Origin of the sequence: Vibrio sp. MMH1-50, from assembly GCF_022347645.1 — a bacterium.
Classification (GTDB): Bacteria; Pseudomonadota; Gammaproteobacteria; order Enterobacterales; family Vibrionaceae; genus Vibrio; species Vibrio harveyi.
The window spans coordinates 1-88,818 of the sequence record NZ_JAKRGG010000020.1 but is presented as its reverse complement, the minus strand read 5'-3'; the positions used below and the strand labels follow the sequence as shown (position 1 = coordinate 88,818).

The 88,818-nt window shown below is 44.9% G+C and carries 84 protein-coding genes; 38 read left to right on the top strand and 46 right to left on the bottom strand.

Annotation, left to right across the window (positions count from 1 at the left end; translation table 11 throughout):
- The first annotated feature begins 207 nt into the window (after positions 1–207).
- Positions 208–1,221, top strand: a complete 1,014-nt coding sequence (locus MHO32_RS15545; protein WP_005446460.1) for a DNA cytosine methyltransferase — start codon at positions 208–210, stop codon at positions 1,219–1,221.
- A 107-nt stretch (positions 1,222–1,328) separates the two neighbouring features.
- On the opposite strand, the gene MHO32_RS15540 is transcribed toward MHO32_RS15545, so the two are convergent.
- From MHO32_RS15540 to MHO32_RS15525, 4 genes are all read right to left on the bottom strand, one after another.
- A complete protein-coding gene (locus MHO32_RS15540; protein WP_005446458.1) occupies positions 1,329–2,528 on the bottom strand; it encodes a NupC/NupG family nucleoside CNT transporter in 1,200 nt (399 codons plus the stop codon).
- Between the two features lie 236 nt (positions 2,529–2,764).
- The gene (locus MHO32_RS15535) at positions 2,765–3,709 is read right to left on the bottom strand and encodes a LysR family transcriptional regulator (protein ID WP_005446456.1); all 945 of its coding nucleotides are present in this window, start codon (positions 3,707–3,709) and stop codon (positions 2,765–2,767) included.
- 71 nt (positions 3,710–3,780) lie between these two features.
- Positions 3,781–4,752: a lytic murein transglycosylase gene (locus tag MHO32_RS15530; protein ID WP_239212843.1), complete on the bottom strand. Its 972-nt coding sequence runs from the start codon at positions 4,750–4,752 to the stop codon at positions 3,781–3,783.
- 48 nt (positions 4,753–4,800) lie between these two features.
- Positions 4,801–5,082, bottom strand: coding sequence for a YcgL domain-containing protein (locus tag MHO32_RS15525; RefSeq protein WP_005430875.1), 282 nt, complete (start codon positions 5,080–5,082; stop codon positions 4,801–4,803).
- Positions 5,083–5,279: 197 nt separating this feature from the next.
- On the opposite strand from MHO32_RS15525, the gene minC reads away from it, so the two are divergent.
- Genes minC through minE form a run of 3 tightly spaced genes read left to right on the top strand, consistent with a single transcriptional unit; the run spans position 5,280 to position 7,038 of the window.
- Positions 5,280–5,942 (top strand): septum site-determining protein MinC, encoded by a 663-nt coding sequence (minC, locus tag MHO32_RS15520; protein ID WP_239212841.1) that lies wholly within the window; start codon positions 5,280–5,282, stop codon positions 5,940–5,942.
- 17 nt (positions 5,943–5,959) lie between these two features.
- Positions 5,960–6,772 carry a septum site-determining protein MinD gene (minD, locus tag MHO32_RS15515; protein ID WP_005446449.1) on the top strand — a complete coding sequence of 271 codons (813 nt, stop codon included), beginning with the start codon at positions 5,960–5,962 and terminating at the stop codon, positions 6,770–6,772.
- Positions 6,773–6,774: 2 nt separating this feature from the next.
- On the top strand, positions 6,775–7,038 hold the full coding sequence (gene minE / locus MHO32_RS15510; RefSeq protein ID WP_005437690.1) for a cell division topological specificity factor MinE: 264 nt from the start codon (positions 6,775–6,777) through the stop codon (positions 7,036–7,038).
- 348 nt (positions 7,039–7,386) lie between these two features.
- Here the strand turns inward: minE and rnd are convergent, their stop codons facing one another.
- The 7 genes from rnd to MHO32_RS15475 form a co-directional block, all read right to left on the bottom strand.
- The gene (gene rnd, locus MHO32_RS15505) at positions 7,387–8,505 is read right to left on the bottom strand and encodes a ribonuclease D (RefSeq protein ID WP_005446447.1); all 1,119 of its coding nucleotides are present in this window, start codon (positions 8,503–8,505) and stop codon (positions 7,387–7,389) included.
- Between the two features lie 87 nt (positions 8,506–8,592).
- Positions 8,593–10,284, bottom strand: coding sequence for a long-chain-fatty-acid--CoA ligase FadD (gene fadD, locus MHO32_RS15500; RefSeq protein WP_239212839.1), 1,692 nt, complete (start codon positions 10,282–10,284; stop codon positions 8,593–8,595).
- Positions 10,285–10,390: 106 nt separating this feature from the next.
- On the bottom strand, positions 10,391–11,245 hold the full coding sequence (locus MHO32_RS15495) for an alpha/beta fold hydrolase (protein WP_239212847.1): 855 nt from the start codon (positions 11,243–11,245) through the stop codon (positions 10,391–10,393).
- 6 nt (positions 11,246–11,251) lie between these two features.
- Positions 11,252–11,809 (bottom strand): Slp family lipoprotein, encoded by a 558-nt coding sequence (locus tag MHO32_RS15490; RefSeq protein ID WP_009698574.1) that lies wholly within the window; start codon positions 11,807–11,809, stop codon positions 11,252–11,254.
- Positions 11,810–11,834: 25 nt separating this feature from the next.
- Positions 11,835–12,140 (bottom strand): chromosome partitioning protein ParA, encoded by a 306-nt coding sequence (locus tag MHO32_RS15485; protein ID WP_239212837.1) that lies wholly within the window; start codon positions 12,138–12,140, stop codon positions 11,835–11,837.
- Between the two features lie 60 nt (positions 12,141–12,200).
- Entirely contained in the window at positions 12,201–12,902 is a 702-nt protein-coding gene (gene tsaB, locus MHO32_RS15480; protein ID WP_172580432.1) for a tRNA (adenosine(37)-N6)-threonylcarbamoyltransferase complex dimerization subunit type 1 TsaB, read from the bottom strand.
- A 45-nt stretch (positions 12,903–12,947) separates the two neighbouring features.
- Positions 12,948–14,873 (bottom strand): ATP-dependent DNA helicase, encoded by a 1,926-nt coding sequence (locus tag MHO32_RS15475; RefSeq protein WP_026000138.1) that lies wholly within the window; start codon positions 14,871–14,873, stop codon positions 12,948–12,950.
- Between the two features lie 217 nt (positions 14,874–15,090).
- On the opposite strand from MHO32_RS15475, the gene purU reads away from it, so the two are divergent.
- Entirely contained in the window at positions 15,091–15,924 is an 834-nt protein-coding gene (purU, locus tag MHO32_RS15470) for a formyltetrahydrofolate deformylase (RefSeq protein WP_005428723.1), read from the top strand.
- A gap of 74 nt (positions 15,925–15,998) precedes the next feature.
- On the opposite strand, the gene MHO32_RS15465 is transcribed toward purU, so the two are convergent.
- Positions 15,999–16,598: a VOC family protein gene (locus tag MHO32_RS15465; RefSeq protein WP_172580431.1), complete on the bottom strand. Its 600-nt coding sequence runs from the start codon at positions 16,596–16,598 to the stop codon at positions 15,999–16,001.
- Positions 16,599–16,818: 220 nt separating this feature from the next.
- On the opposite strand from MHO32_RS15465, the gene argS reads away from it, so the two are divergent.
- The 3 genes from argS to MHO32_RS15450 all read left to right on the top strand — a co-directional run bounded on the left by argS (position 16,819) and on the right by MHO32_RS15450 (position 19,757).
- The gene (gene argS / locus MHO32_RS15460) at positions 16,819–18,552 is read left to right on the top strand and encodes an arginine--tRNA ligase (protein ID WP_005446437.1); all 1,734 of its coding nucleotides are present in this window, start codon (positions 16,819–16,821) and stop codon (positions 18,550–18,552) included.
- A 104-nt stretch (positions 18,553–18,656) separates the two neighbouring features.
- The gene (locus tag MHO32_RS15455; protein WP_069686891.1) at positions 18,657–19,085 is read left to right on the top strand and encodes an HIT family protein; all 429 of its coding nucleotides are present in this window, start codon (positions 18,657–18,659) and stop codon (positions 19,083–19,085) included.
- Between the two features lie 150 nt (positions 19,086–19,235).
- Positions 19,236–19,757, top strand: a complete 522-nt coding sequence (locus MHO32_RS15450; protein WP_005446434.1) for a YqhA family protein — start codon at positions 19,236–19,238, stop codon at positions 19,755–19,757.
- Positions 19,758–19,866: 109 nt separating this feature from the next.
- Here MHO32_RS15450 and MHO32_RS15445 read toward each other — a convergent pair whose 3' ends face one another.
- The 5 genes from MHO32_RS15445 to znuA all read right to left on the bottom strand — a co-directional run bounded on the left by MHO32_RS15445 (position 19,867) and on the right by znuA (position 27,852).
- Positions 19,867–20,097, bottom strand: a complete 231-nt coding sequence (locus tag MHO32_RS15445; protein WP_005382192.1) for a FeoC-like transcriptional regulator — start codon at positions 20,095–20,097, stop codon at positions 19,867–19,869.
- Positions 20,094–22,370, bottom strand: a complete 2,277-nt coding sequence (feoB, locus tag MHO32_RS15440; RefSeq protein WP_239212835.1) for a Fe(2+) transporter permease subunit FeoB — start codon at positions 22,368–22,370, stop codon at positions 20,094–20,096. The genes MHO32_RS15445 and feoB overlap by 4 nt, the downstream gene beginning before the upstream one ends.
- Positions 22,370–22,597 (bottom strand): FeoA family protein, encoded by a 228-nt coding sequence (locus MHO32_RS15435; protein ID WP_005426705.1) that lies wholly within the window; start codon positions 22,595–22,597, stop codon positions 22,370–22,372. The genes feoB and MHO32_RS15435 overlap by 1 nt, the downstream gene beginning before the upstream one ends.
- 783 nt (positions 22,598–23,380) lie before the next feature.
- Positions 23,381–26,758, bottom strand: a complete 3,378-nt coding sequence (locus MHO32_RS15430) for an AraC family transcriptional regulator (RefSeq protein WP_239212827.1) — start codon at positions 26,756–26,758, stop codon at positions 23,381–23,383.
- Positions 26,759–26,970: 212 nt separating this feature from the next.
- The gene (gene znuA / locus MHO32_RS15425; RefSeq protein ID WP_017188397.1) at positions 26,971–27,852 is read right to left on the bottom strand and encodes a zinc ABC transporter substrate-binding protein ZnuA; all 882 of its coding nucleotides are present in this window, start codon (positions 27,850–27,852) and stop codon (positions 26,971–26,973) included.
- 78 nt (positions 27,853–27,930) lie between these two features.
- Between znuA and znuC the strand changes: the two genes are divergently transcribed.
- On the top strand, positions 27,931–28,719 hold the full coding sequence (gene znuC, locus MHO32_RS15420) for a zinc ABC transporter ATP-binding protein ZnuC (RefSeq protein ID WP_005446428.1): 789 nt from the start codon (positions 27,931–27,933) through the stop codon (positions 28,717–28,719).
- A complete protein-coding gene (gene znuB / locus MHO32_RS15415; RefSeq protein ID WP_239212845.1) occupies positions 28,712–29,497 on the top strand; it encodes a zinc ABC transporter permease subunit ZnuB in 786 nt (261 codons plus the stop codon). The genes znuC and znuB overlap by 8 nt, the downstream gene beginning before the upstream one ends.
- Positions 29,498–29,567: 70 nt before the next feature.
- Here the strand turns inward: znuB and sucD are convergent, their stop codons facing one another.
- The 8 genes from sucD to sdhC all read right to left on the bottom strand — a co-directional run bounded on the left by sucD (position 29,568) and on the right by sdhC (position 39,188).
- Positions 29,568–30,440, bottom strand: coding sequence for a succinate--CoA ligase subunit alpha (gene sucD, locus MHO32_RS15410; RefSeq protein ID WP_005436989.1), 873 nt, complete (start codon positions 30,438–30,440; stop codon positions 29,568–29,570).
- Positions 30,440–31,606 (bottom strand): ADP-forming succinate--CoA ligase subunit beta, encoded by a 1,167-nt coding sequence (gene sucC / locus MHO32_RS15405; RefSeq protein ID WP_005446426.1) that lies wholly within the window; start codon positions 31,604–31,606, stop codon positions 30,440–30,442. Before sucC ends, sucD begins: the two co-directional genes overlap by 1 nt.
- Before the next feature lie 203 nt (positions 31,607–31,809).
- Positions 31,810–33,018, bottom strand: coding sequence for a 2-oxoglutarate dehydrogenase complex dihydrolipoyllysine-residue succinyltransferase (gene odhB / locus MHO32_RS15400; RefSeq protein ID WP_005426699.1), 1,209 nt, complete (start codon positions 33,016–33,018; stop codon positions 31,810–31,812).
- A gap of 28 nt (positions 33,019–33,046) precedes the next feature.
- Positions 33,047–35,872 (bottom strand): 2-oxoglutarate dehydrogenase E1 component, encoded by a 2,826-nt coding sequence (gene sucA, locus MHO32_RS15395; protein WP_009698583.1) that lies wholly within the window; start codon positions 35,870–35,872, stop codon positions 33,047–33,049.
- 92 nt (positions 35,873–35,964) lie between these two features.
- Positions 35,965–36,675, bottom strand: a complete 711-nt coding sequence (locus MHO32_RS15390; RefSeq protein ID WP_005446424.1) for a succinate dehydrogenase iron-sulfur subunit — start codon at positions 36,673–36,675, stop codon at positions 35,965–35,967.
- A 15-nt stretch (positions 36,676–36,690) separates the two neighbouring features.
- A complete protein-coding gene (gene sdhA / locus MHO32_RS15385) occupies positions 36,691–38,457 on the bottom strand; it encodes a succinate dehydrogenase flavoprotein subunit (RefSeq protein WP_009698584.1) in 1,767 nt (588 codons plus the stop codon).
- Positions 38,458–38,802 carry a succinate dehydrogenase, hydrophobic membrane anchor protein gene (gene sdhD, locus MHO32_RS15380; protein WP_005446422.1) on the bottom strand — a complete coding sequence of 115 codons (345 nt, stop codon included), beginning with the start codon at positions 38,800–38,802 and terminating at the stop codon, positions 38,458–38,460. It abuts the gene before it with no gap.
- Entirely contained in the window at positions 38,796–39,188 is a 393-nt protein-coding gene (sdhC, locus tag MHO32_RS15375) for a succinate dehydrogenase cytochrome b556 subunit (RefSeq protein WP_005446421.1), read from the bottom strand. The genes sdhD and sdhC overlap by 7 nt, the downstream gene beginning before the upstream one ends.
- A 395-nt stretch (positions 39,189–39,583) precedes the next feature.
- Here sdhC and MHO32_RS15370 point away from each other — a divergent pair, with 395 nt between their 5' ends.
- Positions 39,584–40,873 carry a citrate synthase gene (locus MHO32_RS15370; protein ID WP_005446419.1) on the top strand — a complete coding sequence of 430 codons (1,290 nt, stop codon included), beginning with the start codon at positions 39,584–39,586 and terminating at the stop codon, positions 40,871–40,873.
- A 304-nt stretch (positions 40,874–41,177) separates the two neighbouring features.
- Here MHO32_RS15370 and MHO32_RS15365 read toward each other — a convergent pair whose 3' ends face one another.
- Positions 41,178–41,936, bottom strand: a complete 759-nt coding sequence (locus tag MHO32_RS15365; RefSeq protein ID WP_005446417.1) for a Nif3-like dinuclear metal center hexameric protein — start codon at positions 41,934–41,936, stop codon at positions 41,178–41,180.
- A gap of 132 nt (positions 41,937–42,068) precedes the next feature.
- On the opposite strand from MHO32_RS15365, the gene MHO32_RS15360 reads away from it, so the two are divergent.
- Positions 42,069–42,821: a DUF1853 family protein gene (locus tag MHO32_RS15360; RefSeq protein WP_239212825.1), complete on the top strand. Its 753-nt coding sequence runs from the start codon at positions 42,069–42,071 to the stop codon at positions 42,819–42,821.
- Positions 42,822–43,125: 304 nt separating this feature from the next.
- Here the strand turns inward: MHO32_RS15360 and pgm are convergent, their stop codons facing one another.
- Positions 43,126–44,772: a phosphoglucomutase (alpha-D-glucose-1,6-bisphosphate-dependent) gene (gene pgm / locus MHO32_RS15355; protein ID WP_239212823.1), complete on the bottom strand. Its 1,647-nt coding sequence runs from the start codon at positions 44,770–44,772 to the stop codon at positions 43,126–43,128.
- Positions 44,773–44,864: 92 nt separating this feature from the next.
- On the bottom strand, positions 44,865–45,407 hold the full coding sequence (gene seqA / locus MHO32_RS15350) for a replication initiation negative regulator SeqA (protein WP_005446408.1): 543 nt from the start codon (positions 45,405–45,407) through the stop codon (positions 44,865–44,867).
- 92 nt (positions 45,408–45,499) lie between these two features.
- Between seqA and MHO32_RS15345 the strand changes: the two genes are divergently transcribed.
- From MHO32_RS15345 to fldA, 3 genes are all read left to right on the top strand, one after another.
- Entirely contained in the window at positions 45,500–46,267 is a 768-nt protein-coding gene (locus MHO32_RS15345; protein ID WP_239212821.1) for an alpha/beta fold hydrolase, read from the top strand.
- A gap of 112 nt (positions 46,268–46,379) precedes the next feature.
- Entirely contained in the window at positions 46,380–46,601 is a 222-nt protein-coding gene (locus tag MHO32_RS15340) for a DUF2788 domain-containing protein (RefSeq protein WP_005446406.1), read from the top strand.
- 48 nt (positions 46,602–46,649) lie between these two features.
- Complete coding sequence (gene fldA / locus MHO32_RS15335) at positions 46,650–47,183, top strand: flavodoxin FldA (RefSeq protein ID WP_239212813.1); 534 nt, start codon at positions 46,650–46,652, stop codon at positions 47,181–47,183.
- Between the two features lie 55 nt (positions 47,184–47,238).
- Here the strand turns inward: fldA and MHO32_RS15330 are convergent, their stop codons facing one another.
- The gene (locus tag MHO32_RS15330) at positions 47,239–47,742 is read right to left on the bottom strand and encodes a DUF4442 domain-containing protein (protein WP_239212812.1); all 504 of its coding nucleotides are present in this window, start codon (positions 47,740–47,742) and stop codon (positions 47,239–47,241) included.
- Between the two features lie 199 nt (positions 47,743–47,941).
- Between MHO32_RS15330 and fcrX the strand changes: the two genes are divergently transcribed.
- Both fcrX and MHO32_RS15320 read left to right on the top strand, forming a co-directional pair.
- The gene (fcrX, locus tag MHO32_RS15325) at positions 47,942–48,391 is read left to right on the top strand and encodes a ferric iron uptake transcriptional regulator FcrX (protein ID WP_005446402.1); all 450 of its coding nucleotides are present in this window, start codon (positions 47,942–47,944) and stop codon (positions 48,389–48,391) included.
- 73 nt (positions 48,392–48,464) lie between these two features.
- Positions 48,465–49,052, top strand: a complete 588-nt coding sequence (locus tag MHO32_RS15320) for a pilus assembly FimT family protein (RefSeq protein WP_005446400.1) — start codon at positions 48,465–48,467, stop codon at positions 49,050–49,052.
- Positions 49,053–49,105: 53 nt separating this feature from the next.
- On the opposite strand, the gene glnS is transcribed toward MHO32_RS15320, so the two are convergent.
- Entirely contained in the window at positions 49,106–50,776 is a 1,671-nt protein-coding gene (gene glnS, locus MHO32_RS15315) for a glutamine--tRNA ligase (protein WP_005446398.1), read from the bottom strand.
- 234 nt (positions 50,777–51,010) lie between these two features.
- Positions 51,011–52,585 carry an N-acetylglucosamine-specific PTS transporter subunit IIBC gene (nagE, locus tag MHO32_RS15310; protein WP_005446396.1) on the bottom strand — a complete coding sequence of 525 codons (1,575 nt, stop codon included), beginning with the start codon at positions 52,583–52,585 and terminating at the stop codon, positions 51,011–51,013.
- 489 nt (positions 52,586–53,074) lie between these two features.
- On the opposite strand from nagE, the gene nagA reads away from it, so the two are divergent.
- The 4 genes from nagA (at position 53,075) to asnB (ending at position 58,994) form a co-directional block, all read left to right on the top strand.
- Entirely contained in the window at positions 53,075–54,211 is a 1,137-nt protein-coding gene (nagA, locus tag MHO32_RS15305; RefSeq protein ID WP_005446394.1) for an N-acetylglucosamine-6-phosphate deacetylase, read from the top strand.
- A gap of 2 nt (positions 54,212–54,213) precedes the next feature.
- Positions 54,214–55,428 (top strand): DNA-binding transcriptional regulator NagC, encoded by a 1,215-nt coding sequence (nagC, locus tag MHO32_RS15300; RefSeq protein ID WP_005446392.1) that lies wholly within the window; start codon positions 54,214–54,216, stop codon positions 55,426–55,428.
- Positions 55,429–55,509: 81 nt separating this feature from the next.
- Entirely contained in the window at positions 55,510–57,099 is a 1,590-nt protein-coding gene (locus tag MHO32_RS15295; protein ID WP_005446391.1) for a cation:proton antiporter family protein, read from the top strand.
- Between the two features lie 230 nt (positions 57,100–57,329).
- Positions 57,330–58,994, top strand: a complete 1,665-nt coding sequence (gene asnB, locus MHO32_RS15290; protein WP_009698590.1) for an asparagine synthase B — start codon at positions 57,330–57,332, stop codon at positions 58,992–58,994.
- 111 nt (positions 58,995–59,105) lie between these two features.
- Here the strand turns inward: asnB and rfaH are convergent, their stop codons facing one another.
- Positions 59,106–59,606 carry a transcription/translation regulatory transformer protein RfaH gene (rfaH, locus tag MHO32_RS15285; protein WP_005446384.1) on the bottom strand — a complete coding sequence of 167 codons (501 nt, stop codon included), beginning with the start codon at positions 59,604–59,606 and terminating at the stop codon, positions 59,106–59,108.
- A gap of 334 nt (positions 59,607–59,940) precedes the next feature.
- Between rfaH and MHO32_RS15280 the strand changes: the two genes are divergently transcribed.
- Entirely contained in the window at positions 59,941–61,329 is a 1,389-nt protein-coding gene (locus MHO32_RS15280; protein WP_005446383.1) for a peptide MFS transporter, read from the top strand.
- 90 nt (positions 61,330–61,419) lie between these two features.
- Here MHO32_RS15280 and hemH read toward each other — a convergent pair whose 3' ends face one another.
- The 3 genes from hemH to htpG all read right to left on the bottom strand — a co-directional run bounded on the left by hemH (position 61,420) and on the right by htpG (position 65,392).
- A complete protein-coding gene (hemH, locus tag MHO32_RS15275) occupies positions 61,420–62,385 on the bottom strand; it encodes a ferrochelatase (protein WP_017818948.1) in 966 nt (321 codons plus the stop codon).
- A 140-nt stretch (positions 62,386–62,525) separates the two neighbouring features.
- Entirely contained in the window at positions 62,526–63,170 is a 645-nt protein-coding gene (gene adk / locus MHO32_RS15270) for an adenylate kinase (RefSeq protein WP_005425498.1), read from the bottom strand.
- A 317-nt stretch (positions 63,171–63,487) separates the two neighbouring features.
- Positions 63,488–65,392, bottom strand: coding sequence for a molecular chaperone HtpG (htpG, locus tag MHO32_RS15265; RefSeq protein WP_047513006.1), 1,905 nt, complete (start codon positions 65,390–65,392; stop codon positions 63,488–63,490).
- Positions 65,393–65,665: 273 nt separating this feature from the next.
- On the opposite strand from htpG, the gene MHO32_RS15260 reads away from it, so the two are divergent.
- From MHO32_RS15260 to MHO32_RS15245, 4 genes are read left to right on the top strand one after another with little or no spacing between them, the layout of a single operon-like run.
- Complete coding sequence (locus MHO32_RS15260; RefSeq protein WP_005446380.1) at positions 65,666–66,541, top strand: transcriptional regulator; 876 nt, start codon at positions 65,666–65,668, stop codon at positions 66,539–66,541.
- An 11-nt stretch (positions 66,542–66,552) separates the two neighbouring features.
- The gene (toxS, locus tag MHO32_RS15255; RefSeq protein ID WP_005446378.1) at positions 66,553–67,068 is read left to right on the top strand and encodes a transmembrane regulator ToxS; all 516 of its coding nucleotides are present in this window, start codon (positions 66,553–66,555) and stop codon (positions 67,066–67,068) included.
- Positions 67,069–67,114: 46 nt separating this feature from the next.
- A complete protein-coding gene (locus tag MHO32_RS15250) occupies positions 67,115–67,870 on the top strand; it encodes a sulfite exporter TauE/SafE family protein (protein WP_009698593.1) in 756 nt (251 codons plus the stop codon).
- Positions 67,871–67,904: 34 nt separating this feature from the next.
- Positions 67,905–68,183, top strand: a complete 279-nt coding sequence (locus tag MHO32_RS15245) for a SelT/SelW/SelH family protein (protein ID WP_005446375.1) — start codon at positions 67,905–67,907, stop codon at positions 68,181–68,183.
- A 43-nt stretch (positions 68,184–68,226) separates the two neighbouring features.
- Here the strand turns inward: MHO32_RS15245 and yfcE are convergent, their stop codons facing one another.
- The 6 genes from yfcE to MHO32_RS15215 form a co-directional block, all read right to left on the bottom strand.
- Positions 68,227–68,772, bottom strand: a complete 546-nt coding sequence (gene yfcE / locus MHO32_RS15240; protein WP_069686885.1) for a phosphodiesterase — start codon at positions 68,770–68,772, stop codon at positions 68,227–68,229.
- A gap of 71 nt (positions 68,773–68,843) precedes the next feature.
- Positions 68,844–69,053, bottom strand: a complete 210-nt coding sequence (locus tag MHO32_RS15235) for a hypothetical protein (RefSeq protein WP_005446371.1) — start codon at positions 69,051–69,053, stop codon at positions 68,844–68,846.
- A gap of 160 nt (positions 69,054–69,213) precedes the next feature.
- The gene (locus MHO32_RS15230; protein ID WP_009698597.1) at positions 69,214–69,621 is read right to left on the bottom strand and encodes a CBS domain-containing protein; all 408 of its coding nucleotides are present in this window, start codon (positions 69,619–69,621) and stop codon (positions 69,214–69,216) included.
- Positions 69,618–69,968: a P-II family nitrogen regulator gene (locus MHO32_RS15225; protein WP_005451557.1), complete on the bottom strand. Its 351-nt coding sequence runs from the start codon at positions 69,966–69,968 to the stop codon at positions 69,618–69,620. Before MHO32_RS15225 ends, MHO32_RS15230 begins: the two co-directional genes overlap by 4 nt.
- On the bottom strand, positions 69,958–70,749 hold the full coding sequence (locus MHO32_RS15220; protein ID WP_005451556.1) for a DUF1538 domain-containing protein: 792 nt from the start codon (positions 70,747–70,749) through the stop codon (positions 69,958–69,960). The genes MHO32_RS15225 and MHO32_RS15220 overlap by 11 nt, the downstream gene beginning before the upstream one ends.
- The gene (locus tag MHO32_RS15215; RefSeq protein WP_005451555.1) at positions 70,746–71,480 is read right to left on the bottom strand and encodes a DUF1538 domain-containing protein; all 735 of its coding nucleotides are present in this window, start codon (positions 71,478–71,480) and stop codon (positions 70,746–70,748) included. Before MHO32_RS15215 ends, MHO32_RS15220 begins: the two co-directional genes overlap by 4 nt.
- A 260-nt stretch (positions 71,481–71,740) precedes the next feature.
- On the opposite strand from MHO32_RS15215, the gene MHO32_RS15210 reads away from it, so the two are divergent.
- The 7 genes from MHO32_RS15210 (at position 71,741) to MHO32_RS15180 (ending at position 77,192) form a co-directional block, all read left to right on the top strand.
- On the top strand, positions 71,741–72,658 hold the full coding sequence (locus MHO32_RS15210; protein ID WP_005451554.1) for a TIGR01777 family oxidoreductase: 918 nt from the start codon (positions 71,741–71,743) through the stop codon (positions 72,656–72,658).
- 37 nt (positions 72,659–72,695) lie between these two features.
- Positions 72,696–73,523, top strand: coding sequence for an SDR family oxidoreductase (locus MHO32_RS15205; protein ID WP_239212810.1), 828 nt, complete (start codon positions 72,696–72,698; stop codon positions 73,521–73,523).
- Between the two features lie 74 nt (positions 73,524–73,597).
- Positions 73,598–73,780 carry a hypothetical protein gene (locus MHO32_RS15200; protein ID WP_009698600.1) on the top strand — a complete coding sequence of 61 codons (183 nt, stop codon included), beginning with the start codon at positions 73,598–73,600 and terminating at the stop codon, positions 73,778–73,780.
- Between the two features lie 199 nt (positions 73,781–73,979).
- Positions 73,980–74,834, top strand: coding sequence for a thioredoxin family protein (locus MHO32_RS15195; RefSeq protein WP_017818943.1), 855 nt, complete (start codon positions 73,980–73,982; stop codon positions 74,832–74,834).
- Positions 74,835–74,991: 157 nt separating this feature from the next.
- Complete coding sequence (locus MHO32_RS15190; protein ID WP_005451550.1) at positions 74,992–75,906, top strand: SPFH domain-containing protein; 915 nt, start codon at positions 74,992–74,994, stop codon at positions 75,904–75,906.
- Between the two features lie 9 nt (positions 75,907–75,915).
- Positions 75,916–76,377 (top strand): NfeD family protein, encoded by a 462-nt coding sequence (locus tag MHO32_RS15185; RefSeq protein WP_017818942.1) that lies wholly within the window; start codon positions 75,916–75,918, stop codon positions 76,375–76,377.
- Positions 76,378–77,009: 632 nt separating this feature from the next.
- Positions 77,010–77,192 (top strand): hypothetical protein, encoded by a 183-nt coding sequence (locus MHO32_RS15180; RefSeq protein WP_009698603.1) that lies wholly within the window; start codon positions 77,010–77,012, stop codon positions 77,190–77,192.
- 40 nt (positions 77,193–77,232) lie between these two features.
- Here the strand turns inward: MHO32_RS15180 and MHO32_RS15175 are convergent, their stop codons facing one another.
- The 3 genes from MHO32_RS15175 to zipA all read right to left on the bottom strand — a co-directional run bounded on the left by MHO32_RS15175 (position 77,233) and on the right by zipA (position 82,220).
- Positions 77,233–78,639 (bottom strand): hypothetical protein, encoded by a 1,407-nt coding sequence (locus MHO32_RS15175; RefSeq protein ID WP_005451547.1) that lies wholly within the window; start codon positions 78,637–78,639, stop codon positions 77,233–77,235.
- Positions 78,640–79,150: 511 nt separating this feature from the next.
- Entirely contained in the window at positions 79,151–81,163 is a 2,013-nt protein-coding gene (gene ligA, locus MHO32_RS15170; protein WP_005451546.1) for an NAD-dependent DNA ligase LigA, read from the bottom strand.
- A gap of 88 nt (positions 81,164–81,251) precedes the next feature.
- A complete protein-coding gene (gene zipA, locus MHO32_RS15165; RefSeq protein WP_005451545.1) occupies positions 81,252–82,220 on the bottom strand; it encodes a cell division protein ZipA in 969 nt (322 codons plus the stop codon).
- A 249-nt stretch (positions 82,221–82,469) separates the two neighbouring features.
- Here zipA and cysZ point away from each other — a divergent pair, with 249 nt between their 5' ends.
- The 5 genes from cysZ (at position 82,470) to crr (ending at position 87,383) form a co-directional block, all read left to right on the top strand.
- Positions 82,470–83,213: a sulfate transporter CysZ gene (gene cysZ, locus MHO32_RS15160; RefSeq protein ID WP_005451544.1), complete on the top strand. Its 744-nt coding sequence runs from the start codon at positions 82,470–82,472 to the stop codon at positions 83,211–83,213.
- Between the two features lie 166 nt (positions 83,214–83,379).
- The gene (gene cysK / locus MHO32_RS15155; protein ID WP_005436896.1) at positions 83,380–84,348 is read left to right on the top strand and encodes a cysteine synthase A; all 969 of its coding nucleotides are present in this window, start codon (positions 83,380–83,382) and stop codon (positions 84,346–84,348) included.
- 298 nt (positions 84,349–84,646) lie between these two features.
- Positions 84,647–84,904, top strand: coding sequence for an HPr family phosphocarrier protein (locus tag MHO32_RS15150; protein WP_005436894.1), 258 nt, complete (start codon positions 84,647–84,649; stop codon positions 84,902–84,904).
- 139 nt (positions 84,905–85,043) lie between these two features.
- Complete coding sequence (gene ptsI, locus MHO32_RS15145; protein ID WP_005451541.1) at positions 85,044–86,768, top strand: phosphoenolpyruvate-protein phosphotransferase PtsI; 1,725 nt, start codon at positions 85,044–85,046, stop codon at positions 86,766–86,768.
- Between the two features lie 105 nt (positions 86,769–86,873).
- The gene (gene crr / locus MHO32_RS15140) at positions 86,874–87,383 is read left to right on the top strand and encodes a PTS glucose transporter subunit IIA (RefSeq protein WP_005425608.1); all 510 of its coding nucleotides are present in this window, start codon (positions 86,874–86,876) and stop codon (positions 87,381–87,383) included.
- Between the two features lie 98 nt (positions 87,384–87,481).
- Here the strand turns inward: crr and MHO32_RS15135 are convergent, their stop codons facing one another.
- Positions 87,482–88,606: a flagellin gene (locus MHO32_RS15135; RefSeq protein WP_239212808.1), complete on the bottom strand. Its 1,125-nt coding sequence runs from the start codon at positions 88,604–88,606 to the stop codon at positions 87,482–87,484.
- A gap of 114 nt (positions 88,607–88,720) precedes the next feature.
- A partial coding sequence (locus tag MHO32_RS15130; RefSeq protein WP_253804769.1) for a flagellin occupies positions 88,721–88,818 on the bottom strand: 98 nt, incomplete at its 5' end.

Below are 88,818 nucleotides of genomic sequence, written 5' to 3'. Positions count from 1 at the left end.
GATTCTTGATTTAGAATGACTAGATCTTTAAATCGCCGCCGCGTCTACAAACCAAGTCATTCTCGCTGAACCTAGCATCTCGAGGTTACTTGGGTATAAGTGCAGCCATACATTCAACTTATTGAAATAACGCGAGAAAAAATCACTGGCCTTATGTACAGTAAGTTGGTACAATACGCCCATTATTTAGACGACATATATCAGAGCATGACACAACGAATCGTTTCTTTTTTTGCTGGGGCTGGTGGCTTAGACCTAGGGTTCGAACAAGCCGGGTTCAATGTAACTTGGGCTAACGAATACGATAAAGATATTTGGGCGACATACGAGAAGAACCATCCTCACACTACGTTGGACAGACGTAGTATCACAAACATTGATGCGGATGAAGTGCCTGAATGTGATGGTATTATTGGTGGTCCACCATGCCAAAGCTGGAGTGAAGCGGGTGCACAACGTGGTATCGAAGACAAGCGTGGTCAGCTGTTCTTCGATTTTATCCGTATCCTAGAAGCGAAAAAGCCCAAGTTCTTCTTGGCTGAAAACGTAAGTGGAATGCAGCACACACGCCATGCAAACGCGCTCAACAACATCAAGCAGATGTTTAAAGATGCTGGTTATGATTTGTATTACCAGATGATGAACGCGGTTGATTACGGCGCTGCGCAAGACAGAAAGCGCGTTATCTTTATTGGCTTCAGAAGTGACTTAAACATCAAGTACACCTTCCCAGAACCAATGGAAAAAACAGAACGTCGCACCTTGAAGCACGTGATTGCAGACCTTGATGGAACGGCAGTGCCTGCATTAGACAAGCAGAAGCCAAACCCAGATGTAAAAGTGCTAAACCACGAGTACATGATTGGCGGTTTCTCTACGATGTTTATGTCTCGAAACCGAGTGAGAACTTGGGATGAGCCTTCTTTTACCATTCAGGCTGGCGGTCGCCACGCACCGATTCACCCAGGCGCGCCAAAAATGGAAAAAGTAGAGACAGACAAGTTTAAGTTTGTGGAAGGTCACGAAGACAAATATCGCCGTCTGAGTGTGCGTGAGTGCGCACGAATTCAGGGCTTCCCGAATGACTTTGAGTTCGTTTACAACAATGTTGCAGCGGGCTACAAGATGATTGGTAATGCTGTTGCTGTCCCTTTTGCAAAAGCATTGGCTTTAAGCATTCAAGAGCACCTAGCTCAAGCAAAAGATCTTAAAGCCGCTTAACGAAAAAAAGTATCCCTAAATGCCTTTAGGGATACTCATTTCTTCTCTTTCTATTACTTCAATTGGAAGAAGATCCCCACTTAAGGGAACCTTCCATCGCCTTTCAATTAAAGACTCAAAATCACGCCAGCGATTGATGCGCTCATCAGGTTCGCCATTACGCCTGCTGCGATTGCACGGAAGCCGTATTTCGAGATGAATGAACGCTTCTCCGGTACGAGTGAACCTAGACCGCCAATCAGCATTGCCATGGTTGAGATGTTTGCGAAACCACACAGTGCGAAGGTTACGATAGCTTGTGAGTGTGCGCTTAACTGAGACTTCACTTCCATCAGTTGGATGAAGGCAACGAACTCGTTTACCACAATCTTGTTACCGATCAGTGAGCCAGCCACAATAGCTTCATTCCAAGGAATACCTAGCAACCATGCGATTGGTGCGAATAGGTAGCCAAGTACTAGCTCGAAGCTCAGTTCCATACCGAATAGACCGCCGAACCAGCCTAGAATACCGTTTAGCATCGCAATAACACTTACGAACGCCAATAGGGTTGCACCTACCGCCACTGCGATGCGTAGACCAGACATTGCGCCGTCTGCCATTGCTTCAACCACATTGGTTGCACGTGGCATTTCTACTTGGTCTAGGTCGATATCTGGTGTTGTGGTGTCTGTCTCTGGCATCATGATTTTTGCCATCAGAAGACCTGCAGGCGCTGACATGAATGCTGCCGCGATTAGGAAGTTAAGATCCACACCCAGTGATGCGTAACCTACTAGCGTACCACCAGCAACCGATGCCAAACCACCAGTCATTACTGCGAAAAACTGAGAATCACTCATGTGCTTCAGGTATGGCTTTACTACAAGCGGCGCTTCAATCATACCAACGAAGATGTTCGCTGTTGCAGATAACGATTCTGCACGACCTGTACCTAGCAAACGCTGAAGACCACCACCGATTAGGTTGATCACTTTTGGCATTAGACCGATGTGGTACAAACCAGAAATCAGTGCCGAGAAGAAGATAATGATACCAAGTACGTTAATCGCGAAGGTAAAGCCGTTGGTCGCAAGACCACCGAATAGGAACGCGATGCCCTCTTGACCGTAGTTGATTAGGTTAGAAACCGCGCCTGTTACTGCGTTAAGCGCTTCTTTACCCGCTGGTACATACAGTACCAATAGCGCGAAGATTACTTGCAGAGCAAAAGCCAAAGACACCGTTCGTAGACGAATGTTCTTACGGTTAGTCGAAAGCAGCCATGCTACGAATAGGATGGCTACGATACCAAGAATTGAGTTCATAAAATGAATCCGACAAAAGGGGGAACAGGAAAGGCGTCGGATTGTATAGAGCGTAAAAAATGCTGCAAGTTGGGGATGTTAACAGGCTGAGAATCTTGTCTGCTCACTCTTTAATCAGCAAAATAACTCTTTGAATTAAATAAAGATAAACGTTTGCCTAAAGTTATTATTTCCAAATGGAAAAGATGTTTCTGGATTTGGAAAAATTTTGTGATTCAAATCACCTTATGTATTCCCTACTTCGGAATCGAAATATACGGTGCTAATCGCTGATCCCAATGGCAAGGCGATCCGATCTTTTGTTTGATGAATTCGATCACTGCTGAGATCTTTTTCGGCATATGTTGACGGCTTGGGTACACCGCATAAAACGGCATGGATTGGCTGGCTCTCCAATCAGGTAGAAGCTGGATCAATTTGCCTGAGCGGAATTCATCCCCCAACAAATAAGTGGCTAAGTAAGCAATCCCCCACCCTGCGATTGCGGCATCACGCACCGCTTCTGCTAAATCGACCGAGTAGTTGCCAGAGACTTTCACGTTGAGCTCTTGCTCGCGATTGGTGAACGCCCAACTGGTGTAGTCACGCTCCCAACTGCGGTAAATAAGGCAGTTGTGCTGCGACAAGTCATTCGGTTCGGTTGGCGTATCGAACTTGAGTAAGTAATCTGGCGAAGCAGCAACCACAAATTGGCAATCTGCTAAGCGCTGAGCAATGTAGCCTTCTGGCAAATGTTCATTATTGGTAATCCACAGATCCAAGCCTTCTTCGAGCATATCAACTTTGTAATCGAACAAATGCACTTCGACTTGCAGTTGCGGGTATTTCTCACGAAGTTCTTGAATGGCAGGGATGATGTGCAACGTGCCAAAAGACTGCGACAAACCGAGACGAACCAAGCCGGCGACTTCATCACGCTGGCTTTCCATCTCTAACGTGGCACTGCTAACGGCTTGCACCACTTGTTCACAATGGTGATAGAAGGTTTGCCCCGCTTCGGTTGGCGTGAAGCTGCGCGTGGTGCGTTGCACGAGCTTGATACCCAGTGACGCTTCCAACTGGCTGAGCTGTTTACTGACGTGAGAAACAGACACACCTAAGCTCTTTGCCGCAGCGGTAAAGTTTTTATGTTTGATCAACGCCGAGAAGATCACCATTTGTGCAGCACGTTCAGATAACACGCAAACCTCGTTTCAAATAGAGAAAACAAAGGGCTCCGAAGAGCCCCTTTTTATTCGTTTATACATTCAATCTAGAATGTGATGCGGTCAGCTAAATGACTTACCGCCAGTGCGAAGTAGTAAGAGCGGTTCCACTTCATCAACACATTGTAGTTGTTGTACACCAGGTAAGTACGACCGTTCTCGTCGTCTGGCATGATCAACCATGCTTTGATGTCTTCGTCCAGCTTAGGAAGTGGGCTGCCATCGTATTTGGTGATGCCAAGCTTGCTCCACTCTTGCAGATACTTACCTTTTTCCTCTTCGCGACCTTGCAGGTTGTGGTCAATGCCGTGTGGCACTTTAACCTGACGACCCCAGGTGAACTTATCATCCCAGCCAGATTTGCTTAGGTAGTTCGCAGTAGAAGCAAACACGTCAGCTTCTGATTGCCAAATGTCCTTCTTGCCGTCGCCGTTACCATCCGCGGCAAAGCGTAGGAATGAGCTTGGCATAAACTGACATTGACCCATCGCACCAGCCCAAGAACCTTTGAAGTTCTCTAGCTCGATATGACCTTCATCTAGGATTTGTAGTGCCGCCATGGTTTCTTTACGGAAGAACTCTTCACGGCGACCCTCAAACGCCATGGTCGACAACGCGTCGATCACGCGGAAGTTACCAGTGAACTTACCGAAGTTACTTTCCACGCCCCAAAGTGCAACGATAAATCGCGGCTGCACGCCAAACTCATCACCAATGCGTTTTAGCTCAGCGTAGTGTTCTTTATACAGTTGCTTCGCTTGTTTTACCTTCCACTCAGGTACCGCGCGCGGAATGTATTCATCTAACGTCAGTTTCTTCTCAGGTTGGTTACGGTCGGCTTTGACTGCTCGTGGTTTGTATTCCACATCAGCAAAAGCGGCACTGATCACCTGTTCGGAAATGCCTTTATCACGCGCTTCTGCACGCAATTTATTTAGGTATTCATCAAAGCCATCGCTGCTTGCAAAGGCTGAAGTGCACATACCAACGCTGAGCATTACTGCCAGTATCTTTTTCATATCGCCCTCCTTGAGCGAGGCAGAATTCCCAGATGAAAAGCGGTGACGTTATTCGCCTTTCTGCTGGGCTTTTTGTTCTTTGTATTTTTCTAGTAGGTTTTCCGGCGGAGGCGGAACCTGTAGGAAGAAACCATCATTGATTAGTGACGTTTTCACTTTCTCGACATCAACTTGTGCCAAAGTACGACCATCAAGTTTGATTGTCATCACCGGCATAGGCTTACCGAACATCTGCATTAACGTGTCAGGAACCTGTGAGAAATCATCCTTTTTCGGAATATAGAGATAAGTGCCTTCTTTTCTGGAGCTTTTATAAATAGAACAAAGCATGACGAGCCTTTTGTGCTGATTTACCCGCTTTGAGTGCGGATTTTGTTGAAAACGTAAAATTCTCGCAAACTTGATAGCAAATTTGAGATTAATTCACTTATTTGCCCGCTTGAGAACTTGCTGCGCTAAAGGATGAAATATAACATGACAGACCTAGTTTAAGGCAACGCTCTTTCAATAAAGGCAAGAAGTCCACGATGACCCATTCACCTGACCTTAAAGGTAGCAGTTTTACATTGTCAGTTTTACACCTTTCTGACAACGAGATCGCTAAGACTGTCGAATTTTTGCAAGAAAAGGTTTCTCAAGCACCCTCTTTCTTCGCATCCGCACCTCTGGTTATCAATATAGCAAAAGTAGAAGGCGACATTGATTTCACCACACTTAAACAAGGCATCGCCGATGCAGGGTTTATTCCGGTTGGTGTGACTGGCTGTAAAGATAAGCGCGTTCAAAACCTTGCCTCAGAAGCGGGCTTCGCCATCATGTCTGCGAGCAAATCTCCAACTCAAGCACCAGCGAAAATGGCGCCGACCAAAGTCGTTCGTACGCCTGTGCGTTCTGGTCAGCAGATTTACGCCAAAGACGGTGACTTGGTTGTACTAGCACACGTAAGCGCTGGTGCAGAAGTGATTGCTGATGGCTCTATCCACATTCATGGCACTCTACGCGGACGCGCCATTGCAGGGGCGAGTGGTCAACAAGAAGCACGAATTATTTGTCACGATTTACAAGCTGAACTGGTTTCCATTGCAGGAGATTACTGGTTGAGCGATCAAATTGAGAGTGAGTATTGGCAAAAGAAAGTAATGATCAGTAAAGCCGAAGAATCATTACATCTAGAAACACTCACGATTTAGTCTAAAAAGGAAATAAAATGGCACGCATTATTGTAGTAACGTCTGGTAAAGGTGGCGTTGGTAAAACCACTTCAAGCGCAGCCATCGCCTCTGGTCTGGCTCTTAAGGGCAAAAAGACTGCGGTGATCGATTTTGATATCGGCTTGCGTAACCTCGATCTTATCATGGGCTGTGAACGCCGCGTGGTGTATGACTTTGTTAACGTCATCAACGGTGAAGCAACGCTTAACCAAGCGATGATTAAAGACAAGCGCACAGATAACCTATTCATTCTTCCAGCTTCTCAAACACGTGATAAAGACGCGCTAACCAAAGATGGCGTGCAACGTGTGTTCACTGAGTTGGATGAAATGGGCTTCGACTTCATCATCTGTGACTCTCCAGCAGGTATCGAGCAAGGTGCTCTGATGGCGCTGTACTACGCAGATGAAGCGATTGTAACGACCAACCCAGAAGTGTCTTCGGTACGTGATTCTGACCGTATCCTAGGTATTTTGGATTCTAAGTCTCTACGTGCTGAGCAAGGTCTTGAGCCTGTTAAGCAGCACCTATTGCTGACGCGTTACAACCCATCTCGCGTAACACAAGGTGAGATGCTGAGCGTTGAAGACGTAGAAGAGATCCTACACATTTCTCTACTGGGCGTGATTCCAGAAAGCCAAGCCGTTCTAAACGCATCAAACAAAGGTGTGCCAGTGATCTTTGACGAGAACACAGACGCAGGCATGGCTTACTCTGATACGGTAGACCGCCTACTGGGCAACCAGGTTGAATTTCGTTTCCTTACCGAGGAGAAGAAAGGAATCTTTAAACGACTATTCGGAGGCTAGAAATGTCACTATTAGAATTTTTCCGCCCGCAAAAGAAAACTTCAGCGAATCTAGCCAAAGAGCGTTTGCAGATCATCGTTGCTGAGCGTCGTAGCCAGAACGATCCTGCGCCTTCTTACTTGCCTCAATTGAAAGAGGACATCTTGAAGGTGATCAGCAAATACGTTGCGATTGATCCAAACATGGTGGATTTGACGTTTGAGCACAAGGACGATGATATTTCGGTTCTTGAGCTAAACGTGAAGTTGCCAGAAGACGAGAAGTAATTACTTTTCGACTTTGCTTGAGAGTCTTCCTCTTCGTCATTCTGGACAGCGAGGTACGAGCGCGATTCAGAATCTATTACCAGAGTACTCGGCTTGGTGAAAGAAGGTTTTGGCTTTAAAGCGGGCTGTCAGTAGATTCCTAGTCTCACTTAAGCTTTTGGCTTTCACCCAGCTTCGCTGGAATGACTCAAGACCCCTTCGTCATTCTGAACAGCGAGGCACGAGCGTGATTCAGAATCTACGACTAGCGTGCTCGGGTTGTTGAAAATAGGTTTTGGCTTCAAAGCCAATTACAAATGCGTGTTACAAAAAAGGTTGGCGATAGTGCCAACCTTTTTTATTTGGTACTTACTTCAGCACCTTATTCATCTTCTCGCCGAGTAATTCAAGACGCCAGCCTTGCATCACATCCGGTAGACGCGCTGGGTCGCGGTCTTTCTTCCATACCCAACTGATGATTTGGTTGATCTGCTTTTTAGACGCCAAGAACTCGGTCGCCAAGCCTGATTTTTGCGATGCTACCTTCACCACATCTTTCATGTTCTTGAAGATTTGCTTGTAGCCTGGGTAATCCATCAAACGCTCGATTTTAGCTGGGTAATCATCGGCAGGTGTTTGCTTTGCACTTTTCACGATAGCCGCAATTCGTGCGCCGTGGCGGTTAATCGCACGAATGTCGATGCCTTCCGCTTCCATCTTCTTAAAGCCAGTCAAACCAAGGCGAGCCACTGTCAGCAAATCACCTTCTTTGAAGATAAAGTTCAGTGCTAGGTCACGCTTAATCGCTTCGCGGTAGCGCCAAGTCGCCAAAGGCTTAAGAATCGCTAGTTCAGCCGGTCTTAGTTGCCATGCACCTTTGATATCTAGGTAGACGGTTTCTTCATTTAAGTTACGAATACGCTTTGATACAAGCAGGTCACTCTCTTGCTGAACCGCTTCCCACCAGCCTGCTTCGTTCACTTTATCTAATAGCTTCTCGTAAAGAGGCATTAGATAGTGTACGTCGGCCGCGGCGTAATCAAGCTGCTTTTGAGTAAGTGGGCGCGCCATCCAATCAGTGCGAGATTCGCTCTTGTCTAGCTCCACGCCTAGGTATTCTTCCACCAGCGTAGCAAAGCCCGTCGACAGACCGTGACCCAAAAATGCTGCCATCAACTGAGTATCCACCATTGGGAATGGTGTGCAGCCAAAGGCATTTTGGAAGACTTCTAAATCTTCACCACACGCGTGCAGTACTTTTAGCACTGAGGTGTCTTTTAGCAACTCGACGAACGACGTCATGTCAGTCAGTTCGGTCGGGTCGATAAGGGAAAGTTGTTTGCCATCGAAAAGCTGAATCAAACCTAGTTGCGGATAGTAAGTCCTGATTCGCACGAATTCGGTATCCAGCATAACTACGTCGGCTTCTCTTGCTAAAGCGCAGACTTCTTCTAGGTCTTTGTTTTTCGTAATGATCTGATAGTTCACATGCTTCTCGCTATAAAAAAATGCCAGCAAAACGCTGGCATTCTAACACTATTTGGCAATAAATGATTGTTGCACAAAGAAATCCGCTTATGCGCTCTTCTTCGCTAGCTCTGCATCGTTCTCTTCACGCAGTACGCGACGAAGGATCTTACCTACGTTGGTCTTAGGTAGATCTTCACGGAACTCAACCAACTTCGGCACTTTGTAGCCAGTTAGGTGTTGGCGACAGTGTGCAATCACTTCATCTTTGGTTAGGCTCGGATCGCGTTTTACAACGTAGATCTTCACCAACTCACCAGACACTTCGTGAGGCTGACCGATTGCCGCGACTTCTAACACTTTACCGTGTAGAGCAACCACGTCTTCGATTTCGTTCGGGTAAACGTTAAAGCCAGACACAAGAATCATGTCTTTCTTACGATCAACAATGTGTAGGAAACCTTCATCATCAAACTTAACGATGTCACCCGTCGATAGCCAACCGTCTTCGTTGATCACTTCTTTAGTCGCTTCTGGACGCTGCCAGTAACCTTGCATCACTTGAGGACCGCGAACTTGAAGCTCACCTGCCTCAGTATTTGCTAGTGCGTTACCTTCTTCATCAACAATACGTACTTCAGTTGATGGCACAGGCAGACCGATAGAACCGTTGTATTCCACTAGGTCGTGCGGGTAAGCCGCCACCAATGGAGAACATTCTGTTAGACCGTAACCTTCTAGTAGGTAACAGCCTGTGGTCTTTTGCCATTTTTCAGCGACGGCACGTTGCACTGCCATACCACCACCTACTGCTAGGCGAAGGTTTCTGAAATCTAGCTCATGGAAGTCTTCGTTGTTCACTAGTGCATTAAACAGCGTGTTTACGCCAGTAATCGCAGTGAACTGGTATTTTTGCAGCTCTTTCACAAAGCCCGGAATATCACGCGGGTTAGTGATAAGCAGGTTGTTACCACCCATCTCAACGAACAGTAGACAGTTCACTGTCAGCGCGAATACGTGGTAAAGCGGCAGCGCCGTAACAACAAGCTCGCGACCCGGAGACAATACAGGACCATAAGCACCTTTCGCCTGCATTACGTTAGCGATCATGTTGCGGTGCGTCAGGATTGCGCCTTTCGCTACGCCCGTTGTACCACCAGTGTACTGTAGGAATGCGATATCATCGCCAGACATAAATGGTTTCACGTACTGAAGACGACGACCTTTGTGCAGCGCTTTACGCATTGAGATTGCACCCGGTAGATCGTACTTAGGCACCATGCCCTTCACGTACTTAACCACGAAGTCGACAAGCGTACCTTTTGCACGTGGCAACATTTGACCAAGGCTGGTCAGAACCACGTGTTTCACTGGCGTGTTTTCTACGATTTGCTCTAGTGTGTTCGCGAAATTAGAAACGATAACGATCGCCGTTGCGCCAGCATCGTTTAACTGGTGCTCAAGCTCACGAGGAGTGTAAAGTGGGTTCACGTTCACAGCGATACAGCCTGCACGCAAAATACCAAATAGCGCGACAGGGTATTGAAGCAGGTTTGGCATCATAAGAGCAACGCGGTCGCCCTTCTTCAGCTTAAGTTCGTTTTGTAGGTATGCGGCGAATGCGCGGCTACGCTCTTCCAATTTGCGGAAGGTCATGACCGAGCCCATGTTCATGAATGCCGGCTGGTCTGCGTATTTTTGAACAGACTGCTCGAACATTTCTACCAAAGACTCATATTGCTCTGGATTAATGGTTTCAGGTACGTCACTTGGATAACGTGAAAGCCATGGTTTATCCACGATGTTACTCCTCGTTTATAACTGGCTAAAAAATAGCGTCCTTTTTATTTTGAGCACTATTACAGCACAGCAAACGTGCTTGAGCACGTAACTCTCAAACACTTGTTTAAATTTTGTTAACTACACCAAGAATTCGCTTTGCGACCTCGAGTATTTGCTCTAAATGGCAATGATGCCCACCCGCGACAGAAACCACGTTCGGTGGATTTTCGCCCCAATCGACTTGGTTAGACTGTAAATGTTGAAATCCTTTGTCACCCAATATGATCAGGTGTGGACAGCGTATTTGGCTGGTGATCGAGTTCGCGTGATCCTGTGCCATGCGATAAAGAGAATCGCACTTTAATTTGGCATCGTGTCGCCAAAACCATTGGTTCTCGCGACATTCGGTTCCGCGCTCTACGATTGGCATCAACTGCTCGGCGGTCAGGTGATTCGCTTGCATGCGTAGCTTTAACGCCAGATCGAAAGAAGCGATAGCTCGCTCCGGTTTGTTGCGTTGACGTTGCCGGCTAAGGACACCATCACGCAGTCGTTTTACGCTATTGGAAGGCTGTTCTGCGAGTGGACCCGCTCCTTCAATTTGCACTAACGCTTCGACCTGTTCAGGAAAGGCAGCACTATAGCAACTTGCGATTAAAGCGCCTAGTGAATGACCTACTAACACCAGTCTGTTTGGCGATAATTCATCCAATAATTGGTGTAAATCAGCAATATAGTCGTGGAAGGGGTAGTAATTGTCTGAGGATTTATGACTGGATAAGCCATGACCAAATAGGTCAATTGCCAGTAGATGAAGATCAGGGTTGTGCTGATGGATGGCGTTCATCAAGGTTTTGAAGCTACCCGCGTTATCCATCCACCCATGAAGAAAAACGACTGAACAAGCAGTCGTTTTTTCGTTTCCGATCTCTAAGGCTGCCATGCTCCCATTTGGGAGTTCGAAACGGCGCTCATTCATCACAGATTATTTAACCTTCTTGATCACCTTGCCATCTTGCGGGAAATCCGAACGCATCATGCGACAGTTAATGGAGTAACAAGGGTAGTAATAGGTTGGCGTGTCGTACATACGTACTCGCTCTTCAATCTTCCATAAACGGTAGCCATCGCCTTTGATGACAGGGAAGATGTATTGGTGCTCGCCAATTTTGCCTTCTTCTTCGCCCGCACCTTTACCCACCACGGTAATGATTCGACCTTTACTGAAAGCAACTGGCTCTAAGTAACCATCAAAATAAACCGCGAAGCGACCCGTTGGTTCTTGATCGATGTCCGGCTTGCCTGATTTGCTGATTGGCAGATTTACGATCTCCAGACGCGTTTGGTCTTTCAAGTTATCCACTTTCGCGATAACACCACCAAGACGGACATCGTTAGCAGCCTGTCCTTGGTCTTCAGCAAAGGCTTTGTAATCCGTCAAAACCTGCTCGGTGCTTGCATTCAGCTCTTCAGGAAGAGAACTACAGGCAGAAAGCCCGAATGCTGCGATAATAACCAGAAAAATACGTCCAGAAAGTTTCATAAACCCCCACTATAAATTCGTTGTTTTACACATAGATATCGACACCAAGTAACTGAGCAAGTTCCTCTTTCTTCGCTCGATTCATGACGTCCATATACTGTTCCATTGCTTTGCGAGCATGACCCTCGGGCAAATCATATTGCACTTGAGCGCGATGAATCTGAGACTCATCCACTTGCTTAATGGAATGCGCGACAGCGTTCGCCACCTTAGAAGGTTGACCAACGGGCTGCTTATCTTGAGCTTTCTTTACCTGCCCTTTTTTACCGACTTTATTGGTGCGATTTGCATCCGGTATTAACGCAGGAGGTAAACCATTGATAGACGCCATAACGCTCCATAAAAATACAGGGCAAACGCCCTGCACTTTGTCATGTCATTGAAAGTCCGATTATTCGCGACCCGGAAGTTTCTTCCACGTCACATTATCGCGCAGATAAACCGGGCTCGATTCTTCTACTGGGACTGTGTTGCCTTTCTTAAGTTCCTGCTCAGCAAGAATCACAATGTCTTGTGAATCAGGGTAAAGAACATCGCCACTGGTGACGTTGAATGGCAGTTTGCCAAGCTCTTCTTGGTAAGCATCCCAACCAGTACCCGCTTTAGTCCACGTTTTGTCGTCTGCTTGTGCTTCTTCCGCTAGACGCGCTGGTGGGATAACACATTCTGCATCCACACCTGCCCATTCACCGTTTTCTTGGCGAGTATAACGTGCCCAGTAAACTTCACCCATGCGCGCATCAATCGCAACAGCGGCATCCGTTGCACCGTGCAGGCGGTAGCTTGCTTGTGCCATCGCAGCCAGCGTTGAAACGCCGATCATTGGTAAGTCAGCACCGAACGCCAAACCTTGCGCGATACCAATACCGATACGAACGCCAGTAAAGCTGCCCGGACCACGACCAAACGCCAATGCGTCTAGATCTTGTAGAGTCAGACCTGCTTCTTTCAGTACTTCGTCTACCATAGGCAGTACTTTCTTAGTGTGGTCACGAGGAGCCACTTCACTGCGTGAAATCACTCGGTCATTAACTAGTAGCGCAACTGAACAGTTCTCAGTTGCCGTATCGATAGCAAGAATTTTTGCGCTCATGTAACTCTCTACAATTCTTCTTTAATTTATTGATGCCACAGCGCATTAGTCTGCGGCAGGTTGTTCTGTTTTTAGGAATGTTTTGATTCGTTCCAAATCCCGTGTTCTTGGGATTGGCGGTAAACTGCCGAGGAAGATGCCACCATAATCACGCGTTACCAAACGGTTGTCGCAAATGATTAAAGCCCCATGGTCTTTTTGGTCTCGAATCAAACGTCCTACGCCCTGCTTTAACGTGATAACCGCGTCTGGGATTTGCACTTCTGCAAACGGCTCACCACCACGTAATCGACAATCTTCGATTCGGGCTTTGAGTAGAGGATCATCAGGGGCAGTAAACGGTAATTTGTCGATGATAACACAGCTCAGCGCATCACCTCTAACATCGATCCCTTCCCAGAATGCACCCGTCGCCACCAGCAATGCATTACCTAGCTCCATAAACTCGGCAAGGGTCTTTTGTTTGCTCATCTCACCTTGCATTAGCACAGGCAGATCCAGCACTTCACGGAAGCGTTCACCAAGCTCACGCATCATGCTGTGCGAAGTACAAAGAAAGAAACAACGCCCGTCGTTCTCTTCAATCACAGGCGCAAGCATTCGCACCAGTTTGTCGGCTAAGCCTGGGCTGTTTGGCTCTGGTAAATAACGAGGCACACACAAGCGCGCTTGCTTCTCATAATCGAACGGAGATGGCAACGAAAACTGCTGCTTCGGCTTCAATCCAAGACGATCGGTAAAGTGTTTAAAGTCACCCGATACCGCTAGGGTTGCTGAGGTAAAAATCCACGCGCCTTGTTTGATTTCGATTTGCTCATGGAATTTATCCGCCACCGACAGCGGCGTAATGTGCAACGCAAAATGACGTGGGGATGTGTCGTACCAGTATGAGTAACCGGTAATATCAACATCACAGACGCGGTCAATTCGTCCTTTGATCAGATTGGCACGCTCAAAGGCGGTGTCCAGCAATTGGCTTCGACCTAGTGCCAGTTTCAACACATCAATCGCCAGATCTAAGCTATCGGTTAAACGCACTAATTCACGTTTGATCGATTCCGATTGCAAAGCTTCACGCCAGTTACCACGAAAGCCCGGTTCACCCAACACGATGCGCATATCCATGGCACTTTGCATCAGCTTATCGCCGACTTTTTGTAGCTGGCGCATGTCTTTTGCTTCTGTGCGGTAGGCAATCTCAATGTCTTTGGCGAGCTCTTGGATCTGACGGCTAGAGATCGATTGCCCGAAGTATTCGCTTGCAATGTCAGGAAGCTGGTGAGCTTCGTCGAAGATAAACACGTCAGCTTCTGGGATCAATTCACCAAAGCCGGTTTCTTTTATCGCAAGGTCTGCAAGGAACAAATGGTGGTTAACGACAACAATGTCTGAATCCATCGCGCGTTTGCGTGCTTTTAAGACGAAACAATCGGTGTAGCTCGGACACTCTTTACCTAAACAGTTGTCGTTGGTTGAGGTAATGGTTGGGATGATCATGCTGTCTTCTGGCAGATCATCACAGTCCCCTAAATCGCCCGTTTTGGTTTCAGACGACCAAGTGCGAACCTTCACCAATTGGGTCAACAATGTTGGATCGGCTTCATTAGTATGGCTCTCGACCATTTGTCGGCTTAGACGATCCAAACAAAGGTAGTTGGAGCGACCTTTTAGTAACGCCACTTGTCCATAAAAGCCTAAAGCACTGACCATCAACGGCAAGTCACGGTGATACAACTGCTCTTGTAGGTTCTTCGACCCCGTACTGATGATGACTTTTTTGCCGCTTAATAGCGCAGGCACAAGGTAAGCGAAGGTTTTACCCGTTCCCGTTCCTGCTTCAACCACCAGCTGAGTTTGGTCTTTGATCGCACTGCTGACAGCTTCTGCCATATCGATTTGTGGCTGGCGAGCTTGAAAGCCCGGAATGGCTTTGCCTAACGCGCCCTCAGAGGAGAATGTTTTTGCGATCATGCCTGACATCTGGTTGGAAAAATTGTCGAGAGTATATCAGGAGTTGAGCGTAAACATCAGCCAACAAAAGCACTAGGTTTTAGCATCGCGCGGATAATTTGTTGAAACCGCGCCGAGAATAGATTATTTATGAAGTCAGATTGCAGTACGATTCACGCTTCTGACGTGACCTTTTTATTCGTACGCTAGAAAAATAATGCATGGAAGTATCTGATTTATGGAAAAGAAAACACTGTTAACCCATTGTTCTGACGCACCGGGTTTGATCTCAAAAATCACCAATATCTGTTATAAGCATCAGCTGAATATCGTTCATAATAACGAGTTTGTTGATAACACCAGTGGGCACTTTTTCATGAGAACCGAGTTGGAGGGGTACTTCAACGATCAAACGCTACTCGCCGATTTAGACCAAGCACTGCCACAAGGTGCAAAACGCAAACTTATTAGCTCTCGCCGCAAACGTATCGTCATTCTAGTAACCAAAGAAGCGCACTGTCTGGGTGATATTCTGATGAAGACTTACGATGGCAGCTTAGATGTTGAAATTGCTGCAGTTGTTGGTAACTACGACAAACTTCAAACACTCACTGAGCGTTTTGATATTCCTTACCATCACGTTACTCACGAAGATCTTAGCCGTGAAGAGCACGAACAGAAGATGCTTGAAGTGATTGATCAATACGATGCCGATTACCTTGTACTTGCGAAGTACATGCGTGTTCTCACTCCGACTTTCGTAGAGAAATACCGTCACAAGATCATCAACATCCACCACAGTTTCTTACCCGCTTTCATCGGTGCGAAGCCATATCAGCAGGCTTACGACCGCGGTGTGAAGATCATCGGTGCAACAGCGCACTTCGTGACAAATGACTTGGATGAAGGTCCAATCATCAAGCAGGACGTTATTCCAGTGGATCACACGTTCAGCGCACAAGATATGGCGCAAGCAGGTCGCGATGTAGAGAAGAACGTATTGAGCAAGGCTCTGAATAAAGTGATCAATGACCACGTTTTTGTTTACGGCAATAAGACGGTTATTCTTTAAATTCGTCGTATTTGAAAAAAGAAAGGGTTGCTCATTTGGCAACCCTTTCTTCTTTATAGTTATTCAGAGCCAACTTATTCAGCCTGCTCAGACTCCACAATACGCTTAAGTGAATGCGGGTGCAGCTTGATACAAATGCCTTGATACTTAAACGCCACGGTTGGGTTGTTCAAGCGTTCGCCTTCCCCTTTCGGGCTCGACAGTTTGATCTTCACACCTAGCTCTTCTAGCTCGTCAAAACGCACGCCAAACGCTGGGTAAGTGTGTTTCAAATCAGCAAGAAACTCATCGGCAGTTTCGGCATGAGATGGAATCACAAACTCCACATGTTCCCAGCTTTCAGTTGGGTAGATTTTGCCTTCCGCAGGGTAAGGCAACTCCAGACACTCTATCTTCCAGCCACGGCTTTCTAACGCTTTGTCGAATTCAATAACAATAATCGGGCGACCGTTGATTTTCGCTTGTGAAATCACCTTACCGTATTGATTCCATGCTTCATGCGCAGCTTTCGCTGTTTCAGTATCATTAATACGCAGCGCAATATGATCAGCTTGAGCAAAGCTCAGATCCAGTTTTAACAGGAATGCAAGCTCTTCAATCTTAGCCATAAATGCATCCAGATCTTGGATCATCAATTCAGGCGCTAGGCGTTTTTCAACTAGTTGAGTCGTCATTGTGGCTCTCTTATAGGGCGATTTATCTCATTACTCTGAGCGCAATAGTAAACGCAAACTAAGCCACATTTCCATTCAATCGAAAAAGTATAAATTTCCCCAATTCCTCTCTGTATGAAAAGCAATAAAGTTGTTATCATTAGCCCCATTTTTGTGAACTCCAACAGAACTCGGCACTTACTTCGCCGAGTTCTTCGTCCTTGAATTGAAGGAAACGCGTGTGAATATCCAAGCACTTATTAATGACAAAGTATCTCAGGCTCTAGAAGCCGCTGGCGCACCTGCAGGCAGTCCTGCGGCAGTACGCCAATCAGCAAAGCCACAATTTGGTGACTACCAAGCAAACGGCGTAATGGGCGTTGCTAAAAAACTGGGTACTAACCCACGAGAATTTGCACAGAAAGTACTGGATGTTCTAGACCTAGATGGTATTGCGAGCAAGACAGAAATCGCTGGTCCTGGTTTCATCAACATTTTCCTAAGCGAAGAGTTCCTAGCAAAACAAGCGGAAGCAGCACTGGCTGATTCACGTCTTGGCGTTGCAGCAGACGAAGCTCAAACTATCGTAGCTGACTACTCTGCACCAAACGTTGCTAAAGAAATGCACGTTGGTCACCTACGTTCAACCATCATCGGTGATGCAGTAGTACGTACTCTTGAGTTCCTAGGTCACAAAGTGATCCGTGCGAACCACATCGGTGACTGGGGTACTCAGTTCGGTATGCTTATCGCAAACCTTGAGCGTGTACAACAAGAGTCTGGCGAAGTTTCTATGGAACTTGCTGACCTTGAAGGCTTCTACCGTGAGTCTAAGAAACTGTACGACGAAGACGAAGAATTCGCAGTGAAAGCACGTAACTACGTTGTGAAACTGCAAAGCGGCGACGAGTTCTGCGCAGAAATGTGGAAGAAGCTGGTTGACGTAACTATGATCCAAAACCAACGCAACTACGATCGCCTAAACGTATCTCTATCTCGTGATGACGTAATGGGCGAGAGCATGTACAACGACATGCTACCTAAGATCGTAGCAGACCTTAAAGCACAAGGTCTTGCGGTTGAAGATGACGGCGCGCAAGTTGTGTTCCTTGAAGAATTCAAGAACAAAGACGGCGAAGCGATGGGCGTTATCGTTCAAAAACGCGACGGCGGCTTCCTATACACAACAACGGACATCGCATGTGCGAAATACCGTTACGAAGAACTAGGCGCAGACCGCGTACTTTACTTCATCGACTCTCGTCAACACCAACACCTAATGCAAGCTTGGACTATCGTTCGTAAAGCGGGTTACGTGCCAGAGTCAGTATCTCTTGAACATCACGCGTTCGGTATGATGCTAGGTAAAGATGGCAAGCCATTCAAGACTCGTGCAGGCGGTACGGTTCGTCTTGCTGACCTTCTTGATGAAGCAGAAGTTCGTGCAGCACAGCTTATCGAATCTAAGAACCCAGAACTAGCAGAAGACGAGAAGAAAGCGATCGCGAACACAGTTGCAATGGCAGCGGTTAAATACGCAGACCTTTCTAAGCACCGTACTACGGACTACGTGTTCGATTGGGACAACATGCTAGCGTTCGAAGGTAACACTGCGCCGTACATGCAATACGCTTACACTCGCGTAGCATCTGTATTCGCTAAAGCTGGCGTTTCTATGGATGATCTACAAGGTGAAATTAAGATCACTGACGAGAAAGAAAAAGCGCTTATCGCAAAACTTATGCAGTTCGAAGAAGCGGTTCAATCTGTTGCTCGCGAAGGTCAACCACACATCATGTGTAGCTACCTATTCGAACTAGCAGGTCAGTTCTCTAGCTTCTACGAAGCGTGCCCTATCCTAGTTGCTGAAGACGAAGCAGTGAAACAAAGCCGTCTGAAACTAGCAGCCCTAACAGCGAAGACCATCAAGCAAGGTCTGTCTCTACTAGGTATTGATACTCTAGAGCGTATGTAAACGATTCGAGAATCGAGACGATTTAGAAAGGTTGGCGTGAAAGCGTCAACCTTTTGTTTTATCTGGCGTATACTGATGTCATTCAATTCAAATCGGATAATATAATGAGTTTTGAACTGCACCCTCAATTGGCAAAAGACACTACCGTTATCGGTCACTTCCCACTGAGTGTGGCGCTTCTGCATAAAGACAATGCCGTGCCATGGGTTATCTTGGTACCAAAACGTGCAAACCTAAAAGAGCTTCACCACTTGCCAATGAAAGAACAGCAACAGTTTTTGCTAGAGTCTCAAGCGGTAAGCCAAGCACTGGAAGCAACATTCCGTCCAGACAAGTTAAACCTTGGCGCACTAGGTAATATGGTGCCACAGCTGCACATTCACCATATTGCCCGCTTCAAAGATGACGTAGCATGGCCGGGGCCGGTTTGGGGTAACACCAAAGGTGAATTCCGTACAGAAGAAGAGCAAAACGAATTGCTTGGCCGTATTAAAAACGTGCTATCACTGAGCTCTATTTTCCAAAAAGCATAGCCGCTGCCAGCGAAAATAATTCGCCTTTGAATACGGCTGAAACAGACAGAGAAAGATTAATACGCATTTGTAACAATCTTTCTCATTTTTCTAGGATTATCACTAAAATAAAACTTGTTTAGACTGCCAACTCAGTTAGAGAGGGTCATCATGAAACAAGTCTTCAACACATTCCGATACGTCAGCTGGATCGCCATCATCTGTTCTATGGCTGCTTCATTCTTGCTTTTTCTTATGGGCGCAGCAAAAACCTATTCGGCATTTGCGGTCTTCATTCTCAATCAAACACCTCCAGAAGCACTCGCACATTTAGATAAAGCAGACATCGCGATCGCGTATTTGATCAAATCACTGGATACGTTTCTTGTCGCACTAGTTTTGTTCATCTTTGCTCACGGCATCTACACACTGTTTATTTCCAACAAAGCTAAAGCGAAAACACAAGAACCGTCGGTTTTGCATTGGATCAGAACCCCAAACATAGGCCACCTAAAAAACATTTTGGCTGAAGTCATCATCGTGATCTTGTTTGTGAAGTTCTTAGAGCTCGTGCTGATTAACTTCGACAGCTTAGATTGGACGATCTTAACATTACCTATTTCGATTTTAGTTTTAAGTCTTGGTTTGAAGTTCCTAGGGTTAGGCGCGACTAAACACTCTGAAGAGCATTAATTTCGCTGTATTCACAAACAATAACCAGCAAAAGAAAAGCCGCATCATTGCTGATGCGGCTTTGTCGTTTTTATGGAATAGCTTTTTAGGTGACTAATTTTGACAATCGCTACATGGTGACTGTCAAAGACAAACCATCTTGTTTAGTCACTGAGTAGCGAACACGAGTCACGTCATGAGCTTTATTAGTGTCGACTAGGCGGCTAATTTTGCCCTTCTTAATCCACACGTTTAACATCGCGTCGGCGCCATCTTCACTCATCCCAAACTGTTTAGCCAGATCTGACTGGGAGACGGTTCCTTTGTCTGCAATGTATTGATAAAGCTCTTTTAAAATCATGCTACTTGCGCCTCTAATGCACCGTTTTGTTTCTTACCAACTTGTTTGAACACGCGGTAGGTACCAAAGAAGATAGCAACGATCACAGCCATCCAAATACTACTTGTCACTGGGCTATCTGCGAAATGCGTCAATTGGTTGTAGAACGTCGCACATAGGTAAGCTAAGCCCATTGTCCAAACCGCGATAAAGCGTGCGAACTTATGACCAAACTCACGTACGTAAGCACCCATCGCCGCCACACAAGGTGTGTACAGTAGGATAAAGATTAAGTAAGCAAATGCGGCATTGCCAGAAGCAAACTGCGATTTGATGTTACCGAAGATAGAAGCATCGACTTCTTGTTCTTCTGCAACTGCATTTGAGTCAGTTAAGTCACCCACTTCAATGCCTAGTGGATCTGAGTAGCTCAAACCGGCTAGGTTTTCAGGGATACTCATTACTGCCTCTTCTAGGCTGCCCATTAGGTCAAATTCTGCGTCTTCACCATCGCTTGGTGTAGTGTATAGGCTGTTAAGCGTACCAACTACCGCCTCTTTTGCGAAGATACCGGTAATGATACCTACCGTCGCCGGCCAATTGTCTTCTTGAACACCGATTGGCGCGAATACTGGAGTCACAACTTGCGCTGCTTTAGAAAGCACAGAGTTTTCGCTGTCTTCGTTACCAAAGCTGCCATCAGTACCCAATGAGTTGAAGAAACTCAGAATAGCAACAACGATAACGATGGTTTTACCTGCACCAAGAACGAAGCGCTTTAGCTTTTGCCAAGTTTTGATCACCACGTTTTGTAACGTTGGAAGCTCATAGTCAGGCATTTCCATTACTAGGCTGTCACTGCTACCTGGGTAAAGCGTGTGCTTAAGGAAAAGCCCCGTGAAGATCGCTGCCACAATACCAAGTAGGTAAAGTGCGAATACAATGTTCTGACCAGAACCTGGGAAGAATGCCGCAGCGAATAGTGCGTATACTGGTAGACGAGCACCACATGACATAAATGGCGCCATAGATGCAGCTAGTTTACGCTCACGCTCTTGATCTAGAGTACGGGTTGCCATGATTGACGGTACGTTACAGCCAAAACCAAGAACAAGCGGTACGAATGCTTTGCCTGGTAAACCAATCTTCTGCATCACTTTATCTAGTACGAATGCGGCACGAGCCATGTAGCCTGAGCTTTCAAGTACCGCTAAGAACAGGTACAAACACGCGATAACTGGAATAAAGGTTGCAACCGTTTGGATACCACCACCAATACCATCAGCAAGCACCGTCACTAACCACACAGGCAAATGACCGTCTAACAAGTGGTGTCCACCATCAACCAACAGAGCACCGACACCGATATCAAAGAAGTCGATGAACGCACTACCAATGTTGATAGAGAACATGAACATTAGGTACATAACAATGAAGAAGAATGGAATGCCCACCCACTTGTTCAAGATAAATTGGTCTAGCTTTTCAGTCACACTGCGACTTAGCTTGCCCTCACTGCGACGTACTTTCTTGCACTCTTCATGAAGGTGTGTGTATTTTGTATCTGCAACATGTAAGTCAACATCAAGCTCAAGTTCTGCAATTGTGTTTTCAACGCTATTGCGATCAGCATCCGACATGCTGTTAAGAACCAGTGCGTCTTTTTCTAGTGCACGAATTGCTAGAGCACGGTTAGAAACGGTTTGATCATTGAAAAGAGCCGAAACGTTGTTGATCGCCGCTTCCATTTGTTCGCCGTAATTCAAAGCGATGTCTTTTAGTGCAACACCTTGAACCACTGACTTGTGCAACTTCTCTTTAAATTCTGCAACTTGTGCTTTATTTGTCGCTGATAGGCTAACGACTGGACAACCCAAGGTTTTTTCTAGTTCTGCAACATTGATGACTTGGCGTTCACGCTTAAGTGCGTCCATTTTGTTTAATACAACAATCATAGGACGACCAAGTTCACGCAGTTGTAGCGTCATGTATAAGCTGCGCTCAAGACTCGTTGCGTCTACTACGTTGATAATCAGATCAGCAGGGTGCGTCAAAACCGCACGCGATGCGATAGATTCGTCGATACTATTGCTATCATTGCCACTGTCGAGAGAGTAGATACCCGGAAGGTCCGTCAGAAGAAATTCATCACCAGCATGTTTGAACTGACCAGTTTTCTTTTCAACCGTTACACCAGCCCAGTTACCAACTTGTTGTTTTGCACCAGTCAGGCCATTAAAAAGTGTGGTTTTACCGCTGTTTGGGTTACCAACAGTAAGAATTTGGTATTGCATTATGCTCGCTCCACTTCGATGTTTTGCGCAATAGTCTCTCGTAATGCAACAGAAACACCACGAACTTCAACTTGCAGTGGGTCTCCCATTGGTGCGCGTCGAATAACTTTAACCTCAGTATTAGGAAGTAGTCCCATTACCATTAGCTTTTTTCTGACGTCCGACGTAAGTCCTTCTAACAACCGAATTGTCACTGTTTCGCCAGGTTTGATTTCTGATAGCTTCATAGTGGCCCTTAAGAGTAGTGCAAATGATAAATATTATTATTAATAGTATAGGGCGCTAATGTTACTCTTCTATACCCTCTCATTCATTGTGTGAAATCAAAGATTTCATTAATGCTTTTGGCGAAATCTAACGTCAACTCCGTTAATTAATTTCACGTCATTTTTGTCAAAATTGAATATTTTCAGACAAATGCAAATTAACACAAGCGTAACATTTGCAGTTTCGAAAAATTAAAAAATCAATAAATTCAGCACCTTAAATAGAAAAAGGCAACTTGTCGCTTTTCTCACATAAAGCTGTCGTTATTTTTATAAGAAAAATAAGTAAGGTCTCGTATAGTTAACCCATCGAGAGACAACAGCCTCTCAAAAGAATTCCAGAGGTGGCATGGCAACATGTCACTCCGGCAGCAAGCGAAGGTGTCATTGACACCCGTGGTATAGTCCCCCCGGCTATACCACGATATTTTTTTTCTTCTCTTTCTTCATTCGCTTCTCAATTAAGTCCCAATAATTCCTAAACGTTTTACTCGAACAAATCCCTGTTATTCTCATTATCTATCACAACACTATATCGCCATTGTGCTGCACGTACTCTGCGTTATATAGCTCGAGCCCTTTATCACGCATCACGCATCACGCATCACGCATCACGCATCACGCCAGACTAAATGTCATTCCCTTGTGTCCAGAATCTATATTGAGCTCTTTACGATACCGTTCACCTTACAGACGTAAAAAAGCCCAACGCTAAGGCTGGGCTCGGTAATGTCGAATTAAGAGCTAGAGGCTTGTTTGGCTCTCTTGAGTCATTGCGAACTTAGAAGGTGGCAGCCCGAAATGTAGCTTAAACTTCTGGCTAAAGTACGACGGGTCATTAAAGCCGCAGTTAAAGGCAACTTCACTGATCTTCTCGCCAGCGAGCAATTGTTCACAGGCGGTTTCCAACCTAACTTCCGTTAAGTAGTCTTTCAATGTTCGTGAAGAAGCAGATTTAAATCGTCGTTGTAGGCTTCTTTCTGACATATAGAGCATCTTCGCTGCAGACGCTGTACCAAATTCTGGGTCGTGATAATGTTCTGCGACAAGTTGATACACTTTCATCAACCATTCTTGTTCCGGCGATGTATCTTGCTGTGGTTTCTCTACTTCTGCAAACTCCGGCAAGACCTCTTCGACATGACTCGGTTCTTGAGCACATGGCCACGTGATTTCAATTTTATTTTGAGCATCCGACGCAAACATAGATAAATGACCACCGCTGACCGCCACCAATTGAGGCAAATTATCCATACTTAAGTCAACATTGCTGCTGTTTGATGGTCGCATCGTCGAAACCTTACTCGGTAACTGGGTACCATGATCGATAAAACTTAACGAGACAATGTCATTCCCCTCCTCCAATACCAACTTAACCGACTGCCCTCTAAAAGAGCGTTTAATAATATTGGCGAAGATGCTGTTAAAAATGACATCAAGATTAAAGCTTTCGAGTGAAATCCGGCTCGCTTTGTTGTCATCTTCTAACTCAACACTAATGCCAGCTTTAGTGAAGTCCTCTCGCCACACATCAACGACGGACTGGGTAATCTGGCTTAAGTTATAGTTTTGACTACCATTGCTGGTATCTTCTGGTGAGCTCTTAAGCTCGTTCAATTGCCAATAGGTTTTAGAAAGGTGATCTTGAGTTACTGAATCTAAATCCAGTGGAAGCTTATGGGCAATCGAATCCACACTGGATTTAATTGATTGTGCAACATGGTCCACCAACAAGTTTCTCACTTGAATTTGCTTTCTAAGCTGTTGATTGCTCGTCAATAGAACTCGACTTTGATGACGTAACTGATTGGTTTTTAATGTCACCTGCGCCGCTAGATCACGGTTCGCTTGCAATACAAATCGCGAACGCCAGTACATCAGGAGTGCTAACGTTGCGATCGTAATTAACGTAAATCCAGATATTGCCAACTTTGACAAATACCAAGGCTTGAGTACCGTAAACTTAGATTCAAGTCCAATCAAACCAGAGGCGAGTTGTGAGTCATTACTTACTTGAAGGTGATAATCTCCGGAATTTAAGTGCTCTAGTGTTAACTGTCCACCTTCCAGAGATTGCCATTGTTCACTCTCATTCAAGCGATAGTAGAGGTTTTGGTTATCTGGTTTTGGCATCACACCAAACAAGAAACTCAATGAAGACCCATAAGGCAACTTCATATCTTCTAAGTCAGAGCTTCCTACTTGAACAACATCATTTTCCAACATGACTTGGCTAACAATAAGTTTGGACTCTGGCGTATTAGACACTAGCAGTTTTGATGAATCAGCTTTCACTAAACCGTATTGAGATCCAAAGATAAGTTGGCGGTCACTATCCTCTGAACGTCGAATCAGATTACAAACGCCTGGAAGAAATTCATTATTAATTAAGCCTGAAGAAGAGGAATAGTGCTTCATCAACTGACCGGAGAGATGGTAATAGCTTAACCCTACCGATGAAGCGAGCCAAACCCCTTCAGAATCACTCAGTAAACAAGTGGGCCGAGAGTTTGAAACACTCATTTCCATCACCTGCTTTTCGTTACGACCCGGGATGGTTCGAAAAACACCGTAAGCAGATGCAAACCACTGGGAGCCATCATTGGCAGTAATGATATCAAGCGACTCTCCGTACTTTTCAGAGAAACGGTTAAAACGAATCCGCTCTCCATCATACTCATAGACACCGTGATCGGTACCAATCAGCAGCAACTCTTCTTTATCATACAAACGAGTAATTTTGGCAGGTAGATACTGACTCACTAACCAGTCACTGCCAAAGTTACGCATTTCTTGCTTCTCAGCGTCGATATTAAACAGTTGATAACCACTTGATACCCACAATCGACTCGCCCCGTCAGCCACAATATGATCAATGGCTCGTCCTGCAATGACTTGCAAATACGGGAAGGTCATTGGGGTTAAGTTCTCAAGATCGAATATCTCAAGGCCATTTTCTGTCGCTATCCATAACTTATCACCTTGAAAAGCGAACTCATTAATCTGAGAAGATAAATCTAAAACCTCACTAATTGCCTTGGGTCCTGAGCGATAAAGCTTATGATCATCAGCAAACCAAAGCGCACCATCAGGTCCCGTCAACGTTTGGCGGATTCGCCCAGAAAGTGTCAATTGATCGTAACTACTGAACGTTGTTCGCTCGAATTTTTTACTAAATAATGAGTAATAACGAATGCCTTGGTTGGTAGCAATCCACATACCGCCCATGTTGTCGTTCAATAACGAGTAGATCTTAGTGGTCGCTAATTCCAGCTCAAGGAAGCTTGCCGGGGTGACTTGAGTTACATCTCCGCTTAAGAACGAATACAAATAAAGCCCTTGCTCCGTTCCGACCCAATACTCTTGGTTGGTTTCTGCAAATGTAAGAACGTGAGATGTACCAATTCGAATGACAGGTTTATCTGGTTCGGAGATATTAAAAATCAGCGCGCCTTTTAGCGTTCCGACCAGAATCTCTCGACGAGTATGTGAGTAATACACTTTTTCTATGTAGTGTTTACCCGACGAAACAACATGGTTGAACTTGCTCCCCTCTGATAGATATACACCTGATGTCGTCGCTAACGCCCACTTCGTTTCGACGAAAATGGCGTCATTAATATAGACGTAACTGTTGTTACTATGCTGATAGAGTTGCAGTAAAGAGAAGGAGTTAAGTTCACTGGTTTCAATATTGTAGGTATAGAAATGCGCGCCGTCACTAACCCAGATAAAATTGCCAGATGAGCCAATCTTACGAATTTGAGAACCAGGATTGAGACTAAAGACCAAGCGACGTTCTTGGTTAGGGTAAGTCTGATATACCTCGTTTTCGATAAACGTCCAGAATGAGCCTTTGTGGTATGCCAGTTGTTCTACTTTCGCTCGTAGAAAACTGCCTGATTTTGGCAAAGTGGTTTGCCCATCATAAAACAGCACCCGTCCGTGGACATCGTGAATCCAAAGCCCACCATGCTCACCCGGGAACAATTTTTTTGCCGCAATAAAAGTCCCCTTAACCTGATTTGGCAAAGGGTAAAAGATCGCATTCGCTTCACTTGAAGCAAACGCTTGAAATGAGAGGATAAAAGCCCAGAAAAAGAGGGCTAATTGGCGCAGCAAGATAAAATCCTTACATGTATCAATACGTGCGACTCATGGTTCACTCATGCCTTCCATAGCTAAGTGTCTATATGGTTATTTTGAGCCGCTAATTATTGATAATGATATCTCAAATCCTTTGATAGAAAAGACTCACTGCGCTTAAGGTTTGTAATTCTTACTGCCAGATCACGTTAAAAACGTATTCCGTGTAGAGAAGCACAACACAATTGTTACTTTTCGCTCAAACATTGACTAAAGCTGTTGGACATTCCTTTAAGAAATTCGAAGTAACTTCCAGATTTCACCTCAACCTCACTACCCAGCGGATCAAGAACACCTGAACGAACGTCACTGCCACGCATCACACTCTCAATAACCGCCGGAGTAAACTGAGGCTCAGAGAACACGCACGCTACATCACCGGTTCCCAACGTTTTACGGATACGAATCAGTGTTTTTGCACCAGGTTTACGGTCCGGTGAAACGGTGAAGTGACCCATTTGATTCAAACCATAACGCTCTTCAAAATACCCATAAGCATCATGGAATACGAAGTAACCTTTATCTTTGACTGGAGCAAGCTGCTGTTTAATCTCAGAATCAGTCGCGTTCAACTTTACTTCAAATTTCTTCAGGTTGTTGGCGTACGTATCGGCATGTACTGGATCAACTTCCGCTAACTTGTGTGCAATTGCATTAGCGACCTGTTGTACTGTTTCAACACCCAACCAAAAATGAGGGTCATGTGTACCATGGTCATGACCATCGTGATCATGAGAATGCTCGCTACCAAACTCTCGCAGCGACAAACCTGGAATTTGGCTTAGTGTCAGTGTGTTCCCTCTATCTGTCACCACTTTTTCAAGGAATGGTTCGAGGTCGTGCCCATACCAAATCACCAAATCCGCAGCAGCTACTTTCTGGACATCAGAAGGGCGCAACGCGTAATCATGCGGAGATGCATTGTTTTGTAGCAATACGTCCGGAGCTGTTACGCCTTCAGTAAGCTCGGTCGTGATCATTTGAATTGGTTTGATACTGGTTAACACAGTTACCGCGTGAGCAGGTAACGTTAATATTGCTGAGACAGCAAGAATAATAGCTCTTTTCATAGTTTTACTTGGGGTATGGCGTGGAAAGTGAGATAATGTTACATTATAACATTATTATTTTGCAAATGAGTTTCATTCATGTCTTCACTAGTCCGTCTTGAGCAACTGTGCGTCGAGTTTGACGAACGCAGAGTTCTCGACAATATCACTATGGAATTAGAAAAGGGCAAGATCACCACCCTAATTGGTCCCAACGGAGCGGGAAAATCGACATTAGTTAAAGTCATTCTAGGTCTCCAAAAACCGACCAGCGGTAAGTTAAAGAAGCAACGTAAACTGAAAATTGGTTATGTTCCTCAGAAACTGAAACTCAACGATTCACTGCCACTCAATGTCATTCGCTTTTTGAACCTTGCTGGCAAGTATAGCAAGCAGGAATGTCTCGATGCGCTACGCCTTGTTGGAGCTGAGCATCTCATCGCAAGTAACATGCACCGTCTATCTGGCGGAGAGAACCAACGAGTATTGCTCGCACGCGCCCTACTACAACGTCCAGAATTGTTGGTATTAGATGAACCCGCTCAAGGGGTCGATGTTCAAGGTCAGATCGATCTCTATGACTTAATTGAGAGCATCCGCCACCGATTTGACTGCGGTGTGTTCATGGTGTCTCATGACTTGCACTTAGTGATGGCTAAAACTGACGATGTGATTTGCTTGCATCATCATGTGTGCTGCTCTGGCTCACCGGCAACCATCACCCAGCACCCTTCTTACATTGCGCTGTTTGGTAATGCGACTCGAGAATCTCTGGCTTTTTACCATCATGATCATGAGCATCACCACCACGATTTAGCGGGTTCACCAGTCACTGGCGATGCTACATCTTGTTCAAACCATTCTCACGGACATCATCATCATGATTGAGTTTTTATTGCCTTCAATTCTGGCTGGTATTGGTATTGCGCTCATCGCAGGTCCACTTGGCTCATTCGTGGTTTGGCGAAAAATGGCTTACTTTGGCGATACCCTTGCTCACGCCTCGTTAATGGGGTTAGCGCTGGGCTTTTTACTCAATGTGAACCTATATCTTGCACTACTAGTTTGCTGTTTAGCGTTAGCGGTCCTACTTGTGACTCTGCAAAAACAACAGCTTGTGGCGACAGATACCTTGCTTGGTATCTTGGCGCACAGTGCACTGTCCATTGGTTTAGTGTCCGTCAGTTTCTTAGACAACGTTCGCGTAGATCTTATGAGCTACCTATTCGGTGACTTGCTTGCGATCTCGCCACAAGATCTGATGTTCATCTACGCTGGTGTTGTTGCTGTAAGTGCGTGTTTGTACATCTTTTGGCGCCCACTGCTCTCCAGCACAGTCAGCGAAGAGCTTGCCGCCGTGGAGGGCGTGAATACCGATCTAGTGCGTTTGGTATTAATGCTGATGGTGGGTGTGGTCATAGCAGTAGGTATGAAGTTTGTTGGCGCATTGATCATGACTTCTCTACTGATTATCCCTGCAGCCACTGCGCGTAAAGTTTCCTCATCACCAGAGCAAATGGCATTGTTTGCCTCGATTATCGGTTCGATTGCAGTGTTAATGGGGTTAAGCCTATCTTGGCACTTCGATACGCCAGCAGGTCCTTCTGTTGTCATTAGTGCAACATTCCTGTTTATGCTTAGCCAATTGATTAGACGTAAACCCTAATGCACTGATAGAAAAAGAAAAGCCTGCGAAATCGCAGGCTTTTTTGATGCTTTTGTAATGGTTTGGTTGATTACCAACCTGTCACTTCACGTAGACCTTTGCCAATCTCTGCTAGAGATTTCACAGTCTTAACGCCAGCCGCTTCTAGTGCTGCGAATTTGTCTTCAGCAGTACCTTTGCCACCAGAGATAATCGCACCAGCGTGACCCATACGTTTACCAGGAGGAGCCGTTACACCAGCAATGTAAGAAACCACTGGCTTCGTTACGTTTTCTTTGATGTAAGCAGCAGCTTCTTCTTCCGCAGTACCGCCAATTTCACCAATCATTACGATTGCTTCAGTTTCTGGGTCTTCTTGGAAAAGTTTAAGGATATCGATAAAGTTTGAACCAGGAATTGGGTCACCACCGATACCAACACACGTTGATTGACCGAAGCCTTCATCCGTTGTTTGCTTAACCGCTTCGTACGTTAGAGTACCTGAACGAGAAACGATACCTACTTTACCTTTCTTGTGAATATGACCAGGCATGATACCGATCTTACATTCATCAGGTGTGATAACACCCGGACAGTTTGGACCGATCATGCGAACGCCAGTTTCTTCTAGCTTCACTTTAACATCGATCATATCTGTTGTTGGGATGCCTTCCGTGATGGTCACGATAAGCTCAATACCCGCATCAATCGCTTCTAGGATTGCATCTTTACAGAATGGCGCTGGCACGTAGATTACTGTTGCTGTTGCGCCAGTCACTTCGACTGCTTCACGTACAGTGTTGAATACAGGAAGACCAAGGTGAGTTTGACCACCTTTACCTGGAGATACACCACCAACCATTTGTGTACCGTAAGCAATTGCCTGCTCTGAGTGGAAAGTACCTTGACCACCCGTGAAGCCCTGACAGATTACTTTAGTGTCTTTGTTAATTAGTACAGACATTATTTAGCCTCCGCAGCAGCAACAACTTTCTGAGCAGCATCTGTTAGCGACTCAGCAGCAATGATATCAACATCAGAATTAGCAAGAACTTCGCGACCTAGGTCAGCGTTAGTACCTTCAAGACGAACAACAACAGGTACCGTTACACCAACTTCTTTCACTGCACCAATGATGCCTTCTGCGATCATGTCACAACGAACGATACCGCCGAAGATGTTGACTAGAACTGCTTTCACGTTGTCATCAGATAGGATGATCTTGAACGCTTCCGCTACACGCTCTTTTGTTGCACCGCCACCTACGTCTAGGAAGTTAGCCGGCTTGCCACCGTGTAGGTTTACGATGTCCATTGTACCCATCGCCAGACCTGCACCATTAACCATACAGCCAACGTTGCCGTCTAGTGCTACGTAGTTCAGTTCCCACTGAGCTGCGTGCGCTTCACGCTCATCTTCTTGTGAAGGATCGTGCATTTCACGAAGCTTAGGCTGACGGTATAACGCGTTTGAGTCAATGTTGATCTTACCGTCAAGACACAGCAGGTTGCCTTCGCCAGTAATAACCAGTGGGTTGATCTCTAGTAGCGCTAGGTCGTACTGAGAGAACATAGTGCCAAGACCCATGAAGATCTTAACGAATTGTTTGATTTGGTCACCTTCAAGACCAAGTTTGAACGCGAGCTCACGACCTTGGTAAGCCTGAGGACCTACTAGTGGATCGATTGCTGCTTTGTGGATTAGCTCCGGTGTTTCTTCCGCAACTTTTTCGATTTCCACACCACCTTCAGTTGAAGCCATGAATACGATCTTACGGCTTGCACGGTCTACAACCGCACCAAGGTAAAGTTCGTTAGCAATGTTAGATGCTTCTTCTACAAGGATTTTAGTAACAGGCTGACCATTTGCGTCTGTTTGGTAAGTAACCAAGTTCTTACCTAGCCATTTTTGTGCGAATTCTTTTACACCATCTTTTGTATCGTGTAGCTCTACGCCGCCCGCTTTACCGCGACCGCCAGCGTGAACCTGACACTTTACAACTTTCTTTTCAGTAGTGATGCGACCCGCAGCTTCAAAAGCTTCTTGTGGCGTATCACATGCGTAGCCTTCCGGTACAGGCAAACCGAATTCTGCAAACAGCTGTTTGGCTTGGTATTCATGCAAATTCATTTTGATATTCCGTTTGTTTATCCCTTAAGGGATTTATTATTTCCATAACACCACTTCATGCGGTGCGTCTGTAGGGTCTTCTCAAATCAACTGCTTATGGATTATATCGGGGGCAGTTCAAGTGAAGGCCAGACGCTGAGCCAGTCTAGCCTTGGATGCTGTAGGCGTCGAGCTATCAGGGACAACTCGACGTTTTAGCGATATTAAACGTCTAATAACAGACGCGCTGGATCTTCTAGTAGCTCTTTAATGGTTACTAGGAAACCCACTGACTCACGACCATCAATCAAACGGTGATCGTAAGATAGTGCTAGGTACATCATTGGCAAGATTTCTACTTTGCCATCAACCGCCATTGGACGCTCTTGGATCTTGTGCATACCCAAGATTGCTGATTGTGGTGGGTTAATGATTGGCGTAGACATCAATGAACCAAATACACCGCCGTTAGTGATAGTGAAGTTACCGCCCATCAACTCATCAACCGTTAGCTTGCCGTCACGACCTTTGATTGCTAGCTCTTTGATGCCTTTTTCGATGTCAGCAAAACCTAGCGTGTCACAGTCTTTTAGAACTGGCGTCACTAGACCGCGTGGCGTAGAAACCGCCATACTGATATCAAAGTAGTTGTGGTAAACGATGTCATCACCATCAATAGATGCATTCACTTCTGGGTAACGTTTTAGTGCTTCAGTTACTGCTTTCACGTAGAAAGACATGAAGCCAAGACGAGTGCCGTGACGCTCTTCAAACTGGTCTTTGTACTGCTTACGAAGGTCCATGATTGGCTTCATGTTCACTTCGTTAAACGTAGTCAGCATCGCCGTGTTGTTTTTCGCTTCTAGAAGACGATTTGCCACTGTCTTACGTAGACGCGTCATTGGAACACGTTTTTGGCTGCGAGCTGCTGCAGGCGCTTCAACAGCTGCTGGAGCTTCTGCTTTCGGAGCTGCTTTTGCGTTTGCAAGGTGCGCTTCGATATCTTCGCGAGTAATGCGACCGCCAACACCAGAGCCTTTCACTTGGCTTGCTTCTAGACCGTGTTCAGCAAGAAGACGACGAACCGCTGGGCTTAACGCATCGTTGCTCTCTTCTGTCAGCGTTGCTTTATGACGCTTGTCGGGAGATGCTTCTTTGTCTTCTGTTGAATCTGTCGTTGGTTCGCCTGCTACGGCACCTGGCTTAAGTTTTGCGATCAACTGCTTAGAAAGTACTGTCGCACCTTCTTCTTCGATAATGGCTTCTAAAACGCCCGCTTCCGGAGCAGGTACTTCAAGCACGACTTTATCAGTTTCGATATCAACCAGAACTTCATCACGCTCGACTACGTCGCCTGGTTGTTTGTGCCATGTCGCTACGGTTGCGTCAGCAACTGATTCAGGTAAATCTGGAACCAGAATTTCAATTGTCATATCTGTTTCTTCCTTTAACTTCTAGTTCTTAATTCGAAGTTTTTGAGTTCACGTTCAGAGCGTCTTCAACCAACGCTTTTTGTTGTTTCAAGTGCACCGACATGTAGCCTACTGCTGGCGAAGCAGAAGCTGGGCGACCTGCGTATTTAAGATCTGCGCCTGCTGGAATAGCTGCACGGAAGTTGTGTTGGCTACAGTACCAAGCACCCTGGTTTTGAGGCTCTTCCTGACACCATACAAAGTCTTCAACATTCGTGTATTGCTCAATAGCGGCTTGAACTTCTTCCATCGGGAATGGGTATAGCTGCTCAATACGCACAATAGCAACATCATCTTGTTCGTTATTGCGACGCTGTTCTAGAAGGTCGAAATAAACCTTACCCGAACAGAACACAACACGTTTCACTTTGCTTGGTTCCAGATTATCGATTTCTGGAATCGCCGGCTGGAATGTACCTTCAGAAAGATCTTCCAAAGACGATGTACAAAGTGGATGACGCAGTAGCGACTTAGGTGACATAACAATCAGTGGACGACGCATTGGACGCACCACCTGACGACGGATCATGTGGTAAACCTGTGCTGGTGTAGATGGCACTACAACCTGCATGTTTTGTTCAGCACACAATTGTAGGTAACGTTCTAAACGCGCTGACGAGTGCTCAGGACCTTGACCTTCATAACCGTGTGGCAACAGCATCGTCAGACCACATAGACGAGCCCATTTTTGCTCACCCGACGAAATGAACTGGTCGATCACCACTTGCGCACCGTTTGCGAAATCACCAAATTGTGCTTCCCAAATGGTCAAACCGCTTGGCTCTGCCGTTGCGTAACCGTACTCAAACGCCAGTACCGCTTCTTCCGACAATACAGAGTCAAAGACTTGGAATGGACCTTGTTTGTCATGAATATTCGCTAGCGGGATGTAAGTGCTCGCATCGTTTTGGTTATGCAAAACAGAGTGGCGATGGAAGAAAGTACCACGACCTGAGTCCTGACCAGAGATACGAATACGCTTGCCATCGTCAACTAAGGTAGCGTACGCAAGTGTCTCTGCCATACCCCAATCTAATGGCTTCTCACCACTGATCATTGCAGCACGATCGTTGTAAAGCTTGTTTACACGGCTTTGTAGCTTATGGCTATCCGGGTATTGAATTAGGCGTTGACCAAGCTCTTTCAAGCGAGTTGAATCAAATTTGTTATCCCACTCAACATCCCAGTCGTGACCTAGATACGGAGACCAGTCAACAGAGTGAAGAGCCATTGGACGCCACTCTTTCACCACAACTTCACCTTTATCAAGCGCGTCGCGGTACTCATTCACAAGCTGAGTTGCAACTTCAATGTCTGATTCATTTTTATCGATCAATACATCAGCGTATAGCTTACGTGGTGTTGGGTGCTTTTTGATTTTCTGGTACATCAACGGTTGAGTCGCATTCGGCTCATCCGCTTCGTTGTGACCATGACGACGGTAACAAACCAAATCAATCACAACATCACGCTTAAACTCGTTGCGGTAATCCAGAGCAATACGAGTGACAAAAGCAACTGCTTCTGGGTCATCAGCGTTAACGTGGAAAATCGGAGCCTGTACCATCTTCGCAATATCAGTACAGTACATCGTCGAGCGAGTATCACGAGGGTTCGATGTTGTAAAACCAACTTGGTTGTTCACGACGATACGTACCGTACCGCCGACACAGAAGCCGCGCGCTAGAGACATGTTAAACGTCTCTGCTACCACGCCCTGACCTGCAATTGCTGAGTCACCGTGAATAGTGATTGGCAGTACGCGGCTACCATCAAAATCACCAAGGCGATCTTGACGCGCACGAACCGAACCGATAACTACTGGGTTTACAATCTCAAGGTGAGATGGGTTAAATGCTAGCGCTAAGTGGACATCGCCACCTGGCGTTGCAAAGTCTGCAGAGAAACCTTGGTGGTACTTAACGTCACCCGTACCCCATGTTTCGTCATGTTTGCCTGCAAACTCGTCAAACAAATCTTGTGGCTTCTTACCTAGAACGTTGACTAGCATGTTCAAACGTCCACGGTGAGCCATACCGATAACCACTTCACGCATGCCGCTCTTACCAGCATGACGAATCAGCTCTTTTGTCATCGGAATTAGTGCATCACCACCTTCTAGAGAGAAACGTTTAGCGCCTGGGAACTTAGCACCCAAGTAACGCTCAAGACCTTCAGCAGCAGTTAGCTCCTCAAGGAATGTACGTTTTTCAGTTTTATCGAAAGATGGCTGACCAACCACAGACTCTAAACGTTGCTGAATCCAACGCTTCTGTTCTGTGTCTGTCATGTGCATGTATTCTGCACCAATAGAACCACAGTACGTTTTCTTCAGAGCTGAGTAGATGTCTTTCAACTGCATGGTTTCTTGCCCAATAGCAAAAGAACCTACGTTGAAAGTTTCTTCGAAGTCATCTTCGGTGAGATTGTGGAATGCAGGGTCTAGCTCCGCCACAGGTGGACGTTGCCATAGACCTAGAGGATCAAGCTCAGCAGCTTCATGACCGCGGAAGCGGTATGCGTTGATAAGCTGTAGAACTTTTACTTGCTTAGCGTCGACATCTGGATCACTAACTTGGACACTGTAATGCTTTGTTTCTTGAGCGAGTCGTCGGAAGTAGTCACGGACACGCGAATGCGGCTGTTCTGCCACTTCTTCTGAGTTTTTAGGTAACTCATCAAATACGCGTTTCCACTCCTCACTTACCAGATCGGGATCACTTAGATACAGTTCGTAGAGGTCCTCTACATACGTTGCATTGGCGCCAGCCAAGTGTGAAGACTCGAGCCATGCCTTCATCACGCCGTTGTGCATATTTTCCCTTAACCAGTAGTTTTCACGTTTGCTTCGGTCTGCGCCGAGCTATTAAGAGCCGACCCATTTGGGTCGGCAATTTTTGTTGTTAATTAAATCGAACGATTCACCAGCATCGACTTGATGTGACCGATGGCTTTCGTAGGATTTAGCCCCTTAGGACAAACACTTACACAATTCATGATGCCATGGCAACGAAAAACGCTAAATGCATCATCAAGATCGGACAAACGTTCATCAGTTGCTGTATCTCGGCTATCAATTAGCCAACGGTAAGCCGCTAAGAGACCAGCAGGGCCGATAAATTTATCTGGGTTCCACCAGAATGATGGACAAGAAGTTGTACAACATGCACACATAATACATTCATACAATCCATCTAAATGCGCACGTTCATCTGGCGATTGTAAGTTCTCTCGCGATGGTGGTAGAGCACCGTCATCAATCAAGAAAGGCTTAACTTTCGCATAGTTATCGTAGAACTGTGTCATGTCAACGATAAGATCACGTACTACTGGTAGGCCAGGTAACGGTCGGATGACAATCTTGTCACCTTGAAGCGCAGATAGCGGAGTAATGCACGCTAGACCGTTTTTACCATTCATATTCAGACCATCAGATCCACATACCCCTTCACGACATGAACGACGGAATGCAATGCTCGGATCTTGCTCTTTTAGTAAAATCAGCGCGTCCAGAACCATCATGTCTGAGCCTTCTTCCACTTCAAGAACGTAGTCTTTCATGTAAGGTTTTGTGTCTACATCCGGGTTGTAACGGTATAAAGAGAAGTTCAGTTTCATAGTCATATCCTCCCTTTAGTAAGTACGTACTTTCGGAGGGAAAGCTTCACGATGAGTTGGCGTCATATTCACATCACGCTTAGTCATTGCTTCAGTTTCCGGGTTGTAGATTGAGTGGCATAGCCAATTTTCATCATCACGCTCAGGGAAGTCGAAGCGAGCATGTGCGCCACGGCTTTCAGTTCGGTAGTTCGCCGCTACTGCTGTAGAGAATGCAGTTTCCATCAAGTTGTCTAGCTCTAAACACTCAATACGCTGCGTGTTGAATTCAGAAGACTTGTCAGCTAGGTGTGCGTCTTTTAGGCGCTCACGAATCACTTTCAACTCTTCCAGACCTGTTGCCATTGCGTCGCCTTCACGGAATACCGAGAAGCTGTTTTGCATGCAAGATTGCAGATCTTTACGAATTTGAACTGGGTCTTCACCACCAGTGCTGTTCTCCCAACGCATAGTACGCGCTAGTGAAGCTTCGATGTCAGACTCTGTTGCTGGACGAGCTTCAGCTTGTGCAGCCAGTGTTTCGCCAAGGTGTAGACCTGTTGCGCGACCGAATACCACCAAATCAAGCAGTGAGTTGCCGCCCAGACGGTTTGCACCGTGTACCGATACAGAAGCAATTTCACCACAAGCGTATAGACCTTGGACTTCGACATCATTACCGTCAGCAGTCTGTTTGATTGCTTGACCTGAAACTTGCGTTGGAACACCACCCATCATGTAGTGACAAGTTGGGATTACTGGAATTGGCTCTTTAACTGGATCAACGTGCGCGAATGTACGCGAAAGCTCACAGATACCAGGCAGACGAGACTCAAGAACATCTTTACCTAGGTGATCCAATTTCAGCTTGATGTGTGGGCCCCAAGGACCGTCACAACCACGACCTTCACGGATTTCAATCATCATAGAACGAGCTACTACGTCACGACCCGCAAGGTCTTTCGCGTTTGGCGCATAACGCTCCATGAAGCGCTCGCCATCTTTATTTAGAAGGTAACCACCTTCACCACGACAACCTTCTGTAACAAGAACACCTGCACCAGCAATACCCGTTGGGTGGAACTGCCACATTTCCATGTCTTGCATTGGAACGCCTGCGCGAAGTGCCATACCAACACCATCACCAGTATTGATGTGCGCGTTAGTAGTCGACGCGTAGATACGACCTGCACCACCTGTTGCTAGGATGGTTGCTTTCGATTTGAAGTAACAAATCTCACCCGTTTCCATACAGATAGCCGTACAACCCATGATCGCGCCGTCTTGGTTTTTCACCAAATCTAGAGCGTACCATTCAGAGAAAATGGTTGTTTTGTGTTTTACGTTTTGTTGGTAGAGCGTGTGAAGAAGTGCGTGACCAGTACGGTCTGCCGCTGCTGCTGTGCGAGCCGCTTGCTCACCACCAAACTCTTTTGACTGACCACCAAATGGACGTTGGTAGATTGTTCCGTTATCAAAGCGAGAGAATGGAAGACCCATTTTTTCTAGTTCGATAACTGACTCAGGACCATTTTTACACATGTACTCAATCGCATTTTGGTCACCGATGTAATCAGAACCTTTTACCGTATCGTACATATGCCATTGCCAATCGTCCTTGTGCGAGTTACCAAGCGCAACTGTAATACCACCCTGCGCGGATACAGTATGAGAACGAGTTGGGAAAACTTTAGATAGCAAAGCACATGATAAGCCTTGCTCCGAAATTTGTAGTGCAGCGCGCATTCCCGCACCACCAGCGCCGATTACTACGGCATCAAACTCACGAACTGGAATAGACACTTACGCACCCCACAGAATAAATAGACCAGAGAAGACATAGCCGAACAGAACGGCAATAACACCAAGTTGAAGTGCACCGCGAAGTTTCGAGCACTTAATGTAATCGGTTAAGACTTGCCATAAACCAATCCACGCGTGAATCAGAATAGAAACAAGTGCCAACATGGTGAAAACTTTGGTGAAAGTACCACCAAAGAATTGGGTCCAAGATGCGTAAGAGATATCTGAGAAAGCACAGAAGCTCACTAGATAAATCGTGTATAGCGTCATAATGATGGCTGAAGCACGAATCAATAAGAAATCGTGAACACCATTACGACCAAATGAAGAAACGTGTTTTACCATACCAAGATCCCCGCCAGTAGTGATAACACTGCAGTTGCACCAAATGCGACTTTAGCGCTCATCGCGCCTGAATCGAGTTCTTCGAAATGACCTAGGTCCATCAATAAGTGACGAACACCACCAGCAATGTGGTAGGCAAGTGCAGTTAGAATGCCCCATAGAATGAATTTCACGAAGAAGCTATCGACAATGTCAGCGGCTTCCATAAAACCCATCGGGGACGACAGAGAAATGGACAGTAACCAAAGTAATATACCCACCGCAACAAACGTAATCACACCAGATACACGGTGTAGGATTGACGCGATTGCTGTGATGGGAAAGCGGATGGTCTGTAAATCTAAATTAACAGGTCTTGACTTTCTTTCTTTCACGGGCTTGCTCACTCAGCTCCATTGAGCATTTATTGTTATAACCAATTTCAGCTTCCAAACGTACAAAAGTTAACATTTGATTAACAAATACTCGCAATAAGCTCGGAGATAATTGTAAACACTTTGTTAACAACCGGAGTCCACAAACAAACCTCACTTTTGTTTCTAGCCCCGAATTTATAAGGATTTAACTAAAATTTTCTGTGCCAATATACGGCTAGCAACATTCTAATACAATTGATGTAACAAATTATGCTACATAGAACAGATTTTTAACGATTTTCATGAGAAAAATCATAACAAGTGCACACAAAAATGGAGAAAAATTGACTTTAAGCTTTAACAACAGTACAAAAATGGCACATAAACATCCTGGACGGATTAAATAATAAACAAAGGAGATTGTTATGGCGGATAAGAAAGCTACCCTTCATGTTGAAGGTCATGCGCCGATCGAACTGCCAATTATGGACGGTACGCTAGGTACACCTGTGATTGATGTTCGTAAACTGGGAGCCAATGGTTACTTTACTTTTGACCCAGGTTTTCTTGCCACTGCATCTTGTGAATCGTCAATCACGTACATCGACGGCGGCAAAGGTATTCTTTTGCACCGCGGTTACCCAATTGACCAATTAGCCAATAACGCAGATTACTTGGAAGTATGTTACATCCTGCTTTATGGCGAAGCCCCTACCCGTGAGCAATACGAGCAATTCAAAACAACGGTTACTCGCCATACAATGGTGCACGAGCAAATCGCAAGCTTCTTCCATGGCTTCCGTCGCGACGCTCACCCAATGGCAGTAATGTGTGGTGTAGTTGGTGCACTAGCGGCCTTCTACCACGATTCACTAGATATCAACAACGACGAACACCGTGAAATTGCGGCGTACCGTCTGCTATCGAAAATGCCAACATTGGCGGCGATGTGTTACAAGTACTCAATCGGTCAGCCATTTATCTACCCTCGTAACGACCTAAGCTACGCAGAAAACTTCTTACACATGATGTACGCAAACCCATGTGAAGAATACGAAGTAAACCCTGTTGTTGCTCGTGCGATGGATAAAATCTTTACGCTTCACGCAGATCACGAACAAAACGCATCAACATCAACCGTTCGTCTATCTGGTTCTTCTGGTGCGAACCCATTCGCATGTATTGCCGCAGGTATTGCTTCACTATGGGGTCCTGCACACGGTGGTGCAAACGAAGCATGTCTGAAGATGCTGGAAGAGATCGGCAGTGTAGAGAACATTCCTGAGTACGTTGAACGTGCAAAAGACAAAGATGACCCATTCCGTCTAATGGGCTTTGGTCACCGCGTTTACAAAAACTACGATCCACGCGCTACAGTTATGCGCGAAACATGTCACGAAGTTCTAAAAGAGCTAAACATTAAAGATCCACTACTAGACGTAGCAATGGAGCTTGAGCGTATTGCACTTTCTGACGAATACTTCGTGTCTAAGAAGCTTTACCCGAACGTAGACTTCTACTCAGGTATCATTCTAAAAGCGATCGGCATTCCTGTATCGATGTTTACGGTAATCTTCGCGATTTCTCGTACTATCGGTTGGATCGCTCACTGGAACGAAATGCACAGCGACCCACTAAACCGAATCGGTCGTCCTCGTCAGCTATACACAGGTGAAACTCAGCGTGAGTTCTCTCCACTGCACGAGCGTGAATAACCGTTAGAATCGATAATCGGATAAGAGTTGGGGTTGACGTGAAAGCGTCAACCCTTTCTTTATTTGAAGAGATGAGAACACGCAGCGTTCTATGAAATGCGTCGCATCGAGAGACTATTTCTCTACGCTCTTACACAAGAAATTCCTGACGTTGCTCCTACCTCACAATCGGAGATGACGTCGTGAAGACTTCAGAGTTTTCGTCTTCTTTATGAGCGAGGCACAAGTGAGTCGGGGATCTGCTCTTTCTCTCTGTTTAGAAAGCAGAGCGTCCCCGTATCACGAAGGATGAAGTCCGTCCCGTCTATACTGGATTATCAATATCGATAAACGTGACATCTAACCCGTGCTCTTGCGCCAACCATTCACCCAACGCCTTAATACCGTAACGTTCTGTAGCATGGTGACCCGCAGAGAAATAATGAATGTCTAACTCACGAGCGGTGTAAGTTGTTCGTTCTGAGATCTCACCCGAAATAAACGCATCTAATCCGTGCTGAGCGGCAAGCTCAATAAAATCTTGACCACCGCCAGTACACCAACCGACGGTCTCAATCATTTTGTCTGCATTTTCAGGTGCGATATGCAAAGGTTCACGGTTTAGGACTTGATTAATTTTGTTCGCAAACTCAGCACCTGTCATCGCTTGTTTTAAACGACCAAACATCGCCACGGACTGAGGGTGACCTTCTAACCCACCTTCAACCGAGATATTCAACAAACGAGCAAGCTCAGCGTTATTGCCGAGTTCTGGGTGAATATCTAACGGTAAGTGGTAGCCGTAAAGGTTGATGTCGTTTTTAATCAAACTACGAATGCGCTTACCTTTCATACCACGAATAGGCTCTGGTTCACCTTTCCAAAAGTACCCATGATGCACAAGCAGAGCATCAGCTTCCAACTCGATGGCTTTATTGATCAAGGCTTGTGAAGCTGTGACACCAGTTACGATACGTTTGATTTCTGATTTACCTTCTACTTGCATTCCATTTGGCGCGTAGTCTTTGATAAGTTGCGGCGACAATTTCTCGTTGAGGATCTTTTCCAACTGTAAATTATTCATTATTACTTCCAATACTTGTGGCTTGAGCAAAGTGTATATCGAACCGCAATCCAGATGCCAGTTGTGACATCCCCAACTCAAACAAATTTAGATACAATAGAAAGGCTTTACCCGTGACAACAAGGATAATGGATGAATTCACTACAACGTTTCCAACAATGGATTGCTAACACCCCTCCGCTTTTCAAACTTAAGCCCCCTTTTGTCACTGTCAAAGATATTCAGACGCAGGCTCTGCCAGACAATGAAGAATATGATGGAAACCCTCGCCTTGGTTTTCTGTATCAGTACCTTTGCACCAAGTTGCTAACCTGTTCGCCTCGTTATGAACTGGTTGCTGAAGAGATTCAATTAAATGACGCCACTGGGCGAACCATTGGTGCTGTCGATCTGATCTTAAAAGATGTAGAAAGTAATCAACATGAGCATTGGGAAGTCGCAATTAAATTCTACTTACTTCATCAAGGCGTTTGGTATGGACCGAATGCTCACGACCAACTGCACAAAAAGCTCGAACGCATGCTCAACCACCAGCTAAAAATGAGCCAAAGGGAAGAGTTTCGTCAGCAACTACCGCTAAACAGTGAACCGAGTGAACATTTACTAATGCAGGGACGTCTGTACGTAAACCCTTTTTCAAAAGAGCCTATCCCTACAACCTGTTTAGGTTATGAATTAGACCCTATACAAATATCTGGTTTCTGGTGTTATCAAAGCCAATGGGAACAAATTAAACAGCTACTTTACGCACTTCCTAAACCACTCTGGGCAACTGGTAATGAGGAATTCTTGGATCCAATCGACAAACCATCTGATAGGTTTGTTCACGCGCAGACAAAGGACGGTCAGTTTTGGTTTGTTGTACCGGATACGTGGCCCAATTAAAAACGAAAGACATTTTATTTTGTCTTTTTAGGGACAAGTTCTTTCAACGAGCTAATCTCGACATTTCCGGTTATAAGAAAGATTCTCGACCACAACCTTTCGCCGCTTTCGGGAATGAGGCTGCCGAGGTCCAGTATATCCAGTTCATCACCTTCACAAGGGAGAAACGAACGAGTTGGGCTCCCTTTCTTTTTGCTCGCCTCTCCAAGCGAGGCTCCTTCGAATCTTGAAGCGAAGCATTACCTCTTCACAAACAAAAAAGGGTCGACACAAAGTCGACCCTTTCAAACAATAATCGCTTAAGTTACAAACCAGCGGCTGCAAATACTTGATTAACGATTTCTTGTGCTTCAGCTTCGATTTGTTTTAGGTGCTCTTCACCTTTGAAGCTTTCACAGTAAATTTTGTAGATGTCTTCAGTGCCTGATGGACGAGCTGCGAACCAACCATTAACGGTCGTGACTTTAAGACCACCAATTGCAGCACCGTTACCAGGAGCGTGCGTTAGACGAGCAGTGATTGCATCACCTGCTAGTGTTTCAGCCGCTACCATTTCAGGTGAAAGCTTCTTCAGTACGTCTTTTTGCGGACCATTCGCTACAGCTTGAATACGGTTGTACTTAGACTCACCATGCTTCGCAGCTAGCTCCTCATAGTAATCTTGCGGGTTCTTACCCGTTACCGCAGTGATCTCTGCCGCTAGAAGACATAACAAGATGCCATCTTTGTCTGTTGACCAAGGCGTACCATCTTTACGAAGGAAAGACGCACCAGCACTTTCTTCACCGCCGAAGCCGAACTTACCAGTGAATAGACCATCAACAAACCATTTGAAACCGACTGGTACTTCGCACAGTTCACGACCTAAATCAGCCACAACACGGTCAATAAGAGCACTTGATACTAGCGTTTTACCAACAGCAACATCTTTGCCCCACGCATCGCGATGACGGTATAGGTAGTCAATACAAACCGCTAAGAAGTGGTTCGGGTTCATCAAACCTTTTGGCGTAACGATACCGTGACGGTCGTAGTCAGGGTCATTACCAAAAGCTAAATCATATTCATCTTTCAATGCCAATAGACCAGCCATTGCGTAAGGAGAAGAACAATCCATACGTACAACGCCATCTTTATCGAGAGACATGAATTGGAAAGAAGGATCAATCGCTTCACTTACTAGCGTTAGGTCTAGGTTGTACACCTGACCAATTTGACGCCAGTAATCAATACCGCTACCACCCAATGGATCAACACCAATTTTCAAGTTTGCTTTTTGGATTGCTTCCATATCGATAACATTAACTAGGTCATCGATGTACGGTTTCACCAAGTCCATCTCTACAAACAGATCCGATGCTTTTGCTTCTGCTAGAGGTAAGCGTTTAACACCTTGTAGACCTTCGGCAATTAGCGCATTTGCACGATATTCGATCGCTTGAGTCAGTTCAGCTTCTGCAGGACCACCGTGAGTCGGATTGTATTTGATACCGCCGTCTTGTGGTGGGTTGTGAGATGGTGTGATCACGATGCCATCTGCCTTATCATCGTGCTTGATGTTGTAAGTCAGGATCGCATGAGAAATACCCGGCGTTGGTGTGTAGCCGTTGTCTTGCTGCACAATCACTTGTACACCGTTTGCAATCAATACTTCAACCACACTTGAAAAAGCAGGCTCAGAAAGCGCGTGAGTGTCTTTACCCACAAACAATGGACCCGTTGTGCCTTGTTCTGCACGAACTTCCGCTACCGCTTGAGCAATCGCTAAGATGTGGTTTTCGTTAAAAGTGTGTTTGTCTGCAGTACCGCGATGACCAGAAGTACCAAATTGAACTTTATGTTCTGCATTAGTTGCATCTGGCTGAAGTAAGAAGTAATTAGCAACGAGTGCTGGGATATTGTGAAGATCTTCCTGCTGCGCTTTTTGCCCAGCACGAGGGTGCATAGCCATGTTTGACATCCTTTCTTTAAATACAAATAAAATCAAAAAAGCCTCATAATATCCGCTACACGCTACACATTATGAGGCTTCTATCAGGTTTCTTAGATTGAACCTGTTACTTTCTCTATTAAGTCAGGCTGGAATTCCATGTGCGTCATCACCTGCTCCACCATTTGTCGTTTACGACTGGTGTTGTTGTTAGTGATTACCCAAAATGGCGTACCAGGAATTGCTTTAGGTTTGGTAGTGTTACCATTTGCTAGTAGAGTCTCTTCGTTATCAGCAAAGTAAACACGTTTGCGTCCCTTCACTTTTGTCGCTTGGGAGAAACTCTCTGGATTTAGTTTGTGTAAGGTTGATAGTACCAACATGAAGCGATCAATCGCTTTCTTAAGACCAGCAAACTCATCAGAGATAAGTAGAGAACGCATCTCTTTTACGGTATCTACTGATTCTGCTTTACCTGCATCTTTACTTACTACAATCCCTTGTGGCTTTTCTACTACAGGTGCAACGACTGCTTCCTGCAACTGACCATCAAGGTTCAAAAGGCGTCGTAAAATATCCGAGGCACTTTCACCGATATGCTTGGTTTGACCTGCAATGTAACGGTATAGATCCTCATCAACCTCAATTGTTTTCATTCGCTTTTCACATTCTCAATGTTTAAACTCTGGGGGATTATAACGAGATCCTCGCGGATACTCCACGTTAAACCCATCACGAATAAGATAAAATGTCAGCATTACTCAACTATAAGCAGGAAGGGCAAGGCCAAACGGTTGTTTTGATTCATGGATTATTTGGCAGTTTCAGTAATCTAGGTTTACTGGCTCGCGATCTCGTTCAAGATCACTCAGTGATCAGCATTGATCTCCGAAATCATGGTCTTTCTTTCCATTCAGATACACACAATTACGAAGTGATGGCACAAGATGTTGCTGATTTACTTCACCATTTAAACATCGAGCCAGTGTTAGTTATTGGTCACTCAATGGGTGGCAAAGTAGCGATGAAACTCGCAGATGTCTCACCTGAATTCGTCAAACAGCTGATTGTATTAGACATGGCTCCTGTGGCTTATCAAACCAACCGTCATGACAATGTATTTAATGGCTTGCGAGCAGTAATCGAGGAACAACCAGCCAATCGACAACAAACTATGGATATTCTCGCTCAACACATCGAGATGGATGGAGTCAGACAATTCTTGTCAAAGTCCCTATATAAAAACGGGAACAAAATGGATTGGCGTTTTAACGTCACGGGCTTACTGAACAACTACGACAACATCATCGGTTGGAACGACATCGCACCCACCGATATTCCAACTCTATTTGTTAAAGGCGGCGATTCCGACTACTTGATGCCAGAGCACCAGCCTGCAGTTAAGCGTCAGTTTAACAATGCAAAAGCGCACATTATTGCTAACACAGGACACTGGTTACATGCAGAAAAACCAGCAGAAGTTATGCGGGTGATTAGGAAATATATTTCCAGTTAACAAATTCGGAAAACAACGCCAGATTATTGAAATAACCCTTCTTGTTGTGCATTAACTTTACGGTTTAACAGTGGTATAGTGCGCCCAAGAATTTTTGGCATGAAGGACGACAATGCTATACGACTATATGGACATGCTCGAGTCGATCGGGCTCGATCTTCTTTTTGCTGCTATCTTCTTTTTCATCGGGATGGCAATAAAAGATGTACTAAAACAAGGTAACGTACCTGTTTTCGGTCGTCGTATTGTGTGGTTAGTTCTTTTCCTTGGCTGCGCTGGCTTCATTGCGAAAGGTCTGATTCAGCTCAGTTGGGAAGGCACAGGGCTCGGTTAAGCTCTCTATCCCATAGCCAGTAACAAACAATGTAAAGGTATAGACTCTATGGCAAGTGTAGGTATCTTCTTCGGTAGCGACACAGGTAATACTGAAGCCGTTGCAAAGATGATTCAAAAGCAACTAGGTAAACAACTAGTTCACGTTCAAGACATCGCAAAAAGCAGCAAAGAAGACATTGATAACTTTGATCTTCTGCTTCTAGGTATCCCGACTTGGTACTATGGCGAAGCACAATGTGACTGGGATGACTTCTTCCCTGAACTTGAGCAAATCGACTTCTCGACAAAGCTAGTTGCTATCTTCGGTTGTGGTGACCAAGAAGATTACGCAGAGTACTTCTGTGATGCAATGGGTACAGTACGTGATATCGTTGAAGCGAAAGGTGGCACTATTCTGGGTCACACTTCAACTGAAGGTTACGAGTTCGAAGCATCTAAAGCACTTGTAGAAGGTGATGATAGCCAGTTTGTAGGTCTATGTATCGATGAAGACCGTCAACCAGAACTTACTGATGGACGTGTTGAAAACTGGGTTAAGCAAATCTACGAAGAGATGTGCCTAGCTGAGCTTGAAGGCTAATTAAAAGCATTCATTAAAAAGACCTCCACTCTGGAGGTCTTTTTGTATGTGGTAATCAAGATGCCTCAGTGGCAATTTCTTCTTCGCGGAATTGTGGTTTCTTGCGTACATACAATTTGCGCTGAACTTCAGAGACCACATTGCCTTCCTTATCTTTGACGTGGGTAATAAACTCAGGGAAACATTTTTCTCCATTGCGCGTCATCTGATAGATGTCGTCCAACATTCCTTCCGTCACCTCAAATTCAGCAAACAAATCACTTTGTCCTGGCTTGATAAAGTTGATGCTCGCCTCTTTGTCCCATACATAATATTCTTCACGCAGAATGCCCATAAGCATCAGCGAGTAGATAGGATCAGTCAGGGAAAAAATGCTCCCTCCATATTGAGTGCGATTGGCGTTTTTATTCCACCATCTCAACTTCAAACGTACTTTAACCGCTCGAAAGTCTTCAGAAATATGTAAGATTTTAATACCCGCCCCCCAAAATGGCGGCCAAATATTGAGCGCAAATTTCACAATTCCCGGTTTATATATCTTAGCAAGTCGCTTATTCATAACTTTCCATGTCTTTGCGATTCTGATGTTATCAATTTGTAACTGGTCTGATCTGTAATATAATCGACCTGTTTCTAATTTACAAAAAGAATCTATTAACCCTTTGAAGTTCGTGGTTTAATGTTTCGAACGCTTCGCCTATAATGGTAGGAATATTGAATTCTGTTAAATCGCTGCAGATGATCCAACGGGAAAGTATATGTCAGACAATAATCAGGCGCTGAAGGATGCGGGCTTAAAAGTAACCCTTCCGAGGCTAAAAATTCTAGAAGTACTTCAGCAGCCAGACTGCCAGCACATCAGTGCTGAAGATTTGTACAAAAAGCTGATTGATCTCGGTGAAGAGATTGGTCTTGCAACCGTTTATCGTGTACTCAACCAATTCGATGATGCTGGTATTGTAACTCGTCACCACTTTGAGGGCGGCAAATCAGTTTTTGAATTATCAACGCAACACCACCACGACCACCTTGTTTGTCTGGATTGTGGTGAAGTTATTGAATTTTCTGACGATGTTATTGAGCAACGTCAAAAAGAAATCGCCGCTAAGTACAACGTGACGTTGACTAACCACAGCTTATACCTATACGGCAAATGCAGCGACGGTTCTTGCAAAGATAATCCAGACGCACACAAACCAGTAAAATAAGAAGTATTTCTTTTTATTGATAAACATAGTAAAACGTCAGCTAAGGCTGACGTTTTTTTTATGGAGAAGAGCAATGAAGAGAAGGAATCCTCAAGGCTTTACCCTACTAGAACTTATCATTGCGATCGTCATTCTCGGCATCCTAGCTGTTGTTGCAGCTCCCCGTTTTTTAAACCTCCAAGACGATGCGTATCAAGCAAAAATGGAATCCATCGCTGACCAATTCGAAACAGGCGTGCGATTTACCCAAAGCCAATGGTTAGTCAATGGTGGAACACAGGAAGCTCAAACAGATATCGATGGATATGGTGGTGGCGAACTGGATGTAAATGAGTTTGGCTTTCCGCTTGGCACTAACAAGGGCAACAGAAATGGCGTGATTGGCAACCCGTATAACATAGGACAAGGGAATGCTGGTTGTATTGCCGTGTGGCAAGCTTTACTCGGCAACGAATACTCTCTATCAAATAATCGTAACGCGAACGATAGGTTTGATTTTATTACCCGACGAGTCCAAGACAAAGAATCCCACCAATCTGTTTGTTATTATACCTTTACTAAAAAAGGTTACGATCGCAATCCTGATAACTCTAGCTTCGTCATATGGTATGACTCAAAAACAGGCAGCGTCACGACATCAAAACCAACTAGATTGGAATAACAAACAAAAATGCCAGCAATGATGCTGGCATTTTTATTAGCGAAGGATTGAGATTATTGGTTCTCGATTTTCGCCCAAGTATCACGTAGACCAACCGTACGGTTGAATACTAGGTTCTCTGCTGAAGAGTCTTTTGAATCTGCACAGAAGTAACCCATACGCTCAAACTGATAGCCTGTTTCCGCTTCTGCGTTTACTAGGCTTGGCTCAACAAAACCGTTTAGAACCACTAGTGATTCTGGGTTGATTGTCGCAGCAAAGTCATCCGCAGCCGCTGGGTTTGGTACTGTGAACAAACGATCGTACATGCGGATTTCTGCAGGCAATGCTTTGTCTGCTGATACCCAGTGAATTACGCCTTTCACTTTACGGCCATCTGCAGGGTTCTTACCTAGCGTTTCAGCATCGTAAGTACAGAAGATTGTCGTGATGTTACCTTCTGCGTCTTTTTCGATGCGCTCAGCTTTGATCACGTATGCGCCACGTAGACGAACTTCTTTACCTAGAACAAGACGCTTGTACTTCTTGTTCGCTTCTTCGCGGAAGTCTTCACGCTCGATCCAAACTTCGCGAGTGAATGGTACTTCGCGCTCACCCATTTCAGGTTTGTTTGGATGGTTAGCAACAGTCAGAGTCTCTACCGCCCCGGCTTCGAAGTTCTCGATAACGATCTTAACTGGATCTAGAACTGCCATCGCACGTGGTGCGTTTTCGTTTAGATCGTCACGAATACAAGATTCTAGTGAACCGAACTCAATCATGTTCTCTTGCTTCGTTACGCCAATGCGCTTACAGAATTCACGAATAGATGCTGATGTGAAGCCACGACGACGCAAACCAGACACTGTAGGCATACGTGGGTCGTCCCAACCATCAACCAATTTCTCAGTCACTAGTTGGTTTAGCTTACGCTTAGACATCACTGTGTATTCAAGATTTAGGCGGCTGAATTCGTACTGGTGTGGACGACAATCAATCGTGATGTTGTCTAGAACCCAGTCGTACAGACGACGGTTGTCCATGAACTCTAGAGTACAGATAGAGTGCGTAATGCCCTCTAGCGCATCAGAGATACAGTGCGTGAAGTCGTACATTGGGTAAATGCACCACTTATCACCAGTCTGGTGGTGAGTCGCGAAACGTACACGGTAAATAACTGGGTCACGCATTACCATGAATGAAGAACCCATATCGATCTTCGCACGTAAACACGCTTTACCTTCTTCGAACTCACCTGCGCGCATTTTTTCAAATAGCGCTAGGTTTTCTTCGATTGGACGATCACGGTATGGGCTTGGTTTACCCGGAGCCGTTAGCGTACCGCGGTATTCACGAATCTGCTCAGGACTTAGCTCATCAACGTACGCTAAGCCTTTATTAATCAATTCAATTGCATATTCGTAAAGCTTGTCGAAGTAGTTTGATGAGTAACATACTTCACCATCCCACTCGAAGCCCAACCAGTTTACATCTTTCTTGATAGACTCAACGTATTCGATGTCTTCTTTTTCAGGGTTTGTATCGTCGAAACGTAAGTTACATTGACCCTGGTAGTCCTGAGCAATACCGAAGTTCAAACAGATAGACTTAGCATGACCGATATGCAGGTAGCCATTTGGCTCCGGCGGGAATCGAGTATGCACGCTAGTGTGTTTACCATCCGCTAGATCTTTATCAATGATCTGGCGAATAAAGTTTGATGGACGAGCATCAGCTTCACTCATCTATAGCACCTCAAAAATATTAGTATTGTCAGAGAAAACAGTACTCCGTAGCCTTACTCGGTTTACAGAGTGCATTGTTCCTAATGATCCACAATTCTTAGCGATTAGACAACAAGAACCGTCGTTAAAACGGGAATATTTCTGTTCTTCGCTTGAAAGCGCAGCATATTAAATCCGTATAAACAAAAAAAGACCTCCCGAAGGAGGTCTTTATAGAGAGTCATTAAGATGTAATTAAGGAAGTTTTACATCTGATAGGTCTTCACCTGCACCGATTGCTTTCATTTCACCAGCAACGATTTCTGCAAGAGGACCAAGGATAACTTGAAGGTTGTTTTCGCCTAGCTTAACAACACCTTTCGCGCCTAATTTCTTAAGTACTGCTTCGTCTGCAACAGAGCGATCCTTAAGTGTTAGACGTAGACGAGTGATACACGCGTCGATTGAAGTTAGGTTGTCGTGACCACCTAGCGCTTTTAGGTATTGACGAGCTAGGTCACCTTTTGCTGCATCACCAGCAGGAGCTGCAGATGTTTCATCTTCGTCATCTTCACGACCTGGCGATTTCAGGTTGAAAGCGCGGATTGCGAAGCTGAATGTGAAGAAGTATAGAGCACCGAAAGCCAAACCTAGAGCAAGTAGTACTAGAGGCTTAGTTGCTAGACCGTAGTTCAGTACGAAGTCGATTAGACCTGCAGAGAAACCAAAGCCGTGTAGCGTGCCAAGCATGTTTGCAAGTACTAGAGATAGACCTGTAAATACAGCGTGGATAGCGTATAGAGCAGGAGCTAGGAACACGAACATGAACTCTAGAGGTTCAGTGATACCTGTTAGGAATGAACAGAATGCTACTGAGAATAGTGCACCACCAACTTGGCTACGCTTCTCAACCGGAGCTGCTAGGTACATAGCAAGTGCTGCACCAGGTAGACCGAACATCATTACAGGGAAGAAACCGTTCATGAATACACCAGCGCTCTTATCGCCGCCGAAGAAGCGGTGTAGGTCACCAGATTTCAGAGTTTCAGTTACTTCTTTAACTGTTGCTGTGATTTCTGGAGTTACAGAGTTAGCGAATTCGAATGTGTGAGTTTGACCAGCAACAAGAGTCTTAGCTAGAGCTGGGTCAACACAAAGCTGTTGTAGAGCAGGAAGCGCTTGACCCGCCGCTGTTGCGCCAGATACTAGAACTTCTTGACACGTACCCATACCGAACCAGAAGTACGAGTTTAGTACGTGGTGTAGACCTACAGGGATTAGTGCACGGTTAAGCGTACCGTATACGAATTGACCGATAGCACCAGAAGTAGAAACTGCGTGCGCTAACGCGTCAAGACCGCCTTGGATTGTTGGCCATACAACACCAGCAATTGCACCAGCAACTAGCGAGAATAGACCCGCCATGATTGGTACTAGACGTTTGCCAGAGAAGAATGCCAACCACTCAGGTAGACGAGTAGCGTGGAAAGCGTTGTAAGAGTGACCAGCGATGATACCTGCAATGATACCGCCGAAGAATGACATGTTAACGCTTGCATCGATCGTTGCTGCTGTCGCAGTAAGAACGAAGTAAGCAACTGCACCAGCTAGACCTGCAGCACCTTGACCGTCTTTAGAAAGACCAATCGCGATACCTAGACCGAATAGTAGTGGAAGTTGACTAAAGATTGCATTACCAGCAGATGCCATAAACGCAATATCTAAAAGGTCAGGCTGACCCAAACGTAGTAAAAGCGCTGCAACTGGAAGCGTTGCGATAGGAAGCATAAGAGCTTTACCTAACTTCTGCGCGTATCCAAGAATATTCACCTTAAGTTCCCCCTATAGGATTTTATGTTTTGTTGAATGACTTATTTCAGTCGTTCAATTTAGTCGCTATCAGTTTATGATATTAATTTTGCTCCGCAAATTAAAACCTCATTGTTTGTGATCATAATCACCAGAAATTGGTCATTCAGAAGGTTTTTGCTAGCGAGATCATAAAACTTATTTTATTATACGAAAAAATGGCGTTTTAGAGATAAGATTCTCGTACTTTATGCAAGACAGAATCAGTGTTATTTTGGTATCTCTACAGATGATTCGCAGTAACTTCGCTCTGGAAAACAATCATAAAAACTAATTCATTTATTATTTTTCAGTTAGTTACTCTGATAATGACATCGATAAAACGCGACTTGCTGTATGTGACTCGTTATCTAATTCAGTGATACAAACTAAGTACCAGCCTGACTCATAGAGTCACCAGTTAGATAACGGGACAGAAAATGAATTCTCATCTATAAGGACTAGCTGACTATGTACGCGCTAAGTAACTGTAAAATCTATACCGGTAGTGATGTTCTTACCGATCATGCTGTCATCATCGACAATGACCAGATTCAATCAGTTGTACCAGTGACTCAACTACCAGAAGGTATTGAAGTAAAAGACCTGGACGGTGCTAATCTAAGCCCTGGTTTTATCGACCTACAGCTAAATGGCTGTGGTGGTGTGATGCTTAACGACGAAATCACACCAGAAACAATGCAGATCATGCATGAAGCTAACCTAAAGTCGGGTTGTACAAGCTTCCTACCTACCCTAATCACATCTTCAGACGAAGATATGCGTGCTGCTATCACTGCTGCTCGCGAGTACCACAACAAATACCAAAACCAATCGCTAGGTTTGCATCTTGAAGGTCCGTACCTTAACGTAGCGAAAAAAGGTATTCATAGCGTTGACTTCATCCGCCCTTCTGATGACGGTATGATCGATCTAATCTGTGCTAACGCAGACATCATCGCGAAAGTAACGCTTGCACCAGAACAAAATGATCCTGAGCACATTGCACGCTTGAAAGCAGCTGGCATTGTTGTTTCTATCGGTCACACGAATGCAACTTATGCAGAAGCTCGCCAAGGTTTCGATGCAGGCATCACATTCGCCACTCACCTATTCAACGCGATGACACCGATGGTTGGTCGTGAACCAGGCGTAGTTGGTGCGATTTATGACACCCCTGAAGTCTACGCTGGTATCATCGCTGATGGTTTTCACGTTGATTACGCAAACATCCGAATCGCTCATAAAATCAAAGGCGAAAAGCTTGTTTTGGTGACGGATGCCACAGCTCCAGCAGGTGCTAACATTGATCACTTTATTTTTGTCGGTAAGAAAGTATATTACCGAGATGGTAAGTGTGTTGATGAAAATGGCACACTAGGCGGCTCAGCTCTGACTATGATTGAAGCAGTTCAGAATTCAGTTGAGCACGCAGGCATCGCTTTAGAAGAAGCTCTACGAATGGCTACGCTTTACCCAGCAACCGCAATCGGTGTTGAGGAGCGTCTTGGCCGAGTTCGAAAAGGAATGGTAGCTAACCTGACCATTTTCGATCGTGACTTCAATGTAAAAGCGACGGTTGTTAACGGACAATACGAGCAAAATTAAGCATGAATGGCGGACAGATTGGTAATGTAGATTTAGTAAAACAGCTTAACAGTGCTGCGGTATACAGGCTGATTGACCAACAAGGTCCAATCTCCCGTATTCAAGTCGCGGATGTTAGTCAGCTCGCCCCAGCGAGTGTTACCAAAATAACCCGCCAACTATTAGAGCGCGGCTTGATCAAAGAAGTCGCGCAACAAGCTTCTACCGGTGGTCGTCGAGCCATCTCGTTGACCACTGAAGTAAAACCTTTTCACTCTATCGCTGTACGATTAGGTCGTGACTATGTGCAATTCTGTTTGTACGACCTAGGTGGAACGGCACTTGCAGAAGACCAGCACGAACTTCACTATACCAATCAAGCAGACCTTATCGCAGGTTTGATTGACTTGCTAAAGGACTTCGTGAGTCGCTGCCAAGATAAAATTGACCAACTGATTGCTATCGGTATCACACTGCCTGGTTTGGTGAACCCAACCACAGGCGTAGTGGAATACATGCCGAATACAGACATCGATAACCTTGCACTGGGTGAAATCATCCGTGAAAAGTTCAATACCGCTTGTTTTGTCGGTAACGATGTTCGTGGTATGGCATTGGCTGAACATTACTTTGGTGCAAGCCAAGATTGCCAAGACTCAATTCTTGTCAGTGTTCACCGTGGTACTGGTGCCGGCATCATTGTCAATGGTCAAGTATTCCTTGGCTTCAACCGTAACGTCGGTGAAATTGGTCACATCCAAATCGACCCACTTGGCGAGCAATGCCAATGTGGCAACTTTGGCTGTCTAGAAACGGTTGCAGCAAACCCAGCAATCGTACAACGCGTTAAAAAGCTTATTGCACAGGGCTATGAATCAAGCCTTACTCAACTAGAGCACATCACAATCGATGACGTTTGTACTCATGCGATGAACGGCGATGAACTTGCTAAGCAAAGCTTAGTGCGCGTAGGCAACCAACTTGGTAAAGCTATCGCAATTACGATTAACTTGTTTAACCCACAAAAAATCGTCATTGCCGGTGACATTACGGCGGCTGAAGAAATTGTTTTCCCAGCAATCCAGCGCAATGTTGAAAACCAATCTTTGAAGACTTTCCATAACGAACTTCCGATTGTTGCTTCTCATATTGATAAGCAACCAACAATGGGCGCATTCGCAATGATAAAGCGCGCCATGTTGAACGGAGTTTTGTTACAAAAGTTACTAGAAGACTAAGTTTATACAACCAATTGAGTTACAATCTCGGGCTGTGGTTTCACAGCCCGTTTTTGTATATCAGGAATATAGCTCAATAGTATGGAAATTATTCTAATTACAACGGCGTTTCTCGCCGGCTTCATCGCTCTAAAATGTAACCTTCCTCCCTTGGTTGGTTTCCTACTCGCAGGCTTCGGTCTTCACGCGTTTGGCTACCAAAGTAATGACGTCATTGTTACGCTTGCTGATCTTGGTGTGACCTTGCTGCTTTTCACTATTGGTCTAAAATTGGACGTAAAAACGCTACTTTCCAAAGAGATTTGGGGTGGCGCAACCGCGCACAATATTCTTTCTACCCTTTTCTTTGCGCTGGTTCTCGTTGGTCTAAAACTGCTCGGTTTGTCATCACTGGCCACTATGGAACACAGCCAGATTCTGTTGTTGGCTTTCGCTCTGTCTTTTTCTAGTACTGTCTTCGCGGTAAAAACCCTGCAAGAAAAAGGTGAGATGAATGCGACTTACGGCACCCTAGCAATTGGTATTCTGGTCATGCAGGATATTTTTGCTGTGGTCTTCCTTACCGCTTCAACAGGTAAAATTCCGGAGTGGTATGCGATAGGTTTGTTTGCTCTCCCTCTTATCCGCCCATTGTTCTACAAACTCCTAGATAAAGTAGGTCACGGCGAGATGCTGGTTCTATTTGGTATCTTCTTTGCGCTCGTCGTCGGGGCTGGTTTGTTTGAACTCGTCGGTATGAAGCCAGATTTAGGCGCGCTGATTTTAGGCATGTTACTAGCCGGGCATCGTAAAGCATCAGAGTTATCAAAATCGCTCTTTAATATGAAAGAGCTCTTCCTCGTGTGCTTCTTCCTCAATATTGGTTTGTCAGCATCATTGAGCTTCACTGGTGTGGGTCTTGCGCTGCTATTCATTTTGTTGCTGCCAATCAAAGGTCTGCTGTATTTCCTTACTATCAACCACTTTAAGTTCCGTGTTCGGACTTCATTACTGACGTCTCTTTCTCTTTTCAACTACAGTGAATTTGGTTTGATTGTCGGTGGACTGGCTTACAAGATGGGCTGGATGCCTAGTGACATGCTAGCGGCTATCGCTGTGGCTGTTTCGATTTCATTTATCATCTCAGCACCGTTAAATCGTCTTGGTCACCAAATCTACCAACACTCGGGCAAATGGTTACAAGAAACGGCGGCAGAGAAATTGAACCAACGAGATCAATTAATCAATCCAGGGCATGCCCAAGTATTGATCCTAGGTATGGGTCGAATTGGCACCGGTGCTTACGACGAATTACGATCTCGCTATGGCAAAGTTTCTCTTGGTGTTGAAGTAAGAGAAGAAGCTGCGCATAAACACCGCTCTGAAGGTCGCAACGTTATTTCAGGCGATGCAACAGACCCTGACTTTTGGGAACGCATTTTAGATACAGCAAACGTAAAGTTGGTCCTATTGGCGATGCCACACCACCAAGGTAACCAAACCGCGCTTGAACAGCTTCAAAGCCGAAACTATAAAGGGCAAATAGCAGCAATTGCCGAATACCCAGATCAACTTGAAGGCTTACTAGAGACTGGGGTCGACGCCGCATTCAACATCTATAGCGAAGCTGGTAGTGGTTTCGCACGCCATGTTTGCGAGCAACTTCAACCTCAATTTACACCGATGAAATAAGCATCAAACGTAACTATCCTTATTGAGCCCTCTTCTAATAAGAGGGCTTTTTTGTGCATTTTTTAAACCAAACCTTGATCTCATTCATCAGATTAAGGTTATTTTTAAACAATATCTAATCATCAAGCCTTTTTATCATTTTTTTCATCATCAAACGTTGCTTTTTTTACTAAGAATGGCAAATTGAACCCATACCGATTAAAAATTGTTTAGTTTAAAAAGGATGTTGTATGTGTTCAGTATTTGGCATTTTAGACATTAAGAGCGATGCAGCAGCATTGCGCCCTATCGCACTTGAGATGTCGAAAAAGCTTCGTCACCGCGGTCCAGACTGGTCTGGTATTTACTCATCAGAGCGCGCGATTCTTGCGCATGAACGTTTGGCGATCGTTGGTCTAAATAGTGGTGCTCAACCACTATACAGCCCTGATAAAAAACTCATCCTTGCTGTAAACGGTGAAATCTACAACCACAAAGAAATTCGTGCTCGCTACGAAGGTAAATACGAATTCCAAACTGACTCAGACTGTGAAGTTATCCTAGCGCTATACCAAGACATGGGTGCAGACCTTCTTGAAGAACTAAACGGTATTTTTGCGTTCGTACTTTACGATGAAGAAAAAGACGAGTACTTAGTAGGTCGTGACCACATTGGTATCATTCCTCTTTACCAAGGTTATGATGAACATGGTAACTACTACGTTGCATCAGAAATGAAAGCACTGGTTCCAGTATGTAAGACCGTGAGTGAGTTCCCTCCGGGTTGTCACTACGGCAGCGCAGATGCAGAACCTCAACGTTACTACATTCGTGATTGGAACGAGTACGCAGCAGTACAAGGCAACAGCACAAGCAAAGAAGAACTTACAGAAGCTTTAGAAGCTGCGGTAAAACGCCAACTAATGACTGACGTGCCATATGGCGTACTTCTTTCTGGTGGTCTGGATTCATCGATTACATCTGCTGTAGCAAAACGATTTGCAGCAATGCGTATTGAAGACGACGAAAAGTCTGAAGCTTGGTGGCCACAGCTGCACTCTTTCGCTGTAGGTCTAGAAGGAGCACCAGATCTGAAAGCCGCTCGCGAAGTTGCAGAACAAATTGGTACGGTTCACCATGAAATGACGTACACCATCCAAGAAGGCTTGGACGCGATTCGTGATGTGATTTACCACATTGAAACATATGACGTAACGACTATCCGCGCTTCAACACCTATGTTCCTAATGGGTCGTAAGATCAAAGCAATGGGAATCAAAATGGTACTTTCTGGTGAAGGCGCTGATGAAATCTTCGGTGGCTACTTATACTTCCATAAAGCGCCAAACGCGCAAGAGTTCCACGAAGAGACCGTACGTAAGCTTCTAGCTCTGAACATGTTTGACTGTGCACGTGCAAACAAATCGCTAGCGGCATGGGGTGTTGAAGGTCGTGTACCATTCCTAGATAAGGAGTTCATTGACGTAGCAATGCGTTTGAACCCTGCCGATAAGATGTGTGGCAACGGTAAGATGGAGAAGCACATTTTACGTGAGTGCTTCGAACACTACCTACCGGAGTCGATTGCATGGCGTCAGAAGGAACAGTTCTCTGATGGTGTTGGTTACAGCTGGATTGATACGCTAAAAGAAGTCGCAGAGCAAAAAGTAACAGATCAACAAATGGAGACGGCTCAATTCCGCTTCCCTTACAACACACCTACAACTAAAGAAGGTTATGTATACCGCGAGATCTTTGAAGAATTGTTCCCTCTACCATCAGCTGCGGAATGTGTTCCTGGTGGCCCATCAGTCGCGTGTTCTTCAGCGAAAGCGATTGAATGGGATGAGTCATTCCAAAACTGTGTTGACCCATCAGGTCGTGCCGTTCAAACCGTACACAACGATGCGTACTAATCGTATCACGTGTTAAATAGGGCTGAGTCACCAGCCCTTGAACACTGGTAAGTTAACACGATCAAAAAGAGGTGCATTACGCACCTCTTTTTGATCTTTCAATGAGTTGGTTTACATAAATTCCAAATCATTATTGTCAATGCTGACAGGCACTCGCTTAGAGAGCATTTGAACCAACATAATCGAACGCTTTTCACCATCTTGTTCGTGATAAATCGCATCAATCCCAGCAAACTGTCCGTTCATAACACGAACATGATCGCCTGGTTTCGGCATACATTCTGGGCTTGTCGGCTCCTCAGCACACTTTTCAATCTGTTTTAGTTCATAAACAAGATCGCCTTGAATCTCTTTTGGTTGTGCTCCGAAGCGTACGAAGTCAACGACACCTCGAGTGGAACGTACCGATGTAAAATTCGGTCCTTGTTCATAATCAAATCGAGAAAAAACATAGCAAGGGAATAATGGTTCTTCGACCTTTTGTCGCTTGCCACGTAAGATCTTTTCGACCTCCACAGTTGGGTAAAAACACTCTACTCCTTGGTTTTCAAGGTGTTGCTTCGCCCTAACTTGCTCTCCTCGTTTACAATACAATAAATACCAACGTTTCATTTTATTACTAGCCAATTATATTTTTATTTCATCCTAGCATTAAGCCTAGAACGAGTCATGGGTATTCAAGAAACCTATCAGTAAGCCTCTTAAACATAACATGCATAACTTACACTTTTTCGAAGCATTAAGAAAATAAGTCTATAGGCAAAAATGGAAAGTAAGTTTGTAACACGAACGATTCGCCGATTAAAACCCCACAAAATCAACGCGGAGCCATCATTTAATAAGGCAAATGAATCGTCACATAAAATTTTATTGTTTGTAAGTCATCAAAATGACATGTATACGTAGATTTCTTTAAAAAATGTAATAACTACTATTAGAAGAGCTTATGTCAAACCAACATCAATACTTTGGTCACCCACGTGGCTTGTTCTTATTGTTCGGTACTGAACTTTGGGAACGCTTTTCTTACTACGCAATGCGCGCCATTCTAGTACTGTATTTAACTGACACAACAATGAACGGTGGCCTTGGCTGGTCGACTAAAGATGCCCTAGACCTATACGGCATCTATACTGGACTTGTCTACATTACTCCTCTCATCGGTGGTTACCTTGCGGATAACTACTTAGGTCAACGCCGTTCTATCTTGATTGGTGGCGCGTTGATGGCAATCGGTCAATTTACACTAGCAATGCCTGCTGACGCTCTAGGTCTTGGTGCTCTACACACATTCTATTTAGGTCTTGCTCTACTTATCTGTGGTAACGGTCTATTTAAGCCAAACATCTCTACAATGGTTGGTGACTTATATCAAGAAGGTGACAACCGTCGTGATGGTGCTTTCACTATCTTCTACATGGGTATTAACCTTGGTGCATTAATCGCTGGTGTTGTTTCTGGCTCTGTAACAACTGAATTCGGTTGGAAAGCGGGTTTCGTGGCTGCTGGTATCGGTATGCTTATCAGTCTAGTCATGCAGATGACGTTTGCTCAAGCATGGCTTGGTGATATTGGTCGTGTTCCAGCTGCAAAACGTGATCTAGCGATTAAAAAATCTTCTCAAAAAGAACCGTTAACAAAAGAAGAAACGGATCGCATCAAAGTAATCCTAGTGATGAGCCTATTCACTATCGTATTCTGGGCAGGCTTTGAACAAGCTGGCGGTCTAATGAACATCTACACTCAGCAATACACAGATCGAATGATCGGTGGCTTTGAAGTGCCTGCTGCGTGGTTCCAATCACTAAACCCATTCTTCATCATCACGCTAGCACCTGTACTAGCCGTACTATGGGTGAAACTAGGTAAACGTGAGCCAAACTCACCAGTGAAATTTGCTTTAGCGATGTTCTTCCTAGCGCTTGGTTTCCTATGTATGGTTGGTGCGGTTATTGAGCAAGGCGGTGACACTACAGTTAAGACATCCATGTTGTGGCTTGTTGGTGCATTCTTCTTCCATACTCTAGGCGAATTGTGTCTATCTCCGATTGGTCTGTCTCTTGTTACTAAACTGGCTCCGCTGCGTCTTGCTTCACTAATGATGGGTGCATGGTTTGGCTGTAATGCAATTGCAAACTACGTTGCTGGTTATGTGGGCTCTCACGTTGGTGAGCTAGGTGCACTGGCTATCTTCAGCGGTATTGCTGTAACAGCGATGGTTTCTGGTGTCATTCTTCTGTTGTTCTCTAACACGCTTGTTCGTTGGATGCACGGTGCTGAAAACACACATAGCACAGCAGAACAAATTGAAGAGCAACAAACTCAAGTTGCTTAATATATAAAGTGCAAATAAAAACAAAGGGTCGCAATTGCGACCCTTTTTGTATTCAAAGCTCTAAGTGAAAGAATGTAGGACACAGATGCTTTACAACTTTGAGCGAACCAAATCCACCATCATCTCGATGTGTAACTCGTTGTCATTTAAACACGGAATGTAGCTAAAGCTCTCACCACCAGCTTCTAAGTAAATTTCACGGCACTCTTCTGAGATCTCTTCCAGTGTCTCTAAGCAGTCAGCAGAAAAAGCTGGCGTTACGATATTCAGCTTTTTTTTACCTTGGCTAGGTAGGACTTCTAATGTCTTGTCCGTGTATGGTTGTAACCATTCTTCGCGACCAAATCGAGACTGGTAGGTCATACCAATTTGATCCTCATTCAAACCAAGGGCCTCACCAAGCAAGCGAGTTGTCTCGGCACAATGTTGAGGATAAATATCACCATTGTCCGCGTATCGCTTCGGAATACCATGGTAAGAACACAGCAAGTAATCACCCTTACCATTTGCTTCCCAATGCTCGCGTACCGACTGAGCTAAAGCTTCAATGTATTTAGGGTGATTGTGGTAATCGCGAATAAAACTAAACTCTGGCATCACAGGCATATTCTTAAATGCCTTTGTCATCCCGTCAGAAACTGCAGCTGTCGTTGTTCCTGAGTATTGAGGGTAAAGCGGCAAAACGATCACTTGTTCAACGCCTTGGGCTAATAGCGCCTCAAAACCGGTTTGCAAGCTAGGATTGCCATATGTCATCCCTAGCTCTACTGGCATGTCTAAAGCTGTGCTCAGCTTCTTTGCCTGGCGTTTTGAATACACCATGAGAGGTGATCCCTCTTCCATCCACACCGACTCATACAGCTTGGCAACTTTTGGAGAACGAACTGGAAGAATGATGCCATGCAAAATCGGGCACCAGAGCCACCGTGTCATATCAACAACACGGTGATCATGAAGGAACTGACTTAGAAAGCGTTTAACGGCTGGCGGAGTTGGCTCATCAGGCGTCCCAAGGTTGACCAATAACACGCCCTGCTTCTTATTGTTGTTTTTCATAACATCCTATTCATGGTAAACGGCTTGATTTGTACGGCATATCTAAGAGAAAAGTTCATCGTACTAACAGGCAGAATAAAAAAAGCGACCCAAAGGTCGCTTTTAAATATATCAAAATATTAAATTTTGCCGTTAGCAAATTATGCTAGCGCTTTCTCAATATCTGCGCTTACTTCTGCAACTTGCTTAGTGCCGTCGAATTTAAGGTACTTAGTGTTGCCAGCTTCTGCTTCTTTGCCGTAGTAGTTGATCAGTGGTGCAGTTTGCTCGTGGTAAACGCCTAGACGTGCGCGTACTGTTTCTTCTTTGTCGTCATCACGAACAACAAGATCTTCACCAGTTACGTCATCTTTACCTTCCACTTTTGGTGGGTTGTAAACAACGTGGTAAGTACGACCAGAAGGAAGGTGAGCACGACGACCAGCCATACGCTCAACAATCACATCATCAGCTACGTCAAATTCAATCACGTAATCTACGTCAACGCCCATTTCTTTTAGGCCATCAGCTTGAGGGATAGTGCGAGGGAAACCATCTAGTAGGAAACCTTTTTCGCAATCGTCTTGAGCAATACGCTCTTTGATTAGACCAAGGATGATTTCATCAGAAACTAGCTGACCAGCGTCGATAACAGCTTTAGCTTGTTTACCAAGCTCTGTACCTGCTTTGATAGCAGCACGAAGCATATCACCAGTAGAGATTTGTGGAATACCGTATTTATCCATGATGAAGTTTGCTTGTGTGCCTTTACCTGCACCTGGAGCACCTAGAAGAATGATGCGCATGATTTATCCTCTTTAATATTTAAGATTTATACCGAAGCTCACAATAGCTGGACTTCTAGGAATCACCCTCAAAGCACTGGCAACGATAAGTTTCGGTATAACGTTTAGGCGAGCCAAAATACACGCCTTATTACTCACATTCAAGTGTTGAGATTCTAACACAGGTTCACTGTGCAATGAGCAGATTAAGACTAAAGAATGTTAGCGATGCCAGCTTTCCTGTCTTATTGATTACTAACTCAACACTTAAAGTGTGAATCTATGCGTTTACAAACAAAAAGCTCGCATTTCGCGAGCTTTTTAGTGGTATTTAGTTATTAAACCTTAGTCAAAAGCTTATTGATGGCACCTAAGAATTGAGAAGGATCTTCCATCGAGCCACGCTCGGCTAACATTGCCTGACCCAGTAACACTTCTACCCAGCGACCAAACGCTTCTTCGTCTGCTTCATCCGCCATTCGCTTCACGAGCTCATGTTCAGGGTTGATTTCGAAGATGTACTTCACTTCTGGTACCGCTTGACCTGCAGCTTCAAGAAGCTTCGCCATTTGCGTCCCCATTTCGAAATCGTCCGTCACCACAACAGCAGGTGTTGTTGCAAGCTTGAAGGTTGTACGAACTTCTTTTACGCGGTCACCTAGGTAAGACTGAGTGCGCTCAACAACAGACTTAAACTCTTCTTCTGTTTCTTTCTGTTTTTCTTTTTCTGCTTCGTCTTCGAACTTGCTCAGATCCAGACCCGCTTTGGTGATCGATTGGAACTGCTTGCCGTCAAACTCTGTCAGGTAGTTCATCAACCACTCATCAATTCGATCGAACATCAAAATAACTTCAATGCCTTTCGCCTTAAATTGCTCTAGGTGCGGACTGTTCTTCGCCGCTGCGTAGCTGTCTGCTGTTAAGAAGTAAATCTTATCTTGACCTTCCTTCATGCGTTCAACATAAGAAGCCAAACCAACAGATTGCTCAGCTGAGTCCACTTCAGTAGATGCGAAGCGCAATAGACCGGCAACTTTCTCTTTGTTTGCCATGTCTTCAGCAGGACCTTCCTTCATCACCTGACCAAACTCTTTCCAGAATGATTGGTATTTCTCTTCGTCATTCTTCGCCATGCGCTCCAGCATTGTCAGTACACGCTTAGTACAAGCGTTACGCAATGACTGAGTCACTTTGTTGTCTTGAAGAATTTCACGAGAAACGTTCAGTGGCAGATCGTTCGAATCAATTAAGCCGCGGACGAAACGCAAGTAAGACGGCATAAACTGCTCTGCGTCATCCATGATGAATACACGTTGTACGTATAATTTCAGACCCGACTTGTGATCGCGGTTCATCATGTCCCAAGGTGCCTTCGCTGGAATGTAAAGCAAGCTTGTGTAATCGTTCTTGCCTTCTACGCGGTTATGACTCCAAGTTAGAGGATCTGCAAAGTCGTGAGAAACGTGTTTGTAGAACTCTTGGTATTCTGCTTCAGAGACGTCTGATTTGTTGCGAGTCCAAAGTGCTTGAGCTTTGTTGATTTGCTCCCACTTCTTCTCACTTGTTTCGTTGCCTTCCTCATCGCGAACAGCAGTTTGGATAGAAACTGGAATACCGATATGGTCGGAGTATTTGCTGATCACGTCACGTAGACGCCATTCATTTAAGAATTCTTTCCCTTCTTCACGCATGTGAAGCACGATATCAGTACCACGAGATTCTTTCGTGATCGTCTCAATAGTGTATTCGCCTTCGCCCGCAGAATGCCATTGAACCGCTTCATCTGCAGAAATACCTGCGGCACGAGTGCGTACCGTCACAGCATCAGCAACAATGAATGCAGAATAGAAACCCACACCAAACTGACCAATAAGCTGAGAGTCTTTGCTCTGCTCATCGGATAATTTAGAGAAAAACTCTGCTGTACCTGATTTTGCAATGGTACCTAAATGTTCAATCACATCATCACGGCTCATACCGATGCCGTTATCAGAGATTGTTAGTGTATTAGCACTTTCGTCAAACGCCAGCTTAACACCCAGATCCGCGTTACCCTCATATAAATCTGGGTTAGATAGCGCTTGGAAACGAAGCTTATCTGATGCGTCAGACGCGTTTGAAATCAGCTCGCGTAGGAAAATCTCTTTGTTTGAGTAAAGAGAGTGAATCATCAGATGAAGTAGTTGTTTTACTTCTGATTGAAAGCCACGAGTTTCTTTGTTTTGTGATACGGTTTCGCTCATGTTTGCTCCATAACATCTAAACTAAAAAGACTTTTAATGACAAAGTCCTAACCGCCACCTTAAAAAAGCAGCATTACTAAGATGTCATTTAACATGTGGCTGACAAATGTAAATTCAAGGTCAATATTGCTAAAAACGGTGTTTTTTTAGAAAATTTTAATTATCCTACGTCCCTAAAAGCATCTAAAACGTAGCACATGTCTTTTTGCGCACGCCTTATTATGTGACGCAAATCACTTATAATTACAGAATCATCCATCTAAGAAGAACTAAATGACTAACATCGGCACCAAATTTCTGCTTGCTCAAAGATTTGTCTTTGACCCAAATAGTAATTCGCTCGCTGACCAACAAAATGGCAACGAAGTTGTACGATTAGGAAGCAACGAAAGCCGTATTCTACTCATGTTGGCAGAGAGACCCAATGAAGTGTTAACGCGTAACGAGCTTCACGAGTTCGTATGGCGGGAGCAGGGTTTTGAGGTGGATGACTCAAGCCTTACTCAAGCGATTTCCACTCTACGTAAAATGTTGAAAGACTCTACGAAGTCGCCTGAATTTGTAAAAACGGTGCCAAAGCGCGGTTACCAACTGATTTGTTCAGTTGAACGTTTAAGCCCACTATCTTCTGAAGCAGCACTCACCGATGTTGATGCTCAAGAGGAAGAAAATGAAGCTCCAGTCGTTGACTTAGAGCAATTCGCAGAGCCCACTGCTGAGACAAAAGCAGAAACAGCCGTCGAACAAGCACCGACAGCTCAACCATTAAAATCTGCACCTGCACAAAAGAACACAAACTGGTTATTCAGAATCATCGTGTTAGTTGCCCTGCTACTTCCTGTTGGCGTGTTAATGCTAACCAACCCTGCAGAATCACAATTTCGTCAAATTGGTGAATATCACAACGTGCCAGTGATGACACCGATCAACCACCCTCAATTAAACAATTGGCTGCCGTCCATTGAGCAATGCATTCAACGCTATGTTGAACACCATGCTGCTGAGTCTTCACCAGTCGAAGTCATTGCAACAGGTGGTCAAAACAATCAATTGATTCTGAACTACATTCACGACAGTGATCATTCATATGAGAATGTAACACTGCGTATTTTTGCTGGTCGTAACGACCCAACTGACATCTGCAATTAAGGGAGGCTGAAATGAAGATAAGAATAGCATCTGCGGTTTTAGCCGTATCCATCCTTTTTAGTGGTTGGTTGTACTGGGGTAGTGACCTTAAAGTTGAGCAAGTCCTTACGTCAAATGAGTGGCAATCAACCATGGTGACACTTATTACTGATAACTTGCCAGATGATACCGTAGGTCCGCTACGCAAAGTCAACGTTGAGTCGAATGTGAAGTACCTACCTAATGGTGACTATATTCGCGTGGCAAACATCAAGCTATTTGCACAGGGCTCAAACGTCGAGTCTACGATCAATATCTCTGAAAAAGGTCGTTGGGAAGTCAGTGATAACTATTTGCTGGTCTCTCCTTCTGAGTTCAAAGACATCTCCGCATCACAATCTAAAGATTTTTCGGAGTCTCAACTTCGTCTTATCACTCAAATCTTTAAGCTAGATGCTGAACAGAGTCGTCGTATTGACGTCGTTAACGAAAAAACTCTACTACTGACTAGCCTGAATCACGGTTCTACGGTACTGTTTAGAAACTGATTTTGATTCGATAAGAAGGGGGCAAGATGCCCCCTTTATTTTGCATATGGATTGGCTAGACACCCTCACCCTCTTCTTCGGTTCCCTTGTCGCAAATACGCTTGCTTCACTCTCTGGCGGTGGTGCGGGATTACTGCAGTTTCCACTTCTTATCTTTCTTGGTCTTCCCTTTTCTGTCGCACTAGGTACGCATAAAGTCGCTTCAGTCGCACTCGGTTTAGGCGCAGCAAGCACACACCTTAAAGCCGGTACGATTAAACCAAAAGTCGCCCTCTATCTCATACTCACCGGCAGTATTGGCGTGGTGATTGGCGCTAATCTCATTGTACAAATCCCAGATGGCATTGCTGAAAAAATGCTTGGCGCGATGATCTTAGCTCTTGGTATTTACTCTCGATTTAAGAAAGAGCTCGGTCAAACGGAAACTAAAACGCATCGTGACAGTGCCGGTTGGCTTATTGGTGGACTGGGTTTACTGCTGATTGGGATTGTAAACGGCTCACTCACAGCAGGTTCTGGGTTGCTTGTGACACTCTTTCTTGTCCGCTGGTTTGGTTACGATTACAAGCAAGCGGTAGCTTACACCATGATTTGTGTCGGTCTGTTTTGGAATGGCATTGGAGGTATTGCCGTTGTGCAAGCTGGTGCTCCTATTCATTGGGCTTGGTTACCTGTTTTATTATTCAGCTCATTTCTAGGTGGCAGCTTAGGCGCATGGGCAGCAACTCGATACAGCAATCGCGTCATCAAAGTTGCCTTTGAAGTGCTCACCTTCGCCGTTGGAATCAAATTGCTTCTCTGACGTTTTAAAAAATTTGAAATTAAGGAATTCGGAAATGGATAAAGCCATCATTGACATTTATTACTGTCGCCAGTGCAATTGGATGCTACGTTCAACCTGGCTCTCACAAGAGCTATTACATACCTTTAGTGAAGAAATAAAAACGATGAGCTTGCACCCAGATACGGGCGGTCGGTTCGAAATCTTTTGTAATGGAACCCAGATTTGGGAGCGTAAGAAAGATGGTGGCTTTCCTGAGGCGAAAGTCCTCAAACAACGTGTTAGAGACATCATCGACCCAGAACGCGATCTAGGACATTCAGACACAAAATAGGGAGCCATTCGCTCCCTTTATCTTTTCTTTACTCGCAAGGCTATTAAATCGTAGTTTGTGCTAGTACTTCGCCTTCTGGAGTTTGAACCGTTAGCGTATTACCTTCGAGTAAACCATAACTGCGTGGTAAGCCATTTCTCGGGAACGTCATTGAGCCCGGATTGAAAATGATGGCACCATCTTGCATCTCTGCCACAGGAACATGAGTATGACCATGGGCAATGATGTCGCCCTCACGCAACGGCGGTCGCTTTGTGGTGTTGTATAGGTGACCATGAGTCAAGAACATACGCTTGCCGGACTCTAACAGAAGCCACGCATACTCCGTCATCATTGGGAAATTTAACAGCATCTGATCCACTTCACTGTCGCAGTTACCGCGCACAGAGATAATGCGATCACTGTATTGATTCAGCAATTCTGCCACTTGTGGTGGGTTATAGCCTTCTGGTATTGGATTTCTTGGTCCGTGATTAAGCGTATCGCCCAATAAGATTAGGTGCTCTGCACCAGAGGCTAAATAAAGCTTGATGGTTTCTTCTGTGGCTGGCAAAGAACCGTGCAAGTCTGAGGCAAAAAATAGTTTCACGACATCGTCTCCTCAAAATGTATGAGGGTATTCTACGGCATTCCTATAGAAGCTCAACCACAGTGAAACCTCTAATGACCACGCAACATTTCCACCAGCATCGGAACCAGGTAGAACCACGCGACATAACCAACGCCCACTAAGACAATCATCCAGAAAATGAAGGACAAGAACTTTGACTTAGCAAGATGGTTAAGTGGATCTGGCTCTCCGCAGCCAGGACAAGTATGAGCTCGTTTTGAAATTTGTTTCTCGCACACAGGACAAGCAACTAGCGGCATGACATGACATCCTCAATTATTTCTTTAATTCTCAAAGGATAAGCCTCAGATCGAGGATATGCAATGGCACTAATACGCTAATCTTCTTAGCTAGGCAAAATGTCGCTGACCTGAGAAATTATCTTTACCAGCAGCGCGCGAACCACACTCAAAACCGTCGCTATACTTCTTCCCGAGCCATACCATTGATAACAATATTGTTATAACTCACCATGCCAATGACCTCTCCATTTTCAATGACTGGCGCGCGGCTGATACCAAAACGCTCAAACAAACGCGCACAATATTTCACATTCATATTGGGGTCGACGGTTAACGCAGGTTTGGTCATGATTTCATAGATGTTGGTGCGTTGTGGTGAACGGTTTTTTGCCAACACTTTTTTCGCTATGTCGTTCATTAAGACGATGCCATATTCATCATCGTCATCACGCTTTTTCACCACCAGCGCTTTCACTTCACTCTTCCTCGCTAGCGTGATCCCTTCGTGAACCGTAATCAACCCATCGACAATGATGTATGTTGCCGCCATTACGTCTCTGACTCTAATCAGCTCATGACTACTCATAACTCATCCTCTACCACTTTAGTTAGCTTCTCGACTTGGTGTGCGACACCGACAGCATCCTCGACATCAATCTGCACGGCAATCCCTTGACCGGATTCCTGATCGAACTCTCCAACGTCACTGATGGTTTCTAAAATGTGTCTCGACAAATGCTCCTCTACAACAAATAACAGCACATCTTTTTGCACCTCCAAGGTTAATCCAAAGAAAGTTCGTTTCTGGTTTAAACCTTGTCCTCGGGCATTGTTGATCACCGTAGCCCCCGTAGCTCCTGCATCTCTTGCTGCATCGAGCACCTTGTCGGTTTTGCTGTCTTCAACAAAGGCCAAAATCAATTTAAAGCGCATTTTCTTTTTCCTCCGCGGTTCCTTTATTCAACCACTGGGTAATCTGGGCATAGCCCATCACAGAAATCATTGGAAACAGGCTGGCAAACGCTATCAAGCCAAAGCCATCTATCATTGGGTTTCGTCCTGGTACGGTTGAAGCTAACCCCAACCCAAGCGCGGTCACTAAAGGTACGGTCACCGTCGAGGTAGTAACACCGCCTGAATCGTAAGCCAAAGGTACAATCAACTTTGGCGCATAGAAGGTTTGAATCACCACTACGATGTAACCGGCGATAATGTAGTAGTGAATAGGATCACCAACGACAATCCGATAGCTGCCTAGAGCAATACCAACTGCCACCCCCAAAGCAACGGCAACGCGCAATCCATTCACACTAATACTGCCACCAGAAACCTGATTTGCCTTTATCGCCACTGCAATAAGAGAAGGCTCTGCGATTGTCGTGCTGAAACCGATAAAGAAAGCAAAGATATACACCCAGTAGTAGTCTACCCAACTTAAGGCTTGACCGATGGATACTTTAAACTCGCGTAGAAATGCAGGGGCAGTAAGCTGCGTTGCCATGGTTTCACCCAACGGAAACAGCGCCATTTCTAACCCAAGCAAAAACAGCGACAAACCGAGGATAACGTAGGCAAATCCAAGCAGGACTTTAGGCAAGTTAGAGATGGGACGTCGTAATACTGCAAGCTGGAAGCCAAAAATAATGGTCGCTATCGGGATCACGTCACTGATAGTAGAAACAAAGGTATCGAAGAAGTGCTCAAACGAAATCATGCCACCACCATCCCGTATACCATCACAAACATCATTGGTAGCAATGAGGCAAAGGCGATCAAACCAAACCCATCAATCATAGGGTTTCGCCCTTTAATCGCGGAAGCGAGCCCAACGCCAAGCGCTGTGACCAAAGGAACCGTGATGGTGGATGTCGTCACTCCTCCAGAATCATAAGCCACCCCAATGATTGATTCAGGCGCAAATCCCGTTAGTATCACAACGCCAATATAACCGCCTATGATCATGTACTGAATCGGCCAGCCCTTGAGAATTCGCAACACGCCGAGCACAATCGCTACACCTACCGACAAGGCAACCGTTAAGCGTAATCCATCTGCGTACTCTTCCATAGATTGTTCTGTATTGGCAATCATGCCCCCTTCAGCCGCAACTTCTGATGCTTCCTCTGCAACAGCGGTCAAGGCTGGTTCTGCAATGGTGGTACCAAAACCCAAGCAGAACGCAAAGATCAGTAACCAGAAAACGCTGCCTTTATTAGCAAACGCTTGTGCCATATTTTCCCCAATGGGAAACAAACCAAGCTCTAACCCAAAGATAAAGAAGGTTAAACCGAGAATAACCAGAAGAAGACCAAATAGAATAGAGACGAGATTAGGCAGCGGTTCCTGAAGTACGACCAACTGAAAAAAAGTGATGACAATAACAATAGGTAGCAAGTCACGAGCACTACTGAGCAACGCTCTAAATAGAGCAACAAATGCCTCCATACTCCCTCCTACCTACTGACTGTTATTCTCCTTTAAGTTCAGCATGACACAGTTTCCCTAAGCTAAGTGTGAGCTTTGCTAAAGGCTTGATAACATTTTGTTACATTCTTTCAAATTGTGAACTTCGCATCGCTTCCCAACAAAATGCTTCTAACTCCTTAGGAACTAATAATAAAATCGACACTGCAAGTCATTGATATGATCACGCTAGGCGTATAACGACTATAATGTTTGAATAGTTTTACCATCAAAGGGATGACATGAAGATACTACTGACCGGCGGCACAGGCTTTATTGGCTCAGAGCTACTTAAGTTACTGACCACTCACCAAGTCATTTTGCTTACGCGTAACCCAGAGCAAGCAAAACAAAGACTTAATCATGCCGATGTCGGTAATATTGAATATCTCGACTCCCTTGATTCACTTGAAGATCTTAATGATGTTGATGCCGTGATTAACCTCGCAGGTGAACCGATCGCAGACAAGCGCTGGAGCAAGGAGCAGAAAGAGATCATTTGTAACAGCCGTTGGAAGGTTACCGAACGTATTGTCGCACTGATCCACGCAAGTACAGAGCCACCATCGGTGTTCATCAGTGGATCTGCCGTTGGTTATTACGGCGACCAGCAAGACCATCCTTTTGATGAGTGCTTACACGTCAATAGCGAGGCGTTCGCTCACTCCGTTTGTGCTCGTTGGGAGCAGATAGCAAAACGCGCAGAATCCGAACAAACCCGAGTATGCTTGTTGCGTACTGGCGTTGTCCTTGGTCCAAATGGTGGCGCACTTGCCAAAATGATTTTGCCTTACAAACTAGGTTTAGGGGGACCATTGGGTAGCGGTAAACAATACATGCCATGGATCCATATTTTGGATATGGTTCGTGCCATTATGTACTTGCTTGAAACGCCACACGCTCATGGTGAATTCAACTTATGTGCTCCCCACCCTGTTAGCAATCGAATCTTTAGTGGCACACTGGCGAAAACGCTAAAACGTCCACATATTCTCTTCACCCCTAAATGGGTGATGAATATGGCGATGGGAGAATCCTCTTGCTTACTGTTTGATAGCATTCGCGCCAAACCGAAAAAGCTGACCGAATTGGGTTTTCAATTCAGCTACTCTCGCGTCGAACCTGCACTCAAGAACTTGCTTCAAGATCGAAGTTATTGAATCATAAGGCTCACTATACTTTCGTGAGCCCTCTAATATGAAAAAATCCATTCTTATCACCGGATGCTCCACTGGCATCGGCTACGTTTGTGCCCATGCTTTGAAAAAAGAGGGCTTCCACGTGATTGCCTCCTGCCGGCACGAACAAGATGTCGAACGCTTAACAAGCGAAGGACTAACCTGTATTCAATTGGATCTTAACGATTCTGAAAGCATCTCTTCGGGAGTCAAGCAAGCATTAACACTAGCCGACGGAAAGTTATATGCCGTATTCAATAACGGGGCATATGGTCAGCCTGGCGCGCTAGAAGACTTGCCGACAGAGGCGCTCCAAGCTCAGTTTCAAACCAACTTTTTTGGCTGGCATCAGTTAGTCAGAGAAGTACTGCCACATATGCGCAAACAGGGTGAAGGAAGAATCATCCAAAATAGCTCTGTGCTTGGGTTTGCAGCCATGAAATATCGTGGTGCCTACAATGCCTCTAAGTTCGCACTCGAAGGCTGGACCGACACACTACGTTTGGAATTGATGGACACCAACATCAAAACCGCACTGATAGAGCCGGGACCTATTGAAACCCAATTTAGACATAATGCATTAAAAGCCTTCGAGCGATGGATTGATGTCGAGAACAGCCCACACAAAGCCGCTTACGAAGGTCAGAAGCAGCGTCTAGATAACGACAAGTCGAACAATAGATTTGTGCTTCCTGCAGAATCTTGCATCGAGCCAGTGCTTCATGCGCTCACAAGCGATAAACCAAAAATCCGCTACCGCATTACAACGCCAACTAAAGTATTTGCCGTGTTAAAGCGCCTATTACCGACGCGTATTCTTGATAAGATTCTGCAACAAGCAGCATAAAAACTTTTTATCACAATGTAATTTTACCGTAACAATGTGATGTCATTATGAGCATGTAGGTTAAGAAAGCCTCAATGTTCGAATCAATTTCTAAGTTAGTATCTTCATCTATCGAGCCTGAACACGATGTTGATACTCACTTTAGATTTGGTATCGCCACCCTTTCTGTTTTGTATTTACGCGAGACAATAATGACATTAAATCAGCTCAACTGGCTTAGTGTGGGTGTAGTGTTGACTGTGTTCATCCTATTTTGATACCTCACCCAGCACACAAAGATAATGTCTAACAAGACTCCCTAATTCGTGCTGGAATAGCCAAAGTTTTATAGCACTTTCGCTTGCTATCAGGATTACGCTGCTTCGGCAGCGTTTTTCCTTTCTATCGCTTGAATTTCCCAAATATCAACTCCATATCTACAATCAACGACAAGAAACAAAAAGCAAGGACACTCTGATGCAATCCCCATTTATCGTTGAGTTAACAGAACAAAATTTCCGCGAGACTCTTGAAGGGTCAATGAACACGCCAGTGTTGATCCACTTCTGGGCGAGTGCTCAACCAGAAAGTGCGCAAGTGATCCCTGAGCTACAAATGCTAACTCAACAATACAACGGTGCATTCACCCTTGCTCTATTGAACTGTGAGCAGCAACCAGCTTTAGCATCACAGTTTGGCGTACAAGTCTTACCAACTATCGCGTTGTTTATGAACGGTCAAGCGGTAGATGGTATGGGTGGTCCTCAGCCGATTGATGCCATTTCAGCCATGCTGCAAAAACACCTCCCAAGCCAAGACGAAATGCAGTTAAAGCAAGCAAGCGAGTTGCTCCAACAAGGCGAACATGCTCAAGCTCTAGCTATTTTGCAAACCCTTTCAGAAGATCTGCAAAACCGCGGTGATGTAAAACTAGCGATGGCAGATTGTTTGCTAGAAACCAAACAATTTGAATTGGCACAAACGCTATTGAGTGCAATCCCACTGGAATATCAAGATAACTACTATAAGGGATTGATTGCCAAGTTAGATCTGCACCTCCAAGCGGCAGATAGCCCAGAGCTTCAACGCCTTGAACAAGAGCTAGCCGCAAACCCAGATAACTTCGAATTGGCATGTGAGCTTGCAGTTCAATACAACCAAGTTGGTCGCGATGAAGAAGCGTTGGAGCTACTTTGGAATATTTTAAAAACCAACCTCGGCGCACAAGACGGTGAAGTGAAGAAAACTTTTATGGATATCTTAAGTGCATTGGGTCAAGGCAATGCATTAGCAAGTAAATTCCGTCGTCAGTTGTACTCTATTCTCTACTAATTAAAGTACTAACCTGCTGAATTAAAAATATAAAAAGGTCGGATTAATCCGGCCTTTATTCTGTCTATAATTTATCGAGGCTCTCATTTCTACGATTGTGTCATAAGCCTAAATGAGTAAAAATGAAACAAACATTATGCACTTAAGGGAATAGAACATGCCAATCGACTCATTGATCACCATCGGGATCTTAGTTGTACTAGCCATTATTGTCCTCGCTTCTGGGATCAAAACCGTACCACAAGGGAACAACTGGACCGTCGAACGCTTCGGACGTTATACCCACACCTTAAAGCCAGGTCTAAACCTAATCATTCCTTTCGTTGATCGCGTAGGTCAAAAAGTCAACATGATGGAACGTGTACTGGACATCCCGGCACAAGAAGTCATCTCAAAAGACAATGCGAATGTTGTTATCGATGCAGTCGGCTTTGTCCAAGTCATCGACGCAGCCAAAGCGGCGTATGAAGTCAACGATCTAGAACACGCTATCCGTAACCTAACACTAACGAACATTCGTACCGTGCTCGGCTCAATGGAATTGGATGAGATGCTTAGCCAGCGTGACATGATCAACACCAAATTGCTCTCTATCGTTGACCAAGCAACCAACCCTTGGGGCGTAAAAGTAACTCGTATCGAGATCAAAGACGTTCAACCACCAGCAGATCTAACAGCAGCAATGAACGCTCAGATGAAAGCAGAACGTAATAAGCGTGCTGAAATCCTAGAAGCTGAAGGGATACGTCAAGCAGAAATCTTACGAGCAGAAGGTCAAAAACAATCGGAAATTCTGAAAGCGGAAGGTGAAAAGCAATCGGCGATCTTACATGCGGAAGCGCGTGAGCGTGCAGCTCAAGCAGAAGCAAAAGCGACTTACATGGTATCTGAAGCAATCGCTAAAGGTGATGTTCAGGCGGTTAACTACTTTATTGCCCAAGGTTATACCGATGCACTGAAGAGTATCGGTCAAGCGGAAAATGGTAAGATCATCATGATGCCGATCGAAGCGACAGGTCTAATGGGCTCAGTCGCGGGTATTGCTGAAATGTTCAAACAAAGTAAGGACTAAGGATTGCCTATGGATTTATTTAGCCTATTAGAAAGCGTGTCATTCTGGCATTGGATTGCGCTTGGTTTAGCCTTGCTCGCTGTAGAGCTATTGGGCACAGCAGGCTATTTTCTTTGGCTAGGCATTTCCGCCCTGATCGTTGGCGCTATCCTATCTTTCTTGCCAATGAGTTGGCAGATGCAGTGGCTTGCCTTTGTGGCTTTCAGTTTGGTTACCACTTGGCTATGGTGGAGAAAGCAATGGTCCAAGGATCGCAAAAGTGATCAAGCCAGAGATCTCAATCAAAAACATAAACAGCTGATAGGTAATATTGTCACGCTCGAAGAAGATTTTCACATTGGAATGAATCGTCTTAGAGTGGCAGATACAACGTGGTCAGCTGAATGCGAACACGAATTGCCGACGGGAACTCGGGTCGAAATTATCGCCGTAGACGGCATAATTTTGAAGGTTAAACCGGTTTCTCGCTGATTTGTGTCAAAATAAAAGGGTGCTCAGCATCCTTTTATTTCCTTTCCATGACTAATGCTTTTATTTCATCTACTTATTTAAATTAACCACAAAAATTAAGTAATAGAAATATTATTAATATTCTCTCCTTTATCAAAACAGATCCTCCTACTAAATTAAAATTTCAAGCACATAGATAAATATATCCCAAGATTTAAAATCTAAATTCATTTTAAAAAATAAAACACTGTTGAATTAATTTTTGATCTTTCTAGGTCTCTATACATACTTAACGCATAAGCATGGCAATTAAATGCTTATATTTTTTTAAGGTAAGTAAGAGGATGTACTATGAAGAAGTGTTTTTTGTTTTTAGCGTGCAGCGCGTTTGCGTTTTCTTCATTCGCCTATAACAACGGGAATGGAGGCACCACAAATCTAGGACCTATCGTTGAATGTGTTTTACCAAGTGGCGATGTTGCCCATCTACCTAGTGAGATGTGCCGCTTTCAAGGTGGTTCATGGGACAACTAAATCGTAGGTTAGATTAAGGAGCAGAACGCTACGCTTTAATATTTCCCACCTATACAACGAACTCAAGTAATTAAGTGAAATTAAAAAGAAAATACATTCTAGATTACAAGGTAAATAATATGAAACTGGTAACTGGATTATTAGTCGCTATCGCTGCATTAATGCCATTGACTTCGCTAGCAAATGGCGCTTCTGGTGGTAGAACATTAGCACCAGAAATAAAGTGTGAATTGCCCAACGGCAACGTACACATGCTTCCTCCCCTATATTGCAAAATGTATGACGGAAAAGAAGTAAAATAAAAAAGGAGCCGATTGGCTCCTTTTTCTTAACTTCTAAATATTAGTGGAAGCTGTATGGGATAAGAACTTGTAGACGTAGGTCTGTCTCATCCGCGTCTGCTGCACCAGCAAACTCGTCACGCTCTAGGATAGTACCGTGTAGACGCACGGTTGTACCTTTAAGAGAACCGCTTTGTAGAGAGTAAGAAACTGTTGCGTTAACTGCGTACTCGCTCTCGTAATCCCAGTCACCAGATGCGCCGCTTGCTGCAGAGTCTGCACCAGAACCGTAGCCGAAGCCTAGGTAGTAGTTCCAGCCGTTACCTTGGTTGTAAGATAGACGGTTGTACCAAGCTAGCTCGCCAGCTTTGTTCCAGTCAGATAGAGCATCCCACCATTGTGACCAAGTACCATTATTCATACCGTAAGTATGGATTGTACGAGGAACGAAATCTGAACGGTTGTCTGTGTCTGTGTAACGTAGTTCAGACATCCAAGACAGTTTACCGAACGATTGGTTTAGAGATAGACCAGTGTGGAAACCTAGACCATCGTATTTCACATCGTCATCAACACCGTAGAAGTCAAATGCAAGAGTAGTACGGTCACTTACTGTGTACTTCAAGTAAGCTTTGTATGACGTGTTATCAGTTTCGTCATGGTAGCTAGTTACTTGACCTGCACCCCAGTCGATACCGTTAGCATATTTAACGCCTGTCGCTTGACCAAGACCAACTTGGAAGAATAGAGCGTCAGTAATGTTACCATTCAAACCTAGAGAGTGTAGGTAGCTCCAAGAAGTGTCTGACCATAGTGCTGGCGCGTAGTCATCTTCGTGTAGCAACCATGGTGCTGTAAATTGGTCTGCACCAAAGTAGCTTAGGTTGAAATCACCCAGCTTCGCGTTTAGTTCGAAACCACGGTAAGTACCTGGTACGAAGCTCCAAACGTTACCGATTGTGCCATTACCACCAGCTTGCAACATACCGAAGCGAGCGTTAAAGTTTTCGCCAGTCTTAAACTTCAGAGCAGCTTTGTAAACTTTAAGTTGATCACCGTCACCTGCACCCCAGTCTAGGTTAGTACAAGTAGAGATCTCGTTACATAGGTAACCGTCTGCGCCTTTCAAGCTATCGTTGTATAGGTCGCCAGAGTAGTAAGCTGCTACGTCTGCACCTAACCAACCATCATGGTAGCCAGAAGTGAAGTCAATGATCGCGTTGTAAGATGAGTAGTTTAGACGGCTCCAGCGGTCGCCATTCTCACCACCAGGTTTACCTGTTGTACGAGTACGAGAACGAGTATCAACAACGAACATTGCATTAAGACTTGAGTCTTGCATAAATTCGTTAACTTTTTCTACATACTCACCACCAGCTGCACTTTCAGTAGATGCTGTAGCCGGAGCTACTGCAACCGCACCAAACATCGCAGCTGTTAACGCTGAAACCTTGAAAAATTTGTCCATGGAAAAAACTCCTAAAAATGGATATAGCTGTATTTTTCTATCTCGCCTTAAGTTGGCCGCCGAAGGAGAGAAGTAAATTCCTGAGTGAACCTCAATATTTCTAAATTGGTTCTTTTTAGTTCCTGCATACACACCGTGTATCCACGCTTCTAAGACTAACTTCGCATCTAAAAACATCCAAATGGAACTTATTTTTTTTCTAAAAAAATATGACCAACGCCAAAGTTCCATATAAGTTGTTGATCCAGATCTTATTTTTAACACCAAAGACACAAATCAAAGAAAAGACTTTAAATATCAACCACATAATGAAAACTCATCCATTCTATTTTGAAGTCGATCGCAGAGTTTTAGTTATAAAAGAAGAATAACGTAAGGAGAGATCCTGATCACTGAAATCAGGAAAAGTGGTATTTGAACGGTTATTGAGTGACTTTTTAATTGCCAAGAAAAAGCCCCAAGCGACTGACACTTGGGGCTTTTAGGTATTTTTTATCTTTTTTGAGGAGAGTTATTTCATCAAATTGAGTAAGTCTTGCTCAGTTTGAATCTCAATTCCAAGTTCTTGAGCTTTCGCTAGCTTAGAACCGGCATTCTCTCCAGCAAACAAAATATCTGTTTTCTTCGAAACACTACCAGTTACTTTTGCGCCTAAATTCTGTAGTGCTTCTTTCGCCTCTGAACGACCTAACTGAGAAAGCGTACCGGTTAACACCACGGTTTTACCTTCCAAAGGTAATTCGACCCCTTCCTGTGGTGTGGCGATTTCTGGCCAGTGAATGCCCTGCGCCAGTAGGTCTTGTACAACCGCTTGGTTTTTCTCTTCGCTGAAGAAAGTGGTAATGTGTTTTGCTACGACCACACCAATATCTTGAACCTCAACCAACTGCTCTTCTGTTGCTTGCTCAATGGTTTCAAGATTCTTGAAATGTTGTGCAAGGTTTGCAGCTGTAGCTTCACCGACTTCTCGGATACCAAGTGAGTACAAGAAACGTGGCAATGTTGTTAGCTTTGATTTCTCAAGAGCATTAACAACGTTGGTTGCCGATTTCGGTCCCATTCGTTCCAAGACAGTCAGTACACCTGCAGAAAGCTTGAACAGGTCAGCTGGTGTTTCGACCATCTCACGATCAACCAATTGTTCAATGACCTTCTCGCCCAATCCGTCTACATCTAGCGCCTTACGAGACACAAAGTGTTTTAACGCTTCTTTACGTTGAGCCTGACATACTAAACCACCAGTACAACGTGTAACGGCTTCACCTTCGATACGTTCAACATGAGAGCCACATACCGGACAAGCATTGGGGAATAGGATCTCGCGCGCCGTTTCTGGGCGACGTTCTTTGATAACAGAGACAACTTGCGGAATCACATCACCAGCACGACGAATCACTACTTGATCACCTACCATCACTTGTAAACGTTCAATCTCGTCTGCGTTGTGAAGAGTTGCATTACTTACTGTGACACCACCAACAAATACTGGCTCAAGCTTAGCTACTGGCGTAATGGCACCTGTACGACCAACTTGGAACTCCACATCATTTAGCGTGGTAATTTCTTCTTGCGCAGGGAATTTATACGCGATTGCCCAACGAGGAGCACGAGCAACAAAACCCAAACGCTCTTGAATTGCAATATCATCAACTTTAATGACGACGCCATCAATTTCATACGCCAAAGCTTCACGACGGTTAAGAATGTCTTGGTAGTAGGCTTTTACCTCTTCCAAGTTATCGACTCGCTTGGTTTCGGGGCACATTGGTAAGCCCCAAGATTTGATTTGTAAGAATCGCTCGTAGTGGCTGTTTGCTAACGTAGCACCTTCAACAACGCCAACACTGTAAGCATAAAAGCTCAATGGACGCGAAGCGGTAATACGTGAATCTAGTTGACGCAGACTGCCCGCCGCCGCGTTACGTGGGTTAACAAAAACTTTCTCGCCTTTTTGACGAGCGATCTCGTTAAGTTTGTCAAAACCCGCTTTTGGCATAAAGACTTCACCACGAACTTCTAGACGTGTCGGCCAGTCTTTACCCTGCAGCTTTAATGGAATTGCGCTGATGGTACGCACATTTTCCGTGATGTTTTCACCAGTAGTACCATCACCACGTGTCGCAGCCTGGACCAAGACACCATCTTCGTACAATAGACTTACAGCCAAACCGTCAAGCTTAGGCTCACAGCAGTACTGTTTGATGGTATGACCGACAACGCGATCTTGAGCGCGTTTATGAAAACCATCCAGTTCCGCATCATCAAAAGCGTTATCCAACGATAGCATCGGCACTTCATGAGTAACTTGGCTGAACTCAGACAGTGGCTGACCTCCTACGCGTTGACTTGGAGAGTCGACGGTAACCAGTTCTGGGTGTTCGGCTTCAATATCCAATAATTCACGCATCATACGATCGTATTCTGCATCTGGAATCTCTGGGTTATCTTCCACGTAGTAACGAACCGCGTGGTAATGCAACGACTCTTTTAGCTCTTCTAGTCGCTGATGTACTGATTCAGACATATTAAAGCCCCGTGTATATTCATTAATGAGGTTGGGAATCTAAGAAAAAGGGCTCCTAACGGAGCCCTATCATTATTTGGTGTTAAGGTTATGCGTTAGCAGCATTAAACTCAACTATTTGACGTCGATATGATGCTAATCGATCAGGTGTCATCAGGTTACGTTGATCATCCAGTACGTTCCCCCCCATATCGTCCGCGACTTGCTGTGCAATACGCAGCATAAGGTTGAAGTTTTGGTCTGCTTCACCATAGCAAGGGAGAGTCATAAAGAAGGAAATACCTTTCGTTGAAAACTCTGCTGGGTCACCGTGCTCTAACGTACCCGGCTGCATCATGTTTGCAACACTGAATAACACTTTACCATTGCCAGACAAGTCCACATGACGATGGAAGATATTCATTTCACCGTAAATCAAACCGTTTTGCTGAAGGCTATCGAATAGCTTAGTACCAATAAATGGCTCTTCGCCTGCACAGTGCACATTTAACACAATCACTTGCATTTCTGGCTCTGGCTTCGGCTCTTCAACCGCTACCTCTGTCATTACAGGCGCAATCTCTACTTCTGCCGATTCTGGTACCACCGTTGTTTCAAATACCGGTTCGATAATTTCTTCTTTTTCCGCGATAGTTTCGTTTTCAGCAAAAGTGTCTACTGACTCTTGTAAAACAGGCTCTACCACGTCTTCTTCTGTTTTTGTCGCAACAAAAGCTGGGATTTCTTGCTCTTCTTTATGCTCTTTCTCTTCTTTTACATCAAGAACATCATCGATCAGAGGATCAGAAGCGAATTTATTATCAAATGAATTCTCCATCCCAAAGTCTGGCTCTTTGCGATCTTTACGGATGATTTCGAAGTCGTCTTCTGGAGCAGGAGCAAAATCACGCTCTTGTTCTGGAGACTCTTTATCCTCTTGGTCAACATCCAACTTACCAAGCGGCTTGTTACCAAATTTTGCTTTGCCTTCTTTTTTGCTTGTCCACAGACCATGAAATAGCAATGCGGCGATGGCTAATGCGCCAACAACAATGAGTACGAATCGCAATTCCTGCATTATTTACTCTCAATCTACTTGTTCTACTACTCGCACATCCTTGAGCAGTAACCCAAGTGCAATAAATCCGAATGATGCTTTTACTTTACCAAAACTATATGTAGGTTTAGAACAACTTAATGCAAGAAGTTCGGTTTTTTGTTGTGATTCTTGCCACGATTCCACTTTACAAGACCCAAAATGTTAGGGCATTGAAAGAAAACCATCCACAGGTACAATGAGTTTTCACTTACACGAAACAAAATAGATATGAAGTTGAATAATCAGCCTAGAACCGGATTCGGTTACTTCCTATATGGGATTCAAATAGCACTCTCTCCGGAGATCCGTCGCTTTGTGGTTTTGCCATTACTTGCCAACGTATTACTCGTGGGTGGCGCGATTTTCTATCTATTCTCCCATCTCGATGTTTGGATCCAGAACTGGATTGGTCAGTTACCAGATTTTCTCTCTTGGCTTACCTACATATTATGGCCAATATTGGTGTTAACTATTCTCGCCACATTCTCTTATTTCTTTAGTACATTAGCTAACTTCATCGCCGCACCATTCAATGGTTTACTCGCTGAAAAAGTCGAAGAGTCCTTAACGGGTCAAAAAGTGAATGATGATGGCATGGCTGCGGTGATAAAAGATGTCCCTCGCGTGCTGGCACGAGAATGGCGAAAATTGCTTTATGTCCTACCAAAAGCAATTGGCTTGTTTCTTCTTCTGTTGATCCCTGCACTCGGGCAAACGGTTGGACCTTTCTTGTGGTTCATCTTCACCGCTTGGATGCTTGCTATCCAGTACTGTGACTATCCGTTTGATAACCATAAAGTGTCTTTCAACGAGATGCGTTACAAATTGAAACAAAAGCAAGGGAAAGCCTATGGCTTTGGAGTGTTGGTTTCGGTGTTTACCACGATTCCAATTCTTAACCTAATTGTTATGCCTGTTGCTGTCTGCGGTGCAACTGCAATGTGGGTGAACGAATTTAAGCATCAACAATAACTCACACTTTCATTCGATACGGGGAGGTTTTAGACGCCTCCCCTTTCATTTTGCTCAATTCTCGACCAACCTCATAAGATATAACTTTTTAATCCTTTTCCCTTTTTTTGAGACCGCATATTCTTCTACTCATATTCACAATATCGTGTAATGAAGGAACATCACTATGAGCAAGATCTACGAAGACAACTCTCTTACTATCGGTAACACACCTCTTGTTCGCTTGAATAAAGTGAGCAAAGGTAAAGTTTTGGCGAAAATCGAAGCGCGTAACCCAAGCTTCAGTGTTAAGTGCCGTATTGGTGCGAACATGATTTGGGAAGCAGAAAAGGCAGGTACTCTTAAGCCGGGCGTTGAGCTAGTTGAGCCAACCAGTGGTAACACAGGTGTTGCACTTGCATTCGTAGCAGCCGCTCGCGGTTACAAGCTCACTCTGACAATGCCAGAATCAATGAGCCTTGAGCGTCGTAAGCTTCTTAAAGCGCTAGGTGCAAACCTAGAACTAACAGAAGCAGCAAAAGGTATGAAAGGCGCGATCGCTAAAGCGGAAGAAATCGTTGCAAGCAATCCAGACAAATACCTTCTTCTACAGCAGTTCAACAACCCTGCCAACCCAGAGATTCACGAGAAGACAACTGGTCCAGAAATCTGGGAAGCAACAGACGGTGAAATCGATGTATTCGTAGCAGGTGTAGGTACAGGCGGTACCATCACAGGCACAAGCCGCTACATCAAAGGTGAGAAAGGCAAAGCCATCACATCTGTTGCAGTAGAGCCAGCAGAATCACCAGTAATTGCGCAAGCGCTAGCAGGTGAAGAAATCCAACCAGCGCCTCACAAAATCCAAGGTATTGGTGCAGGTTTCATCCCTGGTAACTTAGATTTAGAACTTCTAGACCGTGTTGAGCAAGTGACTTCTGAAGAAGCGATCGAGATGGCTCGTCGCCTAATGGAAGAAGAAGGCATCCTAGCTGGCATCTCATCAGGTGCAGCAGTCGTTGCAGCAAACCGACTCGCAGAACTTCCTGAATTTGAAGGAAAAACAATCGTAACAGTTCTACCAAGCTCTGGTGAACGTTACCTAAGTACAGCGCTATTTGCTGGTATCTTTACCGAGAAAGAGAACCAACAGTAATATGTGGTCAAATCAATTTTTCGTTTAAAAAAGCCCCGTTCAGGGGCTTTTTTGTTGATCCCTGCCCCACCTTTGGTAATATCAGGGTGTTTTATTTTTAGGTTCAAAATAAAGAATCTAAACCAAAAAGGTTTCAGTGTAATTACGCACGCAAACAGTTGCGTAATTACCAAACTTTTGACTAGTATCAGTTCTGACACGCTTTGAACTCTCCCGTGCTAGCGCACAAGGTGTAAAGCAGTTAAGCTAAAACTTAGTCACAAACTAACAAAAAAATACATTTATTGGGGTATATCACATGTACGAGAAGCAAGTAGAAATCACAGCAGAAAACGGTCTTCACACTCGTCCAGCTGCACAGTTCGTTAAAGAAGCTAAAGCATTCGACGCGGACATCACTGTGACTTCTAACGGTAAAAGCGCTAGCGCTAAGAGCCTATTCAAGCTACAAACACTAGGCCTAGTAAAAGGTACTCTAGTAACTATCTCAGCTGAAGGCCCACAAGCTCAGCAAGCAGTTGACCACCTAGTTGCTCTAATGGACCAACTACACTAATTCGGTCTCCTATTTCAGAAGCCATTTTGTGAAAGCAAAATGGCTTCGTTGGAAATAGACTCAAAACTAAGCTAAAACTATTCGTTAGCGCACCCATTATTCTCCCGTTTTATAAAGTTGACCAACTTAAGGTAAGGCTATGATTTCAGGCATCCTAGCATCTCCTGGTATTGCAATCGGTAAAGCACTACTACTTCAAGAAGATGAAATTGTCCTAAACACAAACACTATTTCTGATGATCAAGTAGAAGCAGAAGTTGCACGTTTCTTTGACGCTCGTAACAAATCTTCTGCTCAACTAGAAACTATCAAGCAAAAAGCGCTTGAAACGTTTGGCGAAGAAAAAGAAGCGATCTTTGAAGGTCACATCATGCTTCTTGAAGACGAAGAGCTAGAAGAGGAAATCCTAGCACTTATCAAAAACGACAAAATGTCTGCTGACCACGCGATCCACTCTGTGATCGAAGAGCAAGCAACGGCTCTTGAGTCTCTAGACGACGAATACCTGAAAGAACGTGCAACTGACATCCGTGATATCGGTTCTCGTTTCGTTAAGAACGCTCTAGGTATCAACATCGTCTCTCTAAGCGATATTGATCAAGAAGTTATCCTAGTAGCTTACGACCTAACGCCATCTGAAACTGCACAGATCAACCTAGACTACGTTCTTGGTTTTGCTTGTGACATCGGCGGTCGCACTTCTCACACTTCAATCATGGCTCGCTCTCTTGAGCTTCCAGCTATCGTTGGTACTAACGACATCACTAAGCAAGTTAAGAACGGCGACATGCTGATTCTTGATGCGATGAACAACAAGCTCGTTATCAACCCATCTGACGCTGAGCTAGAAGAAGCAAAAGCAGTTAAAGCTGCATTCCTTGCTGAAAAAGAAGAGCTAGCTAAGCTAAAAGACCTACACGCAGAAACAACTGACGGTCACCGCGTAGAAGTTTGCGGTAACATCGGTACTGTTAAAGACTGTGACGGTATCATCCGTAACGGTGGTGAAGGTGTTGGTCTGTACCGTACTGAATTCCTATTCATGGACCGTGACGCACTTCCAACTGAAGAAGAGCAATACCAAGCTTACAAAGAAGTTGCTGAAGCAATGAACGGTCACGCTGTGATCATCCGTACTATGGATATCGGCGGCGACAAAGATCTTCCATACATGGATCTTCCAAAAGAGATGAACCCGTTCCTAGGCTGGCGCGCAGTACGTATCAGCTTGGATCGTCGTGAAATCCTACGTGACCAGCTACGTGGTATCCTACGTGCATCTGCACACGGTAAACTGCGTATCATGTTCCCAATGATCATCTCTGTTGAAGAAATCCGTGAGCTTAAGAAAGCGATCGAAGAGTACAAAGCAGAACTACGCGCTGAAGGTCATGCATTCGACGAAAACATCGAAATCGGTGTAATGGTTGAGACTCCAGCTGCAGCAGCTATCGCGCACCACCTAGCGAAGGAAGTATCTTTCTTCTCTATCGGTACAAACGACCTAACTCAGTACACACTAGCGGTTGACCGTGGTAACGAGATGATTTCTCACCTATACAACCCACTATCACCAGCTGTACTTACTGTGATTAAGCAAGTTATCGACGCTTCTCACGCTGAAGGTAAGTGGACTGGTATGTGTGGTGAGCTAGCAGGTGATGAGCGTGCAACACTTCTACTTCTAGGTATGGGTCTAGACGAGTTCTCAATGAGCGGCATCTCTATCCCTAAAGTGAAGAAAGTTATCCGTAACTCTAACTTCGCAGAAGTGAAAGCAATGGCTGAAGAAGCACTTTCTCTACCAACAGCAGCGGAAATCGAAGCAGTTGTAGAAAAGTTCATTGCAGAGAAAACTCAATAATCAACTAATTCCAATGAGATAGGCGGTTAAAAAAAGTCGTCTATCTCGAAAGATTGGTATACTATAATTCGACAGAATTAAATAAAACGTTAGGAGCATGACACAATGGGTCTGTTTGACAAACTTAAGAAGCTAGTATCTGACGACAGCGCTGACGCAGGTGCAATCGAAATCATCGCACCACTTTCTGGTGAGATCGTGAACATTGAAGATGTGCCAGATGTTGTTTTCGCTGAGAAAATCGTTGGTGATGGTATTGCTATCAAACCTGCTGGTAACAAAATGGTAGCTCCTGTAAACGGTACTATCGGTAAGATCTTCGAAACGAACCACGCGTTCTCTATCGAGTCTGACGACGGTGTTGAGCTTTTCGTTCACTTCGGTATCGATACTGTTGAACTTAAAGGCGAAGGCTTCAAGCGTATCGCTGAAGAAGGTCAAACTGTTAAAGCTGGCGACACTGTAATTGAATTCGACCTAGCTCTTCTAGAAGAGAAAGCGAAATCAACGCTAACTCCAGTTGTTATCTCTAACATGGACGAAATCAAAGAGCTAAACAAGCTTTCTGGTTCTGTTACTGTTGGTGAAACTCCAGTTCTACGTGTAACTAAGTAATTTTTACTTAGCTGAACACGAAAAAAACGCTGCCATTGGCAGCGTTTTTTATTACCTGAAACTTTTGTTCCTGAGCGACATTCATCGCTGCAACCCGCTCAACTGAGCAAGCCAAGTGCCGAGCTCGGTCTCTGCTTCGCTTGGGCTAATAATGCGGTAGTCGCATCTTGCAGCACTTGTGACCGTACCATCTCCGTCGACTCACGAGCAAAATCCGTATCTCGTATCCGCCCTTTTGATTCGGTCACACTCCGGTTCACCGTGTTAAGGTTATCCATCGTGCCGCTAACCCGGTTTTGGAAGCCACCTATTTCACTTCGATGCGAGTCAACATACTTAATTGCTGCATCAATTACCCCAACTGAAAGCTGCGCCCCGCCAACAGTCGACATATCGATGTCGTCCATTGTGACTAAACCACCAGCAGTAACATCAAGCTCATCCGCCAAACTACCCTCTAACGTTACACCTTCAGGTGCATTCAGCGTCGAGGCAAAGAATTGCAGTTCATTGTTTTCAGTCACTGAGGCACTCACTATCGATTGCTGTGCATTGATGTAAGTGGCAACCTGCTCGATGCGATCTCCTAGTTTGAGCCCAATAGATTCTGTTTGGGTTTGCCCTTTACTGTCTTGGTATTCAAATTTAAGGGTTTGATTATCTTTAGTGACTCGCCAATCTTTACCGACTGCATCACCAACATAATGCTGCCCTCCCATCTCCGGGATGTGACTGCGCATATTTCGCAGTGTCAGAGAGATAGAGTTGGCATTCGCACCAATATGGAAGCTTTGCGAGCCGTAAGAACCATCAAACAGGTTTTTATCTGCAAATGTCGTCGTGATCGCGACACGATCAAGCTCATCTTGCAGCGCTACGACCTCGTATTGAATACTTTGCCGATCACTTGAGTCATTACTGCCGTTTGCCGCTTGAAGCCCCAGAGAGCGCAAGCGTTGCAATATATCACTGCTCTCATGCAAAGCGCCTTCTGCGGTTTGTGCCACCGAATACGCATCGTGCGCATTTCTCAAGGCGACATCAAGCCCTCTCGTTTGGACATTAAGAGTATTGGAGATTTGCAGACCTGCAGCATCATCACTAGCGGAATTAATCCGATAACCCGAGGTGAGGTTTCGCTGAGACTCTATGTTTTGCTCAGCCGCATGACTGAGATGTCGCTGCGTCATCATCGCAGTGACATTGGTATTTAAAGAGACCATCTAATCGATACAAACTCCTTGTCACCTATCCTATTCGGTGTCCCTAATGCGTGATTCGAATATGCAAAAAGCCAGGGATGAACCTGGCTTTTGTATCGCGTCGTATTAGGTTGATTAACCTAGTAGGCTTAGCGCTGAGTTAGGCGCTTGTTTCGCTTGCGCAAGGATTGAGCTTGACGCTTGCGATAGAATTTGTGACTTAGTCATTTGAG

Coding starts and splice junctions, on each gene's coding strand:
- MHO32_RS15465 (WP_172580431.1), bottom strand. CDS start 16,598: ATGACGACTCAACTAGTTGAAAAACGCCTAGCGCCTGAATTGATGATC.
- znuA (WP_017188397.1), bottom strand. CDS start 27,852: ATGAAAAGAGCTATTATTCTTGCTGTCTCAGCAATATTAACGTTACCT.
- MHO32_RS15225 (WP_005451557.1), bottom strand. CDS start 69,968: ATGCGCTTTAAATTGATTTTGGCCTTTGTTGAAGACAGCAAAACCGAC.
- znuB (WP_239212845.1), top strand. CDS start 28,712: ATGATTGAGTTTTTATTGCCTTCAATTCTGGCTGGTATTGGTATTGCG.
- znuC (WP_005446428.1), top strand. CDS start 27,931: ATGTCTTCACTAGTCCGTCTTGAGCAACTGTGCGTCGAGTTTGACGAA.
- MHO32_RS15340 (WP_005446406.1), top strand. CDS start 46,380: ATGCTATACGACTATATGGACATGCTCGAGTCGATCGGGCTCGATCTT.
- MHO32_RS15190 (WP_005451550.1), top strand. CDS start 74,992: ATGCCAATCGACTCATTGATCACCATCGGGATCTTAGTTGTACTAGCC.
- MHO32_RS15495 (WP_239212847.1), bottom strand. CDS start 11,245: ATGAATGAGCGCCGTTTCGAACTCCCAAATGGGAGCATGGCAGCCTTA.
- MHO32_RS15475 (WP_026000138.1), bottom strand. CDS start 14,873: ATGATCGCAAAAACATTCTCCTCTGAGGGCGCGTTAGGCAAAGCCATT.
- MHO32_RS15235 (WP_005446371.1), bottom strand. CDS start 69,053: ATGCCGCTAGTTGCTTGTCCTGTGTGCGAGAAACAAATTTCAAAACGA.
- MHO32_RS15455 (WP_069686891.1), top strand. CDS start 18,657: ATGAGTTTTGAACTGCACCCTCAATTGGCAAAAGACACTACCGTTATC.
- MHO32_RS15450 (WP_005446434.1), top strand. CDS start 19,236: ATGAAACAAGTCTTCAACACATTCCGATACGTCAGCTGGATCGCCATC.
- MHO32_RS15210 (WP_005451554.1), top strand. CDS start 71,741: ATGAAGATACTACTGACCGGCGGCACAGGCTTTATTGGCTCAGAGCTA.
- cysK (WP_005436896.1), top strand. CDS start 83,380: ATGAGCAAGATCTACGAAGACAACTCTCTTACTATCGGTAACACACCT.
- MHO32_RS15185 (WP_017818942.1), top strand. CDS start 75,916: ATGGATTTATTTAGCCTATTAGAAAGCGTGTCATTCTGGCATTGGATT.
- purU (WP_005428723.1), top strand. CDS start 15,091: ATGGAAAAGAAAACACTGTTAACCCATTGTTCTGACGCACCGGGTTTG.
- seqA (WP_005446408.1), bottom strand. CDS start 45,407: ATGAAAACAATTGAGGTTGATGAGGATCTATACCGTTACATTGCAGGT.
- minE (WP_005437690.1), top strand. CDS start 6,775: ATGTCACTATTAGAATTTTTCCGCCCGCAAAAGAAAACTTCAGCGAAT.
- sucA (WP_009698583.1), bottom strand. CDS start 35,872: ATGCACAACGGCGTGATGAAGGCATGGCTCGAGTCTTCACACTTGGCT.
- feoB (WP_239212835.1), bottom strand. CDS start 22,370: ATGCAATACCAAATTCTTACTGTTGGTAACCCAAACAGCGGTAAAACC.
- MHO32_RS15365 (WP_005446417.1), bottom strand. CDS start 41,936: ATGAATAATTTACAGTTGGAAAAGATCCTCAACGAGAAATTGTCGCCG.
- MHO32_RS15250 (WP_009698593.1), top strand. CDS start 67,115: ATGGATTGGCTAGACACCCTCACCCTCTTCTTCGGTTCCCTTGTCGCA.
- MHO32_RS15320 (WP_005446400.1), top strand. CDS start 48,465: ATGAAGAGAAGGAATCCTCAAGGCTTTACCCTACTAGAACTTATCATT.
- MHO32_RS15220 (WP_005451556.1), bottom strand. CDS start 70,749: ATGATTTCGTTTGAGCACTTCTTCGATACCTTTGTTTCTACTATCAGT.
- MHO32_RS15150 (WP_005436894.1), top strand. CDS start 84,647: ATGTACGAGAAGCAAGTAGAAATCACAGCAGAAAACGGTCTTCACACT.
- sucC (WP_005446426.1), bottom strand. CDS start 31,606: ATGAATTTGCATGAATACCAAGCCAAACAGCTGTTTGCAGAATTCGGT.
- MHO32_RS15370 (WP_005446419.1), top strand. CDS start 39,584: ATGGCGGATAAGAAAGCTACCCTTCATGTTGAAGGTCATGCGCCGATC.
- MHO32_RS15195 (WP_017818943.1), top strand. CDS start 73,980: ATGCAATCCCCATTTATCGTTGAGTTAACAGAACAAAATTTCCGCGAG.
- zipA (WP_005451545.1), bottom strand. CDS start 82,220: ATGCAGGAATTGCGATTCGTACTCATTGTTGTTGGCGCATTAGCCATC.
- MHO32_RS15230 (WP_009698597.1), bottom strand. CDS start 69,621: ATGAGTAGTCATGAGCTGATTAGAGTCAGAGACGTAATGGCGGCAACA.
- MHO32_RS15545 (WP_005446460.1), top strand. CDS start 208: ATGACACAACGAATCGTTTCTTTTTTTGCTGGGGCTGGTGGCTTAGAC.
- MHO32_RS15540 (WP_005446458.1), bottom strand. CDS start 2,528: ATGAACTCAATTCTTGGTATCGTAGCCATCCTATTCGTAGCATGGCTG.
- MHO32_RS15345 (WP_239212821.1), top strand. CDS start 45,500: ATGTCAGCATTACTCAACTATAAGCAGGAAGGGCAAGGCCAAACGGTT.
- htpG (WP_047513006.1), bottom strand. CDS start 65,392: ATGAGCGAAACCGTATCACAAAACAAAGAAACTCGTGGCTTTCAATCA.
- pgm (WP_239212823.1), bottom strand. CDS start 44,772: ATGGCTATGCACCCTCGTGCTGGGCAAAAAGCGCAGCAGGAAGATCTT.
- fldA (WP_239212813.1), top strand. CDS start 46,650: ATGGCAAGTGTAGGTATCTTCTTCGGTAGCGACACAGGTAATACTGAA.
- sdhD (WP_005446422.1), bottom strand. CDS start 38,802: ATGGTAAAACACGTTTCTTCATTTGGTCGTAATGGTGTTCACGATTTC.
- sucD (WP_005436989.1), bottom strand. CDS start 30,440: ATGTCTGTACTAATTAACAAAGACACTAAAGTAATCTGTCAGGGCTTC.
- MHO32_RS15490 (WP_009698574.1), bottom strand. CDS start 11,809: ATGAAACTTTCTGGACGTATTTTTCTGGTTATTATCGCAGCATTCGGG.
- MHO32_RS15435 (WP_005426705.1), bottom strand. CDS start 22,597: ATGAAGCTATCAGAAATCAAACCTGGCGAAACAGTGACAATTCGGTTG.
- nagC (WP_005446392.1), top strand. CDS start 54,214: ATGAATGGCGGACAGATTGGTAATGTAGATTTAGTAAAACAGCTTAAC.
- crr (WP_005425608.1), top strand. CDS start 86,874: ATGGGTCTGTTTGACAAACTTAAGAAGCTAGTATCTGACGACAGCGCT.
- minD (WP_005446449.1), top strand. CDS start 5,960: ATGGCACGCATTATTGTAGTAACGTCTGGTAAAGGTGGCGTTGGTAAA.
- MHO32_RS15390 (WP_005446424.1), bottom strand. CDS start 36,675: ATGAAACTGAACTTCTCTTTATACCGTTACAACCCGGATGTAGACACA.
- rfaH (WP_005446384.1), bottom strand. CDS start 59,606: ATGAAACGTTGGTATTTATTGTATTGTAAACGAGGAGAGCAAGTTAGG.
- hemH (WP_017818948.1), bottom strand. CDS start 62,385: ATGAAAAACAACAATAAGAAGCAGGGCGTGTTATTGGTCAACCTTGGG.
- asnB (WP_009698590.1), top strand. CDS start 57,330: ATGTGTTCAGTATTTGGCATTTTAGACATTAAGAGCGATGCAGCAGCA.
- ptsI (WP_005451541.1), top strand. CDS start 85,044: ATGATTTCAGGCATCCTAGCATCTCCTGGTATTGCAATCGGTAAAGCA.
- adk (WP_005425498.1), bottom strand. CDS start 63,170: ATGCGCATCATTCTTCTAGGTGCTCCAGGTGCAGGTAAAGGCACACAA.
- MHO32_RS15260 (WP_005446380.1), top strand. CDS start 65,666: ATGACTAACATCGGCACCAAATTTCTGCTTGCTCAAAGATTTGTCTTT.
- toxS (WP_005446378.1), top strand. CDS start 66,553: ATGAAGATAAGAATAGCATCTGCGGTTTTAGCCGTATCCATCCTTTTT.
- MHO32_RS15530 (WP_239212843.1), bottom strand. CDS start 4,752: ATGAAAAAGATACTGGCAGTAATGCTCAGCGTTGGTATGTGCACTTCA.
- MHO32_RS15135 (WP_239212808.1), bottom strand. CDS start 88,606: ATGGTCTCTTTAAATACCAATGTCACTGCGATGATGACGCAGCGACAT.
- cysZ (WP_005451544.1), top strand. CDS start 82,470: ATGAAGTTGAATAATCAGCCTAGAACCGGATTCGGTTACTTCCTATAT.
- MHO32_RS15205 (WP_239212810.1), top strand. CDS start 72,696: ATGAAAAAATCCATTCTTATCACCGGATGCTCCACTGGCATCGGCTAC.
- MHO32_RS15295 (WP_005446391.1), top strand. CDS start 55,510: ATGGAAATTATTCTAATTACAACGGCGTTTCTCGCCGGCTTCATCGCT.
- MHO32_RS15175 (WP_005451547.1), bottom strand. CDS start 78,639: ATGGACAAATTTTTCAAGGTTTCAGCGTTAACAGCTGCGATGTTTGGT.
- nagA (WP_005446394.1), top strand. CDS start 53,075: ATGTACGCGCTAAGTAACTGTAAAATCTATACCGGTAGTGATGTTCTT.
- MHO32_RS15525 (WP_005430875.1), bottom strand. CDS start 5,082: ATGCTTTGTTCTATTTATAAAAGCTCCAGAAAAGAAGGCACTTATCTC.
- MHO32_RS15200 (WP_009698600.1), top strand. CDS start 73,598: ATGTTCGAATCAATTTCTAAGTTAGTATCTTCATCTATCGAGCCTGAA.
- odhB (WP_005426699.1), bottom strand. CDS start 33,018: ATGACAATTGAAATTCTGGTTCCAGATTTACCTGAATCAGTTGCTGAC.
- MHO32_RS15360 (WP_239212825.1), top strand. CDS start 42,069: ATGAATTCACTACAACGTTTCCAACAATGGATTGCTAACACCCCTCCG.
- ligA (WP_005451546.1), bottom strand. CDS start 81,163: ATGTCTGAATCAGTACATCAGCGACTAGAAGAGCTAAAAGAGTCGTTG.
- MHO32_RS15485 (WP_239212837.1), bottom strand. CDS start 12,140: ATGGCGTCTATCAATGGTTTACCTCCTGCGTTAATACCGGATGCAAAT.
- MHO32_RS15180 (WP_009698603.1), top strand. CDS start 77,010: ATGAAACTGGTAACTGGATTATTAGTCGCTATCGCTGCATTAATGCCA.
- glnS (WP_005446398.1), bottom strand. CDS start 50,776: ATGAGTGAAGCTGATGCTCGTCCATCAAACTTTATTCGCCAGATCATT.
- minC (WP_239212841.1), top strand. CDS start 5,280: ATGACCCATTCACCTGACCTTAAAGGTAGCAGTTTTACATTGTCAGTT.
- MHO32_RS15215 (WP_005451555.1), bottom strand. CDS start 71,480: ATGGAGGCATTTGTTGCTCTATTTAGAGCGTTGCTCAGTAGTGCTCGT.
- MHO32_RS15445 (WP_005382192.1), bottom strand. CDS start 20,097: ATGATTTTAAAAGAGCTTTATCAATACATTGCAGACAAAGGAACCGTC.
- MHO32_RS15330 (WP_239212812.1), bottom strand. CDS start 47,742: ATGAATAAGCGACTTGCTAAGATATATAAACCGGGAATTGTGAAATTT.
- tsaB (WP_172580432.1), bottom strand. CDS start 12,902: ATGAGCGCAAAAATTCTTGCTATCGATACGGCAACTGAGAACTGTTCA.
- MHO32_RS15245 (WP_005446375.1), top strand. CDS start 67,905: ATGGATAAAGCCATCATTGACATTTATTACTGTCGCCAGTGCAATTGG.
- MHO32_RS15280 (WP_005446383.1), top strand. CDS start 59,941: ATGTCAAACCAACATCAATACTTTGGTCACCCACGTGGCTTGTTCTTA.
- fcrX (WP_005446402.1), top strand. CDS start 47,942: ATGTCAGACAATAATCAGGCGCTGAAGGATGCGGGCTTAAAAGTAACC.